Source organism: bacterium, from assembly GCA_026129405.1.
Taxonomy (GTDB): Bacteria; Desulfobacterota; Binatia; order DP-6; family DP-6; genus JAHCID01.
The window spans coordinates 1,430,076-1,545,418 of sequence record JAHCID010000001.1 but is presented as its reverse complement, the minus strand read 5'-3'; the positions used below and the strand labels follow the sequence as shown (position 1 = coordinate 1,545,418).

The 115,343-nt window shown below is 72.6% G+C and carries 102 protein-coding genes and 2 pseudogenes (2 of these 104 cut by a window edge); 34 read left to right on the top strand and 70 right to left on the bottom strand.

Annotated features, from left to right (window positions below; genetic code table 11):
- The 5 genes in view from KIT14_07055 to KIT14_07035 are tightly spaced (at most 18 nt apart) and all read right to left on the bottom strand, a layout consistent with a single transcriptional unit that may run on beyond the window.
- Positions 1–2,640, bottom strand: partial view of an OmcA/MtrC family decaheme c-type cytochrome gene (locus KIT14_07055; GenBank protein MCW5890295.1) — the 5' portion only. The gene continues 81 nt to the left of window position 1, outside the view; only the first 2,640 of its 2,721 coding nucleotides appear in the window; it begins with the start codon at positions 2,638–2,640; its stop codon lies beyond the left edge, outside the window.
- An 8-nt stretch (positions 2,641–2,648) separates the two neighbouring features.
- Positions 2,649–2,960, bottom strand: coding sequence for a c-type cytochrome (locus KIT14_07050; protein MCW5890294.1), 312 nt, complete (start codon positions 2,958–2,960; stop codon positions 2,649–2,651).
- A gap of 18 nt (positions 2,961–2,978) precedes the next feature.
- Positions 2,979–3,161 (bottom strand): hypothetical protein, encoded by a 183-nt coding sequence (locus KIT14_07045; protein MCW5890293.1) that lies wholly within the window; start codon positions 3,159–3,161, stop codon positions 2,979–2,981.
- Entirely contained in the window at positions 3,158–3,805 is a 648-nt protein-coding gene (locus KIT14_07040; protein MCW5890292.1) for a hypothetical protein, read from the bottom strand. Before KIT14_07040 ends, KIT14_07045 begins: the two co-directional genes overlap by 4 nt.
- Positions 3,802–4,647 (bottom strand): helix-turn-helix transcriptional regulator, encoded by an 846-nt coding sequence (locus KIT14_07035; GenBank protein ID MCW5890291.1) that lies wholly within the window; start codon positions 4,645–4,647, stop codon positions 3,802–3,804. The genes KIT14_07040 and KIT14_07035 overlap by 4 nt, the downstream gene beginning before the upstream one ends.
- 484 nt (positions 4,648–5,131) lie before the next feature.
- On the opposite strand from KIT14_07035, the gene KIT14_07030 reads away from it, so the two are divergent.
- Positions 5,132–7,426, top strand: a complete 2,295-nt coding sequence (locus KIT14_07030) for a sulfatase-like hydrolase/transferase (GenBank protein ID MCW5890290.1) — start codon at positions 5,132–5,134, stop codon at positions 7,424–7,426.
- Between the two features lie 392 nt (positions 7,427–7,818).
- Here the strand turns inward: KIT14_07030 and KIT14_07025 are convergent, their stop codons facing one another.
- The 5 genes from KIT14_07025 to KIT14_07005 form a co-directional block, all read right to left on the bottom strand.
- Positions 7,819–8,103: a hypothetical protein gene (locus KIT14_07025; GenBank protein ID MCW5890289.1), complete on the bottom strand. Its 285-nt coding sequence runs from the start codon at positions 8,101–8,103 to the stop codon at positions 7,819–7,821.
- Positions 8,104–8,306: 203 nt separating this feature from the next.
- Entirely contained in the window at positions 8,307–10,301 is a 1,995-nt protein-coding gene (locus tag KIT14_07020) for an SUMF1/EgtB/PvdO family nonheme iron enzyme (protein MCW5890288.1), read from the bottom strand.
- 352 nt (positions 10,302–10,653) lie between these two features.
- The gene (locus KIT14_07015; protein MCW5890287.1) at positions 10,654–10,797 is read right to left on the bottom strand and encodes a hypothetical protein; all 144 of its coding nucleotides are present in this window, start codon (positions 10,795–10,797) and stop codon (positions 10,654–10,656) included.
- Between the two features lie 8 nt (positions 10,798–10,805).
- Positions 10,806–10,943 (bottom strand): hypothetical protein, encoded by a 138-nt coding sequence (locus KIT14_07010; protein MCW5890286.1) that lies wholly within the window; start codon positions 10,941–10,943, stop codon positions 10,806–10,808.
- Positions 10,944–11,058: 115 nt separating this feature from the next.
- On the bottom strand, positions 11,059–14,691 hold the full coding sequence (locus KIT14_07005) for a hypothetical protein (GenBank protein MCW5890285.1): 3,633 nt from the start codon (positions 14,689–14,691) through the stop codon (positions 11,059–11,061).
- A gap of 44 nt (positions 14,692–14,735) precedes the next feature.
- Between KIT14_07005 and KIT14_07000 the strand changes: the two genes are divergently transcribed.
- Positions 14,736–15,272, top strand: coding sequence for a hypothetical protein (locus KIT14_07000; protein ID MCW5890284.1), 537 nt, complete (start codon positions 14,736–14,738; stop codon positions 15,270–15,272).
- A 5-nt stretch (positions 15,273–15,277) separates the two neighbouring features.
- On the opposite strand, the gene KIT14_06995 is transcribed toward KIT14_07000, so the two are convergent.
- Positions 15,278–16,084, bottom strand: a complete 807-nt coding sequence (locus tag KIT14_06995) for a DUF1554 domain-containing protein (protein MCW5890283.1) — start codon at positions 16,082–16,084, stop codon at positions 15,278–15,280.
- Between the two features lie 94 nt (positions 16,085–16,178).
- On the opposite strand from KIT14_06995, the gene KIT14_06990 reads away from it, so the two are divergent.
- Positions 16,179–16,613 (top strand): hypothetical protein, encoded by a 435-nt coding sequence (locus KIT14_06990; protein MCW5890282.1) that lies wholly within the window; start codon positions 16,179–16,181, stop codon positions 16,611–16,613.
- A 97-nt stretch (positions 16,614–16,710) separates the two neighbouring features.
- Here KIT14_06990 and KIT14_06985 read toward each other — a convergent pair whose 3' ends face one another.
- Together KIT14_06985 and KIT14_06980 are read right to left on the bottom strand one after the other, a co-directional pair.
- Positions 16,711–17,100 (bottom strand): type II toxin-antitoxin system VapC family toxin, encoded by a 390-nt coding sequence (locus tag KIT14_06985; protein MCW5890281.1) that lies wholly within the window; start codon positions 17,098–17,100, stop codon positions 16,711–16,713.
- A complete protein-coding gene (locus KIT14_06980; protein MCW5890280.1) occupies positions 17,097–17,336 on the bottom strand; it encodes a type II toxin-antitoxin system prevent-host-death family antitoxin in 240 nt (79 codons plus the stop codon). Before KIT14_06980 ends, KIT14_06985 begins: the two co-directional genes overlap by 4 nt.
- 756 nt (positions 17,337–18,092) lie before the next feature.
- On the opposite strand from KIT14_06980, the gene KIT14_06975 reads away from it, so the two are divergent.
- The 6 genes from KIT14_06975 (at position 18,093) to KIT14_06950 (ending at position 24,882) form a co-directional block, all read left to right on the top strand.
- Complete coding sequence (locus tag KIT14_06975) at positions 18,093–18,335, top strand: hypothetical protein (GenBank protein ID MCW5890279.1); 243 nt, start codon at positions 18,093–18,095, stop codon at positions 18,333–18,335.
- A 240-nt stretch (positions 18,336–18,575) separates the two neighbouring features.
- The gene (locus KIT14_06970; GenBank protein MCW5890278.1) at positions 18,576–19,238 is read left to right on the top strand and encodes a glycosyltransferase family 2 protein; all 663 of its coding nucleotides are present in this window, start codon (positions 18,576–18,578) and stop codon (positions 19,236–19,238) included.
- A 206-nt stretch (positions 19,239–19,444) separates the two neighbouring features.
- A complete protein-coding gene (locus tag KIT14_06965; protein ID MCW5890277.1) occupies positions 19,445–20,434 on the top strand; it encodes an NAD-dependent epimerase/dehydratase family protein in 990 nt (329 codons plus the stop codon).
- Between the two features lie 17 nt (positions 20,435–20,451).
- Positions 20,452–21,918, top strand: coding sequence for a hypothetical protein (locus KIT14_06960; GenBank protein MCW5890276.1), 1,467 nt, complete (start codon positions 20,452–20,454; stop codon positions 21,916–21,918).
- A 1-nt stretch (position 21,919) separates the two neighbouring features.
- Positions 21,920–22,627 carry a class I SAM-dependent methyltransferase gene (locus KIT14_06955; protein ID MCW5890275.1) on the top strand — a complete coding sequence of 236 codons (708 nt, stop codon included), beginning with the start codon at positions 21,920–21,922 and terminating at the stop codon, positions 22,625–22,627.
- Positions 22,624–24,882 carry a hypothetical protein gene (locus tag KIT14_06950; protein MCW5890274.1) on the top strand — a complete coding sequence of 753 codons (2,259 nt, stop codon included), beginning with the start codon at positions 22,624–22,626 and terminating at the stop codon, positions 24,880–24,882. The genes KIT14_06955 and KIT14_06950 overlap by 4 nt, the downstream gene beginning before the upstream one ends.
- A gap of 39 nt (positions 24,883–24,921) precedes the next feature.
- Here the strand turns inward: KIT14_06950 and KIT14_06945 are convergent, their stop codons facing one another.
- The 3 genes from KIT14_06945 to KIT14_06935 all read right to left on the bottom strand — a co-directional run bounded on the left by KIT14_06945 (position 24,922) and on the right by KIT14_06935 (position 28,256).
- The gene (locus KIT14_06945; GenBank protein MCW5890273.1) at positions 24,922–25,473 is read right to left on the bottom strand and encodes a hypothetical protein; all 552 of its coding nucleotides are present in this window, start codon (positions 25,471–25,473) and stop codon (positions 24,922–24,924) included.
- Between the two features lie 112 nt (positions 25,474–25,585).
- The gene (locus KIT14_06940) at positions 25,586–26,467 is read right to left on the bottom strand and encodes an FkbM family methyltransferase (protein MCW5890272.1); all 882 of its coding nucleotides are present in this window, start codon (positions 26,465–26,467) and stop codon (positions 25,586–25,588) included.
- A 7-nt stretch (positions 26,468–26,474) separates the two neighbouring features.
- Complete coding sequence (locus tag KIT14_06935) at positions 26,475–28,256, bottom strand: ABC transporter ATP-binding protein (GenBank protein MCW5890271.1); 1,782 nt, start codon at positions 28,254–28,256, stop codon at positions 26,475–26,477.
- A 37-nt stretch (positions 28,257–28,293) separates the two neighbouring features.
- On the opposite strand from KIT14_06935, the gene KIT14_06930 reads away from it, so the two are divergent.
- Positions 28,294–29,445 (top strand): glycosyltransferase family 4 protein, encoded by a 1,152-nt coding sequence (locus tag KIT14_06930; protein ID MCW5890270.1) that lies wholly within the window; start codon positions 28,294–28,296, stop codon positions 29,443–29,445.
- Here the strand turns inward: KIT14_06930 and KIT14_06925 are convergent.
- Positions 29,429–30,667, bottom strand: a complete 1,239-nt coding sequence (locus KIT14_06925) for a glycosyltransferase (GenBank protein MCW5890269.1) — start codon at positions 30,665–30,667, stop codon at positions 29,429–29,431. The genes KIT14_06930 and KIT14_06925 overlap by 17 nt on opposite strands.
- A 12-nt stretch (positions 30,668–30,679) precedes the next feature.
- On the opposite strand from KIT14_06925, the gene KIT14_06920 reads away from it, so the two are divergent.
- Positions 30,680–31,807, top strand: a complete 1,128-nt coding sequence (locus KIT14_06920) for a UDP-N-acetylglucosamine--N-acetylmuramyl-(pentapeptide) pyrophosphoryl-undecaprenol N-acetylglucosamine transferase (GenBank protein MCW5890268.1) — start codon at positions 30,680–30,682, stop codon at positions 31,805–31,807.
- Positions 31,808–31,812: 5 nt separating this feature from the next.
- On the opposite strand, the gene KIT14_06915 is transcribed toward KIT14_06920, so the two are convergent.
- Both KIT14_06915 and KIT14_06910 read right to left on the bottom strand, forming a co-directional pair.
- Positions 31,813–32,856: an undecaprenyl/decaprenyl-phosphate alpha-N-acetylglucosaminyl 1-phosphate transferase gene (locus tag KIT14_06915; protein MCW5890267.1), complete on the bottom strand. Its 1,044-nt coding sequence runs from the start codon at positions 32,854–32,856 to the stop codon at positions 31,813–31,815.
- Positions 32,857–32,949: 93 nt separating this feature from the next.
- Positions 32,950–33,060, bottom strand: a complete 111-nt coding sequence (locus KIT14_06910; protein ID MCW5890266.1) for a hypothetical protein — start codon at positions 33,058–33,060, stop codon at positions 32,950–32,952.
- Between the two features lie 44 nt (positions 33,061–33,104).
- Here KIT14_06910 and KIT14_06905 point away from each other — a divergent pair, with 44 nt between their 5' ends.
- On the top strand, positions 33,105–33,365 hold the full coding sequence (locus KIT14_06905) for a hypothetical protein (protein ID MCW5890265.1): 261 nt from the start codon (positions 33,105–33,107) through the stop codon (positions 33,363–33,365).
- A gap of 202 nt (positions 33,366–33,567) precedes the next feature.
- On the opposite strand, the gene KIT14_06900 is transcribed toward KIT14_06905, so the two are convergent.
- From KIT14_06900 to KIT14_06890, 3 genes and pseudogenes are all read right to left on the bottom strand, one after another.
- Positions 33,568–33,792 (bottom strand): hypothetical protein, encoded by a 225-nt coding sequence (locus KIT14_06900; GenBank protein MCW5890264.1) that lies wholly within the window; start codon positions 33,790–33,792, stop codon positions 33,568–33,570.
- A 437-nt stretch (positions 33,793–34,229) separates the two neighbouring features.
- Positions 34,230–34,631, bottom strand: a complete 402-nt coding sequence (locus KIT14_06895) for a transposase (protein ID MCW5890263.1) — start codon at positions 34,629–34,631, stop codon at positions 34,230–34,232.
- Positions 34,632–34,746: 115 nt separating this feature from the next.
- A pseudogene (locus KIT14_06890) lies at positions 34,747–35,097 on the bottom strand (transposase zinc-binding domain-containing protein).
- Positions 35,098–35,259: 162 nt separating this feature from the next.
- On the opposite strand from KIT14_06890, the gene KIT14_06885 reads away from it, so the two are divergent.
- Positions 35,260–36,672 (top strand): amidase, encoded by a 1,413-nt coding sequence (locus tag KIT14_06885; GenBank protein MCW5890262.1) that lies wholly within the window; start codon positions 35,260–35,262, stop codon positions 36,670–36,672.
- A gap of 69 nt (positions 36,673–36,741) precedes the next feature.
- Positions 36,742–37,203, top strand: coding sequence for a hypothetical protein (locus tag KIT14_06880; GenBank protein MCW5890261.1), 462 nt, complete (start codon positions 36,742–36,744; stop codon positions 37,201–37,203).
- Positions 37,204–37,289: 86 nt separating this feature from the next.
- On the opposite strand, the gene KIT14_06875 is transcribed toward KIT14_06880, so the two are convergent.
- The 7 genes from KIT14_06875 to KIT14_06845 all read right to left on the bottom strand — a co-directional run bounded on the left by KIT14_06875 (position 37,290) and on the right by KIT14_06845 (position 43,360).
- Complete coding sequence (locus KIT14_06875) at positions 37,290–37,727, bottom strand: hypothetical protein (GenBank protein ID MCW5890260.1); 438 nt, start codon at positions 37,725–37,727, stop codon at positions 37,290–37,292.
- 228 nt (positions 37,728–37,955) lie between these two features.
- Positions 37,956–39,329: a type II toxin-antitoxin system HipA family toxin YjjJ gene (yjjJ, locus tag KIT14_06870; GenBank protein ID MCW5890259.1), complete on the bottom strand. Its 1,374-nt coding sequence runs from the start codon at positions 39,327–39,329 to the stop codon at positions 37,956–37,958.
- Positions 39,330–39,455: 126 nt separating this feature from the next.
- Positions 39,456–40,601: a hypothetical protein gene (locus KIT14_06865; protein MCW5890258.1), complete on the bottom strand. Its 1,146-nt coding sequence runs from the start codon at positions 40,599–40,601 to the stop codon at positions 39,456–39,458.
- A 48-nt stretch (positions 40,602–40,649) separates the two neighbouring features.
- Complete coding sequence (locus tag KIT14_06860) at positions 40,650–42,476, bottom strand: carbamoyltransferase (GenBank protein ID MCW5890257.1); 1,827 nt, start codon at positions 42,474–42,476, stop codon at positions 40,650–40,652.
- A 14-nt stretch (positions 42,477–42,490) separates the two neighbouring features.
- Entirely contained in the window at positions 42,491–42,904 is a 414-nt protein-coding gene (locus KIT14_06855; GenBank protein ID MCW5890256.1) for a hypothetical protein, read from the bottom strand.
- Positions 42,904–43,071: a hypothetical protein gene (locus KIT14_06850; GenBank protein MCW5890255.1), complete on the bottom strand. Its 168-nt coding sequence runs from the start codon at positions 43,069–43,071 to the stop codon at positions 42,904–42,906. The genes KIT14_06855 and KIT14_06850 overlap by 1 nt, the downstream gene beginning before the upstream one ends.
- 46 nt (positions 43,072–43,117) lie before the next feature.
- A complete protein-coding gene (locus KIT14_06845) occupies positions 43,118–43,360 on the bottom strand; it encodes a hypothetical protein (GenBank protein MCW5890254.1) in 243 nt (80 codons plus the stop codon).
- An 84-nt stretch (positions 43,361–43,444) separates the two neighbouring features.
- Between KIT14_06845 and KIT14_06840 the strand changes: the two genes are divergently transcribed.
- Positions 43,445–44,587 (top strand): helix-turn-helix transcriptional regulator, encoded by a 1,143-nt coding sequence (locus KIT14_06840; GenBank protein ID MCW5890253.1) that lies wholly within the window; start codon positions 43,445–43,447, stop codon positions 44,585–44,587.
- 48 nt (positions 44,588–44,635) lie between these two features.
- Here KIT14_06840 and KIT14_06835 read toward each other — a convergent pair whose 3' ends face one another.
- Entirely contained in the window at positions 44,636–45,784 is a 1,149-nt protein-coding gene (locus KIT14_06835; protein MCW5890252.1) for an epoxide hydrolase, read from the bottom strand.
- A 73-nt stretch (positions 45,785–45,857) separates the two neighbouring features.
- Positions 45,858–47,825, bottom strand: coding sequence for a right-handed parallel beta-helix repeat-containing protein (locus tag KIT14_06830; GenBank protein ID MCW5890251.1), 1,968 nt, complete (start codon positions 47,823–47,825; stop codon positions 45,858–45,860).
- 119 nt (positions 47,826–47,944) lie between these two features.
- Here KIT14_06830 and KIT14_06825 point away from each other — a divergent pair, with 119 nt between their 5' ends.
- The 5 genes from KIT14_06825 (at position 47,945) to KIT14_06805 (ending at position 53,349) form a co-directional block, all read left to right on the top strand.
- Positions 47,945–49,081, top strand: coding sequence for an MlaE family lipid ABC transporter permease subunit (locus tag KIT14_06825; protein ID MCW5890250.1), 1,137 nt, complete (start codon positions 47,945–47,947; stop codon positions 49,079–49,081).
- The gene (locus KIT14_06820; GenBank protein ID MCW5890249.1) at positions 49,065–49,817 is read left to right on the top strand and encodes an ATP-binding cassette domain-containing protein; all 753 of its coding nucleotides are present in this window, start codon (positions 49,065–49,067) and stop codon (positions 49,815–49,817) included. Before KIT14_06825 ends, KIT14_06820 begins: the two co-directional genes overlap by 17 nt.
- Complete coding sequence (locus KIT14_06815; GenBank protein ID MCW5890248.1) at positions 49,817–50,746, top strand: MCE family protein; 930 nt, start codon at positions 49,817–49,819, stop codon at positions 50,744–50,746. Before KIT14_06820 ends, KIT14_06815 begins: the two co-directional genes overlap by 1 nt.
- Positions 50,743–51,330 (top strand): membrane integrity-associated transporter subunit PqiC, encoded by a 588-nt coding sequence (locus tag KIT14_06810; protein MCW5890247.1) that lies wholly within the window; start codon positions 50,743–50,745, stop codon positions 51,328–51,330. The genes KIT14_06815 and KIT14_06810 overlap by 4 nt, the downstream gene beginning before the upstream one ends.
- Before the next feature lie 129 nt (positions 51,331–51,459).
- Positions 51,460–53,349, top strand: a complete 1,890-nt coding sequence (locus KIT14_06805; GenBank protein MCW5890246.1) for a hypothetical protein — start codon at positions 51,460–51,462, stop codon at positions 53,347–53,349.
- On the opposite strand, the gene KIT14_06800 is transcribed toward KIT14_06805, so the two are convergent.
- Entirely contained in the window at positions 53,249–54,151 is a 903-nt protein-coding gene (locus KIT14_06800) for a hypothetical protein (GenBank protein ID MCW5890245.1), read from the bottom strand. The two genes, KIT14_06805 and KIT14_06800, sit on opposite strands and share 101 nt — an antisense overlap.
- 80 nt (positions 54,152–54,231) lie before the next feature.
- Positions 54,232–54,603, bottom strand: coding sequence for a hypothetical protein (locus KIT14_06795; GenBank protein ID MCW5890244.1), 372 nt, complete (start codon positions 54,601–54,603; stop codon positions 54,232–54,234).
- A 154-nt stretch (positions 54,604–54,757) separates the two neighbouring features.
- Here KIT14_06795 and KIT14_06790 point away from each other — a divergent pair, with 154 nt between their 5' ends.
- Positions 54,758–56,401, top strand: coding sequence for an isovaleryl-CoA dehydrogenase (locus KIT14_06790; GenBank protein MCW5890243.1), 1,644 nt, complete (start codon positions 54,758–54,760; stop codon positions 56,399–56,401).
- A gap of 95 nt (positions 56,402–56,496) precedes the next feature.
- On the opposite strand, the gene KIT14_06785 is transcribed toward KIT14_06790, so the two are convergent.
- The gene (locus KIT14_06785) at positions 56,497–57,660 is read right to left on the bottom strand and encodes a hypothetical protein (GenBank protein MCW5890242.1); all 1,164 of its coding nucleotides are present in this window, start codon (positions 57,658–57,660) and stop codon (positions 56,497–56,499) included.
- Between the two features lie 201 nt (positions 57,661–57,861).
- On the opposite strand from KIT14_06785, the gene KIT14_06780 reads away from it, so the two are divergent.
- The 4 genes from KIT14_06780 (at position 57,862) to KIT14_06765 (ending at position 63,774) form a co-directional block, all read left to right on the top strand.
- Positions 57,862–60,816 carry a hypothetical protein gene (locus tag KIT14_06780; GenBank protein MCW5890241.1) on the top strand — a complete coding sequence of 985 codons (2,955 nt, stop codon included), beginning with the start codon at positions 57,862–57,864 and terminating at the stop codon, positions 60,814–60,816.
- A gap of 53 nt (positions 60,817–60,869) precedes the next feature.
- Positions 60,870–62,099: a hypothetical protein gene (locus KIT14_06775; protein ID MCW5890240.1), complete on the top strand. Its 1,230-nt coding sequence runs from the start codon at positions 60,870–60,872 to the stop codon at positions 62,097–62,099.
- Positions 62,100–62,123: 24 nt separating this feature from the next.
- On the top strand, positions 62,124–63,275 hold the full coding sequence (locus KIT14_06770) for an AAA family ATPase (GenBank protein MCW5890239.1): 1,152 nt from the start codon (positions 62,124–62,126) through the stop codon (positions 63,273–63,275).
- Positions 63,276–63,609: 334 nt separating this feature from the next.
- Positions 63,610–63,774, top strand: a complete 165-nt coding sequence (locus tag KIT14_06765) for a hypothetical protein (protein MCW5890238.1) — start codon at positions 63,610–63,612, stop codon at positions 63,772–63,774.
- Here the strand turns inward: KIT14_06765 and KIT14_06760 are convergent.
- Both KIT14_06760 and KIT14_06755 read right to left on the bottom strand, forming a co-directional pair.
- On the bottom strand, positions 63,749–66,835 hold the full coding sequence (locus KIT14_06760; GenBank protein MCW5890237.1) for an efflux RND transporter permease subunit: 3,087 nt from the start codon (positions 66,833–66,835) through the stop codon (positions 63,749–63,751). The two genes, KIT14_06765 and KIT14_06760, sit on opposite strands and share 26 nt — an antisense overlap.
- The gene (locus KIT14_06755; protein ID MCW5890236.1) at positions 66,832–67,869 is read right to left on the bottom strand and encodes an efflux RND transporter periplasmic adaptor subunit; all 1,038 of its coding nucleotides are present in this window, start codon (positions 67,867–67,869) and stop codon (positions 66,832–66,834) included. The genes KIT14_06760 and KIT14_06755 overlap by 4 nt, the downstream gene beginning before the upstream one ends.
- A 248-nt stretch (positions 67,870–68,117) precedes the next feature.
- On the opposite strand from KIT14_06755, the gene KIT14_06750 reads away from it, so the two are divergent.
- Both KIT14_06750 and KIT14_06745 read left to right on the top strand, forming a co-directional pair.
- Positions 68,118–70,307: a DUF2339 domain-containing protein gene (locus tag KIT14_06750; protein ID MCW5890235.1), complete on the top strand. Its 2,190-nt coding sequence runs from the start codon at positions 68,118–68,120 to the stop codon at positions 70,305–70,307.
- 721 nt (positions 70,308–71,028) lie between these two features.
- A complete protein-coding gene (locus KIT14_06745) occupies positions 71,029–73,077 on the top strand; it encodes a hypothetical protein (GenBank protein MCW5890234.1) in 2,049 nt (682 codons plus the stop codon).
- Positions 73,078–73,092: 15 nt separating this feature from the next.
- On the opposite strand, the gene KIT14_06740 is transcribed toward KIT14_06745, so the two are convergent.
- The 23 genes and pseudogenes from KIT14_06740 to KIT14_06630 form a co-directional block, all read right to left on the bottom strand.
- The gene (locus KIT14_06740; GenBank protein ID MCW5890233.1) at positions 73,093–73,797 is read right to left on the bottom strand and encodes a PspA/IM30 family protein; all 705 of its coding nucleotides are present in this window, start codon (positions 73,795–73,797) and stop codon (positions 73,093–73,095) included.
- Positions 73,794–75,206, bottom strand: coding sequence for a sigma-54-dependent Fis family transcriptional regulator (locus tag KIT14_06735; GenBank protein MCW5890232.1), 1,413 nt, complete (start codon positions 75,204–75,206; stop codon positions 73,794–73,796). The genes KIT14_06740 and KIT14_06735 overlap by 4 nt, the downstream gene beginning before the upstream one ends.
- A gap of 15 nt (positions 75,207–75,221) precedes the next feature.
- Positions 75,222–76,454 (bottom strand): 2TM domain-containing protein, encoded by a 1,233-nt coding sequence (locus KIT14_06730; protein ID MCW5890231.1) that lies wholly within the window; start codon positions 76,452–76,454, stop codon positions 75,222–75,224.
- A gap of 160 nt (positions 76,455–76,614) precedes the next feature.
- A pseudogene (locus tag KIT14_06725) lies at positions 76,615–77,348 on the bottom strand (aldo/keto reductase).
- 211 nt (positions 77,349–77,559) lie between these two features.
- Entirely contained in the window at positions 77,560–78,057 is a 498-nt protein-coding gene (locus tag KIT14_06720; protein ID MCW5890230.1) for a DsrE family protein, read from the bottom strand.
- Between the two features lie 58 nt (positions 78,058–78,115).
- Entirely contained in the window at positions 78,116–79,273 is a 1,158-nt protein-coding gene (locus KIT14_06715) for an acyl-CoA dehydrogenase family protein (GenBank protein MCW5890229.1), read from the bottom strand.
- Between the two features lie 2 nt (positions 79,274–79,275).
- Complete coding sequence (locus KIT14_06710; protein ID MCW5890228.1) at positions 79,276–79,698, bottom strand: hypothetical protein; 423 nt, start codon at positions 79,696–79,698, stop codon at positions 79,276–79,278.
- Between the two features lie 52 nt (positions 79,699–79,750).
- Positions 79,751–80,119: a hypothetical protein gene (locus KIT14_06705; protein MCW5890227.1), complete on the bottom strand. Its 369-nt coding sequence runs from the start codon at positions 80,117–80,119 to the stop codon at positions 79,751–79,753.
- 91 nt (positions 80,120–80,210) lie between these two features.
- Positions 80,211–82,544: a right-handed parallel beta-helix repeat-containing protein gene (locus tag KIT14_06700; GenBank protein MCW5890226.1), complete on the bottom strand. Its 2,334-nt coding sequence runs from the start codon at positions 82,542–82,544 to the stop codon at positions 80,211–80,213.
- Between the two features lie 8 nt (positions 82,545–82,552).
- Positions 82,553–84,871, bottom strand: a complete 2,319-nt coding sequence (locus KIT14_06695; GenBank protein MCW5890225.1) for a CSLREA domain-containing protein — start codon at positions 84,869–84,871, stop codon at positions 82,553–82,555.
- 253 nt (positions 84,872–85,124) lie between these two features.
- Positions 85,125–86,171 carry a PA0069 family radical SAM protein gene (locus KIT14_06690; protein ID MCW5890224.1) on the bottom strand — a complete coding sequence of 349 codons (1,047 nt, stop codon included), beginning with the start codon at positions 86,169–86,171 and terminating at the stop codon, positions 85,125–85,127.
- Positions 86,172–86,240: 69 nt separating this feature from the next.
- The gene (locus KIT14_06685) at positions 86,241–87,617 is read right to left on the bottom strand and encodes a hypothetical protein (protein MCW5890223.1); all 1,377 of its coding nucleotides are present in this window, start codon (positions 87,615–87,617) and stop codon (positions 86,241–86,243) included.
- Positions 87,614–88,366, bottom strand: coding sequence for a hypothetical protein (locus KIT14_06680; GenBank protein MCW5890222.1), 753 nt, complete (start codon positions 88,364–88,366; stop codon positions 87,614–87,616). Before KIT14_06680 ends, KIT14_06685 begins: the two co-directional genes overlap by 4 nt.
- Positions 88,363–89,433, bottom strand: coding sequence for a hypothetical protein (locus tag KIT14_06675; protein MCW5890221.1), 1,071 nt, complete (start codon positions 89,431–89,433; stop codon positions 88,363–88,365). The genes KIT14_06680 and KIT14_06675 overlap by 4 nt, the downstream gene beginning before the upstream one ends.
- Complete coding sequence (locus KIT14_06670) at positions 89,430–89,654, bottom strand: 4Fe-4S dicluster domain-containing protein (protein ID MCW5890220.1); 225 nt, start codon at positions 89,652–89,654, stop codon at positions 89,430–89,432. Before KIT14_06670 ends, KIT14_06675 begins: the two co-directional genes overlap by 4 nt.
- A 63-nt stretch (positions 89,655–89,717) precedes the next feature.
- A complete protein-coding gene (locus KIT14_06665) occupies positions 89,718–91,118 on the bottom strand; it encodes a flippase (GenBank protein ID MCW5890219.1) in 1,401 nt (466 codons plus the stop codon).
- Between the two features lie 5 nt (positions 91,119–91,123).
- Positions 91,124–91,690, bottom strand: coding sequence for a 2-oxoacid:acceptor oxidoreductase family protein (locus KIT14_06660; GenBank protein ID MCW5890218.1), 567 nt, complete (start codon positions 91,688–91,690; stop codon positions 91,124–91,126).
- A gap of 178 nt (positions 91,691–91,868) precedes the next feature.
- Entirely contained in the window at positions 91,869–92,567 is a 699-nt protein-coding gene (locus KIT14_06655) for a glutathione S-transferase N-terminal domain-containing protein (GenBank protein MCW5890217.1), read from the bottom strand.
- 139 nt (positions 92,568–92,706) lie between these two features.
- Entirely contained in the window at positions 92,707–93,126 is a 420-nt protein-coding gene (locus KIT14_06650; protein ID MCW5890216.1) for a hypothetical protein, read from the bottom strand.
- Positions 93,119–93,955 (bottom strand): aldolase, encoded by an 837-nt coding sequence (locus KIT14_06645; protein ID MCW5890215.1) that lies wholly within the window; start codon positions 93,953–93,955, stop codon positions 93,119–93,121. The genes KIT14_06650 and KIT14_06645 overlap by 8 nt, the downstream gene beginning before the upstream one ends.
- Positions 93,956–93,999: 44 nt before the next feature.
- Positions 94,000–95,397, bottom strand: coding sequence for an MATE family efflux transporter (locus KIT14_06640; GenBank protein ID MCW5890214.1), 1,398 nt, complete (start codon positions 95,395–95,397; stop codon positions 94,000–94,002).
- Positions 95,398–95,461: 64 nt separating this feature from the next.
- The gene (locus KIT14_06635) at positions 95,462–96,619 is read right to left on the bottom strand and encodes an acetyl-CoA acetyltransferase (GenBank protein ID MCW5890213.1); all 1,158 of its coding nucleotides are present in this window, start codon (positions 96,617–96,619) and stop codon (positions 95,462–95,464) included.
- A gap of 57 nt (positions 96,620–96,676) precedes the next feature.
- Entirely contained in the window at positions 96,677–98,086 is a 1,410-nt protein-coding gene (locus KIT14_06630) for an OB-fold domain-containing protein (GenBank protein ID MCW5890212.1), read from the bottom strand.
- 331 nt (positions 98,087–98,417) lie between these two features.
- Between KIT14_06630 and KIT14_06625 the strand changes: the two genes are divergently transcribed.
- From KIT14_06625 to KIT14_06610, 4 genes are all read left to right on the top strand, one after another.
- Positions 98,418–99,929, top strand: coding sequence for a PLP-dependent aminotransferase family protein (locus KIT14_06625; GenBank protein ID MCW5890211.1), 1,512 nt, complete (start codon positions 98,418–98,420; stop codon positions 99,927–99,929).
- Between the two features lie 24 nt (positions 99,930–99,953).
- Complete coding sequence (gene pdxS / locus KIT14_06620) at positions 99,954–100,841, top strand: pyridoxal 5'-phosphate synthase lyase subunit PdxS (GenBank protein ID MCW5890210.1); 888 nt, start codon at positions 99,954–99,956, stop codon at positions 100,839–100,841.
- Positions 100,835–101,428 carry a pyridoxal 5'-phosphate synthase glutaminase subunit PdxT gene (pdxT, locus tag KIT14_06615; protein ID MCW5890209.1) on the top strand — a complete coding sequence of 198 codons (594 nt, stop codon included), beginning with the start codon at positions 100,835–100,837 and terminating at the stop codon, positions 101,426–101,428. Before pdxS ends, pdxT begins: the two co-directional genes overlap by 7 nt.
- A 124-nt stretch (positions 101,429–101,552) precedes the next feature.
- Entirely contained in the window at positions 101,553–101,711 is a 159-nt protein-coding gene (locus tag KIT14_06610) for a hypothetical protein (GenBank protein MCW5890208.1), read from the top strand.
- A gap of 39 nt (positions 101,712–101,750) precedes the next feature.
- Here the strand turns inward: KIT14_06610 and KIT14_06605 are convergent, their stop codons facing one another.
- Positions 101,751–102,263, bottom strand: a complete 513-nt coding sequence (locus KIT14_06605; protein ID MCW5890207.1) for a hypothetical protein — start codon at positions 102,261–102,263, stop codon at positions 101,751–101,753.
- 157 nt (positions 102,264–102,420) lie between these two features.
- Between KIT14_06605 and KIT14_06600 the strand changes: the two genes are divergently transcribed.
- A complete protein-coding gene (locus KIT14_06600; GenBank protein ID MCW5890206.1) occupies positions 102,421–103,836 on the top strand; it encodes a TonB-dependent receptor in 1,416 nt (471 codons plus the stop codon).
- On the opposite strand, the gene KIT14_06595 is transcribed toward KIT14_06600, so the two are convergent.
- The 7 genes from KIT14_06595 to KIT14_06565 are packed head-to-tail and all read right to left on the bottom strand — an operon-like array spanning position 103,823 to position 110,537.
- A complete protein-coding gene (locus KIT14_06595; GenBank protein ID MCW5890205.1) occupies positions 103,823–104,620 on the bottom strand; it encodes an enoyl-CoA hydratase/isomerase family protein in 798 nt (265 codons plus the stop codon). The genes KIT14_06600 and KIT14_06595 overlap by 14 nt on opposite strands.
- 47 nt (positions 104,621–104,667) lie before the next feature.
- Positions 104,668–105,471 (bottom strand): amidohydrolase, encoded by an 804-nt coding sequence (locus KIT14_06590; protein ID MCW5890204.1) that lies wholly within the window; start codon positions 105,469–105,471, stop codon positions 104,668–104,670.
- A gap of 9 nt (positions 105,472–105,480) precedes the next feature.
- Positions 105,481–106,659 (bottom strand): acyl-CoA dehydrogenase family protein, encoded by a 1,179-nt coding sequence (locus tag KIT14_06585; protein MCW5890203.1) that lies wholly within the window; start codon positions 106,657–106,659, stop codon positions 105,481–105,483.
- Between the two features lie 53 nt (positions 106,660–106,712).
- Positions 106,713–106,988, bottom strand: coding sequence for a hypothetical protein (locus KIT14_06580; protein ID MCW5890202.1), 276 nt, complete (start codon positions 106,986–106,988; stop codon positions 106,713–106,715).
- Entirely contained in the window at positions 106,988–107,395 is a 408-nt protein-coding gene (locus tag KIT14_06575; protein MCW5890201.1) for a hypothetical protein, read from the bottom strand. Before KIT14_06575 ends, KIT14_06580 begins: the two co-directional genes overlap by 1 nt.
- 54 nt (positions 107,396–107,449) lie before the next feature.
- Positions 107,450–108,259, bottom strand: coding sequence for a mechanosensitive ion channel family protein (locus KIT14_06570; GenBank protein MCW5890200.1), 810 nt, complete (start codon positions 108,257–108,259; stop codon positions 107,450–107,452).
- 43 nt (positions 108,260–108,302) lie between these two features.
- Positions 108,303–110,537 (bottom strand): DUF2950 family protein, encoded by a 2,235-nt coding sequence (locus KIT14_06565; GenBank protein MCW5890199.1) that lies wholly within the window; start codon positions 110,535–110,537, stop codon positions 108,303–108,305.
- 145 nt (positions 110,538–110,682) lie between these two features.
- Between KIT14_06565 and KIT14_06560 the strand changes: the two genes are divergently transcribed.
- Positions 110,683–112,569, top strand: a complete 1,887-nt coding sequence (locus KIT14_06560) for an alpha/beta hydrolase (GenBank protein ID MCW5890198.1) — start codon at positions 110,683–110,685, stop codon at positions 112,567–112,569.
- Positions 112,566–113,573, top strand: a complete 1,008-nt coding sequence (locus KIT14_06555) for a DUF4105 domain-containing protein (GenBank protein ID MCW5890197.1) — start codon at positions 112,566–112,568, stop codon at positions 113,571–113,573. Before KIT14_06560 ends, KIT14_06555 begins: the two co-directional genes overlap by 4 nt.
- Before the next feature lie 122 nt (positions 113,574–113,695).
- Here the strand turns inward: KIT14_06555 and KIT14_06550 are convergent, their stop codons facing one another.
- From KIT14_06550 to KIT14_06540, 3 genes are all read right to left on the bottom strand, one after another.
- On the bottom strand, positions 113,696–114,169 hold the full coding sequence (locus KIT14_06550; GenBank protein MCW5890196.1) for an ATP-binding protein: 474 nt from the start codon (positions 114,167–114,169) through the stop codon (positions 113,696–113,698).
- A gap of 320 nt (positions 114,170–114,489) precedes the next feature.
- On the bottom strand, positions 114,490–114,810 hold the full coding sequence (locus tag KIT14_06545; GenBank protein MCW5890195.1) for a hypothetical protein: 321 nt from the start codon (positions 114,808–114,810) through the stop codon (positions 114,490–114,492).
- Between the two features lie 5 nt (positions 114,811–114,815).
- On the bottom strand, positions 114,816–115,343 hold the end of the coding sequence (locus tag KIT14_06540; protein ID MCW5890194.1) for a glucosidase. 2,160 nt of this gene lie beyond the right edge of the window; the window shows 528 of its 2,688 coding nt (coding positions 2,161–2,688); the start codon falls outside the window, past its right edge; it ends in the stop codon at positions 114,816–114,818.

The following is a 115,343-nucleotide window of genomic DNA, read 5'->3' as shown; positions in this document are numbered from 1 at the left end:
GTCCACCGTCGTGTTCAGCTGTGCGTGCAGGGCCGCGTCGCCGGTGTCGTGGCAGGACAGACACGCGTCCTGGATGGGCGGCGTCACGCCGACCACGTTCTCGCTGCTGCCGGCGATCTCCGAGATCACCGTCGGCAGCACCCCGGCGGGCAGCGGCAGCAGGTACGACCCCGAGACGTGGCACTGCTCGCAGTCGGCGCGATTGCCCGGGAAGCGGACCTCGGCGAAGTCGATCGCGGCGGGGCCGAAGCCGTAGATCACGTAGGGGATCTGCGTGAGATCGTCGCCGGTGTGGATCTTGTGGAGCATGTGCTTCAGATCGATCGGCTGGTTGCGGGGATCGGCGCCCGAGACGGTCACGCGGCGCGCGAAGTCGGTCATGTTCGGGTTGTGGCACACGACGCAGTAGTCGGTCTGGTTGCGCAGCCCGCCGTGGATGCTGAAGTCGACCGAGAAGACGCCGTGGCACGAGCCGCACTTCTCCTGTGCGACGACCGTGCGCCGGGGTACGAGCGGCGATCCGTCGATCGGGAAGTCGAGGACGACGTTCTGCATCGCCTCGTTGACGCTCTGGCCGTGCACGGTGACCGAACGCCGCGCCTCGAGGCCGACGCGCCAGCTGCCGGTCGCGCCCGCGGGAACGCCGTTGCCGACCGTCGTCGTGTAGGTGAAGACGCCGCTGCCGTCCGGCCCGGTGAGCGTGCCCGAGGCGCCGCCGCCGAAGATCGTGGGCGTGGTCACGTGCGGCGTCGCGCCGCCGAAGTCGGTGGTCGGTCCGCTGAGCGCCAGCGCGACGCGATTCAGCCCGGTGAGCGTCGTGAGCGGCGTGCCCGCACCGTTGCGCAGCCGGAACGTCACGATCACCGCACCGCCGGCGGCGCCGCTCGCCGACAGCAGCTCGCCGGCGAGACCGGCGAGCGTCGCCGAGCGCGCCGGAATCGTGTGCGCGCCGGTGACCGAGATGTCGAACTCCGTCCCGCTGGGCGTGTGGCACAGGCGGCAGAGCGTGTCGGGCTGCGCGCCGGCGACGTGGTTCGTGCCGGGCGGCCCGGCCTCGGTCGTGGTCTCGCCCGGGTTCACGTCGTCGTGGCAGCCGGTGCAGGCGCTGGTCGACGGGCGCGTCGCGTAGGTCTCGTGGGTCGCGCCGTCGGCGTGGCAGACGGCGCAGTTGCGCGTGTCCTGCGGGAAGCCGACGCCGGTGGCGGTCGCGCCCGTACAGGTGCCGTCCGGGCAATCCGCGTCGCTCGCGCACGGCACGCCGGCGAGCGCGCCGCCGGTGCAGGCCAGGACCTTCTCGGCGAACACGATCGGCTGGTTCTGGAAGCCGATGATCTCGTAGACGCTGCCGACCGGGCCGCCGACGATGCTGGGCAGGTCCTTCCCCTGGTGGATGCGGTGGACCATCTGCTGCAGCTCGATGGAGTTGCCGCTCTCCGGGTCGAAGCCCTGGTCGGTGTGGCAGAGCTGGCAGAGCCCGACCTCGCGGCGCGCCCCGCCGTGTAGCGCGAGCGGGTCGTGACAGCCGTTGCACTGCGCGGTCGTCGTCACCTGGCGCACCACCGTGACCGGGGCGCCGGACGGCACGAAGTCGAGGAGCGGGTTCGCCACCAGCGTGGCGCCGGCATAGCTGCGCTCGACCTGCGCGCCGACGGTGTGCGTCGCCGTGGCCGGGAAGCCCGCGGGCAGCGTCGTCGCGAAGGTGTAGGTGTAGACGCCCGTCGCCGCGTCGACGAGCGCCAGCGTGCCGCCGGCGTCGTAGCCCGGCTGGCCGGGCGACGGCACGACGTAGCTGCGGTAGCGCGTGAAGTCGGTGGTGAAGCCCTCGACCGTCTGGTTCACGACGTCGAGGCGGGCGATCGTGAAGCGCACGCGCGCCTGGGCGGGGTTCGTGGTGGCGCCGAGCACGGGCGTCACCGGCACGCCCGCGCCGTCGCCGAGTCGGAAGGTGACCGTCACGGTGCCGGCGCCGGCGACCGCGGCTGCGGTGATGGCCGCCGTGAGCCCGGCGCCCGGCGGGCCGGGCGGAATCGGGCCGATGGTGGTCGTGGTGGTGGTGGTCGGCGCGACGACCGTCGTGCTGGTGGTCGTGACCGTGACGCCGGCGACGGTCGTCGGCACGCAGGTCAGCTTGAACTTGCTGCGATCGGTGCGGCCGCCGGCCTTCGCGACCGCCTTCACGAGCACCTCGGTCGGCGGGACGATGCCGCGCTTGTTCGGACCGCCGAGCGGCACCGGCAGGGCGATCGCCGCCGCACACGCCGGTCCGGCGGCCGGCAGCACCGCGTCGACGGCGGCCTGGAGGCCCGACACGTCGATCGGCGACTTCTTCTTCGTCTTGAGGGTCACGCGCGTCACCTGGCCGGGTTGGCAGGAGCGCGTCGCCTGGTTGAGACAGAGCGCCACCGACAGCAGGCAGACGCCGTTGCGCTGCCCGTCGAGGTCGCACGAGTCGCCGTCGGCGCAGGTGACGCCCTTCGGCGTCTTGCCGGCCGGGAAGCCGACCCCGTCCGCCGCGAGCTGGACGAGACAGTCCTGCCGCGCGGCGCCGCCGCCCGGGACGAGCGTGGCGGCCCACGAGGACGCGGCGGCGACGACCAGCCCCGCGCCCAACACCAGCGACGACCAGGTGCGTTGCCCCATGACGCGTCCTACTGGGCGAGGCCCTTCACGTATGTGGCGACCGCGCTCACGTCGTCGGCCGACAGCTTCTTGACGAAGGATTGGTGCTTCGCGTTGCCCTCGATCTTCGCCTGCAGGTCCGCGTCGCTCATGCCGGCGACGGTGGCGTCGCCGGCGAGCGCCGGCGCCTTCAGCGCCTTGCCCGCCGGCGTGTCGGCCTTGCCGGTCTCGCCGTGGCAGCTGGCGCAATGCTGCTTGTAGACGGCCGCACCGTCGGCGGCGACGGCCGCGGCGGCGGTCGCGACGACGAACGCCAGAGGAAGCAGGATGGAACGACGCATGCGAGGACTCCTTTCCGATCAGCGCAGGGGTGGAGGCGCGCCGCTGCGCAGGCGATGGAGCGCGTAGAGCCCCATCGCCGCGGCGAGCGCGGGACAGCCGACGAACGAGAACACGATGGCGCTGCCGCCGTCCTCGCGCAGCACGAGGAGGACGAGCGCGCCGAGCGCGACGAGCGTGAGGATGCAGACGAGGCGGATCACGACACCGGCCCTCCGCCCGTGAGGGCCTCGGCCGGGTGCGCCCCCGGATGGCAGGCACCGGTGCAGGACATGCTGCCGTCGAGCAGCGCCTTCTGCAGGTCCGGATCCTGGTGCGCCTCGACGCCGCGGAAGCTGGCCGCGCCGGCATGGCAGCCGAGGCACGAGTCGATGTCGAACGGCGCGTGCAGCGAGATCGGCAGCGTGTAGCGGCCGGTCACGGTGCGAAGCATGTGCATGACGCCGGCGCGCTTCGCGTCGAACGTGCCCCAGATGCCGTAGCCGCTGTGGCAGACGTAGCAGGCCTGGTCGGTGGGAACGAGGCCGCGGGTGTAGTGGATCGCCGCGAGCGAGCCGTTGTCGGCGTCGGACAGGCTCGCGACGATCGGCGTCATCACGTGGCACGAGCCGCAGAAGCGGACGTCCTTCGAGCCTTCGAGGAGCATGAGCGCACCGAGCCCGTAGGCGGCGGCGGGCAGCAGGACGACGCCCGCGAGCGCGGTCGCCGGCGGCAGGCGCCCGCGCACGAGGCCCCAGAAGAGGATCGCCGCCGCCGGCAGCGCGAAGGCGAGCGGCAGGATCTGCGCCCACGCCACCGCCGGCTCGACGGGCGGCGAGGCGAACAGCGGCCCCGACGGCGGCGTCACGCCGTGGCCTCGGCGTCCCGAGCCCGGGCGACGCGGGCGGCGAGGAAACGGCGCGGCGTGGTGCCGACGTGGCGACGGAACTGCCGCGTGAAGTGGCTCTGATCCGCGAAGCCGACCAGCACGGCGACGTGCGCCAGCGACGGCCCGGGCGTGCCCTCGAGCAGATGCGCCGCGCGCGCGACGCGCCGCTGCATCACCCATTCGTGCGGCGTCACGCCGAGGGCAGCCTTGAAGCGCCGGGCGAAGTGGTACGGGGAGAGGACCGCGACGCGCGCCAGGTCGGCCAGCCGCAGCGACCGCGACAGGTTGGCCTCGACGTAGTCCAACGCCCGTCGGATCACCGGGTCGAGGTCGGCGCGCGGCGTCGCGGCCGCGGCGCCGTACCGGCGCACGAGATGGAGGGCCATCGCCCGCCCGAGCGCGGCGCCGTAGCCGCCGTCGTCGCCCGACTCCTCCTCCCCGAGAAGGAACACGCGCGCGAGCCCGAGCAGGATGGGGTCGCGCGTGCGACGCACCGGTGCGAGGCCGCCCGCGCGTCCGGCGTCGACCGCCAGGCGCCGCAACGCCGCCGGCGTCGCCGTGATGGCGACGAGGCCCTGCGCCCCCTGCCACCGCACCGCGCTCCGGGGGGCCGGAAGAATGCTGACCTCGCCGCGCGCCAGCCGACGCGATCGCCAGCGCCGGCCGTCGCGCTCCCAGAGGGACAGCGCCGCTCCGGTGTTCACCAAGACGAGATGCGCGTCGGACCACCCCGCGGACGACGCGCGCGTCGTCCGCGCGATCGCGATCCCGGCATCGAGATGCCCCGACTCGTCCTGGCTCTCCTGCGCTCGCCCTAGCATGGGTCTCTCCGGACGGGAGCCGAGCAACGTACATGCCACACGACCGTCGTCGTGTCCCGGCGTCGCCCCGATCACATCGCGACGCCGTCCGCAAGATCGTGGGCGCCGCGCGCACGCCGTCGTCGCGGCGTGCACGGCGTCGCGCGACACGATGCGCGCGAACGGGCGCGGTGAAAACGCGAGGCAGCGGAGCACGACCATGACCGACGGTAGCGTCCGCATACACGACCGGCGCCGTCGCGGCTTGAACGATCTTGCGCTCGTCTGGATCGGCTTTGCGCTTCGCGGTTCTCGCCGATGGCAATGGCACGGGCGATGGCGTCCCCGATCTCGGAAGCCGGTGCGCCCACGCGCACGCGCGCGAGCCGCATCGCCGGCACCGGCGCGCGAGCGGGAGCAGCGGCGCGGCGCGCGGCCGCCCGCCGCGGGCGCACGACCTGCCGATCCCTGGACGGGACGGAGGGCCTGGGCCACCATGCCGCCCATGTCCGACGCTCCCCGCACCTATCACGACGACGACGCCTTCCCCGGCCGCGTGGGTCTGACGCTCGCCGACTCCGAGCCCGCGTGGCCGGTCGCGCGCCGCGCCCCCGCCGGCGCCCCGAACGTCCTCGTCGTGGTGCTCGACGACGTCGGTTTCGCGCAGCTCGGGTGCTACGGCTCGGACATCGCGACGCCGAGCTTCGACGCCCTCGCCGCCGCCGGCGTCCGCTATCGCAGCTTCCACACCACGGCGATGTGCTCGCCGACGCGCGCCTGCCTGCTCACCGGCCGCAACCACCACACCTGCGCGATGGGCGGCATCGCCGACATGGCGATGGGCTTTCCCGGCTTCAACGGCCGCATCCCGCGCTCGTGCGGCTTCGTCTCCGAGGTGCTGCGCCAGCACGGCTGGGCGACGATGGCGGTCGGCAAGTGGCACCTCGCCCCGGCCGACGAGACGCACGCCGCGGCGTCGCGCGAGCGCTGGCCGCTCGGCCAGGGCTTCGAGCGCTTCTACGGCTTCCTCGGCGGCGAGACGAACCAGTTCTTCCCCGACCTCGTGGTCGACAACACGCCGATCCACTTCGTCCCCCCCGACGGCTACCACCTCACCGAGGATCTGATCGATCGCACCCTCGGCATGGTGAACGACCTCCGCGCCGCCGACCCGACGAAGCCCTTCTTCACCTACCTCGCGCTCGGCGCGATGCACGCCCCGCACCAGGCGCCGCGCGCGTGGATCGACCGCTACCGCGGCGCCTTCGACGACGGCTGGGACGCGTGGCGCGCCCGCGTCCACGAACGCCAGCTCGCGATGGGGATCATCCCGCCCGGGACGACGCTGTCGCCACGGCCGTCGTGGGTGCAGGACTGGGCGGCGCTCTCCGCCGAGGAGCGGCGGGCGTACGCGCGCATGATGGAGGTGTTCGCGGGCTTCCTCTCGCACACCGACCATCACGTCGGCCGCCTGCTGGGCGGCCTCGAAGCCAGCGGCGACCTCGCCAACACCCTCGTCGTGCTGCTCTCCGACAACGGCGCCAGCGCCGAGGGCGGGCCGCACGGCACGTTCAACGAGAACTTCATCTTCAACGGCCTGCCGCACGACACCGCGCGCACCATGGAGCTGCTGGGCGAGCTCGGCGGACCTGCGACCTACGGTCACTACCCGTGGGGGTGGGCGTTCGCCGGCAACACGCCCTTCCGGCGCTGGAAGCGCGAGACGCACGAGGGCGGCATCGGCGATCCGCTCATCGTGCGCTGGCCGAAGATCCCCGACCCGGGCGCCGTGCGCCATCAGTACGTGCACGCAGTCGACGTCGGTGCGACGATCCTCGACGCCGCCGGCGTCGCCATGCCCGAGACGCTGCACGGCGTCGCGCAGGAGCCGGTGGCGGGCCGCAGCCTGCTGCCGTCGCTCGCCGACGCGAACGCGCCCGAGCACCGCACGACGCAGTACTATGAGCAGTTCGCCTGCCGCGCGCTCTACCACGAGGGTTGGAAGGCGGTGACGTTCCACGCCTTCTTCCCCTACGAGCCGGGCGACGATCCGTTCCGCCATCCCGACGAGGACCGCTGGGAGCTGTACCACGTCGCCGAGGACCCGTCCGAGTGCCGCGACCTCGCCGCGGAGCACCCGGAGAAGCTGAAGGCGCTCCAGGATCTCTGGTTCCGCGAGGCGAACCGCTACGGCGCCCTGCCCCTCCAGTCGATGCGCGCGCTCGGCCAGGGCCGCCCGCCCGTCGTGCCGCCGAGCGATCGCCTCGTGCTGCGGCCGGGCGCGGCGGCGCTGCCCGAGGAGCTGGCGCCGTCGCTGAAGCTGCGCCCGCACACGATCGTCGCGCGCGTCGAGCTGCCGCCCGCCGGCGCCGAGGGCGTGCTGCTCGCCCAGGGCGGCCGCTTCGGCGGCTTCGCGCTCTACCTGCAGGACGGACGCGCGCACTACACCTACAACTTCGCCGGCGTGACGGAGACGACGGTGTCGAGCCAGCCGCTCGCGCCGGGCCGACACCTGGTCAGCGTCGACGTCGTGCCGACGCGCGGTCTCGGCATGCAGGCGACGCTGCTCGTCGACGGCGCCGCCGCCGGCACCGCCGACATGAGGAAGACGGCCCCGTTCCGCTTCGCGCTCCACGGCGAAGGCCTGTGCTGCGGCTACGACGACGGTACGCCGGTGAGCGAGCGCTACGCGGCGCCGTTCCGCTTCACCGGCCTGCTGCACGAGGTGACGATCGACGTCTCGGGCGCGCCGGTCGTCGATCGCGAGGCCGAGGCCAGGCGGGCGTGGAAGGTGCAGTAGCGCGCCGCCTGCTCCTCGGCGCGCAGGGCCTGCTCGACGATCCCACCGCCCGCACGACGCCCGCGTGGCTGCAGCGGCTCGTCGAGCGGCTCGGCTTCGTCCAGCTCGACACCATCAACGTCGTCGAGCGTGCGCACCATCTGACGCTGCACGCGCGGCGCGACGCGTACCATCCGGAGCACCTGCGCACCCTCGTCGAGCGGCGCCGCTCGCGGTTCGAGCACTGGACGCACGACGCGTCGGTGATCCCGACGCGCTGGTTCCCGCACTGGCGGCGGCGCTTCGCGCGCGACCGCGACCGCATGATGGCGCGGCGATGGCGACGTTCGTCGGCGCACGCGACGTCACGTTCCCGCGCCGAGGCGCGCCCACGTGACGCGCGAAGTGCCTCGTCACCAGACCTCTCGATCCTCCTGAAACCACGCCGCGATCCGCCGCAGCGTCTCGTCGCCGGCCGGCTCCTCGCTCGCGATGCCGCACCCCTTCCAGCGGTCCCAGTCCATCGTGAAGCGGTAGCCACCGATCCGCAGCTCCTGCCACCCCGCCTGCGGCTGCGCCGACCGCGTCCCCGGCCGCGCATCGAACGCGGAGACGAGCGTGTCGAGGATGCCCTGCGGGCTGGCACCGTCCCCGAGCTGGAGGTGCAGTCGTCCGGCAGCGTTGCGCGCGATGGGCATGCGGCTGGTGTGGCGGGTTCGCGGCGAGGCCGCAAGGTGTGTCGCGCGTGGGCGGCTCCGAGCGGGGCGCGGTCGTCCTTTCCGCCGTCGGCGCGGACCCGCTCTCTCTTCGTGCCCAAAGGAGGAGACCAATCGGCATCGCTACGACGTCGGCCGAGAGGACATTTTCGGCGAGGACGCGCAATGCCGGACCGCGCGGCCGTCTAGCTCGCCGGTCCCGCCAGCCGAATGCCGGTGTCGTTCTCTTCCCGGTCGGGCGCCACCTGGGCGAAGTTGAGGCTCTGGATGGAGATGGAACCGGCGAACCAGAAGCCTCCCCGAATCCCGCGAGAGGGGCCGGTGGCGCCGTCCAGGTCGTTCCACTGGTACACGGCGCCAGCCTGATCGAAGAGCCCGTAGTGGCTCCGCGTGCCCGTGAAGCTGCCCACATCGAACAGGTAGTTCTGCCCCGGGTCGATCTGCCGCGACTGGGTGACCGAGTAGAAGAAGGTTCCCGAGTAGTCGTCGATGTAGTTGGCGTCGTTGGTGCCGTCGCCGATCTGATTCCCGGGCACCTCGTTGCTGCGGGTGGCGTAGAGGTAGTAGCCGCCGCGACCGCACCTCAAGCGGGGGCTGAAGTAGGCGGCCTTGTACCACTGGTCTTCCGTGGGGATCGAGAACGTCGGTGCGGCTCCCGTATTCGGATTGATGGAGCGAAGCGGAATCGCCTCGCCGGTGGTGGCGCCGTCGAGGGCATAGGCGCCGTCCTCGGTGGTGACGCCGCTCTGACTCCCGCGCGGCCGCCCGTTGGCCATCCAGTTCGCGAAGCGCGCGGCATCGAACCAGGACACGTAGGTGATGGGACGCGCCGAGCTGTCGCCGAAATTGTCGATCGGGGCGTAGACGTAGGCGCCGGAAGCGCCGCTTCGCTGGATGCCGGCGCTATTCGCCACCAGCGCCATCTGCTGGTCGTAGAGACCGTAGGGATCGGCGGCGGCGACCGCGTTCAGGAACTCGACGTACTGGCCGATGGTCACCTCGTAGGTGCCGATCCAGAAGGTCTGATCCACGCGACCGAAGCCGGTGCGGTCCTCCCGGTTGCCGGGATGGCCGACCTCGACCAGCGCATACCCGTCGGACGGCGAGGGAGGGACCGAGCTGGCGAGCCGGAACCCGGCGTTCGAGCTCGCGGTCTGGGCGACGTTGCCCAGGCGATACGTCGATTGCAGGTAGGTGTAGAACGAGGTCCAGCCCCCGCCGCGAATGATGCGGATCGGACTCCGACTGCCGTCCATGTCGGTCCATTCCCACACGCCGCCATTCTGATCGAAGGTGCCATGGGGGCCGACGCTGCGGCGGAACGCGCCGACGTCCGTCAGGTAGCTCTGGTTCAGGTCGAGGCTGAGGACCTGGGTGAGCGCGAACAGGCCCCGGGCGGTGTAGTTGGCGAGGTTCGGCCCGCCCCCCGCGACGTTCCCGGGAGCGGTATCGCTCTGCGTGGCGTACAAAGTGTAGCCGCCCGCGCCGTCGCCGAGGCCGGGATCGTAGTAGGCGGCCTTGTACCACTCGTCTTCGCTCGGGACGTAGTACGCCGGCGCCTCGCCGGTATTGGGGTTGATGGCGTTCCTCGCGACCGCCATGCCTCGCTTCACGCGTCGGCCACGGAGCTTGTAGGCCCCGTCTTCCGTGGTCCTCTTGTTCTGCCGTCCCTCGGGCTGGCCGTTCGCCATCCAGTTGGCGAAGCGGGCGGCATCGTACCAGCTGACGTAGGTGACCGGCCGATTGCCGGGGGTGGCGGCCGCGCTCTGCGCCGGCCCGCTCGGTCCGATGACGTCGTAGATGTACCGGCCGGGCTTGCCGGAGCGGCGGATACCGGCGACCAGGAGGTCGGTGGCCATGCGTTCGTTGTAGAGGCGGTGGGGATCTCGCTTGGCGACCGCGTTCAGAAAGGCGACGTACTCGGCGATCGTGACGTCGAGCGTGGCAATCCGGTAGGCGTAGTCGACGCGACCCCGGCCCGTGGGCGGGTCCGCCGCATTGCCGGCATCGCCCACCGTCACCATCGCGACGCTGAGTGGCTGCCGGTCGGCGGCCGGCGGCTCATCCCGAGCGGGCATCGTATCCGCGGCCGCATCCACGAGTCCGCTGCATGCCAGACCGGCAGCGATGAGTACGGCGAGCGTGCGGGAGCGGCTGGCGGAGCGACGAGTCGAGGTCATCGAGTCCCTTGGTTCGGGATCAGGATGCAGCTCGCGCGGCCGAGTGTGAAGCGGATCGAGCCGGCGTCGCGGCTCGGTACCAACCTTCGGCCCGTCGGAGAGTCTCCTCGCGGCCGCGGTGAGCTACGACATCGTGCCGATCCTGATCGGCACCATTGGCACGATCGCCTCGATCGACGACGGCTCGCTGCAGGTGCAGCCGCAGGCTGGCACCATCGAGGTCGGGACGCGCGGCGACCTGGTCGTCGTGCGCGACGATCCCCTGCGACGTCGGCGCGATCCGGCGCTCGATCGCGTGGACGATCAAGGCGGCTGTGGCGCGGCCGTCGGCGGAGTGGATGCGGCCGGAGGGCTAGAGCAGAAAGCGGTTGCCGGTGATGGGCTTCCGCGAGCGGTCGTCGGGGCCGAACATCTCCTCGAGCGCGGCGAGGAAGGCGGCGAACTCGGCGAGGGAGCGGACGGGCTGATCCGGGCAGAACGTGCGTTGACGAGGCATGTTCCCCATCAGTGGTTCAGGTCCGCCGCTGCCCGGGCGACGGCGGCACGGCCATCGCGGAACCAGGAGTTCTGCCCCGGATCGGCGGCGTGGGCCGCGGCGGCGAGCAGCAGGAGCAGGGTCGCGGTGCGTATCGGGCGATGCATCGGCGCAGGGATCCCTGCCCGCGCCCGGCATGCAAGCGGTGACGCGGCGGCGAGGAGCAGTGCGCTCGGCTATGGGCCGATCGTGGCTCCCGCGTCGGTACGCACCGCTGCTTGCTCAGCGCAACGACAGACTCGTGTGCGACGGTAGGCAGATCTCGTTTGGATGGATCGCGTCCAGCGTTGCCGCGGGCTGGACCTCGTTGGCGATGAAGATCGGCCGCTCACGGAAGAAGGCGTGCTCCTCCGGGCGAACGCGATAGCACAGCAGCGACGTCGCCCCCGATTGCCCATCCCTACCGAACGAGAGATCGGATGCCGGAAGGCACAGACGCTTGGGCTTCAACACCTGCACGTCCTTGGCGCCGAAGACGCCGCGCACCTCGACGTCGCGCACTCGGTGGAAGCGCGGACGCTTCGCCCGCACGCGATAGCAGAGGAACGGATTCCCCGTCGCCAGCGTCGCCTCCGGCGGCCCAGCCAGGCTCGCGGCCGTCGGAATCAGCAGGCGATCGAGCCGGAATGCACCGAATACGCGTTCTTCGATCTCGTTGACGACGGTGACCTGCGGTGGATCGACGACGCCGGACGATGGCATTCGATAGGCTACGAGATGATCGGCGAGTCCGGTCATGGCCGTCGGCCCGGGACCGACCGCGGCAGGCGCACAGAATGCTTCCGGCCGCTGGATCTCGACGGCGTGGGTTCCGAAGGCATCCGACACCTCGATCGGCCCTCGCGTGGCGAAGGCACGCCGCTTGACGGCGAAGCACTCCCAATCCGGAAGGGTAGTGGAGGTCGACGGCGTGCTCGTCGTCGTGGTGGTCGTCGTCGGACAGACGCAGGCGCCGGCCTGACATGTCCCGTCGCAGGACGGCGTGCCGGCACACGGGGTGCCGTCCGGCAACGGTGCTTCGGGACACGTCGCCGTCGCCGGGTCGCAGATTCCCTGCGCGTGGCATCCCGACGGCGGAGCACAGACGATCAAGGTGGCAGTAGTCTCCGCGATCACGGTCGGGGCCGGCATGGCAGACGCGCCACCGCAGCCGCTTTCGGCCGCGCGTGCCCGCACCTCGGCGCGGAGAGTGTAGCTTCCCCCGTCCGGAATGATCACGCCGACGTCGAGGTGGGCGGTGTGGAAAGGGGGTACGAGGAAGTCGGTGACCTCGGCGCTGAATGTCGCCCCGGGCGGATCCGAGACGAAGGTCACCTCGTAGGCTTCGTCGCACGCGTTGCCGGTGTTCGTGATCTCCAGCGCGTAGGCGAGCGCGCCCGGGCAGACCGCTCCGGGCGCGACGGCGAACAGCTCCGCCTGGACGGCCCGCGCAGCACCGAATTCGACGATCGCCGCCGCTGCTCCCGAAATCGTTGGATCGGTCACGGACGTCGCGACGGTGAGCAATGCCGTCTTGAGCCGGAGGAACCGCTGGAGGTTCGTCAGCTCGATGTCGGTGGCGTACGACTCGCCCGGCGCCAACGCGATCCGCAACGTCGTGGGGCACCCGGTGGTGATGGAGAAGCAGCCGAAGGGGCCGAGGGGTCCCGCGAGGCTCACGTCGAACGAGTCGGCCTGAGTGCCGGTGTTCGTGATCGTCGCACGGAAGCTCCCCGTACCATTCGGATCGAGAACGGCCTGCGACGGCGTGAGTGTAACCGCAACGCCGCGATCGCTCACGACGAGCGTGGCAACGTCGTCGTCCAGCAGGGTTGATCGTGTCGTCGACGTGGCGGTCACGTCGAACGGCAAGCGGCCTGCCGGAGTTCCCGCGCTCGGCGTGAGCGTCAGCGTGGTCTCCCGGCCGGAGGCGACGCCCGCGGGGACCGCCAGCGGCGTATCGGCGAAGCGGGCCGCGACGCCTGGCGGAACGGACGCCACCAGCGAGAATGTATCGCTCGCGTCGCCCGTGTTGGTGACGCGTACTCGGTAGACGGCGCTCGCCCCCTGCCCTGCCGTCGCTTCGTCCGGTGCGACGTCGACCTTGACGCCATGGAACGCGATCGGCGCGCCTGCAACGACCGCGAGCGATCCCTCGACGGAGTCGACGGCGCCCTGCTCGGTCCGCGTCACCACACCGAATGTCCGCTCGCGGACGGCCGCGCTGGGGCTCGTGTCGACCGCCAGCGTCGTCGCGACCGTCTCGCCGGCCGGCACGTCGACCGAGGACGCGAGCGTCACCGCGAGGTCTTCCAGGCCCACGGTCACGAGCTGGTACGTCACGGGCTGCGGGAGGGGATTGTGCAACGTCACCGTGAAGACGGTCGCATCTCCCGCCGCGACGGTTCGCGACGGAGGATCGAGCCTGATGATGTGCGCGGCCGCCACCGCAACGGGCGGGAGCGACAGGGACGTGAGTACCTGGACCCCGTCGGTATCGGTCGCAGTGACGTCCACGAGGGATCCGCGGCTGATTTCACGCACCTCCCCCGGCAGCATGCCGGTGACCTGCCCCACGACGCGGAAGACCACGGTCGCGGGCTCGTCGACCTCGCGACGAACGGTCCAGCGTATGTCTTCCACCGTTGCCGACTCGGCGGGCGGCGTGATGCTCCCGAAGTCGGCCGCGTATCCAGGGGCCAGCAGGTGGCGTAGGTCGATGTCCAGCGTCGGCACGGGCTCCGGCGTGATCCCGCCGCGGAACTCGAAGATGTTGTCGTCGTAGTCTCCGTCGCCGCCGCCTGGGAGATCCTCGAAGCCGACCAACACGCCGCCGTTGTCGAGCGGCGTGACGACCGCATGAATCACGCCGTCGGCATTGCGCTCACCCGGCCCCATCCGGAAGATGGACGATCCGTGTGCGATGCCGAACACCAGCTCGACGCCGACCGGGAACGTGCCGAGCTGGACGATTGTGCCGACGTCACGGTTCGTCGCGATCCGCAGGATCGGTGGCGGCTCGTACAAGGACAGCGTCGAGGTGATGGAAGCGGAAGCGGGCTTGATCTCGACCTCGACGGGCGCGCCCGTCGAGAAGAGTTGGCCGCCCAACACCGGTGGACCGATCGGCGCCGCCGCCTGCGCCTGCGCAGCGGACGCCGCCGCGCGTCCATCCATCACGGCGGGCGGGATGCCCGTGACCTCGATTTCGGTGGTCACGATGCTCGTGCCCGGCGGCACGACGCCGGGCACGGACCGCACCGCCGCCGTCACCGGCGCGCCGACGTAGAGCGGTGCGGTTCCCGAGCGACCGGGAAGCGGACGCGCGTCGGCCGCCAGCAAGGCGACCCGCACCTGGTACAGGCCATCGGGCAGGCCACTCGTTCCGAGCTGTCCGATCGGAACGGTCGCAACGTCGAGGCTCGCGACGAGGTCTACGTCGACCTTGAGCGGCTCGCCAACCGTGGCGCCCGACGCATCGAGCAGATCGGCGCGCGCCACGATGGAGCGGCGGGCATTCGCGCTGTTCAGGACGCGAGCGCTGACGGCGACCGTGTCGCCGGACTCGACGACCGACGGTGCGAGGTCCACACCGACGACATCGGCTGCCGCCGGACGCACAGCGACGAAGGCCGACGCGCTGCGGGCGACTCCGGGCGCCTCGAGTGCGGTCCCCACAACGAGGAGACGAAACACCGTCGACGATTCCTGGGCCTGAGACACCGTCACGGTGACGCCGCCCGGGCCGGAGGGATCGCGCCGCTCACCACGCGCGAGCACCACCTGTCCCGTGCTCAGGGTGGCGGTGACACCTGTCGGAAGATCGCCGACCGACAGTCCGACGGTGGTGGCCGCAGCCCCCAGGTTATCCAGCAAGACCCCGAGCGTGACCGGCTGTCCTGGGCGACGGACGCCTGAGCGTGCACGCCGAGCACGCGCCGGTGACCGACATCCTCGGAGAGATCGCCCGGCAGAGCGGAGCCCTGATCGTCGGCGGCGTCGACGCGGACGCGCGCTTGACCGTCTCGTTCGACGGGCCGACGCTCGTCGACGCCCTCGGCCGCTTGTTTCGGACTCGAAGCTTCACCGTGGCGTACGGCGCGAATGGACGGCTGCGCACGATCCGACTGCTGGCGGGACACGACGGCTCCGCCAGCGTCACAGCGCTGGCCATGCCGCCCGACGAGTCGTCGCTGGGGGCATCAGCCGACTCGACCGCCGACGAAGATCAGCCCGGGCTCCCGCCACTGACGGACATGTTCAAACAGTCCGACGAGGTACTCGCCGGCGATGATCTCGAGACGTACCTCGGCGCGATGCACGAGCTGCACGGAGACGACACCCTGGCGATGCTCTCCACCCTGGCGGACGAGTCTCCGTCGACTCGAGTTCGTCGGTTCGCCGCTCGCGCAGCCGCTCTTCTCGAAAGCGATCCGGACGTCGTCGGACGACGCTGAGACCTTCACTGCTCGAAGCAGTAGAGTCGATAGGAGTAGAAGCTGTTGGTGCAGCCGCCCGTGGCGTAGCTCGTCCAGTTCGAGTCGCTCAGCACATTGATGCCGAGCCCGACGGCCTCCTCCTCCGCGGCGCTGGTGAAGTCCTGGCAGGCGCCGTTCGGAACCGCCGTTCCGTCGGCGTACGTGTTCGTCATGACCAAAACGTTGGTCACTTCGCCTCCCGACTCGGTCTGGGTGATGTCGTTGACCAGAGTCCCGTCGGTGAGATCGGCCCAGCTGTTGGCGACGAGCGTCGTGCCATCGGGCAGGAGGTAGCGGTGGTCCTTCGTGAACGTCGTCGCGGGGGAGGACGCGCTGTCCGACAACCACGCCTTGTAGGTGCCCGGAAGCGAGCTGGCACTTGCCAGATCGTTGCAGAGCGCATCCGCTCCAGCGATCCCGCCAAGGTCGCCGGTCACGATGGCGCTCGTGATGAAGACCGTCTTGGGCGTCAGTGTCGTCGACGTGGTGGTCGTGGACGTGGTGGTCGTCGTCACGACCGTCGTCGGCGATGTCGTCGTGCTCGTCACCGTCACCACGGTCGTCGACGTCGTCGGCGTGAGGCTGCACGCCTCGAGCGACACCCGGCGGCATGTCTTCAGCAGCTTCCGCTTGCAGACCCGGTGTTGGCGACCGACGCTGGGACACTGCGCCGAGATGGCCGGGCCGCATTGCCGTTTACACAACTTGCGGCGGCTCACCGCATCGGCGTCGCTCGCGACAGCGACGAGACACAACATCATCGCGATCGCGCTGAGCAGGGACTTGTTCATCGCTTACGCCCTGACCCCATGATTAGGTTTTCACTGTGCGGGAGTGACCGCGGCTGCTGCCCTGCCCCCAGGCTCAGCGGTGCTGGGTCATACAGTGGCCAAACACGGCCAGTCAACGAATCGCTTCTCGCGCCGGCTCGGCCGTCTCGTCGCCCAACCGCCGGCCGCCGCGATCCGCGGCGCCGAGCAGGATGCGCTCGACGCCGCGCCGGGACACGCGGTAGGACGACGCTTCATGCTGGACTTCCGCGTCACGTTCGCCCTCGATCACCTCGACGCCGACGAGGTGGACCCGCTCGCGGACGCGTTGCGCGCTGCAGCGCGGGGCATGGGCCCGGTGATCAGCTCGCGGGTCGGCGGCGGCCCCGCAAACGTCACAACCTCGCTGCTCGCCCTGGACGCGGCCCTCGCCATCGACGATGCGCGCCGGGTGCTCCACGAGGCGCTGACCGCACTGCGATCCAGCCCGCGCGTGCGACTCGGGCGACCCCGCTCCCGCCGGTGCTCGACGCGCTGGATGCGCGCGTGAGGACGGCGCCGCAGCTGACGACCTTGGTGCGCGATCTGCGGGCGGCCAAGACTCCGCTCGCGCCGGTCGCCGCCCAGTGCTGCCGCCGAGCTCCGACTCAGATGCCGAGGATCGGCAACGAGTCGTCGCGCTCGGCGAGATCGACCAGCGCAGCATCCGCCGTCATGAATCGAAGCCCTTCCGAGATCGCCGTCGCGAGCAGCAGCCGATCGAATGGATCGCTGTGATCCGTGGGCAGGTCGGCACTGCCGATCGCGTGCTCGTCCTCGATCGGAAGGATCGTCGCGCCGCCGCGAACGAGCTCGTCACGGAACGTCACGGGTGGCAGGGGAAGGCGGCCGAGCCGGTGCTTGATCGCGACCTCCCAGACGCTCGCGACCGAGACCGTACAGTCCGACGCCGCGATTCGCCTGCGTGACGCCGCGTCGAGCCGCTTGGCGCCGATCAACCACCAGAGAGCCACCTGCGTATCGAGCAGCAGTCTCACCGCTTGCCACGCAGGGCTCTCGCCACACGCTCCTCCACATCGGGCGTGAACGCCGCGTCGATCTGCGCCTGGCTCATCTCGATTGCGTGCCAACCGCCGAGACGGCGGCGCGGAGTGAGCGGCACGAGCTTGGCCATCGGCTTCCCGTTGCTCGCGATCACGATCTCGCGGCCCGCAGCGGCCGCCTTCACGAGCTTGGAGAGCTGGTTCTTCGCCTCGAGGATGTTGACCTGCATTGGTGTCCTCGACGCTATCAGGTCTGGCTAGGCTGGCCAATCTCAGGGCAGCGCCGCGATCGGCCCATGGGATGAGCCCTGCTGGTCCCTGGTGTGCTCGCGTGTCTCACGCAACGCCGAGATCGCAGGAAACTCGACCCTCCCGTGCCCCCCTCTGCCCTCCTGTCCCACCCTCGCACTCGGTAGGTCGACCTGACCCGAGCGCTTCTTCGAGACCGTCGAGCCGGGACGCCGACCTGCTGCTCGCCCGAGGCCCGAGGACGGCCACGAGCTCATGGGCCCGGCGAGCGAGGCGGGCGAGCCGGGAGCAGGATCGCCGCGCCGCCGACCGACGGCCAGAGCGCGTTCGAGCTGGCGCGCTGGCGGTTCACCGTACGCCGCAAGGCCGCGCGCACGCCACGGTGAACCACGGCGGCATCGGCTCGACGAGCAGCGCCGAGGCGAAGTGCCCCCCGGCAACCGGCACCCGTCACCTGTCACCCGTCACGTGGACTCGGCGACCACGACTCGCTTCCCCGCAGCGCCCTGGTCGCGGCCTGCCACCGTGCTCGTGACCTGCCCGATCTCGGGACCGCGTCGTACGAAGCTCAGGATGATGTCGCCGGGCTCCGGAGACGCTAGGAACGACAACCCTGGGACGTTGACGGAGCGGCTTCTTGTCAGACGTTCGGCTGTGGTCCCCCCCAGCGTGCGGACGACTCGAAGTACGACGTCGACGGGCACTACATCTGTCCGTCGGCGCCGGCGGCCGCCATCATGATCCACGGCGTCGACGACGAAGTGGTGCCGATCCCCGACGCCGAGTACAGCCGCAGCCAGTGGGTGTGGGGCAACGGGCGCAGCGACAGCACCGTCGCGATCGCCCCGAGCCCGTGCGTCGAGCACGACGCGTGCGACGCCGGCAAGCCGGTCGTCTGGTGCGCCGTGCCGGGGCTGAGGCACGACGTGTGGGACGAGGCCGCGGAGGCCGTCTGGGCGTTCTTTGCGCGCTTCCTGTGAAGGCGCGCGACGTCGGCCCGGCTTGCTGGACGGCGCGCGTGCACGCCTGGTAGGCGGACCCCCGATTTGCCGGCGGGGCCGAAAGACCAGCGCACCGGAGACGCTCGCACATGGCGACGCCGCGCGATCGCCACCCCCGTCCGCTCCGACTGCATCGAGCTCCATCCCCGCCGCACCCGCTACTGCGTCGCGGTCGTGGCCTGGAACGAAGGCGAGCGACTGAAAGACCAGCTTCGCCGCATGCAGGAGTTCGCGGGCCTCGCCGATGCCGTCATCGCCGACGGCTGCAGCACCGACGGCTCGACCGACCCCGCGTTCCTGTCGAGCGTCGGCGTGCGTACGCTGCTCAGCGTGCAGGAGCGCGGACTCGGCACCGCGACGCGGGCTGCACTGAGCTGGGCGCTGGACGCGGGCTACGACGGCGTCGTGACGCTCGACGGCAACGGCAAGGACGGCGTCGAGGCGATCCCACGGTTCCTACGACACCTGGAGGACGGCTGGGACCTCGTCCAGGGCGGCCGGTTCCTTCCCGGCGGATTCCATGCGCACACGCCGCTCGAGCGCTACCTCGCGATCCGCTTCGTCATGTCGCCGGCGCTCTGGCTGGCGAGCGGCTTTCTCTACAACGATCCGACGAACGCCTTTCGCGCCATCAGCGCGCGCTTTCTGCGCGACGCGCGGCTGCAGCCGTTTCGTCCCGAGTTCGTGCGCTTCAGCCTGCAGATCTACCTCATCTACCAGGCGGCCCGGCTGGGCTTCCGCGTCACCCAGATACCGGTGGCGCGCGTCTATCCCGACGACGGCACGGTCCCGACGAAGATCGTCGCGTGGAAGGACAAGTGGCGGAACTTCAGCGAGATGTGCGGCGTGGCATTCGGGCGATACAACCCCAAGGATCGCTGACCCGCTCGCCGGCCTCGTCGTGAAGGCGTTCCCCGCGCAGCACGCCGTCGCATTCCACGTCGTGTACCTGGCGACGGGGCGGCTCCTTCGGCGACCAGAATCGCTCCCGCGCCGAAATCGACCCGATCCACCTGGTGCTCCCAGCGATGCTGCTCGAGCGGGTGCGCGGGTGGACGCGCCGCCCGGCCGGCTGGTAGGCCCGCTCGATGCGCGCGAAGGACGACCTGGTCGTCGTGACCGGCGGCGGCGGCTTCATCGGCGGCCATGTCGTCGCGAGCCTGCGCGCGCAGGGACACACGCGCATCCGCGCCGTCGACGTGAAGCCGCTCGACGCCTGGCACCAGGCGTTCCCCGACGTGGAGAACCTCCGCCTCGACCTGCGCGAGAAGCCGGCCTGCGATCGCGCCGCCGCCGGCGCCCGCCTCGTCTTCCACTTCGCGGCGGACATGGGCGGCATGGGCTTCATCGAGACGCACAAGGCCGACTGCATGCTGTCCGTGCGGATCGACACGCACATGCTGCTCGCCGCCCGCGACTGTCGCGTCGAGCGACTCTTCTACGCGTCGTCCGCGTGCGTGTATGCCGCGGACAAGCAGCGCAGCGCCGAGGTGCTCCCGCTCCGCGAATCGGACGCCTATCCGGCGGAGCCCGAGGACGGCTACGGCTGGCAGAAGCTCTTCAGCGAGCGGCTGTGCCGGCACTTCGCCGAGGACTTCGGCCTCGCGACGCGCATCGCGCGCTATCACAACGTCTACGGCCCGCACGGCGCGTGGGACGGCGGACGCGAGAAGGCGCCGGCCGCGATCTGCCGCAAGGTCGTCGCCGCGCTGATGCGCGGCGAGCGCACGATCGAGATCTGGGGCGACGGCGAGCAGACGCGGACCTTCCTCTACGTCGACGACTGCGTCGCCGGCACGCAGGCGCTGATGGCCAGCGACGTGACCGAGCCGCTCAACGTCGGCAGCGGCGAGCTCGTCTCGATCAACCAGCTGGTCGACGTCGTCGAGGAGATCGCCGGCGCACGGCTGGAGCGCCGCTACCGTCCCGAGGCGCCGCAAGGCGTGCGCGGGCGCAGCAGCGACAACACGCTGATCCGCGAAAAGCTGGGCTGGACGCCGTCGATCACGCTGCGCGACGGAATGCGCAAGACGTATCGCTGGATCCACGACGAGATCCACGGACGCGCGAGTCGCTGAGACGGCACGCGGCGCGGATGGCGGACCCGATCGACGACGAGCAAGGACGCGGCGGCCTCGCCGGCACCGCGATCGCGCTGTTCGTGGCGTCGTTCGCGTACCTCTGGACGTTCCGCAACGAGGGCATCTTCCATCTCGACGCGGTCTACCTGGCCCAGACGGTCGAGCAGATGTACGCCGGCGGCCCCTGGGACGTGCGCTGGCGCTTCGGCGCCGTGCTCGCCAACGCGCTCGTCCACTTCCCGTTCTGGCTGCTGGGCGAAAACGCCGAGCGCGCCACGATCCTCGCGAGCATCCTCTTCCACGCCGCGTCGATCGCGATGGTGCTCCTGTTCCTCGAGCGCCTGTGCGGCATCCGGCTGCTCGCGGCGCTGTCGGCGGGGCTCCTCGCCGTGGCGCCGGTCTTCTCGGTCGCGAACACGTTCGGGAAGGAGTACGGGCTCGCCGTCTTCCTGGTCTCGACGTCGTTCTACCTCGCCCTGCGCGCCCGCGACGCCGCCAGCGCGACGCTCGCGGCGGCCTCCGCGGTCTGCTTCGCGCTGTCGTACACCGTGTGGGAGGGACTGCTCGGCATCACGCCGATCTGGGTCATGGTCCTCTTCGCGCCGCGCCTCGAGCGGCCCAGATGGGACGCACGGACGCGCCGGCTCGCGGCCGGCGGGCTGGTCGGCTTCGCCTTCGGGCTCGGGTTCGGGCTGGCGACGTCGCTCGTCGCGATGGTCCGCACGTATGCCGGCACGCCGACGATGACGAAGCTCGACCTCGCGTCGCCGCAGCTGGGCGCGGCGCTCGGCGATCTCGTCCTCTTCCTCGGCCCGCCATTCCTCCTGGCCAGCGCGGCGGGCCTCGTGGTGACGTTGCGGCGGCGGCGCTACCGGGCGCTCCTGCCGCTCGCCCTCATGCTCGTCGCGACCATCGTCGTCTACGGCAACCTCTCCACCTACGGCCCGCGCTACCTCGTGCTGTGCACGCTCGGCCTCGCGATGCTCGCCGGGGCCGCGCTGCACGCGATGCTCGCGCGCGGGACGTTCCTGCGGTGGACGGCGATCGCGACGTACGTGACGAGCATCGCGTGGATGATCGCCGTGTCGTATCCGCTGCTGGCGCCGCGCCACACGTACAACGGCGCCAAGCGCTACGCGCAGCTGATCGCCGAGGTGACCGAGCCGGACAGCACGATCATCGTCATGGACGACCACCGCTTCGTCGAGTACTACGCGCGCCGTGAGACGCTGCAGCACCCGATCGGCGACCCCGCGGCGACCGCCAACTGGGTGCAGACCGTGCGCGACACGATGGCGCGCGGCCCCGTCTACCTCGCCGAGTCCGGCCTCTCCTACGACCCCGGCGCGCTCGTGCGGAAGGCCATCGACGACAACTTCACCATGACGCTCGTCGGCACGCGGCTGACCGAGGACTTCCATCACGCCGAGGGCCGGCGTCGCGTCTACGAGGCGTCCCTCTGGCGCCTCGAGCCACGCTGAAATGACGCTGCGTCGCCGACTCGCTCCGCTGGTCCCGCGCGCGATCCGCCGCGGCCTGCGTGATTGGCTCGGGGACGACCGTCCGCCCGCCGAGCTCTTCGGCGCCGTCTATCGCGACGGCGTGTGGGGCGGCGACGACAGCGACTTCCACTCCGGCCTCGGCAGCCATTCCTCCGAGCTCCTCGAGCCGTACGTCGCCGCCGTGCGCGCGTTCCTCGCCGAGCGGCCGACGCCCCCGATCGTCGTCGACGTCGGCTGCGGCGACTTCGCCGCGACGCGCCGACTGGCCGACGTCGCCGCGCGCGTCGTCGCGTGCGACGTGGTGCCGGCGCTCGTCGAGCGCAACCGCCGTCGCTTCGCTCGTCCGAACGTCGAATTCGTGGTGCTCGACGCCGTCGCGGACCCGCTGCCGCCCGGCGACGTCGTGATCGTGAAGCAGGTCCTGCAGCACCTCGGCAACGCCGACATCGCCGCCATCGTGACGAAGCTGGCGCAGTTCCCGATCTGGATCGTGTGCGAGCATCTTCCTGACGGGTCGTTCGTCGCGAACGTCGACAAGCCGACCGGCGCCGACACCCGCCTCGACCGTCGCTCGGGCGTGGTGCTCACGGAGCCGCCGTTCGACGTGCGGCCGCAGCGCGCGCTCCTGCTCTGCGAGGTGCCCTCCGAAGGCGGCGTGATCCGCACGACGGCCTACGAGACGCGATGAGCGCGCGCGACGTCCTGCTCCTGCTCGGCTGTGCGCTCCTCGTCGCCTGGGTGCGCCTCCTGCCGCTCGACGCGAGCCGCATGGACGCCGACCATACGTACGTCGGCGCGGACGGCTACGCGCACGTCTACCCCGGCGACTACGACGGCTACCTCTGGCTGCGGCACGCGCGCACGCTGCTCGCGACCGGCGATCCGTGCGACGCGGTCGTCGACGGCGCGTGTCGCGACGAGCACACGACCGCGCCGGTCGGCGCGCGCTCGCCGTACGCGCGCAGCCTCCACGTCCACGCCGTCGCGGCCCTGCATCGGCTCGTGACCACGTGGGCGCCGCAGCAGCCATTGCCCGACACGGCGACGCTGCTGCCGGTCGTCGTCGGGGTCGCGGGCGTCCTGCCGGCGTTCGCGATCGGTCGCATGCTGGCGGGGCCGGTGGCCGGCGTGTTCGCCGGCGTCATGACGATGCTCGACCCGCTCGTGCTCGGGCGCTCGATCGGCGGCGACAACGACGTCTGGAACGTCGTCCTGCCGCTCTACACGCTCTGGCTCGTGCTGCTGGCGCTCCGGGCCCGCGGCACCGGCGCGCGCGTGGCGTGGGCGATCGCCGCGGGCGCGTGCACCGGCCTCCACGCGTGGGCGTGGAGCGGGTGGATGTTCACGCACGTGGTGCTCGCGGCGGGGCTCGTCGCGCTGGTGCCGCTCGAAGGGCGCCGGGCGGCGGTCGTGCTCGGGGTGTTCGTCGCCGCCTCGGCGATCGCTTCGATCCTCACGCCGGAGGGCGGCTACCTTCGACTGCCGCGCGCAATGATCGACGCCGTCGTCCCCCACGCCCCGCCGGCGGCCGAGCTCGCGTGGCCGAGCGCGCTCCGGATCGTCGACGAGCTCCGCCGTCTCGATCCGTCCGCGCTGCTGCGGCTGGCCGGCGGTCCCCTCGTGCTCGCCGGTGCGATCCTCGGCGTGGTGCTGTCGCTTTCCCCAGGCGGCGTCGTGCGCGCGGGCGGTGTCCTGCTCGCGGTCTGGCTCGCGGCCGGCGTCTGGATGGCGTCCGGCGGCGTCCGCTACCATCTCCTCTTCGTGCCGCCGCTCGCGGTCGCGTGCGCGATCGCGATCGGTCGTGCGACGACGCGCGTCCGGCGTGAGATCCGCTCCGCGGGCCGCGGCTATCGCGTCGTCGCGACGACCGTGCTCGGCGGCGTGCTGGCGCTGGCCCTCCTGCGGGCGCTGGCGCCGGGGTGGTCGCTCGCCAGCTCGCATCGGCCGCGCATGAACGACGCCTGGTGGGACGCGCTGACGCAGCTCCGCGACACGACGTCACCCGACGCCATCGTCCACGGCTGGTGGGACTTCGGGCACTGGACGACGTACGTCGCCGAGCGGCGCGCGGCGAACGACGGCAGCGCGCTGGAGACGCACGTCCCCTACTGGACGGCCCGTGCGCTGCTCGCCGCGGACGAGACGGAGAGCGCCGGCATCCTGCGCATGCTGAGCTGCGCGTCGGACGCGCTGCCGCGCCCGGAAGGCGCGCGCGGCGCATACGCGACGGTTCGGCGCAGCGGACGCGAGCCCGCGGCGGCGTTCGCCATCGTGAGCGCGCTCGTCGAACGCGACGCCGCCGCCGCGGACGACCACCTCCGCGCCGAGGGGTTCGGGACGGCGGAGCGTGCGGAGATCTTGCGCGCGACGCACTGCACGCCGGCCGACTCCTACCTCGTCCTCTCGACGCGACTCCTCGACACGCGCACGGCGCTCGTCGATCTCGGCGCCCGGGACCCGCGACGCGGCCCGATCCCGCAACGCGCGTTCGACGCGAGCGACCCGGGCACGCCGTTCCTCGCGCGCTGGGTGCCGTGCGAGCCGGTGCGGGATGGCGAGCGCGTCTGCCCGATCGACGCGTCGATCGCGGGCGGAACGATCCGGCTCGCGTCGGTGTCCTGGCCGGAGACCGCGCCCGACCGCGCCGTGCTGGCGAGTGGCCGCGCTGGCGGGACGGCGACGACGGGCACACCGGCGCTCGTCCTCGTCGCGGGCGCGAGCGGCCTCGCGCGCTACACGCCGCCGGACCCCGCGCACCCGGACCTCGGCGTGCTGATCGACGTCCCGAACACGCGCGTGCTGGTCGGCGCGCCCGCGTTCCTCGGCTCGACGCTGGTGCAGCTGCTCCATCTCGACGGCCGCTGCGCGAGCCGCTTTGCGAAGGTCGACGAGCGGAGCGCCGCGGGCGAGCGGGTGACGACGTGGAAGCTGCGCTGGCCCTGACGCGGCGTCGCGGGAGCCGCGGCGCCGTTCAGCGATTCGTCACGGCGCGCAGGCGCGCAGCGCCCTGCTCTGGCACGCGATCACCGGCGGGTAGTTGGCCAGGAACCAGTCGATGATCGGCGCGATCGCGTCGTCGATCTGGCCCTTGCACTCGGCGGTGACGACCGGATCGCCGAAGCGGCCGTCGCAGGCGGTCTGGAGCGTGTCGGAGAACATATGCACCGAACCGTTCGTCGCCACGTACGCCTCGACGTTCGACACGGCGTGCACGCAGGCGTCGCAGCGGTTCAGGCCGCCGCAGCACCCCTGCTTGACCTGCTTCTTGACGGGGCCGCGCAGCTTGCGGAGCATCTTGTAGACCACCGTCTCGTCGACGGGCTGCTGAAAATCGACGCCGGCGAGGCGGTCGACCGCGTTCGCGACGAACTTGCAGATCGGCTCCGTCGCACCAGTGCCGCGGCAGGCCTTCGCCAGGCGCTGGCCGCTCACGAGCAGGAACGAGGTCGCGCTCGATGCGGGAAGGCTGCTCAGCAGCGTGGCGCCCGCCACGACCAAGCACCCGAGGATCGCGGCACCCTTCAGCTTCGTCATCTCACGTCCTCCCGTGTCGGGCAGTGGCGGTCCGCGAAACGCTACGCCACTGGATCATTCGACGTCAAGCATGATCATCCGCTACATGGCCTCTGCGCGGGCCCCGACGCCGTCACCGACGCAGGTAGAGCTCTTCGCCGGGCGAGACGAGCAGGCGATCGACGGTGATCGGCCGGCACCCTCCCCGCGGCGTGATCGCGTGCAGGCGGAAGCCGCGACGCTCCAGCGATCCGAGGAAGACGCGCGGGTCGTGGCCGGCCCGGGCGAGCACGTCGGGGCGGAACTCCACCACCAGCTGCACCTGCGGGGCGCGATCCAGGAGACGCTGCGCCCCGGCCAGGACCGCCGGCTCGGCCCCCTCGGCGTCGATCTTGACGAGGTCGGGAGGCGGCGTATCGGAGGCGAAGTACGCGTCGAGCGACGTCGCCTCGATCTCGAGCGGCACGGCCTCGTCGTCCCAGCCGGCCAGCTCCGCCGGCGCAAAGGCGTACAGGCTCGAGCTGCCCTGCTGTCGCGAGAGCCGATGCAGCGTCACGCGGCCCGGACGGTCGGTCACGGCGAGCGGCACGACGCGCACGCCCGCGGCGAGGCCGTTCGCCGCCAGCGTGCGCCGCAGCAGCTCCACCATGCGCGGGTTGGCCTCGAAGGCGGTCACCGAGCCGCTCGGCCCGACGCGCGACGCGAGCAGCAGCGAGAACCACCCGACGTTGGCCCCGACCTCCACGATGCGCTGGCCCGGGCGCACGAGACGCAGCAGCGCGCGCGTGACGCCCGGCTCCCAGTAGCCGCGCACGACGAGGCTCGGGAGGAGGCTCGTGTCGCGCGCGTCGAGATGGAGCAGCTGCCCGAAGACGGTCTGGGTGAGGAGCGTGTGCTCGCCGACGTACGTGCACGGACGCTGGAGGTACCCCGACATGCGGCGCGCCAGCGCCACCGGACGGCTGACGCCGGCGGCGAAGAGCAGCCGCTGGAGTCGATTCACGAGCGGCTGCACGCGGTCCTCACGCAGCCGACCCCGCCTCCGCCAGGCGGCGGAACTCCTCGCTCCCGTGCATGAGCTCCTCCCAGCTTCCGACCGCCGCGATCCGTCCGCCGGCGAGCAGCACGAGACGATCGCACGGTCGCACGCTGCTCAGGCGATGCGCGACCACGACGAGCGTGCACGTGCCGCGGAGCGCCTCGATCGCGCCGAGCAGCGCCGCCTCGGTGCTGTTGTCGAGCGCCGAGGTCGCCTCGTCGAACACGAGCAGGCTCGGCGCGTGGTACAGCGCCCGCGCGATGCCGACGCGCTGCCGCTGACCGCCCGAGAGGCGCACCCCGTTCTCGCCGACGATCGTGTCGAGGCCCTCGGCCAGGCCCGCGACGAGCTCCGCGAGCTGCGCCGTCGCGATCGCCGCCGCCAGCCGCGCCTCGTCGATCGCGTGCGGCGCCACGCCGAGCGCGACGTTGCGGCGCAGCGAGTCGTCGACGAGCGCCACCGCCTGCGGCACGTATCCGATCGCCCGCTGCCAGGCGCGCGGGTCGGCGGGCAGCGGGCGGCCGTCGACGAGGATCGCGCCCGCCGTCGGCGCGAGGAGGCCGGTGAGGACGTCGACCAGCGTCGTCTTGCCGGAGCCGGTCGCGCCCACGATGCCGACGGACTCGCCGCGCCGGATCGTCAGCGACACGCCCTGCAGCGCCGCCTGCTCGGCCCCGTCGTACGTGAAGTCGACGTGGCGGAGATCCAGCGTCTCGTCGAAGGCGAGCGGGGCGACGGGAGTGTCGCTCGGCGGCGCGGCCGTCGACAGGCGCGCGAGCTCGGCGGCGAGCTCGTGCACGGCCGCCGATCCGAGCCGCACCTCGCTCACCGACTGCATCCAGCGATTGAGCGAGGGAATCACGCGAAAGCCGGCATACGCCCACAGCCCCAGCAGCGGCACGAGCTCGGGGCCGGTGCGCCCGAGCAGCGTCGCGCAGAGGACGAGCACGAGCGCCGCGAGCACGAACGTCGTCTCGACGAGGAGACGCGGCATGACCGCGAGCATGTCGCTCCGGCGCCGGACGGCGGCGATCGCGGCCTGGCGACGCGCGAACTCGTCGAAGAAGAACCCCTCGCGACCGAGCACGCGAAGCTCCTTCGCGGCGCCGAACGTCTGCTGCACGTCCTGGAGCACGTCGCGCTCGAGGCGCAGCAGCTGCGCGCCCCATCGCGTCGACCGGGTCCGCGTGACGCCGAGCAGCGTCACGCCGGCGCCGCCGACGCCGACGGCCACCGCGAGGGTCAGGCCGGGTGCGGTCGCGACGAGGACCGCGGCGAGCGCCAGCACGACCAGCGTCTCGGTCGCGAGCGTCACCGCCGGCGCGAGCACGTGGCGAAAGACGGCGTCGACCGCGGTCGTCACGTTGCGGATCAGCTCCGCGGAGTTGCGTCGCAGGCGGAACGTCCACGGTGCGCCGAGATAGGCGCCATAGATGCGCCGCGCCAGCGCCGCGCGCGCCTGCGCGGCCCACGCGGCCTGGCGCCACGCGAGCGCCGCCAGGACGCCGTTCTTCGCGAGATGGACGACGACGAGGGCGAGCGTGGCGACGACGACGACCGCCCGCTCGCCCGCATCGTGCAGCGCGGCGGGCAGCGGCATCGCCGATGCGCCGGCGGGATCCGCGACGACGCGCATGAACGCGTACAGCGCCGCCGCCCCCAGCGCCTCCGCGCCTGCCGCCACGACCGACAGCAGGATCAGCCCGGCCCAGCGCCGCCGAGCGCGGCCGTCGAGCAGTGCGAGCGCCGCACGAATGGTCCTCACGCCCTGCCGGGTGTACAAGCCGGCCGGTCGAACTCCAATGGCCCGCCTCCTGTTCGTCCAGCCGTCCCTGCAGCCGACCGGCGGCGGCAACGGCGTGGCCGCCTGGATGCTCCAGACGCTGGCCGATCGGCACGACGTCACCCTGCTCACCTGTGCCCCGTTCGAGCCGCGAGCCACCGACGACTTCTTCGGCACCGGCCTCGCCGCACGTCGGATCGCGCATCGGCTCGTCGCGACGTGGTGGCGCCCGGTGCTCGAAGCGGCGCCCGTCCCGCTGCATCTCCTGCGCGACGCGCTGCTCCTGCGCCACGTCCGACGTCTCGAGGCGAGCGTCGATCTCGTCGTCTCCGCGAACAACGAGTGGCCGCTGCACGGCACGGGCGTCAGCTACGTGCACTATCCGTCGCGCGCCCGCCCGCGTCCGGAGGTCGACATGCGCTGGTACCACCGCGCCGGCCCGCTCGCGCTCTACTACGCGGTCAGCGACCGCCTCGCGGCTTTCGACGCCGCCGATGTCCGCCGCCAGGTGCTGCTCGCGAACTCCGAGTGGACGGCCGCGCATCTCCGTCGCGTGCACGGCGTGGACGCGCGGACGGTGTATCCGCCGATCGCCGGAACGTTCGTCGTGCGCGGCTTCGAGGAGCGCGAGGCGCGCGTGCTCTGCGTCGGCCGCTTCTCGCCGGAGAAGGCCTTCGAGCGCGCCGTCGCCATCGTCGATGCGCTGCGCGGCCGGGGTCACGCGCTGGCGCTGACGATCGTCGGCAGCCCGGGCATGCCGGCCTACGAGCGGCGGATCCGCGCGCTCGCGGCCGACCGCGCCTGGCTCGACGTGCGCAGCGGGTTGTCGCGCGCGGCGCTGCTCGCGCTCATGAGCCGATGCCGCTTCGGCCTGCACGCCATGGTCGACGAGCACTTCGGCATGGCGCCGGCGGAGATGGTGGAGGCGGGCTGCCTCACGTTCGTGCACCGCAGCGGCGGACAGACCGAGATCGTGCGCAGGGACGATCTCTCGTGGATCGACGTTCCCGACGCGGTGGCGCGGATCGAGCGCGCGTTGCTGGACGACGCGCACCGCCAGCGCCTGCTGGTGCACGTGGCCGGGCTCCGCGGCCGCTTCACCCCGGCAACCTTCTGCGCACGGGTGGACGCGATCGTCGACGAGACGCTCGCGCTCAGGACCCGGCGATGAGCGGCCGCGCGATCGCCGCCCACGCGTCGGGCCAGCGCACCGTCGCCTCGCGCCCCACGCCGGCCCGCAGCCGGTCGAGGAGCGGGCCCGGCGCCGGGCTCAGGAGGCGGTGCAATGCGTCCGCCAGCTCGGCGGCGTCACGGAAGAGGAGTCCGTTCTCGTCGTCGCGGACCAGCTCGCCGAGACACGGGCCGTAATCCAACGCGACCACCGGCAGGCCCGCGCCGAAACAATCGAGCACCTTCATCGGCAGATCGAGGCCGGACGCCGAGCGATGGAGGCACAGCCCGAGGTCCGCGACGCCGAGGAGCTGCGGATAGTCGTCGGCCGGCAGCCACGCCGTGCGCAGGAGGACCCGCTCCAGGCCGAGCGCGGCGAAACGGCGCTCGTACTCCGTGCGCCGCGGGCCGTCGCCGCTGACGACGACCGCCACCGCCGGACCGTCCTCCGCGCGCAGCCGCGCGTCCCACGCGACGGCGGCGTCGACGAGCAGGTCGAAGTCCTCGTCGGCGCCCCAGCTGGTGGGACTCACGACGAGGGCCGGACGTCGCGCCGACTCGGGGAGCCGCAGGGTCGCGGCCAGCTGCGTGAACGCCGCGTGCCGCGCCGCCGGCGGAATCGGCACGAAGCGTCGCGCGGGGCGATCCGGCAGGACGTGCGCCCGTCCCACGCCCCAGCCGTCGAGCCGCTCGGCGAGCGCGCGCGAGACGCAGAGGTGCGCGTCGGCCCGCCGTCCCGCCCAGCGCTCGTGGCGGCGCGCGAGGCGCACCAGCGGATGACGTGCTCCGAGCGAGAGCGCCAGCATCGCCCAACCGAGGTTGTGCCAGTCGACGATGAGCCGCGCGCGGCGCAGGCGGGCCGCGATCCAGGCGACGAGCAGCGCCGGGATCGCGGGCGGGTTCTGCACCAGGATCACGGCCGGCCTGGGCGTCCGCCAGAGCAGCGTCGCGAGCAGCGCCCCGGACAGTCGGAGCGCGTTCCAACCCGCGACCAGCACGAAGAGCGGGCGCGGCAGGCGGTGCCGCTCCGAGACGGAGGGTGACGGCAGGCGATGCACGCGCACCGCGGGACGGTCGTCGAGGTCGCTCGGGAGATCGTGCTCGACGCAGCCGACGAGATCGACGTCGGCGTTGCTGTCGGCGAGCGCGGCCGCGTGGTACAGCATGCGCGGGCTGCGCCCGAGGTCGCCGAGGACGACGACGGTCACCCGAATGCGAGGCATGGGAGCGGCCCGGTGGCTATAGACGACGCGTCGCCACCGCGCCACGCGCTCGCGCGACTCGCGATCGCGGGCGGTGGTACCGGCGGCCACGTCTTCCCGGCGGTGGCGATCGCCGAGACGTGCAACGCATCGCGCCCGACACTCGACGTGCTCTTCCTCGGCACGGCGACGGGCTTTGAAGCGCGCATCGCGCCGGCGCACGGCCTGCGCTTCGCCGCCGTGCGGGCGGCGCCCTTCTACGGCGTCGCCCGCCTCGATCGCGTCCGCACCCTCTCCCACCTCTTCGCCGGCGTCATGGACGCGCGCCGCATCCTGCGCGCCGAGCGCGTGCAGCTCGTGCTCGGTCTCGGCGGCTTCGCGAGCGCCGGCGTCGTGCTCGCCGCGCGCAGCCTCGGCGTACCGGCCGTCATCCACGAAGCGAACGCCACCGCCGGCCTCGCGAACCGCGCGCTCGGCCGCGTCGCCGACCGCGTGTTGCTCGGCTTCGCCGACGCGATGGCCGACTTTCCGCCCGGGCGATGCACCGTGACCGGCACGCCGGTGCGACCGGCCCTGCTGTCGATCGCCGCTGGGCGGACGCCGCTCGGGCGCCCGTTTCGACTTCTCGTGATGGGAGGGTCCCAGGGCTCGCCGTTCCTCAACACGCACGCTCCCGAGCTCGTGACGGCGATCGCCCGCCTCGGCGTCTCCGTGACCATCCGGCATCAGACGGGGGCGGGGGGGCCCGAGGCGGTCCGCGCCGCCTACGCCGACGCGGGCATCGCCGCCGACGTCACGCCGTTCCTCGACGACGTCCGCGCCGCGTACGAGCACGCCGACTTCGCGATCACCTGTGCGGGCGCCGGCACGCTGTCGGAGCTGGCGGCGATCGGCCTGCCCGCGCTCGTGGTGCCGCTCGCGAGCGCGGCCCGCGATCACGAGGTGGCGAACGCCCGCGCGGCCGCCGAGTCCTCCGGCGTCTGGTGGACGACCGAGCGCACGTGGGACACGACGACGCTCGCACAGCGCATCGCCGTGCTCGCGGGCGACGCGGCGGCATGGCGAGCGGCGAGCACGCGCATGCGCCGGGGCGCCACGCCCGCTGCCGCCACCCATATCCTCGCCGCTTGTGACGAGCTCCTCGCCGCGCGCGCCGGCTGAGCCGGTCAGCGACGCGTGCGGCCCCGCACCAGGATCACGCACGCCGCCGCCGCGGCGACGACCAGGGCCGTGTTGAGCACGCTCTGCGTGAGCGCCGCGACGATCGCCACCGCACCGCCCGCGACCGCCACGCCGTAGAGCACCAGCACCGCACGGCGATGGCTCATCGTGCCGTCGTCCACGAGACGATGATGCAGGTGGGCGCGGTCGGCGCGGACGATGCCGCGCGGGCCGCTGGCGCGCGTACGGCGCACGATCGCCAGCGCCATGTCGACGATGGGGAGCCCGAGCGCCAGCACGGAGGACAGGACGACGACGACCGTGGCGCTCTTCTCGAGCCCCTGCAGCGCGAGCAGCGCGATCAGGTAGCCGACCAGCAGGCTGCCGCTGTCGCCGAGGAAGATCGAGGCGGGCGCGAAGTTGTGCACCAGGAACCCGGCCAGCGCGCCGACCAGCACCGCCCACAGCGGCAGGACGTCCGCCCGTCCCTCGATCCACGCGATGACGAGCAGCGTCCCCGCGCCGATGAGCCCGACGCCCGCCGCGAGGCCGTCGAGCCCGTCGATCAGGTTGAAGGCGTTGGTGATGGCGACGATCCAGACGACGGCCAGCAGCGCACCGACGCCGCCGAGGGCGACGTAGGCTCCCGTGAAGGGATTCGTCACGCCGGCGATCCAGTGGCCGCCTGCGACCGCCAGCGCCGCGGCGACGATCTGCGCGACGAGCTTCGTCGCCGGCGCCGTGCCGCGCACGTCGTCGAGCGCGCCGGCCGCGACCATGACCAACGCGCCCGCGAGCAGGCTCCAGGTCCGTGCGCCTTCTCCGAGGCTCAGCAGCGTCAGCGGAGCGCCGACCGCGGCGCCGACGGCGATCGCGCCGAAGATCGCCGTCGCCACCGCGAGACCGCCGAGACGCGGCGTGGGCGTCGCATGCACCCGACGGGCGTCCGGCTCGTCGACGGCGCCCAGGCGCAGCGCGAGCCGTCGCGCTGCCGGCGTCGCGGCGAGCGAGATCGTCGCGGCCAGCACCGCGAGCAGGAGCACCTCCACCGGCGCAGCCTGTAGCACGCGGCCGGGTGCGCCTGCCCGACCGGCAGGTCGGCCCGCGAGGGCACCGTCGAACCGGCGAGGTCCGTGCGAACCTCACGCCGGGCGCTCGCCGGCGACCGTCGAGCGATACAGCTCGCGCCGATGGCCGTCGTAGTCGTCGAACGCCTGATGGACGCACAGCCGGTTGTCCCACATGACGAACATCCCGACCTCCCAGCGCAGGCGACAGGTGAACGCAGGCTGGTGACGTGGTCGACCAGGAATCCGAGGATCGGCGCGGCCTCTTTCGGCTCGAGTCGCTCGATGCCGACGGCGTAGGTCTCGTCGCAATGGAGCGCCCGCTCGCCGGTGCGCGGATGGGTGCGGACGAGCGGGTGGAAGCTTCCGCGCACCTTGCGTGCGAGGTCGTCGGGCAGTGCGGCCATCCCCTTCGTCTGCGCGAGCCGTCCGATGGGACCGTCGCCGGGCGCCGCATGGGCCCGCGCCGACTCGAGCACGTTGCCCATTGACATGTGCACCTTTCAGCGGCTGGAGCAGACTAGGAACGACAACCCTGGGACGTTGACGGAGCGGCTTCTTATCAGACGTTCGGCTGTGGTCCCTTCCCCGTCCTCTCAGCGTGCGCGGGGCAGACAACGCCCGATCGAGGCTGGGAACGGGGCTAGCCGCGCGCCCCTACCGGCTCCCGAGACGGACACCTCCATCCCTCGATCAACGGCCGCCGACGAGTGGGGGGTTGGCTCGGACCCTGGCGCGACGCGGCAGCCGCATTACGGCGGGGGCGCGCTCCGGGACCGGGTCGCCAGCATCCAGCGACTGCCCGAGGTGGGTCAGGATGCGGGCGATCACGGCGGGATCGTCGATCGTCGCGAGCACGACCATGCGCCCGCCGCACCGCGGGCAGGCGAGCACGTCGGCTTCGAACGCTCGCCGCATCAGCTCCGCCCAGGATCGGTAGCGGGGGCGGCGTGCGCGGCTCGCCGGCGGCGGGCCGGGCGCCGTCGTCCCGACGCCGCCCGCCAGGGCCGTCGGAGGGCGCTCCCGCGCGTCGCCCGCGGGCACGACTGCGGCGCGCCACGGCGCGCTCAAAAGCCAGGACGCCGTGATAGAGGAGTAGATTCACCCGCGGCCGCGGGAATAGCGGCACGAGCCGCGCGAGCAGCTCCGGCGGCGTGAACACGAGATGCGTCGTGCCGTCGGACATAGGGCCGTTGCAGGGCGAGCGCCACCCGGCCATCGCGTGGAGCCGCCGCTGCAGCCGCTCTGTCCGAGCGGCGCCTGCGCAGATAGCGACAGAGCTGCTGCTGCAGGCGGGGGCGATCAATGGCGGCGACCCGGACGGCGGCGTGGAGGTCGAGCCCTCGGCGTGCGCATTACGTAGGGGCACGTGCCGATCCACCCACGGCGCGTCCGGGTCGGCGCCGAGGCGCTGGCGGGCCGCAGCCCAGTGACGCCCGCCCGAGCGCGGCGCGCCCGAGCACCGCCGCGCGTGTCAAGCCGGCCAACGCGAGCGAATCCGCGGGCAGCGGATCGCCGTCCTCGTCGCCGTCCGCCGCGGCGACGACCCCCAGCTGCGCGAGCCGCCGGCGCACGCGCTGGACCACGCGCGCGACGTCGGCGTCGGTCGGGGGCGGCGCGGGATGGAAGGCGAGCGTGTCGTCCGCCTGGCGCACGAAGACGCCGTCGAGCACCAGCGTGTGGAAGTGGACGTGGAGATTGAGCGCGCCCCCGAACCGCTGGATGCTCGTGACGGTCCCCGTCTCGCCGCCCGACAAGCCCCGCGCGCTTCGCCTGGCGACGATAGGCCGCGCGCAGCGCCCGCACGAACACGCCCAGCACCGTCCGGCACAGGCGATGATCGTAGGCGAGCCGGTAGCGCGGCCGATGCGGTACCGAGAGCACCCACTGGCGCACGGGTACATCGGGCGGGAGCACGTGCTCGACGAGGTGGGCCGCCCGCTCGGCCATGCGCCGCCCGCCGCAGCTCGGACAGATGCCGCGCCCCTTGCAGCTGAACGGCACGAGCCGCTCGAAGGCGCAGCCGCCACACCGCACGCGCGCGAAGCCGTGGGCAAGCACGCCGCAGCGGAGGAACTTCCGGAACGCCTGCACGACGAACCCGGGAAGCCCGGCGCCGTCGGTGCGGTCGCGGACCTCGGCGGCGAGCGCGCTCCAGTGCGCCCGCACGACGCCATGGAGCACGCTCGTCGTCGGGGAGCGCGGGACGTACACGCCGCCCATGACGCTCGCTCGGAGCGAACCTGGGGCCACCCGAGGCGCCGGTCGTGCGCGCGTGGGCAGGTTTCAGCGAGCGCCGCCGCGCAACGAACCGTTGCATGCGGCGGCGCGGGACGGGATACGACCCGGTTCCCTCCCCGACCGCCGCAGTGCTACGTCCGCCCCATGCACGACCTCCTCACCCTCACGCTGACCGAGCTGCGCGACCGCCTGCACGCCCGCAAAGCCTCCCCGGTCGAGCTGATGCAGGCGGTTCTCGCCCGCATCGACGAGACCAACCCCGACCTGAACGCCGTCTGCTCGCGCCGCGACCCCGACGCGTGCCTCGCCGACGCCCGGGAGTCGGAGGCCCGCATCGCCCGCGGCGAAGCGCGCCCGCTCGAAGGCATCCCGCTCGGCGTGAAGGAGCTCGAGGAGGCCGCCGGCCTGCCGCACACCGAGGCGTCGATGCTGTTCAAGGACCGCGTCGCGACCCAGGACTCGATCCAGGTCGAGCGTCTCAAGGCCGCGGGCGCGATCGTCGTCGCGAAGACGAACGCGCCCGAGTTCGGCGCGCCCGCGTTCACGAAGAACCGCGTCTACGGCGTGACGCGCTCGCCGTGGAACCTCGAGCTGACGCCGGGCGGGTCGAGCGGCGGCTCGTCGGCGGCGATGGCGGCGGGTGTGATCCCGCTCGTCACCGCGGGCGACGGCGGCGGCTCCATTCGCATCCCGGCGAGCTTCACGGGCTGCTTCGGGCTCAAGCCCTCGTGGGGCCGCGTCGCGCGCGAGCACGGCGACCAGTGGGAGTACGGGTGCACCGCGGTCTACGGGCCGCTCACGAAGACGGTCGAGGACGCGGCGCTGTTCATGGATCAGGTCGTCGGCGCCGACGCGCGCGATCCGCACAGCCTGCCCCACCCCGGCTACTTCTACGTCGAGCGCGTCGCGGCGGGCATGCCCGAGAAGCTGCGCATCGGCTTCTCGCCGGACCTGGGCTACGCGGTCGTGCAGTCCGACGTCGCCGCGGCGGTCGCCGACGGCGTGCGCGTCTTCGAGACGCTCGGGCACCGCATCGAGCCCATCAGCGGTGGACCGCCGGAGCTGGGACGCGCCTGGGGTCTCCTCGGCAGCTTCCTCATGGCCTCGCGGCTCGACGGCCACCTGGCCGGACGCGAGGAGCTGCTCGGCCGCGGCCTCCTCGCCGGCGTCCGGATGGCCGACGACATGAGCCCGGCCCTCTTCGCGAACCTGGCGCGCGCCCGCGACAAGCTGAACGTCTGGGCCGCCGACGTGTTCTCGAAGGTCGACCTGCTGGTGACGCCGACCGTGCCCTTCGACCCGTACGAGGCGCCCGGCCCCTACCCGACCGAGACCGAGGGCCGGCCGCAGCCGTGGTCGAACGTCGGCTCGTTCACCATTCCCTTCAACCTGTCCTGGCATCCGGCGGCGAGCGTGCGCGTCGGGCTGTCGAAGGCCGGCCTGCCGATGGGCATGCAGATCGTCGGCCCCCGCCACCGCGACGACCTGGTGCTCCAGGCCGCCCGCGCCTTCGAGCGCGAGCGCCCCTGGCACCCCCACTGGCCGCTGCGCTGGTAGCCGGCCGCGCCCTTCGCTAAACGACTCGAACGCCCGTTTGGGACATCCGACGCGAGGAGAACTACGGCGATGACCGACGAAGAGCTGGAATCCAAGATCAAGGCCATGAGCTTCTGGTCCGGGAAGAACAAGATGACGATCGAGGACATGGCGACCGTGCAGCCGGGCCTCGCGCGCATCATGCCCGAGATCGGCATCCGCACCTGGAAGCTGTGGTACGCCGCCAAGAACGGCAACTGGCCGATGGCGAAGTTCCAGTGGAAGGAGACCAAGGGTCTCTTCGAGCTGGGCGCCTTCATGCGTCCGAAGCACGAGGAGGCGATCAACCAGTACCTCGAGGAGAACTGGAAGACCCTCGAGAAGCCGATCGCCGACAAGGACTTCCCGGCGTTCGACGCCGCCTTCAAGGCGGTCGTGGAGTCGGCGAACGCCTACCACGAGCTGAAGGACAAGCCCTACATCTACTGGAAGCTGCCCGAGACGCCGCCGCCGGACCTGGACATGACGCCGCGGCCGTCGGCGAAGAAGTAGTCTCCCCGCGGCGCGGGCGGGATGCCGCTCGCGCCGCGGGCCACGCCCTGGCGGGGACGATCGACCGCCAGAGGCCGCCGCTCGGCTCAGCGCGCAGCATCATGAGGGTGCTGGCCGTCGAGTGATCGTACCCGCGCCAGGTGTCCCAGGTGATGCCGTTCGCATAGGAGGCGGTCGTGCCCGGCGCCGGGAATCGTAGGTGGTGAAGGCGCGACCGGCGTTCGAGGCGAGCGAGTCGCCGATCGTGCCGCCGACCATGGCACCGATCGACAGCGTGTAGCTCGTGGCGGCGTTGCCGACGCCAAACCCGACATACTTGGCGAAGCCATCCGTGTGAAGTCGTTCAGCTCGACGTAGAGCTCGTGCGCGCCGCCCTGGGTGAGGGCCGACAGGCGGTCGTTGCCGAGCCGGTGATCACCGGCGACGCTGCCGAAGCCGGCGGCGTACTCCGCCCACCCGCGATGGAAGTCGCCCAGGCCCGACCGCCGCTGGAACACCGTCCAGCCGCCGCCGTCGGTCGTCATGTCGTGCAGGCGGCGATGCCCACCGGCCGGGCGAACCGGAGGCGTGAGGACGTCGCCGGTGCGATGGACGTGCTGTTCGAGAACCCGTCGAAGGCGGCCGTCGGCAGGTCGAGCGACATGGGCGCGGCGACGGGAACGTGCTGGCGCAGTGGAGCGTGGCGAGCGGTTACCCTTGGTGACGTCGACCAGAGCTGAAGGACGAGCACCGACCGGGCCGAGGGGGGACCGTCAGCGATAGGTTGCCAGCACGCGGTCGTTCGTCGCGAGCACTTCCGCAGCCAACCGCCGGAAGTCCTCCGAGATGCGAGCGTCTTCCGTCGCCGCACCCCAGAAACGACCAGCCGCCTCGGCCGCCCGCACCCACAGCGCGCGCCGGTCGACGGGCGGGATACGCGGCTCGAACGGCCGCTCCACGATCTCGCCGGTCGGGCTCGGGCGGTAGTGCATGGGCAGCATGTCGTACGCCGGCGCCAGGCACAGCGGCATCACGGCGTCGATGGCGAGGCTGACGTTGCCGAAGTGCATGTCGCTGTTGCGTATCATGCTTCCAAAGAATGCCTGGAACCGCAGCGCGTCCGCGTCGACGGCGCCGAGCCATCCGTCTTGCTCGAGACGATCCGCCGCCAGCAGCCAATCGTCCAGAGTCCCGTGATAGGCGTTCGAGAGGGCCTGCAGGGAGATGACGCCGAGCCGCCCGTGCAAGCCGACGCGGTCGAAGCGCGTGACCTCCAGGAACGTGCGATCCTCCGCCTCGAGGATCTCCGTCGTGCAGGCGGCGGCGCCGGCCTCCCGCAATGCGGCGAGGGCGAGCTGCTCGCACACGAGCAGGTCGGCCCACCGCACCCCGAACGCCGTCTCCCGGGTCGGCGTGAACTTGACGATCACGTGCCTCGCCCCGGAACGATCGAGGACGGTGGCGGTGAACTTGGGCTGCTCCCCCCCTGCCGATGATCCAGGCACGTCGTTGGCGAGCGCCGCAGTTGCCAACGACGCATAGGCGGCGGCTCGCCGACCGGCCTCGATCCCCTCCGGGGAGGCCAGGCGTCTGCGCTCGAAACGCTCGAGCGCCGACGCGCCCAGGATGAAGTTTCCGGGCGTGTCGTCCCCGAACGCCAACAGGGCGGCGAGGGTGGTCTCTGCGCTCCAGAGGCGCGGGTCCTCCTGCACGCCGAGCACCGCCGCATGCTTGCGGGCGAAGGCGCGGCCCATGAAGCCCTGGGGTCGCATGTCGTCGAGGAACCAGGGCAGATCGGGGAACGATCCGTCGGCGAACTCCCCGTGCATCCATCCGGGAGCCGGCACCTGGCTGGCGTAGTACCAGCTGCGCGGCGCGATCGCGTGCAGCTGAGCCGCGAGACGCGGCGCGCCCTGCTCGTCGACCCGATACACCGGCCAGCGATCGCCGAGGGCGCGAACCGTCCGCCGAGCCGCGTACCTGGTGGCTCTCGCCTGCCCGATGCGGACGATCGAGTCGCCGGCCCGGCGGACGAGGCGCGACATGGTCGGCTGACTGACCCCCAGCTCTCTCCGCAGGGTCGCGGCCGGCAACGGGCCACGATCGGCCAGCACGGTCAGGACGGGGTTGCCGGGTGCCGCGTGCATGTGAATTGATTCGTGAATTGATACACGAATCGCTACACTGAGGCAATCTGTTTATCGATCAGCGATTTACGAGTCTCAACGCCGACTTCACTGAATGGATTCTCCGCGCTTGAGAAAGCCCGCGCATCACCCCTCGCTGGTCAGCACCGAGACGCAAGACACCGCCGCCGGCCCGCCGAGATTGTGCGCGAGGCCGATCTTCGCCCCCTGCACCTGGCGATCGCCGGCCTGCCCGCGGAGCTGGGTCGCGAGCTCGTAGATCATGCGAACGCCGGTCGCGCCGACCGGGTGCCCGTACGACTTGAGGCCGCCGGACGGATTCACCGGCTTCTCGCCGCCGAGCGACGCCCGCCCCTCCTCCACGAAGCGCCCGCCCTCGCCGCGGGCGCAGAAGCCGAGGTCCTCGTAGTTGAGGATCTCGGTGATCGTGAAGCAGTCGTGCACCTCGGCGAAGTCGACGTCCTTCGCGGTGATGCCCGCCTGCTGGTACGCCGACTCCGCGGCGCGCACCGTCGCATCGAAGCCGACGTAGCCGAAGCTCGGCTTGTAGTACGGCTGCCCGCTCGCGACGGCGAGGCCGATGCCCATCGGGAAGACCGGCGTGCCCTTGAACTGCTGCACCATGTCGGCCCGGCAGACGACGATCGCGGCGGCGCCGTCGGTGGTGGGGCAGCAGTCGAAGAGGCCGAGCGGGCTGTAGATCATCGGCGCCTTCAGCACCGTCGCCTCGTCGACCGGCATCTTGAGGTGCGCCTTCGGGCTCTTGAGGCCGTTCTGGTGGTTCTTCACCGCGACGGCGGCGAGCGTCTTCTTCGACGCGCCGTACTTCGCGAAGTAGCGGTTCGCCGAGAGCGCGAAGATGTGCGGCGCGCGCTCGCCGAAGTCGAGCACCGGGTGGCTCTTGTTCGGGCGGCCGAAGTTGCCGTCGCGCATCTTCTCGAAGCCGACGGCGAGGACGACGTCGTGCATGCCCGAGGCCACCGCGAGACAGGCGTTGCGGAAGGCGTCCATCCCCGAGGCGCAGTAGTTCTGCACGCGCGTGATCGGGCGGCCGAAGAGCTTCAGCGCGTCGCCGAGGGCGTCGCCGCCGAAGGTCGACACCACCGAGCCGACCCACGCCGCCTCGATGCGCTCGCGCTCGCAGCCCGCGTCGGCGAGGGCCTCAGAGACGGCGTCGCAGAGGAGGTCTTCGGGGCTCTTCTCGTACAGCTCGCCGAACTGGGTGCAGCCGGCGCCGACCACGGCCACGGCACGACGGAGATCGAGGGACATGCCGGGGTGTTAGCGCGGATGGCCCGCGCAATGCCACCCCGGCGGGGATCAGTCCAGCTCGTACTTCCGGCGCCAGTCCTCGTCGTCCGGCAGCGGCGGCTGGCGCGCCTTCTCGATCACGTACGAGCCCAGGACCAGGTAGTCCATTTCCGTCCGCATGAAGCAGCGGTAGGCGTCCCGCGGCGTGCAGACGATGGGCTCGCCGCGCACGTTGAAGCTCGTGTTGACGAGGACGGGGCAGCCCGTCCGCTCGGCGAACGCCGCCAGCAGCGCGTGATAGCGCGGGTTGGTCTCGCGATGGACGGTCTGGATGCGCGCCGAGTGGTCGATGTGCGTCACCGCGGGGATCGTCGAGCGCGGGACGTTGAGCTTCTCGATGCCGAAGAGCTTCTCCTGCTCGGGCGTCATCGCGACGCGGTGCTCGGGGCGGACGCCGGCGACGAGCAGCATGTAGGGCGAGTCGACGTCGAGCTCGAACCACTCCGCGACGCGCTCGCGCAGCACGCTCGGCGCGAAGGGGCGGAAGCTCTCGCGGTACTTGATCTTGAGGTTCATCACCGACTGCATCTTCGGTGAGCGCGGGTCGCCGAGGATGCTGCGGCCGCCGAGCGCGCGCGGCCCGAACTCCATTCGGCCCTGCACCCAGCCGACGACCTTCTCGTCGGCGAGGAGCGCGGCGGTGTGCGCGACGAGCGCCGTCTCGTCGGGCGCGCGCTCGAACACCGCGCCGACCTCGCGCAGCACCGCCTCGATCTCGGCGTCCGAGAACTGCGGGCCGAGGTACGAGCCGTGCATCGAGTCGCCTTCGGAGCGCACGCGACGGTCCTGGCCGAGCACCTTGTGGTGGATCGCGAGCGCGACGCCGAGCGCACCGCCCGCGTCGCCGGCCGCGGGCTGGATCCACAGCCGCTCGAACGGCCCCTCGCGCAGCAGCCGCCCGTTGCCGACGCAGTTGAGCGCCACGCCGCCGGCGAGGCAGAGGTTGCGCATCCCGGTCTCGCGCTGGACGTGCCGCGCCATGCGCAGCATGACCTCCTCGGTGACGACCTGCACCGACGCCGCGAGGTCCATCTCGCGCTGGGTGAGCGGCGACTCGGGCTTGCGCGGCGCGCCCTGGAACAGCTCGTCGAACGCGGGCGACGTCATGGTGAAACCCGCGAGGTAGTCGAAGTAGCGCATGTCGAGCTTGAAGGAGCCGTCGTCCTTCAGGTCGACGAGGGTGCCGAGGATCAGGTCGACGTAGCGCGGCTCGCCGTAGGGGGCGAGGCCCATCACCTTGTACTCGCCCGAGTTCACCTTGAAGCCGGTGTAGTACGTGAACGCGGAGTAGAGCAGGCCGAGCGAGTGCGGGTAGTGCAGCTCGGCGTGGATGTCGAGCTCGCGGCCGCGTCCGACGCCCCACGACGACGTCGCCCACTCGCCCACGCCGTCCATCGTCAGCACCGCCGCCTCGAGGAACGGCGACGGATAGAAGGCGCTGGCGGCGTGCGACTCGTGATGCTCGGTGAACATCACGTCGCCCTCGAAGCCCTCGAGCACGCCCTCCTTGCGGATCAGCGAGCGCGTGAAGAGCTTGTCCTTCAGCCACACGGGCATCGCCGTCACGAACTGGCGGAAGCCGCGCGGCGCGACGCCGAGGTACTGCTCGAGGAGGCGCTCGAACTTGAGCAGCGGCTTGTCGTAGAAGCCGACGTAGTCGAGGTCGCTCGCCGCGATGCCGGCCTCGCGCAGGCAGTAGGCGACGGCGTGCGTCGGGAAGCCGGCGTCGTGCTTCTTGCGGGTGAAGCGCTCCTCCTGGGCGGCGGCGACGATCTCGCCGTCGCGGACGAGGCACGCCGCGGCGTCGTGGTAGTAGGCGGACAGGCCGAGGATCAGGGCCACGCGCGCTCCTAGAACTGCTGCCGGTAGCGGTCGACGTCGACCGGCTCGACCGGTCGCCGCACCCACACCGACGTCTGCCCGCTGCGCATCGAGCGGTCGAGGGGATCGCCGAAGAGGCGGCGCACGAGCCCCACCGGCGTCATCACCAGCACCCAGAACACGGAGAGGATGATGCGCGCGTTGATGCGGCCGAGCACCTCCGCGAAGCGCATCCAGCGGCGCTCGACCGGCCCGAGCACCGCCGGCGCGACCAGCCCCGGCACGACCAGGCCCATGCACAGCGCCCCGAGAACCATCGGCGGAACGGTGTGCCCGCGCCACCAGCTGATGAGCGCCAGGAGCCCGAAGACGCCCCCCACGGAGACGCCGAATCGGCGCAGCTCCCGTGGCGTGCGGGCCGGCACGACGGCCGATCCCTCCATCAGAAGATCGTGTAGATGAAGGGCGCCACGGCCGACCCCTGGGTGAAGACGATCAGGGCGCCGAAGAGCACGAGGACCAGAACGATCGGTCCCAGCCACCACTTCTTCCGGACCCGCATGAAGGCCCAGAGCTCGGAGGCGAACGAGGGGCTACCGGCACGACCCATGGGCGGGGAGTCTCTTGGCGCCTCCCCGGGTTGTCAAGGCGAATGGCTACGACCAGTCGCGTTCGACCTCCCGCTGGAGCACCGCCACCGCCTCCTCGATGGCGACCAGGCTCTCGGGATCGCGCCAGCTCCAGGCCTGGATGGCCAACCACAGCAGCTCGTCCCAGGCGGCGTTCAGGCCGTGCTCCTCCGTGGCCGACCGGCCCGGCGGCATCGGCCGGCACCCGGCCGGCCTCTCGGCGCCCGGGCGCGGTGGGAACGGCAGGACGACGGCGCGTGGCTCCGACATTGCGATCCTCCCGCGCATGTTCCTCGCACGAACTCCCTGGTCGCGCGTCGTCCGAATGGTGTACGAACTCCCCACCGAGGTTTCATGGCCACGCCTGGCGACGCTGCCCCGCTGCTGACCGAGCTCGCCTACGAGGCCCCGGACCATCCCGAGGGTTGGACCTGCTTCCTCGGCCGGCTCGGCGAAGTGCTGCGCGGCGTCCTGCCCGGCGTCTTCGTACACGAGATCGCCACCGACCGGCCGCGCCTCGCCGAGACGCGAGACCACGATCCCACCTGGAAAACCGCCTACGAGGAGCACTACGCGCGCCTCGATCTGCGCCGCCGGCGGATCCGCACCCTGCCCGCCGACACGAGCTTCGTCGGCAGCGCGCTGGTGCCCGACGCCGCTCTCGAGTCGTCGGAGTTCTACGCCGACTTCCTGCGCCCGCAGGGCCTCTTCCACCTCGCCGGCGGGGTCGCGCTGCGCACCCCCGACGAGCTCGGCGTGATCCGTGTCGTCCGCCCGCGCCACGCGCCCCCGTTCGACGCCGACGACGTGGCCCTGCTCGACGCGATCCTGCCGCACGTCGGCCGCGCCCTCGACCTGCAGCGCCGCCTCGACACCGCCGAGGCCCGGCGCGACGAGCGGCTCCACGTCCTCGACTGCCTCCCGGGCGGCGTCCTCCTCATCGACACGACGGGCCGCCTCCACGCCGCCAACGCCGTCGCCGAAGCCCTGCTCGCGTCGCGCGACGGCCTCGTCCTCGAGAACGGCCGCGTCCGCACCCTCGACGCCACCGACCACGGCCATCTCCAGGCCCTGATCGCCGTCGCTGCCCCGACGGGCGCCACCGCCCGCACACCTCCCCACGCCCTCCCTATCCGCCGCCGCACCGGCGAGCGCACCCTCGTCCTCGTGGTCGCGCCGCTCCGCGGCGCGCTCCTCCGCGGCACCTCGGCGAACGCCAGCGTCGTGATCTTCGTGAACGACCTCGCCGCCACCCCCGCCGGCGACCCGACCGCCCTCGAAGCCCACCTCGGCCTCTCCCCGGCCGAAGCCCGCCTGACGCTCGCCCTCGCCCGCGGCGCCACCGTCGCCGAAGCCGCCAGAACGCTCGGCGTCACGGAGCACACCGCGCGCACCCAGCTGAAGCGCGCACTGGCCCGGACGCAGACCCGGCGGCAGGCGGAGCTGGTGCGACTGGCGATCACGTCGCCGGCGCTGCTGGGGCCGCGGCGCCGGTAACGGGGGCCGGCCGGTCTCCTCCGTCGCCCTTCCGGCGCGGGTCGCGCCCTAGCGCAGCCCGCGGAAGAACGCCCGCACGTCCTCCGCCAGCAGCTCCGGCTCCTCCATCGCCGCGAAGTGGCCGCCGCGGTCGAAACGGGTCCAGCGGGCGACGTCATACAGTTGCTCCACCCATTTGCGCGGCGGCTTGAACATCTCCTTCGGGAAGATGGCGCAGGCGGTGGGGACGGCGACGCGGAAGCCCTGGGGGGGGAATTTTCCCGCGTGCCTCATCTCGTAGTAGAGACGCGCCGACGACGTCGCCGTCTGGGGGACCCAGTAGAGCATGACGTTGGTGAGCAGGTCGTCCCACGAGAAGCGCTCGAGGACGTCGCCGTCGCAGTCGCTCCAGGCGCGGAACTTCTCGACGATCCAGGCGGCGAGACCGGCGGGCGAGTCGTTGAGGGCGTAGCCGAGGGTCTGGGGCTTCGTGCCCTGGATGCGCTGGTAGCCGGCCTCCTCTTGGAGCCACTGCTCCATCGGCATGATCTCGACGACCTCCTCCTGGGTGAGGCCGTCGATCGGGTTGGCGGGGTCGGGCGGAAACGCCACCACCATGTTGAGATGGATGCCGGCGACCACGTCGGCGTGGTAGGCGCCGAGGTGCGTGCTCACGATCGAGCCCCAGTCGCCGCCGTGGGCGCCGAAGCGGGCGTAGCCGAGACCCTGCATGAGCTTCGCCCAGAGCGCGGCGATGCGCTCGGCGTCCATGCCGCGCGTGCGGGCGTGGTCGGAGAAGCCGTAGCCCGGCATCGACGGCGCGACGACGTCGAAGGCGTCGGCCGGGTCGCCGCCGTACGCGCCCGGATCGGTCAGCAGCGGGATGATGCGCGTGAACTCAGCGACCGAGCCGGGCCAGCTATGCGTGATCACGAGCGGGAACGGCTTCGGCCCCTTGCCCTTCACGTGGAGGAAGTGGATGCCGAGGTCGTCGACCTGCGCCTTCCACTGCGGGAACAGGTTCAGCGCCGCCTCCTGCGACCGCCAGTCGTACTGGTCGCGCCAGTAGGCGACGAGGTCGCGCATGAGCGCGAGCGGCGTGCCGTAGTCCCACCCGACGTCGGTGAGCTCGTCGGGGAAACGGGTGCGCGCGAGACGCTCGCGGAGATCGGCGAGGGTCGCGTCGGGCACGGCGATCCGGAACGGCGTCAGGTCCATCGGGCCGGTGTACGCCGAGGCGCGGCCGGGCGCCAAGGGTGCGCGCGGTATGGGTCGCGGCGATCGTGCGATGCTACTTGCAGACCGTGCGCGCCGAGGTGGCGTTGCAGCGGGGGCGTGGGCTCGTCGGGCCGTTCCAGACGTATGCCGCGCACTCGCTCGCGCTGCCGAGAACGAGGGCGGCGCGGGTCGAGGCGGCATGCGGCAACGTCACGGAGCCGCCTTTGCCCTTGGCGGTGACGCGGAGCAGGCCCGGGGTCTTGGCGGAGCGGTTCTGGACCACGAGCTTCGTGATGCCGCCGGCGGTGCCGTGGCGATCGGCGTAGGTCCAGACGGTGCCGGCGCCGTTCGTCTTCCAGAGCGGACCGGCGGGGACGGCGACCTCGAGGCCGCCGGGGCCGGTCGTCGAGTCGACGACGAGACGCACGCCGTTCGCGGGCGGGTTCACGCCGGTGAAGGGCTGGGGAATGGTCGCGTCGGCCTTCAGCGTGAGCTTCATCGGCGACGCGGCGAGGACGAGCTTCGGGCGGACGAGCGGGGTGCCGCTCGTGCAGAGCGCGGCGTCGATGCACTGGCAGCCGCTGCAGACCCGGCCGTCGCCGCAGTCGGCGTCCTGCTCGCACGCCTCGCTGCCGCAGACGAGGCCGTCGCCGCAGGTGGGCGGGAGCTGGGCGCAGGTGCAGCCGACGCAGGTCGTGCACGGATCGGCGCAGCTGCCCATCGTCGGCTCGCCGCACTGCTCGCCGGGGTCGACGTTGCCGTCGCCGCAGGTGAGGAGCTGCAGCTCGTACGCGCCGAGGTCGACGCCGGCGCCGACCGGGCGCGGGGCGCCGTCGAGATCCGTCGCCGGCGCGCCCGCCAGCGTGCCGGCGTCGACCGCGGGGCTGGTCGGCCGCAGGTGCCAGTCGCTCCCCGGCACGAGGAAGTGGTCGGCCGGCGTGGCGACGAAGCTGTGGGCATCGTAGCCCTGCGCCTGCCAGGCGGCGAGCGAGACGACGCTGCCGCCACCGTCGAGGCTGAGGCGGCTCATGACGCTGTTGTAGTCCGACGTGAAACCCGGCCGGCTGGCGGCGTCGATCGCGATCACGCCGCGGAAGGCATGCGCGTTCCACAGGATGTTGTTGCGTACGGTGTTGCCGGTCGAGCCGTCGCGGATGTTGATCGCCCAGCGCGCGTCCGACGCCTGGATGATGGTGTTGTTGACGACCAGGTTGCCGGTCGACGGTGCGGCGGCGTCGATGCGGTAGAGGCTGATGCCGCTGGCGTGGTTGGCGTAGAGTAGATTGTTGCGGATGACGCCGTTCACGCCGCCGTCCATGTTGATGCCGGACCCGCCCTTCGGGAACCCGTTCTCGTAGATGACGTTGCCTTCGACGAGCGCGTTCTCGACGATGCCGTCGCCGCCGAAGCTCGCGTCGCCGTTGAAGTGCAGGCCGTTGCCGACGTTGTGGTGCACGACGTTGTAGCGCACGACCGGCCGGTCGCAGGCGTTCGAGACGTAGATGCCGTGCTCGTCCGCGGCGCCGTACGCCTCGTTGTGCTCGATCAGCACGTCGTCGACGTGGCCCGTCAGGATGCCCCACTTGTAGTTCGAGCCGAGCGAGTTGTTGCGGATCGTCACGTGCGACGCCTCGACGGCGCGGATGCCGGTGCGCGAGCGGTCGTTCACGACGAAGCCGTCGATGACGACCCACGACGCGCCCTCGAGGTTGATGCCGTCGGGCGTACGCGGGTTGTCCTGCACGATGCGAACGTTCGGGCCCTCGGCCCTGAACGTGATCGGGTTGCCGGGCGTGCCCGAGGTGTCGAGGTAGAAGCCGCGGTAGGCGCCGTCGAGCACGCGCACCGTATCGCCGGGGCCGACGGCGGCGGCGGCGTGCACCAGCGTCGCCCATGCCGTGCCCGGCGAGAGCCCGTTCGCGGCGTCGCTGCCGCCGTTCTTGACCCAGTACTCCGCCGCGTGAGCCGCGTGCGCCAGCCCGAGGACGAGGACCGCCCCCAGCATCCCCCCGCGCACGCGGGCCGTGGTCGCGTCCCGCATGGCGTTACGACTAGCAGCGCGGACGCCGGATGACGATGGCGTTTTTCGCCGTGCCGGACGCGGCGGTGCCGCGCCTGCGCGTTGACTCGGGGCGCCCCGCCCCGACATGACGTCGCCTCGTGACCGAGACCGAGGGGCCGGGCTATCGCGTCGAGCGCGTGCTGGCCGGCGACGGCACGACCGAGCTGCGCTTCCACGGCGCCCTGCGCTTCCGGCAGTGCTTCCCGTCCTGGCAGCGGGTGCAGCACCTCGCGCGCCCGGTCGCGCCGCGGATGCGCTTCGACCTCGCCGGCGTCGATCATCTCGACGGCGCCGCGACGGCGCTCCTCCTCGACCTCCAGGGCGACCTCGCCGGCGACGGCGCGACCACGGCGATCGTCGGCGCGACCGGCTCGGTGCGGGCGATGCTCGATCTGTACGGCTCGCATCCGCCGCGCGCGAGCCTGCACGTCGCGCCGACGCACATCGGCATCCTCGATCAGATCGGGCGCGAGACGCTGTCGACGGTGCGCGAGGCCGGCGTGCTCGACTTCGTCGGCGACTTCGCGGTGGCAACCGCCGAGGCCGTGCGCGCCCCGCGCACCGTCAGCTGGGCCGACGTGCCGCGTCTGATGGAGCGCGCCGGTGCCGACGGCGTACCCATCGTCCTCATGATCAACTTCCTCGTCGGCGTCGTCACCGCGTTCCAGGCGGCGATCCAGCTGACGCAGTTCGGCGCCGACATCTTCGTCGCCGACCTGGTCGGCCTGTCGGTGACACGCGAGCTGGCGCCGCTCATGACCGCCATCATCGTGGCCGGACGCTCCGGCGCCGCCTTCGCCGCGGAGCTCGGCACCATGCGCGTCTCGGAGGAGATCGACGCCCTCCACACGCTCGGTCTCGACCCGTACCGCTTCCTCGTCTTCCCGCGCGTGCTGGCGCTCGTGCTGGTGCTGCCGCTGCTCGCCGTCCTCGGCGACGTGGTGGGCATCGCCGGCGGGCTCCTGGTCTCGCTGCTCTCGCTCGACCTCACCGCCAACGCCTACCTCATCGAGACGGCCAAGGCCGTGGAGCTATGGGACGTCACCTCCGGGCTCATCAAGACCGGCCTGTTCGGCGTCGCAGTCGCGCTGATCGCCTGCCAGCGCGGGCTCGCCACGCGCGGCGGCGCCGACGGCGTCGGGCGCGCGACGACGTCGGCGGTGGTGACCAGCCTGTTCGCGATCGTGATGATCGACGCGATCTTCACCGTGGTGGCGCATGCCTTCGGACGCTGACGTCCCGATCATCGACGCGCGCGGCGTCGCCGTCGGCTACGGCGAGACGGTGATCCTCGAGAGCCTCGACTTCACCGTGTCGCCGGGCACGGTCTTCGCGATCCTCGGCGGCAGCGGCAGCGGCAAGTCGACGCTGCTGCGCGCCCTCATCGGCCTCGACCCGATCCTCGCCGGCACGCTCCTCGTCGATGGCGCGCCGCCGGCGCAGTCCGACGATCTGCCGCGCTACGGCGTCCTCTTCCAGTCGGCGGCGCTGTTCGGCTCGATGACGCTGGCGCAGAACGTCGGCCTGCCGCTGCGCCGCTGGACCGGCCTCGACGCCGACGCCGTCGACACGGTCGTCCGCGCCAAGCTGCGGCTGGTCGGCCTCGAGGGCTTCGAGAACCACCTGCCCGCCGAGATCTCGGGCGGCATGAAGAAGCGCGCCGGCATCGCCCGCGCGCTGGCGCTCGACCCGCCGCTGCTCTTCCTCGACGAGCCGTCGGCCGGCCTCGACCCGATCAGCGCCGTCGAGCTGGACGAGCTCATCTTGACCCTGAACCGGGCGCTGGGCATGACCACCGTCATCGTCACGCACGAGCTGCCCAGCATCTTCGCGATCGTTCGCGACTGCATCCTCGTCGATCACGGGACGCGCGGCATCATCGCACGCGGCAATCCCGCCGAGCTGCGCGACCATGCCGACGACCCGCAGGTACGCGCCTTCCTCAACCGCAAGCCCCGGACCGCGGCCTGATGGCGGGCACCGCCACCAACCACTGGAAGCTCGGCCTCTTCGTCGTCGTCACGGTGGCGACGCTCGTGGGGGTCGTCTTCTGGCTCGGCGCACGCCGCCTCGATCGCGACGCCTTCCCGGTCGTCACCTACTTCGACGAGTCGGTGCAGGGGCTCGAGGTCGGCTCGCCGGTGAAGTTCCGCGGCGTCACGCTGGGCAACGTCACCGACATCACGGTGGCGCCCGACCACCGCCACGTGCAGGTCACCGCCGACATCTACGTCGACGTCCTCGCGCGCCTCGGCCTGCGCGCCCGCGCGCCGGAGCCGGACGAGCAGTTCCTCGACCCGAACCTGCGCGTGCGGCTGGCGTCGGCGGGCATCACCGGCGTGCGCTTCCTGCAGACCGACTTCGTCGATCCGGCCAAGTTCCCGCCGCCCCAGCTCTCCTTCCCCGTACCGCCGAACTACGTCCCCTCGGCGGAGTCGACGCTGAAGAGCCTCGAGACCTCGGTGACGGAGATCCTCGACCGCTTCCCGGCGCTCGAGGAGCAGGCCGGCGTCGCTCTGGCGGACCTGCGCAAGACGCTGGGCGCGATCGACGGCCTCGCCACCCAGCTGCAGTCGGGCGACGGCGCGTTCCAGCAGCTCCTCGTCCGCCTGGCGCACGCGGCGGATCGGCTCGAGGGCGCGATCACCGGCGCGCGTCTCGGCGAGACGACGACGGCGCTGCGCGGCGCCTCGACCAGCGTCGGCACGGCGGCCGACAGCGTCGGCTCGGCCGCCGACGGCATCGGCGACGCCCGCGACGAGCTGCGCGCGAGCCTCGTGGCGCTGCGCGAGACGCTCGACGCCGTCCGCACCCTGGCCGACTCGCTCGAGCGCGATCCGAGCCGGCTCCTGCGCGGCGTGCCCGCCGACGCCGCGCCCAGCTCGACGAGGCGTCCATGACCGCACCCTCGCACGCCGCGCTGCTTCTCCTCGTCCTCGCCTCCGGCTGCCTCTTCCGCGCCGAGGCGCCGACGCGCTGGTACGAGCCGGGCTCGCCCCTGCTCGCGGCGGACGACGATCCGCCGCCCGCCGCCACCGGCCGGCCGCTGCGCCTGCGCAGCGTGCGGGCGATCCCGTTCCTGCGCGAGCGCATGGCCTGGCGCACCTCGCCGGTCGAGTCCGGGCTCTACGAGCAGCGGCGCTGGCGACGCATGCCGGCCACCTACGTCGAGGAGGCCCTGCGCGCGGAGCTGGAACGCACGCCCGGTATCCGTCTCACCGACGACGCCCACGCACCCGCGCTGCGAGTCGAGGTACTCGCGTTCGACGAGGTGCTGCGGCCCCGCCGTGCCGCGCTGGTCACGGTGCGCGCATCCCTGGCGGACGCGGGCGCCGCCGGGCTCGATCGCACGTTCAGCGCCGAGGAGCCGTTGGCCGACGCGGACCCGGCGGCGATCGCCGACGCGATGGGCGCGGCGCTGGGCGCCGTCGTGACGCAGGTCGCACAGGCCACCTCCGCCGCGCTGCCGTCGCGCCCGCGCTGAACGCGGCGCGGCACGAGCACCGGATCGGGGGACGATCGCGGCCCGCCGCGGCACATGTGCACGCCGCGAACCGGCCGCGCATCGGATTTTCCTTGAGACACCTCCGGGGCGGATGCGAGCCTGCGCACCATGCGTGCTCTGCGTGTGATGGTGCTCGCCGGTCTCGTGCTCTCGAGCACGGTGGCCGGTGCCGTCGATCAGCCGATCTCCGCCGTGAAGCTGCTCCTGAAGCGCTCGCCCTCCGGCAAGGCCTCGCTGGTGTTCCTCTCGAAGGACCCGGCGTTCCTCTTCCCCGCCATCGGCGGCGCCGACGATCCGGCGTCCGGCAGCCCCGGCGGCGCCCTGCTCGAGCTCTTCTCCGACGCCGACTCGGTCGGCGGCGCGTTCCTGATCCCGCCCGGGATCGGCAAGCCGGGCTGGAAGGTGACCGACGGCAAGGTCGACATCTACAAGTACGTGAACGCGTCCGCACCCGGCGGTCCGACGCCGGTGAAGACGACGATCCTCAAGCAGGGCAAGCTCGTGAAGGTCGTCGCCAAGGACGCCGGCCTCGCGCTCACCGGCGCGCAGGGCGCGGTGACGGTGCGCCTCACCACCGGCTCGCTGCGCAGCTGCGTGCGCTTCGAGGGCGCGAGCGTCGCGCGCGACCTGCCGGGCCAGTTCCTCGGCAAGAAGGCCCCGGCGTCGTCGCTGGCCAACTGCGAGGTCGGCGGCAGCGGCACGCTCGCCCGCCCGGACGATCCGGTCGTCCTCACCGGGGCCGACGTGCCGACGCTCGTCGGCGCCCTGCCGGACGACGTCGTCGCCTTCCGCTGGGCGCCGGGCTGGACACAGATCCCGGTCCAGATCGACGAGCGCAAGACGCTGAACTTCACCACCGTCTACAAGGGCAACGCGAGCTTCGGCGGCGGCATCACCACGCTCGGCTACGCCGACGCGGGCACCTTCGCCGGCGCCGATCCGGTCCCGACCTTCGACACCGACGACGAGCTGGTCTTCATGGCGGCCGACGCCGGCGACCGTGCCCCGCTCGTCCTCGGCACGCCGCCGGGCGCGATCTCGGGCAGCGGCGTCGAGCTGACCATCACCGACCCGCTCGACGGCAGCACCGGGTGGGTCTACCTGTTCCGCCGCGCGGGCGCCCTGCCGCCGGGCGCCGGCCAGCAGTACGTCAGCTACACGTTCGCGCTGACCTCGGGCGCCTACCTCACGACCTACGCGATCAACGCCGGCCCGAACCCCGAGACGTCGTCGATCACGACGCCGCAGTACCAGCGTCGCTTCACCGACCGCTGGGTGCAGACCGAGCTGCGCATCACCGACGGCGGCGCGTCCGGCGTCGACATCCTCGACCGCAACAAGCCGATGTTCGGGCCCGGCGTCTGCGGGCGCACGGAGGAGACGTTCTCGAACGGCGAGGGCGCGTTCATCGTCAACAAGAGCGGACCCGTGCGGGCGCTGCGCTCGTACGTCGGCGCGAACAGCGGGCCGCTCACGCAGCGCGAGCACGTCTACTACGCCGGCCGCGAGGACGTCCGCACGTTCCTGCGCGTGCACGCCATCCCGGGCATCATGGACCTCTTCGACTACGCGCCCGCGGCGATCGGCATGACCTACCGCAACAGCGCCGCACCGGGCGGCGTCACCATCGACGGCAACCCCGACAGCGTGCCGACCACCCCCGCGATCTGGGAGCAGGTCACCGGGCCGCAGGGCTCGCTCACGATGGTGGCGAACGTCGTGACCAACATCACGCTCTCGTCGGTCGTCTCCTACTACCTCGACGACAGCACGCCGCCGGTCACGCAGTGCACCGGCGACGCCTTCGCCTACGGCACGAGCGGCCTGTGGCTCAACACGACCGTCCCGAACACCGATCCGCGCACCCCGCCCTACGACGACCTGCGCGCCGACCGCATCATCTACTACGACGGCCCCGGCCTCGGCGCGGCGGACGGACAGACGCGCGCCGCCTGGGCGCTCGCCCCGCTCGCCGTCTCCGCCCTGCCGCGTCCCTGACCGGCCCCGGCGTCGCCGCGCCGCGCGCGGGGCGACGCCTCAGGGCACGACGGCGAGCAGGACGAGCGTCGCCGCCGCTCCGGCGACGAGCGCGCCGTCGACGACGACGATGCCAGCGCTCGTCCGCGCGGAAGCGGACGAGAACGGTCGCGGTCGCGAGCGGGAGGCAGGCGAGCGCAGCGAGCGGCGCCGGCGCCGCCAGCGCCGCGACCACGCCGGCCGCCGCAACGGCACGCGCGACGCCGAGCGCCCGCCGCGCCCCGATCCGCGCCGCGAGCCCCTCACGGTCACGCACGCCCGAGGCGAGGACGTTGGCGAGCAGCGTCAGCCCCTGCACCGCCCCGACCCAGGCGACGCGGCCGGCAGCCGCTCCGCGCGCGCTCGCGGCGACCGGCAGCGCCACCGTCACCGCGAGCCAGGCCGCGGTGACGTAGAGGGGTTTCCAGGCGAGGTGCTTGAGCCGCCGGTGCAGCAGGCCGGGCACCGCGGCGACCGCCGCGGGCAGGACCGCCGCCGTGCCGATCGCCGGCACGCAGACCGCCGCCGCGAGCGCGGCGACGACCATGCCGGCGAGCAGGGGCGTCCAGTGCCGGGTGACGAACGCGGCCCGCCGGGGCGTGGTCGCCCGGTCGCGCGCGACGTCACGCAGCCGGTCGCAGCCGTAGACCACGAGGGTGCCGGCGAACACGAAGACGAGCAGGGGCGCCTCGGCCGGGAGAGCGAGCGCCGTCGTGGTGACGAGCGCGAGCAGGAGGGCAGCGATGGCCACCCACAGGCTCGAGAACGCGAGCGCATCGAGCACGGACGATCCGGGGCCGGGCGTCGAACGCCCGGAAGCGAGCGGCGGGGGGACGGCTCTGGCGGCCGCCCCCCGCCGGCGACCTACTGCACCGTGGCGTCCCGGGCTTCGGCCGGGAGCACCGCCGCGGCATCGGGCGGCGTGGGCCACCCGGACAACGTCTCCACCCAGACCACCTCCTCCCCGCGCCGCAGCACCGCGACCACGGCCTGCGTCTCCGGATCGTACGCCCCCACGGCCTCGCCGTGGCAGTCGCACGGCGGGCCCGGGCGATACGTGATCGTCGGCGCCGTTCCCGGCGTGATGGTCACGGTGCCCCGCCCGCGGGTCCGCCAGCCGTCCCACGCGGTGGCCGCGATCTGCGGCCAATCGTCGAGAAGCGCGTCCAGCAGGTCGTCACGCGTCCCTTCGGGGATACGCTCCGGCTGCTGCTCATCACCCTCGTGCTCGGTCATTGGCCCCCTATCTGTCGCCTGGCGACGGTTCGTCTGCGTGCCGTTCCTACATACACTTTTGTGGGGACAACCGCTGTCGGTTCGCGGCAGCCAGCCGGATCGCGACCTTCCGGTCCCCGTGCCGGCTCCGCGGCAAAGCTGCTAGGGTCGTCCCATGCCGCCGACCCACCAGGTGCTGAACCAGGTCCCGCCGCTCGAGGACTACGACCTCTTCGCGACCGACCCCGTCCTGCGCGACGGCCTCGAGCGCGAGGGTGCCGGCTGGGCAAGCGAGCGCCTGCACCGCCTGGGACGCGAGATCGGCACCCCCGAGGCCTACGCCTGGGGCCGGCTCGCGAATGCCTTTCCGCCGGTCCTGCGCACCCACGACCGCTTCGGCAACCGCATCGACGAGGTCGAGTTCCATCCCGCCTGGCACGAGCTCATGCGGACGAGCGTCGCCCACGGCTGCCATGCCCTGCCCTGGGCCGACCCGCGGCCCGGCACCCACGTCGCCCGCGCGGCGCTGTTCTACCTGACGTCGCAGATCGAGGCCGGCCACGGCTGCCCGATCTCGATGACCTACTCCGTGCTGCCGGCGCTGCGCGCGCAGCCCGAGGTCGCGGCCGACTGGGAGACCCGGGTCTGCTCCTTCGACTACGACCCGCGCATGCGTCCGGCCTCCGAGAAGCGCGGCGTCCTGTTCGGCATGGCGATGACCGAGAAGCAGGGCGGCTCCGACGTGCGCGCCAATACGACCCGCGCCGTGCCGGCCGGCGCCGGCGGCCCGGGCGGCGAGTACCTGCTCACCGGCCACAAGTGGTTCTGCTCCGCGCCGATGTGCGACGCCTTCCTCGTGCTGGCGCAGACCGAGCGCGGCGTCTCCTGCTTCCTCATGCCGCGCTGGCTGCCCGACGGCACCCGCAACCGCATCCACATCCAACGCCTGAAGGACAAGCTCGGCAACAAGTCGAACGCCTCGAGCGAGATCGAGATGGACGGCACCTGGGCGCGCATGGTCGGCGAGGACGGCCGCGGCGTGCCGACCATCATCGAGATGGTGACACACACACGTCTCGACTGCGTGATCGGCGCCTCGGCCGGCATCCGCCAGGCGGTGGCGCAGGCGATCCACCATGCACACCACCGCCGCACCTTCGGCAAGACGCTCGTCGACCACGCGCTCATGCGCAACGTGCTCGCCGACCTCGCGGTCGAGTCCGAGGCGGCGACGACGCTCATGCTGCGTCTCGCCCGCGCCTACGACGAGGGCAGCCGCGACCCCGCGCAGAAGCGCTTCGCCCGCCTCGCGACCGCGGTCGGCAAGTACTGGGTGTGCAAGCGCCAGCCGACGGTGGTCGCCGAGGCGCTCGAGTGCCACGGCGGCAACGGCTACGTCGAGGAGTCGATCCTGCCGCGTCTGTTCCGCGAGTCGCCGTTGAACGGCATCTGGGAGGGCTCGGGCAACGTCATCGCCCTCGACGTCCTGCGCGCCATGGGCCGCGATCCGGAGAGCGTCGAGGCGTTCTTCACCGAGCTGGGCACGGCGGGCGGGCTCGATCCGCGGCTCGACCGTGCGGTCGACGCGCTCCGCGACGGGCTCGGCGACCTCGACGCGATCGAGTACCGGGCGCGCGCGGTGGTCGAGCAGATGGCGCTGGCGCTGCAGGCGTCGCTGCTGCTGCGCCACGGCGACCCGGCGGTGGCCGAGGCGTTCTGCGCCTCGCGGCTGACGGGCGAGCACGGCAAGGCGCTGGGCACGCTGCCGCGCGGGGTCGACGTCGGGCGCATCGTCGCGCGGGCGCACGTCGGGGTGTAGGGCCGGCACGCCGACACCGCCCGCGGCGTCCGACTCCGCGGGGCCGGGCCCCGCACGCCCTGGTCGCGCGCCACCGCGCACGGGCTTCGTGTGCCCTAGCGCGCCCGCCCGAAGCGCAGGCCGTCCGGCTCCTCGACGACGTCCTTCTCCAGCGGCGGCGAGGCCTCGTCGACGACGCCCCCCGCCGGATTGCGGAAGCGGTCCCGGCGGCGGAAGCGGACCACCGTGCGACCGCCGTCGCGCACGACGGCGAGGAGCTCGATGCGGACCTCGATGGAGCCCGTCTTCGCGAAGTACGCGCGCAGCGCGGCCGCCTGCTGGTCGTTCGTCACCTGGCCGAGCCGGCGCAGCTCGTCGACGTCGCCGCGACCCCATGCCGCGGCGTAGCGGTCGAGGAGCGCGCGTATCTCGGCGTCGCCGGGGCCGCTCGCGGGCGGCGGAGCGACGGTCGTGGGCGGCACGGGGGGCGGCGCCGTCGTGCTGGTCGTGACGGGGAGCGGCGCCGTGCTGGTGGTGGTCGTCGGCCACGGCTCCGTCGTGCTGCTCGTGGTCGCGCGCGGCGCGGTCGTCGTCGCCATGGGGGCCCTCGTCGTCGTCGTGATCGGCAGCGGCGCCGTCGTCGTGGTCGGCGGCGGCACCGTCGCGTCGACGCGCCACTCGCGCGCCACCGCCGAGCCGAGGCTGCTCGTCGCCAGCGCGCGCACGCGGTACGAGCCCGGCTGCGGCGGGCGCCAGCGCAGCGTCTCGCCCTCGCCCGCCGCGACGCCGTCGACGCTCCACGCGACGGCGACCTCCTCGAGCGACGCCGCGGGCGTGGTGCGGATGCGGATCTGGAAGCGCAGCCAGGTACGGGCCGGCACCTCGAGCGTCGTCTCGCGCGGGCTGGCGTCGACGAGCTCGGGCGCCTTCGGCGGCAGCACGCGCACCGACCACGCGCGCGACACCGTGCCCTCGCGCGCGGTCACCGTGACGACGATGCGGTGGAGCCCGACGTCTGCGGCGGCGGGCGCGAAGCTCCATTGCGCCGCGCTGCCGACGGCGTGCCCGTCGAGCGTCCAGCGGTGCTGGACGTCGGTGCCGAGCGCTTCGACGCGGAAGCGCTCGACGCTGCCGACGCGCACCTTCACCTTGTCGCCGATCGGGCTCACGCCGAGACCGAGCGGCCGCTCGTCGGCTCCGGGCCGCTGCGCCGACGCGTGCACCGCATGCAGCATCACGAGCGCCGCGAGCAGCCACGGCGCGCGACGACGCGCGGGCACGACATGCCGGTCCGCCCGGCGGCGCGTGCGAATCATGGCGACGAGGGGCGGTACGGCTCGTTCGCTTACTGGAGCGTCCCGCCCTCCGCAACCACCACGCGTCCGCTGCGTAGGCTGCGGCGTTCTTCTGGCATGGATGCACGACGTGCGCGCCCGAAAGACGCTTCCGCCGAAGCCCGACCGCACGCTATGTTCCGTCGCGTGAGTGTGCTCCGCACGGCGATGAACGTGCTGGTCGCCGTGATGGTCCTCGCGGTCTCCGCCCCGGCGATGGCGCAACCCGGGAGCTGCGCGATCGGCGAGCCCGACTGCTGCGCCGACGACGTCTTCTGCGACGACGGCAACCCCTGCAACGGCGTCGAGACCTGCGACCGTCCCGGCAGCGCCATGGGCGCGTGCGTCGCGGGCACGCCGGTCGCGTGCGGTCCCGAGAGCGACGCCTGCACCGACCTCGTCTGCAATCCGTCGTCGGGCGCCTGCGAGCCGACGCCGGTCGCGAACGGCACGCCGTGCGACGACGACGACCGCTGCACGAACCAGGACCGCTGCCAGAGCGGCGTCTGCACCGGCACGCCGGCCGTCTTCTGCGCCGGCGACCAGTGCAACACCGCCGGCGTCTGCAATCCGCTCACCGGCGCGTGCGAGGACATCCCCAAGACCGGCGCCGACTGCAACGACACGAATCCCTGCACGGTCGGCGACAAGTGCACGGCCACCGGCGTCTGTCAGGGCACGCCGAAGGTCTGCACGGCGAAGGACCAGTGCCACGACGCCGGCACCTGCAACCCGTCCACGGGCGCCTGCTCCGACCCCCCGAAGACGAACGGCACCGGCTGCAGCGACGGCAACGCCTGCACCCTCGGCGACACCTGTCAGGCGGGCGGCTGCACGCCCGGCGCCGCCGACGCCTGCGACGACGGCGACGCCTGCACCACCGACGCCTGCGACGGCGTGACCGGCTGCTCGCACACGCCGATCCCCGGCTGCCGCTCCTGCGACGTGCCGGCCGACTGCGCCGACGGCAACCCCTGCACCGCCGACCTCTGCACCGCCGGCGTCTGCTCGAACCCGCCCTCGAGCGGCACACCCTGCAACGACGGCAACGCCTGCACGCAGAGCGACGTCTGCCAGAACGGCGTCTGCACCGGCTCGAACCCGGTCGTCTGCACCGCGAAGGACCAGTGCCACGACGCCGGCGTCTGCGACACCAGCACCGGCCTCTGCTCGACCCCCGCGAAGACGAACGGCACCGGCTGCAACGACGGCAACGCCTGCACGCAGAGCGACGTCTGCCAGAACGGCGTCTGCACCGGCTCGAACCCGGTCGTCTGCACCGCGAAGGACCAGTGCCACGACGCCGGCGTCTGCAACCCGCAGACGGGCCTGTGCTCCGACCCGCCGAAAGCCGACGCCACGCCATGCTCCGACGGCGCCTTCTGCACGGTCGGCGACACGTGCCGGAGCGGCATCTGCACCGGCACGCCGCGCGATTGCGCCTCCGCCACCGACCAGTGCAACACCGGCGTCTGCGACGAGGCCCGCGACGTCTGCGCACCCGAGCCGCGTCCCGACGACACCGGGTGCAGCGACGGCAACGCCTGCACCGCGGGCGACCGCTGCGTCGCCGGCGTCTGCACCGCGACCGGCCCGACCGACTGCGCCGACGGCGACGCCTGCACCGTCGACACCTGCGGCGCCAACGGCTGCGAGCACGTCGAGCTCTCGGGCTGCCGCTCCTGCAACACCGACCTCGAGTGCAACGACGACAACTTCTGCACCGACGACTCGTGCGACGCCGGCCGCTGCCGGTACAGCAACCGCTCCGACCCGTGCGACGACGGCAACAGGTGCACCGAGAGCGACCGCTGCAGCGCGGGCGTCTGCGTCGGCACCGCGAAGGCCTGTCCCGGCGCCACCGGCTGCTTCCAGGCCGCCACCTGCGCGCCGCAGACGGGCGAGTGCGTCGCCCTGCCGCGTCCGGACGGCACCACCTGCAACGACCAGAACGCCTGCACGCGCACCGACCGCTGCGAGGCGGGCACGTGCGAAGGCAGCGAACCGATCGTCTGCACCGCACAGGACCAGTGCCGCGACGCCGGCGTCTGCAACCCGCAGACGGGCGCCTGCTCGAACCCCGCGAAGCCCGACGACACGGTCTGCGACGACGCCGATCCCTGCACCAGCGGCGACCGCTGCGTCGGCGGCACCTGCGCCGCGACCCCGCTCGACTGCAACGACGGGGTCGCGTGCACCACCGATACCTGCGCCGCCGGCGTGTGCCGCCACACCCCGGCCGACACCGGCTGCGACGCCGGCGAGTGCGCCACCGGCGCCTGCCGGCCGGGCGACCCCGGCGCGGACGCGCGCGGCTGCGTGGTCGCGAGCGTCGCCCCCGACGGCACGCTCTGCACCGACGACGGCATCCCGTGCACCGAGGACGTCTGCACCGCCGGCGGCTGCCGCCACGTCGTGCGCGACGACCGCTGCCCGCCGCCGAACGAGTGCGGAACGGCCGTCTGCCAGCCGGCGCAGCCGGGCGCCGACGCCGCGGGCTGCGTGCAGGTCGAGAGCCGTGCCGACGGCGCCGAGTGCAGCGAGGACGACGATCCGTGCAGCGACGACCGCTGCGGCGACGGCGTCTGCGGGCACGCCAACGTCGAGAACTATCAGGGCTGCGTGGCGGTGCTCGGCCCCTGGCGGCGCGTGCGCGGGCTGCTCGATACCTCACGTGCCATAGACGGGCGGCTCTCCGGCCTGGGTACGCCCGACGCACCGCCGGCCGCCGAGGCGCGCGCGCTGCTCGACGATCGCCTCGCCACGCTCCGCGAGCAGCTCGTCCTCATCGAGCGCACCCTCGCGGGGCGGAGCACGAGCGTCCTCGTGCCGAGCGCGCGGGCCGACATGCCCGGCGGCGGCATCATCACCGACACGCCGGCCCGGATCCGCGGCAGGATCGCCTTCGCCCAGGTGAAGAAGACGCCGCGGGCCGCGCAGGCCTTCCTGTCGATGCTGACGCTCGCGAAGCAGCGCGCGGCGCTCGACCGCGACACCGCCCGCGACCTCAGACGCCGCGGCCGCACCTTGCTCACGGGCACGAAAGCCCTTAAACGCGACCTCAAACGGCTCCAGAAGCTCCGGCAATCGTTCGCCCGCTAGCCCGTCGGCGACCCGCATCGGGGGCGCACGGCGGCGCCGAGGAGGTCCCTTCCGTGCGCAATCCCATCCGTCCCCTGTGCGCCGCCCGCGTGCTGGCTCTGGTGCTGGCCGCGGTCCCGCTCGCGGCCGAGGCCCGCTCGCTCCGCACCATCCTCGGCACCGCTTCGGAGACGGTCGGGCTACGCGGCGGCTCCGCGTTCGACGCGCTGGCCGACACCATGGCCGACACCGCCGCGCGCAGCATCCCGGTCGTCGCCGCGTCGGCCGGCTTCACCTACTCGTACAACCCGGAGCTCGAGACCTTCGAGCGCACGTCGCAGACCCTCGGCCCGCTGTTCATGGAGCGCGCCGACACGCTCGGCAAGGGCAAGTTCAACGTCAACGTCAGCTTCCAGTACGTGAACCTGAACGCGTTCGACGGCCAGGACATGGGCGACCTCACCAACCCGGACCCGATCGTCACGCGGGTCACGAGCGGCGGGCAGACGCTCGGGTTCACGGCGAACAGCCTCAAGTACGACATCGGCCTGCGCGACTACGTGTGGGGCTTCAGCTTCACGTACGGCATCCTCGACAACCTCGACGTCAACCTGCTCGTCCCGCTCATCTACACCGAGCTCGACGTCGGCGTGCAGACGCAGCAGCTCTTCGCCGCCGGACCCGACGGGCAGTTCACGCCGTCGCAGGGTCCGCTGCTCACCGGCAACACCGGAGGCAACAACTTCGGCGTCGGCGACATCCTGCTGCGCTTCAAGTACCAGCTGCCGCGCTGGGGCTGGCTCCAGTCGGCGAGCGGCCTCACGCTGCGCATGCCGTCGGGCCGCAAGGACGAATTCCAGGGCACGGGCTCGTTCGAGGCCACGCCGTCGATCATCCTCTCGACGGTGCTGTGGGACCGCGTGACGACGTACTTCAACACCGGCATCGACTTCGTCGCCGACGACGTCGACCGCAGCCAGGCGCTCTACGCCATCGGTGCCGACGTCGACCTGCACCCGCGCGTCGGCTTCGCGCTCGCGTTCATCGGCCGCAGCGAGTTCAACGAGTCGGCGGCGCCGAGCCAGACCAGCTTCCTGTCGCTGCGGCCGTCGGGCCGTCTGGTGCAGGAGCCGCTGCTCGGGCTCGACTTCGACCGCAAGGACTACCTCGATCTGTCGTTCGGCTTCCGCGTCGTCGTGTGGAAGCAGCTCATGCTGTTCGTGAACGGCATCTACGCCGTCACGGACGAGGGGCTGCGCAACTCGAGCGTCATCCCGGCCGGCGGCATCGAGGGCACCTTCTAGGCGGCTCCGGGGGGCCGCTCGCGGATGTACCAACGCTTCTTCGGCTTCCGCGAGCCGCCCTTCCGCATCACGCCGGACCCGCGCTTCCTCTACCTCGGGCCCGGCTACCGCGAGGCCGCCGACGCGCTCGGCGAAGGCATCGTCGGGCGCGCGGGATTCCTCACCCTCGTCGGCGAGGTGGGGACGGGCAAGACGACGCTCGTCCGCCACCTGCTCGAGTCGCTGCCGGGCGCCGTGCGCACGATCCTCGTGCTGCACCCGACGGTCACGTTCGACGAGACGCTCGACCACCTGCTGCTCGAGCTCGGCATCCCCGTCGAGGGCGCCGGCAAGCTCGTCCTGCTCCAGCGCCTGCACGAGTTCGTCTACGAGCACACGCACGCGGGGGGCAACGTCGCCATCCTCTTCGACGAGGCCCAGGCGCTCGAGCCGGCGGCGCTCGCCGAGCTCCAGCTGCTCGCCGACCTCGCGACCGACGACGGCCGCCCCGGCCTCCAGGTGCTGCTCGCCGGCCAGCCGGAGCTGGAGGAGAAGCTGCGCGCGCCCGAGCTGATGCGGCTGCGCGAGCGGATCGCCGTCGAGGTCCGCCTGAACCCCTTGCTGCCCGAGGAGGTGCGGGCCTACGTGCAGACGCGCATCGAGCACGCGGGCGGCAGCGGCACCGGGCCCTTCACCGACGCCGCGCTCGCGCGCATCGCCGTGCTGTCGGCGGGCACGCCGCGCGTCGTCAACGTGCTGTGCGACGCGACCCTGATCGCGGCGTACGCCGGCGGCGTGCGCGAGATCCCGGCGGTGCTGGTCGACGAGGCGTGGGGCGACTTCGACCCGAGCCGTCGTCCGCCGGCTCCGCCGCTCGTGCGCCGCTCCGCCCGCCACGCTAATGCGAGGCGGCGGACCGCCCCGCCGCGCCCGCCCGGCCGCGGACGACGCCAGCGCCCGGCGCCCCGTACCGGCGCCGGAGCGTGCGGGACGCCGTCCGACCTGCTGCCGCTGCCGGGCGCAACTCAGCCGCGGCGCCGAGCTCGCGACATGAACCTCGCGTTCGGCGCGCGCGCTCGGCGCCAATCACTGTACCAGCGCCGGCGGCTGCCGGACAGCAACAATGATGCAGATCCGGCCCGCGCACCGGCGAGAGCCGCGCCAGACCGGCCCCGCCCAGACCGCCGGCATGACTGACGACGCCCAGTGACCGCGGACAGGGAGCGCCGAGCAGCCGTCTGACCCCCGGGCCCATCAGCTGCGCCGCCCCGGAGCCGGCCACGCCATTGGAAGCGTCGCGCGTCCGGCTGCGCCGCCGGAGCCGCGCCCGACCGCGGCCGAGGCGCTCGCGCTCGTCGACCAGTTCGCCAGCGCCTTCGAGGCCCGCGACGGCAGCCGCATCCGCGCGCTGCTCGCGGGCGAGGCCGCCGACGAGGCCCGCCGCCGCCTCGCGGCGCTTCCCGCCGACGCCCCGGAGATCGCCTACCTGCAGCCGAGCGCCGACGTCGAGCCGAGCGACGACGGCGTCGCGGTGCGGGCGCCGTTCGTCATCGCCTGGCGCGACGCCGACGGCGATCGCGGCGAGGCGCGCGGCACGGCCGCCTTCGCGATCGCGCGCCGCGACGGCGGCGCGCGCATCGTCGGGCTCGAGTGGGCGCTCCTACCCGACGCTACGCGGCCCGGACCGGCGCGCTGACCGACGCCGGGGCGCCGCGACGGCCCTCGCGCAGGCGGGCGAGCGTCACGTAGGCCGCCGGCACGACGAAGAAGGTCAGCACGGTCGAGAAGAACATGCCGCCCGCGACCGCGACCCCGAGCGGCGCGCGCGACTCGCCGCCCGCGCCGCTGCCGAGCGCGATCGGCAGGATGCCGACGATCGTGCAGACCGCGGTCATGAGGATCGGGCGGTAGCGCTTCTGCGACGCCTCGATCGTCGCCGCCACGAGATCCTTGCCCTCGGCGCGCAGCTGGTTCGCGAACTCGACGATGAGGATCGAGTTCTTCGTGACCAGGCCGACCAGCATGACGAGGCCGATCTGGCTGAAGAGGTTCAGCGTGTCGCCGAGCAGCCACAGGGTGAGCAGCCCGCCGGTGAACGACAGCACCACGGCGATCATGATCGTCACCGGATGGAGGAAGCTGTCGAACTGCGCCGCGAGGACGAGGTACACGATCACCACCGCCAGCACGTAGGCGAACATCAGCGCGTTGCCCGAATCGAAGAAGTCCTCCGACTCGCCCGAGAACCCGGCGTGGTAGCCTTGGCCCTCGGGCAACACCTCGTCGGCGATCGTCCGGAGCTGCTCGAGCGCTGCGCCGAGCGGATACCCCTGGGCCATGGCGCCGGTGATGGTCGCGGAGCGCAGGCGGTCGAAGTGCGGCAGACCGCGCGGCACGACCGTCTCTTCGGCGCGCACCACCGACGCGAGCGGGATCAGCGCGCCGCTGCGGCCGCGCACGTAGAGGCGATAGAGGTCGGTGGGATTCGCGCGCTGCTCGCGCTCGAGGCGGACGATCACGTCGTACGTCTCGCCGCCCAGCTTGAAGCGCGACAGGTCGAGGCCACCGAGGAGGATCTGGAGCGTGGTCGCGATCTCGCGCACGGGCACGCCGAGGTCGCTGGCGCGGTTGCGGTCGATCGCGACCTCGAGCTGCGGCTTGTTGATGAGGAGATCGCTCTGCAGGTTCACGACGCCGGGGATGGCGCGGGCGCGGGCGAGGATCTCGTTCGCGTGCCTCGCGAGCGCCACGACGTCGGGGCCCTGGATGACGAGCGAGATCGGATTGCCCTGCCCCTGGGCGAGCGCCGGCGGATTCATCGGGAATGCCCAGAAGCCGGGAATCTGCGCGAACGCGCCGCGCAGCCCGTCGACGATCTCCTGCTGGCCGCGACGCTCCGCGGTCGGCACCAGCGTCGTGAACATCGCGCCCTCGGTCACCTGCCCCGGCGCGCCGATGCCGAGCGCCACCACCGAGAACGTCTTCTCGACGCCCGGAGTGGCGAGCACGATGTCCTCCGCCATCTTCTGGTAGCGGTCGGTGTACTCGATGGTGCTGCCCTCGGGGGCGCGGGTGAACGACCAGATGGCGCCGCGGTCGTCGACGGGGATGAACTCGCGGGGCAGCGTCCACAGGAGCACCGCGCCGAGGGCGACCCACACGGCGCCGCCCGCGAGCACGAGCCCGCGGTGGCGCAGCGTCGGAAGGAGCAGGCGGCCGTAGCCGGCTTCGAGGGCGTCGAAGCCGCGCGCCAGGAGCCGCTTGAAGCCGTGCTCGCTCGCGTGCGGCCGCAGCAGGCGCGCACAGATCGCCGGCGACATGGTGAGCGCGACGAACCCGGAGATGCCGACGGCCGTCGCGATGGTGATGCCGAACTCGCGGAACAGGCGTCCCGTCTTGTCGGACAGGAAGGCGAGCGGCAGGAACACCGCCAGCACCGAGACCGTCGCCGCGACGACCGCGAAGCCGATCTGGTCCATGCCGCGCCGCGCCGCCTCCATCGGCGGCGTTCCCTCTTCGATCCAGCGCGTGATGTTCTCGAGCACGATGATGGCGTCGTCGACGACGATGCCGATCGCCAGCGTGAGCCCCATCAGGGTCAGCGTGTTGATCGAGAAGCCGAGCAGATCGAGCACCCAGAAGGTGCCGATCAGCGACACGGGGATGGCGAGCGCCGGCACGATCGTGGCGCGGAACGTGCGCAGGAAGAGCCAGATGACGACCACGACGAGCACGACCGCCTCGAGGATCGTGTGCCGCACGTCGGCGAGCGACTGCTCGATGTAGATCGACGAGTCGAACGCGAGCAGGAGCTGCACGCCGGGCGGCAGCGTCGGCTCGATGCGGGCCAGCTCGGCCTTCACCGCCTCGGCGACGTCGAGCGTGTTCGCCTGCGACTGCTTCACGATGCCGAGGCCGACGGCGGGCTGCTTGTCGAAGCGGACGATCTTGCGCTCGTCCTCGGGCCCGACCGCGACCTGGGCGACGTCGCGCAGGCGGATCGGCGCGCCCTCCTTCGTGGCCACGACGAGCTCGCCGTACTCCTCGGGCGTCGTCAGCTCGCCGAGCGTACGCACCGTGAACTCGCTGTCGCTGCCCTCGATCCGTCCCGACGGGATGTCGACGTTCTCACGCCGGAGCGCGGCGGCGACGTCGCCGACGGTGAGGTCGAACGCCGTCAGGCGCGCGTTGTCGATCCACACGCGCATCGAGTAGCGCTGCTCGCCGGCGATGATGACATCGGACACGCCGGGGAGCTTGCCGAGCCGGTCCTTCACCGCCGTCTCGGCGAGGGTCGAGATCTCGACCTGGCTCTTTTGCGCCCCGAAGAGGGCGATCCAGATGATCGCGAACGCGTCGGCGTCCTGCTTCGCGACCACGGGCTCCTCGATCTCGTCGGGGAGCAGCTGGCGCGCCCGGGCGACGCGGTCGCGCACGTCGTTGGCCGCGGCGTCGACGTCGCGCGAGAGCTCGAACTCGATCGTGATCTGCGACACCTGCTCGGAGCTGATCGAGCTGATGTGGCGGATGCCCTCGATGCCGATCAGCTGGTCCTCGAGCGGCGCCGTCACCGAGGTCTCGATGACCTCCGGCGCCGCGCCGGTCAGGACCGTCGTCACCGAGACCACGGGCGGGTCGATGTCGGGGAACTCGCGGTTCGGCAGCCGCGTCAGCGCGATGGCGCCGAGCAGCACGATCACGAGCGACATCACGACTGCGAGGACCGGCCGCTCGATGCAGATCTGCGAGAGCTTCACGACCCGGCCCCGGCCGCATCTCCTCCCGCGACCGCGACCGGCAGGCCGGGGATCACCTTGTTGGTGCCCGCCGACACGATGCGGTCGCCTGCCGCGAGCCCGGTCTTCACCTCGACGCGGCCCTGCGTGCGCTGTCCGAGCGTCACCGGCGCGCGGGTGGGCGCGCCGTCGGCGCCGAGGCGCCACACGTAGGTGCCGTCCGGATCGTAGACGACGGCCGATTCGGGCACGACGACGACCTCGACCGGCTCCGCCTGATCGAGCTTGACGGTCGCGAACAGCCCCGGGCGCAGGCGCCGATCGGGGTTCGGCACGTGCGCCTTCAGGAGGAGCTGCCGATTGCGCGGATCGAGCGCCGGCGCGACGAAGTACACCGTGCCCGGGAAGCGCTCGCCCGGATGGGGCGCCACCGACACGGCGAGCGTCATGCCCGGCTTCACCCAGTCGACGATCGGCTCGGGGAGCGGGAACGCGAGCTTCAGCGTGGCGACGGCGTCGATCTGCACGAGGTCGGTCGCGGCCGTGACGCGGTCGCCCGGCGACACGCGCCGCGTGCCCACGACGCCGTCGAACGGCGCGCGGATGGTCATGCGCTCGAGCTCGATGCGCGCGACGTCGAGCCGGGCACGCGCGGCGTCGCGGTTCGCGGTAGCCTGGTCGAGCTCGGCGCCCGACAGGATCTTCTCGCCGGCGAGCGTCCGGGCGCGCCGCCACGCCTGCTCGGTGAGCGCCACCTGCGCCTCGGCCTCGCGCAGCCGCGCGCGCTGCCAATCGTCGCGCAGCCGGAAGAGCACCGTGCCGCGCACCACCTCGGCCCCTTCGTCGAACGCCACCTCGACGACGACGCCTTCGGTCTCGGGCCGCAGCATGACGACCTCGTCGGCCTCGAGCTGGCCGACGAGGCTGAGCCCTTCGTCGACGCGGCCGCGCTCGACCACCGCCACCTCGACGACCGGCGCCGGCGGCCCCTGCGGCCGCGCACTGTCCGCGTCGCCGCCGCAGCCGGCGGCGAGGAGCACGAGGCTCGCACGCAACGCGCTCCGGACGAGCGAACGACACGCCCGGCGTCCCGGGACCGCGGACACGACACACACGTCCCGAACGACCACGCGGCGGGGTTGTAGTCCGGCGGCCGGGGACGTCGCAACCCGGTTTCGATGCCACCCGCGGCGATATGATGGCAGCGTACCTTGCTACCTCCGGGTGCGGGCGCCCGCCGGCGACGCCGTCGTCGCGCCCTGCGCTTGCAGCGATCCGCGAATGCGCCGATATGCGCATTCGCGTGGAACTCCTGACGCTCGCCGCCCTCGCGCTGGCGGTGTTCGCCCTCCGGCGAACCCGCGATCACGCGCGGCTGCGGGAGCGCCTCGAGGCGCTCGAAGCCCAGGTCGCGGCGCTGCGTGGCGCGGCCGTGATCCCCGCGGGCGATGCGCAGGAAGATGCGACGCCGGCGCCCGACGGCTGGAGCGCTCCCACCGCGCTGGAGCCGCCGAGCGCGGATGCGGGCGCACCGCCGACGGTCGACGCGCCCGAGGACGCGCCGCGCTCGGAGGCGGCGTCCGACGCCGACGGCGACGCCCCGCCCGGCGCGCCGGAGCCCGAGCCGCCGCCCTCGGCGTGGAGCCAGATCGACTGGGAGCGCTGGATCGGCGTGCGCGGCGCCGCCGTGCTCGGCGGCGGCGTGCTCGCGCTCGCCGGCCTCTTCTTCTTCCGCTACTCGATCGAGCATGGGCTGATCCCGCCGTGGCTGCGCGTCGTCATGGGCACGCTCACGGGGCTCGGCTGCATCGTCGCGGCCGAGCGCGGGCTGCGCCGCGACTACGGCCGCACCGCCGACGCGCTCGCCGGTGCGGGCGTGGTCCTGCTCTACGCCTCGTTCTGGGCCGCGGGGCCGCGCTACGGCATCGTCGGCAACCTCCCCACGTTCTTCCTGCTGACGCTCGTCACCGTCGCCGGCGGCGTGCTCGCGACGCGGCACCGGTCGCAGGTGATCGCGGTGCTGGGGCTGCTCGGCGGCTTCCTCACGCCGGTCTTCACGGCGAGCGACGCCGACCGGCCGCTCGGGCTCTTCGGCTACCTCCTGCTCCTCGACCTCGGCCTCCTCTACCTTGCACGCCAGCAGGGCTGGCCGTGGCTCGCGGTGCTGGGGCTCGCCGGTACGGCGATCTACCAGGGGCTGTGGATCGGCGTCCGCATGGGCCCCGGGCAGCTGCTGCTCGGGCTGACGGTGCTGGCGACGTTCGCGCTCACGTTCGCCGTCGCCACGCCGCGCGGCGGTCCGCGCGATCGGCGCTGGCTCGCCGCGCAGGCCGGCGGCGTGCTCGTGCCGTTCACCTTCGCGATCCATCTGGCCGCACGGGCCGACCTGCCCGGGCTGCTGCCGCTCGGCGCGCTGCTCGCGATCCTGTCGCTGGCGGCCGCGTGGACGGCGCGCGTGCAGTCGGCGCCCGCGATCGGCCTCGCGGCGGCGACGGCGGCGCTCGGCGTGCTCCTCATGTGGCTCGGCCAGCACGGGGTTCCGCCCGGGACGGGCTGGACGTTCGCGCTGGTCTCGATCGCGCTCGCGCTGCCCTTCCACGTCGCGGTCAGCCGCGAGCCCGAGGACGCGCGCTGGCGCGGCGTCGCGCCGGCGGCCGCGGTCGCCGCGCTCGGCCACGTGGCGCTCCAGCTCGGCGCCGGCGTCGCGGCGGCCGATCCGCGTCCTGGCCGGTGCTCGCGGCGCTGCTCGGCCTGGCCGCGATGCTCGTCCGCCAGGGGGCGCGCGCGGGCATGGGTCCGCTCCAGCTCGCGGGCGCCGCGGGCGTCGCGCTCGGCATGCTGGTGCTGCGCCTCGTCCACGAGCCGAGCGCCGGTGGGCTCGGGCCGCAGGCGTGGCTGGCGACGGCCACCGCCGTCGCCATCGGCTTCCAGGCGACGGCGCTGCTGCGCCGACACGAGCGCGCGCGGCGCTGGCACCTGCGCGCCGCGGCCCTGGTCGCGCTGGCGAGCGTGCCGCTCGTGTGCACGCTCGGCGGCGACGCCGCCGGCATGGTCCGCCTGGGCGGCACGCTGCTCCTCGGCGCCCTCGCGGCGCTCGCGGCGACCCGGCTCGGCAGCGGCGCCTGGCTCTTCGCCACCGTCCTCGTGGTGCCGATCGTGCAGGCGAGCCTACCCGACGACGGCGTCGGCCAGCTCCTCCTCACGCTCGGTGGCGTCGCCCTCTTCACCGCCTGGCCGATCCTCGTGCCCGCACGGCTGCGTGACGACCGCTGGGCCTGGCGCGCGGCGGCGCTCGCGGCCCTGCCGTGGATGCCGTCGCTGCTCGCCACCTGGACGCACCGCTTCGGCGACGTCGCGATCGGCCTCGTCCCGATCCTGCTCGCGATCATCCTCGTCGCCGTGGCGACGCGGGCGCGCGCGCTGTTCGCCGACGCGCATCCCGTCCGCGTCTCGGCCCTGGCGTGGCTGCTGGCCGCGGCGCTCGGCTTCGTGACCGTGGCCGTGCCGATCCAGCTCGAGCGCTCGTGGCTGACCATCGCCTGGGCGCTCGAGGGCGTCGCCGTCCTGGCGCTGTGGCAGCGGCTCGACCACCCGGGCCTCAAGTGGTTCGGGCTGGCGCTCCTCGGCGCCGTGACGGTGCGGCTCGTCGCCAACTCCGAGGTGCTCGTCTACTGGCCGCGCTCCGGCTGGCGCATCGTCAACTGGATCACCTACACCTACATGGTGCCCGCGGCCGCGCTCTTCGGCGCCGCGCGCCTGCTCGAGCCGCTGGAGCTGCCGCGCCTGCGGCCGGCGGAGCGGCAGCTCTACGTCGGCGACCGACCCATGGGCGCCATGGCCGCGGGGCTCGCGGGGCTCGCCGTCGTCTTCGTGTGGCTGAACCTCATGATCGCCGACTGGTTCGCCACCGGCCACGTGCTCCGCGTCGACTTCGAGCGCCTCCCCGCGCGGGATCTGGCGACCTCGATCGCCTGGGCGCTGTACGCGCTCCTCTTGCTCGCGCTCGGCGTGCGGCGCCGCAGCGGCGGGCTGCGCTGGGTGAGCCTCGGGCTCATGATGGTGACGATCGCGAAGGTGTTCCTCTACGACCTGGGCGAGCTCCAGGATCTCTATCGCGTCGCCTCGCTGCTCGGGCTCGCGGTGTCGCTGATCGCCGTTTCGCTCGCCTACCAACGCTTCGTCCTGCGCCGCGACGACGCGGAGGAGCCGAAGGCATGACGCGCGCCGTCCCGCTGCTGCTCCTGCTCGCGAGCGTGGCACGCGCCGGCGACCCGAGCGCGCTCGTGCGCCTGTTCCCCGAGGAGGCCGACGTCTACGTCGGCGACGCGCGGCTCGCGCGCCTGCCGCTGCCGCCCGCAGTGCTCGCCGCCTGCCGTCCCGATCTGTCCGACGTGCGCCTCTTCGACCGCGACGGCCAGGAGACGCCCTACCTCGTCGATCGCGGCCGCGCCCCGGGCGTCGGGATGGCGGAGACGCTCACCGTCACGCCGCGCGTGACCGACGTCCGCCGCTGGCACGAGACCCGCGCCAACGAGCCGCAGCGCGCCCGCGAGGAGTACGGCCTCGCGGTGCCGGCCGACGCCCCGACCGACGCCGCCTGGGAGCTGGTCGTGACGACGCCGCGGACCGGGTTCGCCCGCCGGATCACGGTGTCCGGCGCCGGCGAGGACGGGCGCCCGCGACTGCTCGTCGAGGATGCGCCGCTCGTGCGTATCGACGGCGCCGAGCACACGCGCGTGCCGCTGCCGGCAGGCGTCCGCGGCGTGCTGACGGTGGTCGTCCGCGGCGACGAGGCCGACTTCCTCGAGCCCGCCTTCACACTGGAGGCGCGGCGCACGCTCGGCCCCGGCGGCACGCTGACCAGCGTCCCGCTGGCGCCGCAGCCGGGGACGGCGAAGCCCGGCACGACCGTGCTCGAGATCGACCGCCCCGTCGGTCTCGTGCCCGAGCGGCTGCGCATCGAGACCGACACGCCGTCGTTCGACCGGCGCGTGACGGTATGGGACGTGCGCCCGGGCAGCCCCGACGTGCGGCTGGGCTCGGGCCGCGTGCTCCGCGTCGGCACGAAGACGCCCCTCGTGCAGCCCGACGTCGAGCTCGACGCCGCCCGCGGCACGCGCCTGCGCCTCGAGATCGCCGACGGCGACAGCCCGCCGCTCGCGAACCTGCGCCTCCAGGCCCTCTTTCCGCAGCCCGCGCTGCTGCTCCTGCTGGCACCGAACGGCGACGCCCCCGCCGGCGTGCTGCGCTTCGGCGGCGGCCGCGCCGCGGCGCCGGAGTACGACCTGGCCGCGCTGCTGCACGACCTGCCTGCCGCGGGCGACGCCGCGCGCGTCGCCGGCCGGCTCTACGATCCCGCCGAGCTGGGCACCGCGCGACTCGGCCCGGTGCGCGCGAATCCCGCCTTCGACGATGCGCCCGCGCTCGCGTTCGCGATGCGGCCCGGCACCGTCGTCGACGCGCGCACGTTCGCATGGCGCCGGCCGCTGCCGATCCCGGCGGCGCGCGAGGGCCTGGTGCGCGTCCGCCTCGCCCCCGAGGACGCCGCCCGCCTGCGTCCCGACCTCGCCGACGTGCGCGTCGTCGACGCCGAGCGCCGCCAGTGGCCGTATCTGCTCGAGCCGGCCGCGGCGACGCAGTGGCTGCCGCTCGCCGTCGGCACGCCGGTGACGCGCGAGCGCCGCACCCGCTGGCGCCTCACGCCGCCCGCGACGCCGCTCGCCGCGAGCGAGCTGCGCCTCGACGTCGACACGCCGTTCTTCGACCGGGCGGCCCGCATCCTCGTACGCGACCCCGACGGCCGCGAGCGCGTGCTGGTCACCGGGCCGCTCGTGCGCGACGCCCGCCGTCCCGAGCCGCTCGTCGTCCGCCTGCCCGCCGCTCGCGCCGACGCGCTCGAGCTGGAGGTCGACGACGGCGACGAGGCGCCGCTGGCGCTCCTCGGGGCGTCGGCACTCGTCACCGTGCCGGCCCTGTTCGTCGCCGCGCCGGCCGGCACGTACACGCTGCTCCTCGGCGACCCCGACGCGACCGCGCCGCGCTACGACGTCGCCCGCGCCCGCGACGTCGTGCTCGCCGTCCCCGCCACCGACGCGTCCGCAGGCCCGGCCGAGGCCAACCCGGACTTCAGCGAGGCGGCGCGGCTCACCGGCAGCGGCCGCCCGCGACGCTGGCTCGAGCAGGGCGCGGTGTGGGCGGTGCTGCTGCTCGCGGTGGGGGTGCTGGGACTCCTCACCTTCCGCGCGGCGCGCCGTCCGGGGTAACGGCCTGGCGAGCCGTCACCCCACCGGCACCGCCGCCCCGTCCAGCATCTCGCGCCGCGCGCGCTTCAGCTCGCCGAGCTGGGCCCGTGCCGCGGCCTGGGCCTCGGCGTCGCGGATGCCGCGCAGCCGCCGCTCGAGCGCCGGGTCGGCGCCCTCGCGCACCAGCTCGACCTCGGCGGCGAGGCGCTGCACGTGGTCGCGCACCGACTCGAGCGCCTGGATGTCGGCCTCGGGCGCGAGGCCGCGCAGCGTCTCGTGGAAGCGCAGGCGGGCCTTCGCGTTCGCGAGGCGGGCGAGCATGCGCACGCTCTCGTCGCGCAGGCGGACGATCTCGTCCTGGAAGGTCATGAGGTTCTGCTTCGCGGCCTCCGCCTCGGCGGTCAGCGCGCGCAGCTCGTTCTCGGCGTGTGCGACCTCGTCGGTCAGCGCGTCGCGGCGGGCGATGAGCGCCAGCGCGACGTCGTCGTCGTCCTGGGCCACCGCCAGCTCGAGATGGCGGCGGATCTGGGCGAGCTCGCTCGCGCGACGCGCCAGCTCGCGCTCGAGCTTCTGGCGCAGGTAGAGGACGCCGGCGGCGGCCTCGCGCAGCTTGCCGTAGCGCACGAGGCGCTCCTGGATCGCCGCCTCGTAGACGGCGGCGGGATGGCGGCGCTCGCGGGCGCCGATCCAGCGCGTGGCCAGCCCGCGGGCGAGATTGCGGATGCGGGAGACGATGGTCATCGCAAACCTCCGTCGCGCGTCGCGTCCTCGACGGTGAGGCCCAGCTCGCGCATCTTCTGCTGGAAGCTCTGGCGGTACATGCCGACCTCTTCGGCGGCCTTGGTGATGTTGCCGGCGTGGCGCCTGAGCGCACGCAGCAGGAAGTCGCGCTCGAAGGCCTCGACGACGCGCTCCTTCGCCTCGCGGAACGGCAAGCCGTCGGCTGCGGCGAGTGCCGGCTCGGCGCCGTCCGGGACGCCGGCGTCGCCCGCGCCGGGCAGATCCGAGGGCTCGATCTCGTCGCCGGGCGCGAGCAGCAGCGCCTGCTCGATGGCCGACTTCAGCTCGCGCACGTTGCCGCGCCAGGTTCGGCCCACGGCTGCGCGCAGCGCCTCGGCGGTGAGCGGCTTGCGCGCCCGCCCGAAGCGCTCGGCGGCGTCGCGCAGGACGTGGTCGATCAGCAGCGGGATATCCTCGCGACGCTCCGACAGCGGCGGGATCACCAGCTCGATGACCTTCAGGCGGTAGTAGAGGTCCTCGCGGAAGCGGCCCTCCTGCACCGCCGTCTCGAGGTCCTGGTTGGTGGCGGCGAGCACGCGCACGTCGACGCGGATGGGATGGTTGCCGCCGACGCGCTCGAACTCCTTCTCCTGCAGCGCGCGCAGCAGCTTCGCCTGGGTCTCCTGCGGCATGTCGCCGCACTCGTCGAGGAAGAGCGTGCCGCCGTCGGCGGCCTCGAACTTGCCTTCGCGCCGTGCGCTGGCACCGGTGAAGGCGCCCTTCTCGTGGCCGAACAGCTCGCTCTCGACCAGCTCGCGCGACAGCGCGGCGCAGTTCATCTTGACGAACGGCCGGCTCCGCCGCGGGCTGCGGTAGTGGAGCGCGTTCGCGACCAGCTCCTTGCCCGTGCCGCTCTCGCCGCGGATCAGGACGGTGACGTCGGTGTCGGCCACCTTGTCGATGGTCTCGAACACGCGGCGCATGGCCGGGCTGGTGCCGATGATGCGCTCGAAGCCGTAGGCGCCGTGCACCTGCTCGAGCAGCCGGCGATGGTCGCGGCGCAGCATCGCGCCCTCGAGGACGCGGCGCACGACGACCCGCAGCTCGTCGTTGTCGAAGGGCTTCGGCAGGTAGTCGGCCGCGCCCAGCTTCATCGCCTGCACGGCGGCGGTCTCGGAGCCGTGCGCCGTGATCATGACCACCGCGAGGTCGGGGTCGACGCGACGGGCGTGCTCCAGCACGTCCATGCCGCTGATCCCCTTCATGGAGAGGTCGGTGACGACCAGGTGGAAGCTGCCGGAGTCGATCTTCGGGATCGCCTCTTCGCCGCTCGACGCCGTCTCGATCTCGAAGCCCTCCTTGGTGAGGAGGCCGCGGAGGGCGAGCAGCATCGCCTTCTCGTCGTCCACGATGAGGATGCGTCCGGGCATGCGTCTCGTCTCCGGCTACTTGGCGGGCAGCGGCAGGGTGATCGCGAACTCGGTGCCGCGGCCGACCTCGCTGGCGACGTCCATCGTCCCGGCGTGCGCTTCGACGATCTTGCGCGAGATCGCGAGCCCGAGCCCGGTCCCCTGCTCCTTGGTGGTGAAGAACGGCGTGAAGATGCGGCCCGTGACCTCGGGCGACATGCCGGCACCGTTGTCGCGGATGCGGACGGTGGCCTGGCGGCCGCCGTTCTCGACGAAGCACTCGATGCGGCGGCTCTCGGCGACGCCGTCGAAGGCGTCGATCGCGTTCGCGAGCACGTTGGTGAAGACCTGCTGGAGCTTCTCGGCGTCGGCGACGACCGTCGGTCCGGTGATGTAGTTGCGCACGGCGGCGATCCTCGCGGCGTCGAGCCGCGCGCGCATCTGCGTCAGCGCGGCGTCGACGACGGTGGCGACGTTCACCGGCGCCATCGCGTAGTCCTCCTCCTTGGCGTACTTGAGGAGGTGGGCGATGCGGCGCTCGACGCGGTCGAGCTCCCCGAGCGCGACCTTCGCGTACTCGACGTTCTCGACCGACTGCGGATCCTCGCCCATCTGCTGCACGAGGCTCTTCGCGGCGGCGATCGGATTGCGGATCTCGTGCGCGATCGTCGACGACAGCTCGTCAAGCCGCTGCTGCTTCTCGGACTCCATGAACACCTTCTCGCGCGCGAGCTCACGCTCGACGGCCGGGTCGAAGTAGCGCTCGCGCAGCTTCTTCGAGCCGAACACGCCCATCCAGTGCGAGAAGATGCCGAACCCCCAGGCCATCGCCGGCCACAGGAACCACGGGTAGCGGGTGGTCATCAGGTTGACGGCGGCGAGCAGCGCGACGACGCCGAGGTAGACGGTGAAGTGGGCGTAGAACCCCGCCTCGGCCCCGGCCCGCCGGCGCGCGCGGCGCAGCGCCTCGGCCTCGGTGGCGGCGGGCTTCTGCGTGCCGCACTTCTGCGCCTGTCGCGCCCCGCGCCGCCGATCCCGCTCGTGCTTGCGCTCAGCCTGCTGCGCCCAGCGCCGATGCCACTCGGCATGCCGCTGGCCGTGGCGCTCGGCCTCCTCGGCCCAGTGCCGATTCACCTTGGCCCACTTCGCCCGCATGTGCGTCTTCACGTCGTCCCAGCTCCCCTCTTCGAGCCCCCCGAGCCGCAGCCGGGCCTGACGCTTCACGTAGACCAGCAAGGCGATCGCGACGATGAGCCCGAGGGCGATCATGGGGTTTCCGTCTCCTGAGGCAACGACCGTGCCAAGCGCGCGTGCCAGGTGTACGCGAGGCGGGAGGCGCCCGTAAACGGGGATCTCGGGCGAGGGGCGCAGCCGGCAGGCTGCGGGAGGCGGGGGGCGGGTGCAGTGGACGGGCTGCTGCCGTGGCGGCTCAGCCCAGCCACTCGGGATGGCGCGCCGTCCCGTCGAACCGGTCGCTCGTCTTGAAGCGCTCCCAGCGTCCGTCGGCCGCCGCCGTGGCCGTCTTCGCGAGCAGCGCGCGCACCTGCGCCTCGTCCAGCGGCTCGAACGTACGCACGGCCTCGCAGGCCTGCTCGAGGATCGCGGGGCTGTCGATCCCGGTGACGACCGTGGAGGTCGGCAGGGCGAGCGCGTAGTGCAGGCACTCGATCGGCGTGACCGTCCCGCTCTCGAGAATGAGCTTGTCGCCCATCGACTTCATGCCGAGGACCCCGAGACGCTCGCGCACGAGGCGCGGCACCACCTCGCGCTCGAAGCTGCGGAAGTGGGCGTCGTCGGCGAAGACGCGATCGGGGTCCTCGAGACGGATCACCTCGTGCACCTGGAACAGGTCGACGTGATCGGTGCCGAGCCGGCGCAGCGATTCGTCGATCTGCTTCGCGGCCGCGGCCCGTGTGCGGCCGTCGAACTTGGTCATGAGAAAGACCCTGTCGCGGTAGCCGTCGCGCAGCGCCTTCCCATCCGCTCCTCGCTCGCGCCGTCGTTGTAGTCCCAGCAATTGTCGAGGAAGGTGATGCCACGGTCGATGGCCGCGCGCACGAGGCGCACGCTCGCCTCGCCATCCGGCATCTTGCCGATGTGGAAGCCGCCGAGGCCGATCGCCGAGACGCGCACGCCGGTCGAGCCGAGCGGACGATAGAGCATGTCGCCGCGGCGCTCGCCGGGATCGCCGGGCGGCGTCGCTCGGGGCGGCGCCGCGCGCGCGCGACGCCAGCAGCGTGGCGACGGCGCCGCCCATGGTGGCGGCGATGAAGGCGCGCCGACGCATGCTCCATCCGTAGCCGGCACCCGGGATGGGGCAAGTCCCCCTGCACACGGGCGCCTGCGAACGTCCCCGCCGGATCCCGGCCGCGCGCTACGGCTGCAGTATGGTCCAGCCGCGCTGCTGGAGCTGGATGAGGCGCGCGATCGCGCCGGTCGTGGGCCTCACGTCCGGCAGCAGGTCGGCGTTCGTCCAGCCGTTCAGCTGCATGGTGTAGGCGCAGATCTCGAAGCGCACGTTCTTCGACTGCAGATAGGCGATCTGGGCGGCGTGCGGGTTCCCGGTCGTGACGCCGTGGACGCGATTCCAGGCCGCGTCGCCGAGCCCCCAGTCGCCGGCCGGGCCGTGGACGATGACGATGAGCTTGCGGCGCGTCCGCCACTGCTCGAAGTGGAGCAGCATCTCGTCGAGCCACACGAACACCGTCGGCTTGCCGGCCGCGTTCTCGAGACGCTGGTCGGTGTTGAAGACCACGCGCGCGTGGCGGAGCCGTACGGGCACCTCGACGTCGATGCCGGACTGCGCGTGGGCGGACGCGGCGTAGAGGAGGAGCGCGGCGAGCAGGAGGGCCGGCGGGAGGCGCAGCAGCACGCCTCGCTATCGGCGCGACCGCCGGGGACCTTGAGCCGCGGGGTGGCGGGCGGCCGCCCTATCCCCGCGGCAGCTTCAGGACCCGCTCGGCGATGATGCTCCGCTGCACCTCCGACGTCCCCGCCGCGATGGTCCGGCCGCGCGAGTAGAGGAAGAGGTGCGGCCAGCGCCCGTCGTCGACCGCGTGCGGCGACCCCTCCATGAGCTGCGCATGGGGGCCGATCAGCGCCAGCGCGGTGTCCAGCTGGCGCTGGTACATCTCGCTCCAGCACAGCTTCTCGATCGACCCCTCCGGACCCGGGACGCCGCCGCGCAGCGCCGCCGTCAGGTTGCGGTAGGCCGTGTACTGCATCGCGCGCGACTCGATCACCGACTGGGCGAGCGCCTGGCGCGCGAGCGGATCGGCCGTGGCGCCGCGCGCGCGCGCCGACGCCAGCATGTCGTCGAGCGCGACGCGGGACTGGAGCTGGCGCTGGAACGTCAACGTCTGCCGCTCGTGCATGAGGCAGGTGATGGCGATGTCCCAGCCCTGGTTCACGGCGCCGACGACGTTCGCGCGCGGCACCCGCACCTCGTCGAAGAACAGCTCGTTGAAGCCCTCGTCGCCGTCGATCTGGCGCAGCGGGCGTACCGTGACGCCGGGGCCGTGCATGTCGATCAGGAGGAAGGTGATGCCCTCGTGCTTCGGCGCCTGCGGGTCCGTGCGCACGAGCGCCATGCACCAGTCGGCGTAGCGCGCGAAGCTCGTCCACACCTTCTGGCCGGTGACGACGAAGTGGTCGCCGTCGACGACCGCCTGCGTGCGCAGCGCAGCGAGGTCGGAGCCGGCGTTGGGCTCCGAGAAGCCCTGGCACCAGATCTCGTCCGCCGCGAGGATCCGCGGCAGGTGACGCTGCTTCTGCACCTCGGTGCCGTGCGCGATCAGCACCGGACCGCCCATCGTCAGACCCGCGAGGTTGATCAGCTGCGGCGCCTTCGCGCGCGCCATCTCCTCCATGAAGACGATCTGCTGGACGAGCGAAGCCCCGCGGCCGCCGTAGGCCGCGGGCCACGCGATGCCGCACCAGCCGGCTTCCCAGAGCCTGCGCTGCCAGGCCTTGCCGGTGGCCACCCAGGCGGACAGCTCGTCCGGCTCGCCCGGCGGCGGATTCCGCTCGAGCCACGCGCGCAGCTCGGTGCGGAAACGCTCCTCCTCCGGCGTGTACGAGAGGTCCATCCTCAGGGCTCGACGAAGATGCCCTCGTAGCCCCACGGGGCGAAGAAGGCCATCTGCTCGTCGACCTGGGCGGCCCCCTCCTCCATGCGCGCCGTCGCGAGCTGGCTCTGCGCGATGTCGGACTGGACCTTCAGGGTCTCGTACTTCTGGTAGCGCGCCTCGTCGCCGAGCCAGATGCACTGGCAGCGATACGGGTCGGCGTACCAGTAGTGCGGCGTGCCGCCCCGGATCGAATAGGTGAGACGGATCGGGGTCAGCTTCTTCAGCGCCGCGAGCTTCTCGGGCGTGTCCGCGGGGATCGACCGGAAGCCCGCCGCGGCGAGCATGGGCTCGATCTTCGCGGCCTGCTTCTCCGGGCTGGGACCGAACAGCGCGCAGCCGGAGACTCCCAGCGCGAGCACGACGACGACGGCGAGACGATGCATGGTGGGCGCCACAAGCCGGCTCGGCCCCCGCCCTGTCAAGGTGGCGGGATACTCAGTCGTTGGCGCCGGGGAACGTGTACCCCTGCACCGGCGGATCCTGGTTCTGCTGCCGGCTGAAGTAGCGGTTGTAGCGCATGTCCCGATAGTCCGGATCCCAGCCCGACCCGAAGTAGAAGCCCGAGGGCGGGAAGTACGGCGGATAGTTCGGGACCACGGGATAGGGGTAGGTCGGCACCGCGTATCCGTAGGCCGGCGGGCCGTAGGGCAGCGGCGGGGGCGGCTGGTAGTACGGCGAGCCATCCTGGACCTGGGGATACAGGTTGCACGGGTAGCCGTAGCACTGGGCGTGGGCCATCCGGGCAGGCGCAACGACGAGCGCGAGCGCGACAGCGACGAGCAGGGACGCGAGCAGGCGAGGCATGGGATGATCTCCTCGCTGCGACGCTAGCACGACGATCCGCGGGAGACAGCCGGCGGCCGGAACCCAGATCGGGCCCCGGCCGCCGCCGGGCTCACTGCGGCGCGACCGCCGCGTCGAGCGCATCGAGCGCGATCGCCGCCTTCGCCTGCTTCTTGCGCAGGGGCTTGCCCTTCCCCTTGAGCGTCTTGCCGGCCGCCTTGCGGGCGGCCTCGGCCAGGGCGGCCAGGTCGGCGGCCGGATCGGTCCGGACCAGCTCGGCGCCGTTGGCGCCGACGTAGGCGACGATGTCCTCGGCGCCCGCCTTCACCGTCGTCTTGAGCGCCTTCTGGTCGGCGCCCTTCCTGCCGGTGATCGCGGCGACGTTGGCCTTCTGGGCGCCGATGCGCACCTTCAGCTCGGCGTTGTGCAGGCAGTCGAGCGGGCCGTTGCCGTTGGCGTCGACGTCGGGGACGCCGCAGCCGCAGACCCCGGGCAGCGTCTTGGCCGGATCCTGCAGGCACTCGTCGACGAACTCGACGGCGCCGACGTCGCAGCCGACCGTGCCGTCGTCGTTGCCGTCGGTCGGCCGGGCGACGCCGCGCTGGTCGGTCGGCGGGCAGATGCCGCCGTTGGTGTCGACGAGCGGACTCGTCGGCGCCGGCTCGTGCGTCGGCGTGGGTCCGCCGTTGTCCTGGAGCGGCCCGAGCTGCGGGTCGAGGTCGGCGCGGTCGCGGATGCCGGCGAGCGCACAGCCGCCGTCCTGGTCGACGTTGTCGCCGTCCGAGGTGAGCGCCACGCCGGCACAGCCGGCGCCGAACGCCGGCCTGCCCAGGACGGAGCCCCGGATCGAGACGGCGGCGCCGTTGAAGATCGAGCTGCCTTCCACAGCCGCGCCGTTGCCGACGAACGTGCTGCTGGCGATGGTCGTGGGCACGGCCGCATAGAGCGCGCCGCCCTGCCCGCCGGCCGTGTTGCCCGAGAAGGTGGAGTTGCCGACGGTGAGGCCCGTGCCGGCGGCGAACAGCGCGCCGGCGATGCCGTTGGAGGTGAGCGCCGCGTTGTTCGCGAACGTGCTGCGCTCGACCGTCACCGCGCCCGCCACCGACACGACGTACGCGCCGCCCCCGGGCGTCAGCGTGGAGACGTTGCCCTCGATGGCGCTCTCCGCCAGCGTGAGTGCGCCGGCGGCGGTCACGTAGATCCCGCCGCCCGGCCCCGGCGCCGCGACGTTGTCCCGGAACGTGCCCCGCGTGATGGCGAGCGCCTGGTCCGTCGCGACCAGGATGGCCCCGCCCACGGCGGCGCCGTTGTCGACGAAGGCCACGTCGGTCAGCGTCACGCCGCCGTTGCCGGCGTGGTAGATGGCGCCGCCCGGACCCGCGCCCCCGTCGTTGCGCTCGAAGCGCGAGCCGGTGATGCCGAACGTACCGGCCGCCTGGGAGTAGATAGCCCCGCCGCCGCCGTTGCTGGCGTTGCCGGTGAACCTGCAATTCGTGATCGACCCGTCCTGATCGGTGACCGCGAGCACGCCGCCCCCGGCGGTCGCGCTCGCATCCTCGACGACGGTGTCCGCGAAGGTGAACCCGCCGCCAGTGAGCACCGCGTAGACGCACCCGCCCGCGCCCCCGCCGGCGGTGCAGGACGTGAAGCGGGAGCCGGCCACGGAGAGCCCGCCGACGAGGTTCGCGTACAGACTCCCGCCGAGGGCGGACTTGTGACGCGTGAAGGTCGTGTTCGTGATCGTCGCGTTGCCGGCACCGGTGAGGTACACGGCGCCGCCGGGTCCCGACGCCGAGTTGTCGCGGAACTCGCAGTCCGCGATCGTCGTCGGTCCGTCGGGGTGGTACAGCGCGCCGCCGGTGCCGGCCGCCACGTTGGCGACGAAGACGGTGTCACGGACGGTGAGCGCGCCGGACGAGTGCAGCACGCCGCCCGCATTCGCTGCCAGGTTGCGCTCGATACGCGCACTCTCGATGACGAGAGCGGCGTCGCCCAGATGGAGGATGGCACCGCCGGCGCCGGTCGCGCCGAAGCCGTTGCGCAGCGTCACCCCACGCACCGTGAAGGGCACCGTCGCCTGGACGTGGAAGATGCCGTCGTTGCTGAGACCGTCGATGACGGTCTCGTCGCGACCGGCGCCGACGACCTCGAGCGCCTGGGTCACGTCCAGATCGCCCGTGGCTGCGAGATCCTCGCCGACACCGACGAGCGAGAGACGATACGTGCCGGCGGGCAGGTTCACCGTATCGGCGCCCGCCAGCGCGTTCGCCTCCTGGATCGCCGCGCGCAGGGTGCAGGCCCCGGCGGCGGTCGCGCAGGCGCCGTTGCCCGGGTTGGCGTCGACCGCGTCGGCGGTGCTGTCGACGGTGAACGTGGCGGCGGGCACCGCCGCCGGCAGCGCGAGGGCTGCCAGGAGAGCCAGGAGAGATCGCTTCGTCCTCGTCATCGGCATCCTCATTGCGGCGCCACGGCGGCGTCCATCGCGTCGAGGGCCGCCGTCGCCTTGGTCTGCTTCTTGCGGAGCTTCTTCCCCTTGCCGCGTAGCGTCTTGCGAACCGCGAGGCGGGCTTTGCGACCGAGCTTGGTGAGGTCCGCCACCGGGTCGGCCAGCACCAGCGCGCCGGCGTTGGCCTCGGCATAGGCCACGACGTCGTCCGCCCCCGCCTTCACCGCGGCCTTCAGCTGCTTCTGCGCGTCGTCCTTGGCGCCGGTGATCTCGCCGACCCGTCCACGCAGGCCGCCGATGCGGAGCTTCATCTCGGCGTTGCGCAGGCAGTCGGCCACGCCGTTCGCGTCGGCGTCGAGGTCGGCGACGCCGCACCCGCAGATGCCGGGCAGGACCTTTCCGGGGTCGCTCGGGCACTCGTCGACGAACTCGACGGCGCCGACGTCGCAGACCGCGGTGCCGTCACCGTCGCCGTCGGCGGGGCGCGGGACGTTGCGCTGGTCGACGGGCGGACATGCACCGCCGTCGGCGTCGATGAGCGGGCTGCCCGGCAGCGGGGCGTGCGTGAGCGCCCCATCGCCGGCGTCCGCGAGCGACCCGAGCTGCGGGTCGATGCCCGCACGATCGCGCGGCCCGGCGAGCCCGCAAGCGCCGTCCTGGTCGACGTTGTCGCCGGCGCTGGTGATCGGAAACCCGCCGCAGGCGGCGGCGCCCGACGACGCCGCCACGACGGTGCCGCGCAGCGTGACCGTACCGTCGTTGAGGATCGCGGAGCCGTTCGTGATGGCGCGGTTGCCGACGAACGTGCTGCTCGAGACGGACGTCGGCGACGGCGCGAAGACCCCGCCGCCGGCGCCGGCGAAGTTGCCCGAGAAGGTGGCGTTGGTGATCGTGACCGCGGCGGCGGCGGCGGCGAGCCCGCCGCCGAATCCGGCCGCGCCCTGCGCGGCGTTACCCGCGAAGGTCGTCCGCTCGACGGTGACGAAGGTCGGCGCCTGGAGGTTCGCTCCGCCGCCGGCGGCGTTGATCGTCGTGTTGCCGACGAACGTCGCGTCGCGGAGCGCGATGCCGACCCCGGCCGTGGCGAGGAGCCCGGCGCCCCCCGCGCCCCCGGTGCCGAGATGATCGGCGAACCGCGCCCCCGCGACGGTGAGGCCGGCGTCGGTGGTGACGAGGAGGCCCGCCCCGCCGCTCGCCTGGTTCGCCACGAGCTCGGCACCGGCGACGGTGACGTCGCCCTTGGCGCGCAACGCGGCGCCTCCTCCCTGACCGGTACCGCCGCGGTTCGCCGCGAAGCGGACGCCCTGGAGCGTGGTCGTGCCCTCGCCGTCCCGGAAGAGACCGCCGCCGCCCGACGACGCGAAGTTGCCGGCGAACGTGCTGCCCGTGACGGTGATTCCCGCCGCGGTATCGGCGAAGACGCCCGCACCGACGACGGCGACGCCGTCCGTGAACGCGCTGTCGGCGACGGTGAGCCCGCCGCTCGTGCTCGCGAAGTAGACGCCGCCGCCCGGCGCCCCGGCCGAGGCGAAGCAGCGCTCGAAGCGCGATCCGGTCAGCGTCAGCGCGCCGCCGTCGGTCTGCACGAAGAGGCATCCGCCGGCGTTGCCGTAGTGGTCGCGAAAGGTGGATCCCGCCACGGCGATCGACCCGGTGCCGGCGTGGTAGATCGCGCCGCCGGCACCGAGGCCGACGTTGCCGCGGAACGCGCAGCCGCTCACCTCCTGGCTCCCCGCGAACTTCGCGATGCCGCCGCCCACGTTGGTCGCGACGTTGTCCGAGAAGACCACGTCCGTGACCGTCAGCGCGCCGTCGCCGTGGAAGATGGCCGCGCCCTGGGTGGCGGTGTTGGCGTCGAAGCCGGCCGCGCGCACGACCAGCGGTGCCTCGCCCTCGTGGCGGATGCCGCCGCCGGCGTCCGCGAGCCCGTTGCGGACGGTGACGCCGGAGAGCGTGAACCCGGCTCTCGCGTGCACGTGGAACACGCGATCGGCGCTGCCGCCGTCGATGATCGTCGCGTCGCGGCCGGCGCCCTCGATCTCGATGGTGTCGCGCACGTCGAGGTCGCCGGTGAGGCCGTCGTTCTCGCCGTCGCCCGTGAGCGTGAGGACGTAGGTGCCGGCCGGCACCGTGACCACGTCGGTGCCGACGAGCGCGTTGGCTTCCTGGATGGCCGCCCGCAGCGTGCAGGCCCCCGTGGCACTGGCGCAGACCGCGTTGCCCGGGGTCATGTCCTCCTCGTCGGCCGTGCTGGTGACGGCGAACGTCAGCGCCTGCGCCATCCCCGGCAGCAGCAGCGCCGCCGCCGTCGTCCGCCACATCCCCATCCGGTCGTCCTCATTGCGCGGCGACCGCGGCGTCGAGCGCGCCCGGCGCCGTCGCGACCTTCGCCTGCGTGTTGTGGAGGGCCCTGCCCTTCCCCTCGAGCGTCCTGCGCACCAGCGTGCGCGCCTCCTCCGCCTGCTTCCCGATGCATCGGCGGCTCCGGGACTCGGCAATCAAGCTAGCGCGCACCGTGCGTGAGTCGCAAGCCCGCGCGGCGCTCCCCGAGATCCGGCGACGCGCTTCGGACTCGGGACCCTAGAAGAGCGCGAGCTGGTCGCCGCGCGCCGGTGGACGCCGGAAGGCGGCCGTCGACAGCGCGGGCAGGGCGCGATCGAGGCCGACCTTGCGCGCCGACACGGCGAACAACGCGGCAATCTGCGCCGCATGCGCCCCGACGCCGCGGTGCCGCTGCCCGAACGTGGTGTCGTTGAGGCGTCCCCGGCGCGTCTGGCGGATGCGGCCGAGGATGCGCGCACGCCGGTCGGGGTAGCTCCGCGCGAGCCATTCGTCGAAGAGTGCGTCGAGCGGCTGCGCCAGCCGCACGAGCGTCCACGCGGCGCTGCGTGCACCCGCGGCCGCCGCCGCGGCGAGGATGCGCGGCATCTCCTCGTCGGTGAGACCCGGGATCACCGGCGCGACCATGACCGTCACCGGCACGCCCGCCGCCGCGAGCGTCGCGATCGCCTCCAGCCGCCTCGCAGGCTGCGCCGCCCGCGGCTCCATGCGGCGAGCGAGCTCCGGATCGAGCGTGGTGACCGAGACCGCGACCTGCGCGGCGCCGTGGCGCGCCAGGGCGCCGAGCAGGTCCGCGTCGCGCGCGACGAGCGCGGACTTCGTGATCACGCCGACGGGATTGCGGAAGTCGGCGAACACCTCGAGACAGCGTCGCGTGAGCCGCAGCCGCCGCTCCACCGGCTGATAGCAGTCGGTGTTGCCCGAGAGCGCCACGACCTGCGGCTCCCACCTCGGCGACGCGAGCGCGCGCCGCAGCAACGCCGGGGCGTCGTCCTTCACCATGATGCGGCTCTCGAAGTCGAGGCCGGCGTCGAAGCCGAGGTACTCGTGCGACGGACGCGCGTAGCAATAGATGCAGCCGTGCTCGCAGCCCCGGTACGGGTTCACGCTGTAGCGAAAGCCGACGTCGGGGCTCCGGTTCTCCGCCAGGATCGTCCTGCTGGCGTCGCGGTAGAAGCGGGTGGGCTCGCTGCCGTCGGGCTCCTCGTCGCGCTCGACGCGGAGCTGCTCGTAGCGGTTGCCGGGGGCGGCGGTGGTGCCTCGGGGGCGAAGCGGCGGCGCGGTCACTTCGCCCTCTCTTCGCCCGTGCGGCGCCCGGACGCAAGCCCCACCCGGGCACCGGCCGGCGCCGGCCGCTCAGGGCCGACAGAGGAGCTTCAGCGTGTCCTGGTCGCGCGGCTTGCCGGCGGTGGCCGAGGTGCGCGCCCGCAGCTTCAGCTTGCCGCCCACCGGCAGCACGACGGCGACGGTCTCCGTGCAGGTCTCGGGCGTCTCGAGCGGCGTCGCGAAGGTGACGGCGCCGCCGACGACGGTCGACGGTGCGAGCGCCGCGACCGCGGCGACGAGGTCGGCGGCGGGGGCGACGTCGATCGCCGGCGCGAGCAGCGTCCAGTCGCCGACGGCCGGCGCGGTGCACTTGGCGAGGCGCGCGTCGTCACGCACGAAGCACGCCGCGAGGGCGAACGTGCACTGGCCCGCCACGGCGTCGTGATCGCAGCCCGTGTCGCCGTCGCGACAGCGCTGCTTCAGCGCCGTCTTGCCGGTGCTGCCCGGCTTCTGCGCGACGTTGGTGATGCGCCACTCGGCCGTACAGTCCGTCTTCGCCGGCCCGCCGCCGGGGATGTGGAAGGTCGGATCGCAGCCCGCCGTGGAGATGCGACACTTCTCGCTGCACGCGAGCGTGCCGCCGGTGAAGCCGAGCGCGCCGCAGGTGGTGTCGCCGAAGTCGGAGCCGTCGCACTCCTCGTCGTCGCCCTTCTCGTCGTTGCCGCAGAAGGTGCAGTTGCGCGTGTCGAGGTGGCACTCGACGCAGCGGAGCTTGCCCCTGGCGTAGCCGAGGCTCGCGCACGTCTGCCCGCCGAGATCGCTGCCGTCGCAGACCTCCCCCTGCGAGATCCGCCCGTCGCCGCACAGCGTGGCCATGGTGGTGATGGCGCCGGCGTTGTTCTGCGGCGCCGGGGTGAGCGCCGTGATCCAGTCGGGCCGGTTCACGCCGGTGAGGTCGACGCGCTGGAGCGAGCGGTTGTCGGGCGTGACCTCGGGACGGCCGAAGGAGCCGTTCTGACCGGTGAAGCTGCCGTACGCGATGCAGTCGACCAGCGTCGCGCCGCCGTTCGAGCTCCGTACCTGGTAGCAGACGCGCCCGTGGCGCGTCGCCATCATGCCGTCGGGCAGCGTGAAGTCCGGAGCCACGCTCGGCGCCACCTGGCGGAAGCGCGCCGTGGCGACGAGGATCGTGGCGTTGATCACGCCGCGCGGGACGTTGGCCGTCAGCGTGAAGAAGCGACGCGTGCCGGCGTCGCCGGCGGCATCGTCGAACACCAGCTCGCCGACGCCGGCCAGCATGTGCTGGCCGGCGGCGATCATCTGCAGCTCGACGAACTGGACGGTGTCGTCGCCCTGCCAGCTGCCGAGCACCTCGGAGAGGAGGATCTTGCCCTGGGCCGCGGCCAGCTGCGTCCATCCCAGGACCAGCGCCGCGGCCACCCCACCCCACCACCGCCGGCGCATCACGACGGGCTCTTCAGAACCTTCAGTGGATAGGTCGGCGAGAAGTTCTGCTCGACCCAGCTCGGCGTTTCCGTCGGATCGACGTACCAGTCGGTGGGGCACATGGTCAGGATCTCGACGAACGAGAAGCCCCGCGATTCGATCTGCGCCCGGAACGCATCCCGCAGGCACTGCTGCGTCCACTTCACCGCGGCGGCGGTGTGCATCGCGCCGCGCGCGACGTAGACGGCGCCGTCGATCTGCGCGATCAGATCGGCGATCTTGATGGGCCAGCCGTGCAGCTCGGGGACGCGGCCGGTCGCCATCGTCGTCTTGGTCTTCTGACCGAGGACGCTGGTGGCGGTCATGTGTCCACCGGTTTCGCCGAACACGCCGTTGTTTAGAAGCACCGCCGTGAACTTCTCGCCGCGGGCGGCGCAGTGGAGGATCTCCTGGAGACCCTCGTTCACCATGTCGCCGTCGCCCTGGAGCGTCCAGACGAAGCGGTCGGGGAGCATGCGCTTCACGCCCGTCGCGACCGACGGTGCGCGCCCGTGCAGCGCCTGCACGACGTCGACGTCGATGATCGACGGGAACGCCGTGTAGCAGCCGATGCCGCACACGCAGACGGTCTGGTCGCGCTGGCCGAGCTCGGTCAGCAGCTCGAGGATCGTGCGCAGCGCGAGCGGCTCGCCGCAGCCGGGGCACAGCGAGTGCTCCGTCGACAGCAGCAGGTCCGACTTCGCGGAGACCTTCTTCAGCTTCTCGGTCATGCGGCCGCTCGTCCTTCCCAGACCGCCGCGATGCGCTCCGCGACGACGTTCGTGTCGAGCATCGGGCCGACCCCGAAGCCGGAGTGGTCGTGGCTGATGCCGCCGATCGGCACGACGGGGCAGCGCCCGAGCACGGCGAGACGGACGTCGTCGATCATCTGCCCCGCGTTCTGCTCGAACACGGCGACGGCGCGCGCGCGCCCGGCCACCTCGGCGATCGCCGCTTGGGGGAACGGCCAGAGCGTGATCGGCCGCACCCAGCCCACCTTCATGCCGCGCTCGCGGCAGCGGCGGACGGCGTGCTTCGCGAAGCGCGCCGGCGTCCCGAAGGCGACGACGACCACCTCCGCGTCGTCGCAGAGCCCCGTCTCGACGCGCACCTCGGCAGCGGCGATCTTCGGGTACTTCTCGGCGACGGCGGCGTGGTGGGTGCCGGGGTCGAGGTTCAGCTTCTCGGGCGCGCCGAGCGGCGTCACGTTGTGGGCGCGCCGGCCGCGCGCGCCGGTCGCGGCCCACGTCTTCGGCGGCAGGTCGGACTCGTCGCGCGGCGCGAACGTCACCGCCTCCGAGGTGTGGGACAGGACGAAGTCGCCGAGCACGTTCGCCGGCACGCGCCAGCGATCGGCGAGGTGGAAGGCGAGGCCGACCAGGTCGACGGCCTCCTGCACCGTGTGCGGCGCCAGCACGATGTGGCGATAGTCGCCGTGCCCGCCGCCGCGCGTCGCCTGATAGTAGTCGCTCTGGCCGCGCATCATGTTGACCACGACGCACGGCAGCTGCGCGTTGGCCAGCTCGGCGAGGGACTCCTGCATGAGGCTGATGCCCTGCCCCGTCGACGCGATCATGGCGCGCGCCCCGGTCGCGGCGGCACCCCACACCATGTTGATCGCCTCGATCTCGCTCTCGGCGTTCATGCACACGCCGCCGACCTGCGGCAGGCGGTGCGACATGTACTCGAGGATCTCGGTGGACGGCGTGATCGGGTAGCCGGCGTAGAAGCGGCAGCCGGCCTGGATCGCGGCCTCCGCGATCGCGTGGCTGCCCTCCATCAGGACGCGCCGGCTCATGCCTCGGTCCCCCGGTACACCTCGAAGCAGAAGTCCGGGCACATCCGGAAGCACAGCTCGCAGCCCGTGCACCCGTCCGAGAGGACGGGGTAGCGGTAGCCGATACGGTTCACCTCGTGGGTCGTCATCGCCAGCACCTTCGGCGGACAGACGTCGACGCACAGGGCGCACCCCTTGCAGGTCTCGACGTCGATGGTGACCGTCGCGGGCTGGCGCGGCATCGGCTTCGACCGCTAACACGGCCCCGGCGCGGGACACAACGCGCGCGCGGTCTGCGCGTCGCGTCAGGCGCCGGCGCGGCCGACGAGCTGGAGACCGAGGCGCTGGATGCGCTGGAGCATGGCGCGCACCTCGTTCCCGCGCAGGACGGTCGCCTCGGCGAGCCCGTGGCCGGATTCGCGCACGAAGGCGACGAGCAGGAGGATCGCGGCGACCGAGTACGAGATGTTGTTCGCGATCGCGGCGCCGACGATGCCGTAGCGCGGGATGAGCCACAGGTTGCAGCCGACGTTCAGGACGAGGGCGAGCACCGCGGCGATGATGTTGATCTCCTGCTTGCCGCGGCTGGTGAAGTTGCGCGTCAGTATCTGGTAGAGCGCCATCATCACGAGGCTGGGCAGGAGCCAGAGCAACGCCGGCACGGCGCCCGCGAAGTCCCGGCCGTAGATCAGCGGAATGACGATCGGCCCGGCGACGAGCAGGCCGAGCGCCCCCACCACCGTGATGAACACCGTGTGCCGGGCGACGCGCGCCGTCGCCGCATGGGCGGTGCGGTCGTCGGACGCGGCGAGCCGCGGGAACAGCACGGTGCCCGTCGCCTCCCAGATGCGGGTGAGGATGTTCGTCATGTTGACGGCGATGGCGTACAGGCCGACCTGGTCCGGCGTCAGCAGGTAGCCGATCAGGTACTGGTCGATCTTCTGGTGCTGCGTCGCCGCCAGCGTCTGCACGTAGGACTTGCCGCCGAAGCCCAGCATGTCGCGCGCGAGCGTGGTGTCGACGCGCCAGCGCAGCGGCGCCACGCGATGGATGCGCAGCGCGAGCCACACCGTCATGAAGAGGTTGATCGCGACGTGGGTGAGCACCGCGCCGATCAGCCCGAGGTCGAGCACCAGCAGCACGACGAACATGCCGACCAGGGCGAGCAGGTTCGGGACGACCTGCTGGATGTTGTACTCGTGGAAGCGCTGCTGCGCCTGCGCGATGCCGAGGAAGTAGGTCTGGAGCAGGATCGCCGGGATCAGCATCAGGATCGGCAGCAGCACGTCGCGCGGCGCATCCTTGAGGAGCCGCTCCTGGATCCAGTCGCGCCCGAACCAGCAGGCGATCGCCATGAGCGTGCCCATGACCAGCGCCGCCCAGAACGCGTTCGACGCCACCTGCGACGCCGAGGCGCCGCGGCGGCGCATGAAGTAGACGCTCGCCTGCGGGATGCCGAGCTTGGCGAAGTTGCCGAGCGTCACCGGCAGCAGCACGAGGAGCTGGAAGAGACCGCGATCGTGCGGGCCCAGGGCGCGCGCGGTGATCGCGCCCGTGCCGACGCCGATGATCATCATCGCGACGTTGCCGCCGAAGACCTGGACGATGTCGCGCAGGAAGCGATTGTCGCCGCTCCCCGCCTGCTTCGCCGGCCCCGACTTCGCCGACTTCTTCGCCGGCTGGGCGCCCGTCTTCTTCGCCGCCACCGGGCTCAGGTCCAGGCGGTCTCGCCGGCCGGCGCCGCCACGGCATCCGCACCGCGCTCGAGACACCGCCGGTTGGCCTCGGCGTGCTTGCGCCGGTGCGGCGGCAGCACGGTGTCGAGCGCGCGCCCGAGCGCCTCGAGGCCGACGATGCCGGTGGCGCGCACGAAGGCGCCGAGCGCGATCATGCTCGCGCCGAGCGGCTGCCCCATCTCCTTGGCGAGGTCGGTCGCCGCGACGTCCACCTGGCGCACCCCTGGCCACGCCGGCGGCGACGTCACGAGGCTCCGGTTCGTGCAGACGATGCCGCCGGGCTCCAGCTTCGGCCCCAGCTTCGCCAGCCCGTCGCCGTGCATCGCGAGCACGGCCCAGGCGCTCGGCACGATGGGCGGCGTCTCGATCGGCCGGTCCCCGATCACGACCGTCGACTCGCTCGACCCGCCGCGGATCATGCCCATGAAGATGCCGAACATCATGACCTCGCGGCCCTCGAGCATCGCCGCCTCGGCCAGCAGCTTGGCCGCCAGCTGGATCCCCTGGCCGCCGAGCCCGGTCATGACGACGGCCCGTTCCATCCGCGCGCGGGTACCACGCGCCGGTCGGCCCGGTCAAAGCACTTCCGCACGGCACTGCGCACCCGGCGCTTCCCGGCGCACGCGCCGGGGGGAATGCCGCCCCTGTGCGCACGGCGGTGCGTATGTGGTCCGTGCGGTGGGGCGGCGGCGACGCGATCCGAGCGAGGCACCCGCCCGGTCAGCCCGCCGCGTACGTCCCGCGCAGGTACGCCACGATGCCCGCGCTCTCGAACATCTCCTTCCCGGTGTTCGGATCGTACAGGTACGGCACCTGCATCTTGCCCGAGCGGGCGACGAACGCCTCGCGCGACGGGCTGCCGTGGGCGACGTTGTGGAGCAGGTACGGCAGCTCGAGCTCGCACAGGGCTTCACGGGCGAGACGACAGAACGGCGACGCCTCGAAGCTCCACAGCTCGAGGGGATGGATCGGGCGCTTCGAGGCGACGGCGCGCGCGCCGCGCAGCGGACGCCAGGCGGACGCCAGGCTCGACTGTGCGACCGTCAGCGGGCCGAGGCGCAGCAGCAGCGGTACCGAGCCGGTGCCGTACTTGGCGAAGAGGTACTGGACGATGTCGCTCGACTCGTACATCCGCACGCCGGTGTTCGGGTCGTGGAACCATGGGAACATCGCCCTGCCGCCCCAGCGCACCACCTCGTCGCGGTAGCGCGAGCCGCCCTTCGGGCAGGGATAGACGAAGGCCTCGAGATCGAGGATCGAGAGCGCTTCGCGCACCTTGCGACAGAACGGGCAGGCCTCGAACTCGTAGAGCTCGAGAGGACGCGCGGGGCGCGGGCCGAGCGGGCCGACCCAGGCGCCGGTGAAGACGCGCGCCGCGGAGGCGCCGACCGAGGTCGCGACGTCGAGGGCACGCAGCATGCCCTCGGGCTATCGGACGCGCCGCACCGCGTCCAGCCTCACCGCATGCGTTTCGCGGGCGGCGACGACGGCGTAGCCGTCGGCCTCGCGAGCTTCGCGGACGCGGCGCCGCCCAGGACGGGCTGGCTCACGCCGCGCCCTACGAGGCCGGCTCGAGCCGGACGGGCACCGAGGTGTCGGGGTCCCGCATCGCCGCGATCACCGAGTCGACCGCGCCGTAGTCGCGCTGCATGAGCGCGTGCACCTTCTCGCGGGTGGCGGGATCGTCCACCGCCGTCGCCCGCATCGGAACCGTCGAGCCGTCGCCGCGATCCACCTGGATCACCGGGTTGGTCGCGATGTGGACGAGCCACGGCGAGCCGTCCTTGCCGCGCAGCCAGAGGGTGCCGGCGTCGTCCTCTGCGATCCACAGGCGCGTCGCCTTCTCGCCGCCGTCGGCGGCCCTGCTGTGCACGACGACGACCTCGCCCACCGTCTCGGACGCCAGCAGCAGCGCGCCGATGAAGGCGCCGAAGATGGCGACTGGCAGGACCAGGACCAGCAGGACGAGCCTACGCATGGCTCCCCCGGAGGATCGCGAGCGCCTGCTCGGGCGTGGCGCCGTCGTGGACGATGGCCATGAAGGCCCGGGTCATGGCGGTCGGGTTCGGGTGCTGGATGACGTTGCGACCGTAGACGATGCCGCGGGCGCCGGCGCGCATGACGGCGTGGGTGCGGCGCAGGATCTCCGCCTCGTCCGCCTTGCCGCCGCCGCGCACGAGCACCGGCACCGCCCCCGCGACCTCGAGGACGCGCGCGAGGTCGGCGGGCTCGTCCGGCGGATCGGCCTTGATGAGGTCGGCGCCGAGCTCGACCGCCTGACGCACGAGCGGCACGATCTTCGCGACGTCGCCGTCGACCGCATACCCGCCCTGCGCCGACGGCAGCTTCATGGCGATCGGCTCGACCATGAGCGGCATGCCGAAGCGCTCGCAGACCGGCTTCAGCGCGACCACGTTGCGCACGCACTGCCGGTGCAGCTCGGGCTGGTCGGGCAGCAACAGCAGGTTCACGACGACGGCGGCGGCGTCGAGCCGCACGGCCTGCTCGACCGCGTCGGTCATCGGCTCGCAGAAGAGCGCGCGCGGCAGCGTCGTGCCGTAGACGTTGGCGACGTCGGTGCGCAGCACGAGCGCCGGCTTGGTCCTGCCCGGGACGTTCTGGAGCAGCGGCGCCTGGCCGGGGGTCAGCTGGATGGCGTCGGGCCCCGCGGCGACGATCGCGGCGACGGCCCGCGGCATGTCGGCGATGCCGCCGAGGAACGTCGGCTCGTTGAAGACACCGTGGTCGATCGCGACGTCGAAGCAGTTGCCGTCCGGACCGAGGAGCCGATGGAGGCGCGCGCGCACGGGCTGCCGGCTAGCACGCGGGCCGCGGCCGCCTCAAGGGCGACTCACACCCGCATGCGCTGCCAGGCGCCGGAGCGGAAGCGCCAGCTCTTGAGGCTCGCGCGCACGATGTAGTCGAGGACGAGGGTCAGCCACAGCCACAGGATCGGCAGGCCGAGCACGAAGGTCACGACGTACGACGCGCCGAGGCGCCCGACGTAGAAGCCGAGCAGCGCCACCAGCAGCGGGAAGCGCGTGTCGCCGGCGCCGCGCAGCGCGCCGCTCAGCGTGAAGTCGATGGCCATGAGCGGGTGCACGAGCGCCAGCACCTGGATGAAGGGCACGGCGGCGTCGACCACCGCGGCGTCGTCGACGAAGAGCTGCGCCACCGGGCGCGCCACCGCGAACAGCACGAGGCCGCCCGTCGTCATGAAGGCCATCGACAGCCACACGGCCATCCAGCCGTCGCGCGTGGCGTCGTCGGCGCGACGCGCGCCGAGCGACTGGCCGACGAGCGCACCGGCGGCGGCGCCGAACCCGAGCCCGGGCAGGAAGGCCAGCGCCAGGACGCGCACGCCGATGAAGTAGGCCGCCACCGCGCCGGTGCCGTAGTGCGCCGCGAAGGCCATGTAGGCGAGGAACCCGGCCTGCATGATCGCGTGCTCGATCGCCGCCGGGTAGCCGACGCGCAGCACGCGGCCGACGATCGCCGGCCGCGGCCGCAGCGAGCGCCAGTGCACGGCGAGCGCGAGCCGGCCGCGCAGGAGAAGCCCCACCCCGAGCGCCGCGCCGACCGTGAACGCCGACGCCGTCGCCAGACCCGCACCGCGCACGCCGAGCGCCGGCAGGCCGAAGTGCCCGAAGATGAGGCCCCAGGCGAGAACGACGTTGGTGAGGCCGACGACCGCGCCGATGAGCAGCGGCGTGCGCGTGTCGCCCGCCGCCCGCAGGCTCGCCGACACCGTGAACACCACCGCCGACGGCGCCAGCCCCAGCATCAGCAGGCGGATGAACGGCACCGCCTCCGCCGCGACGCCCGGCTCGATGCGGAAGAGGCCGATCAGCAGCGGCGCACACGGGACGACGACCGCCGCGGTCGCGAGCCCGAGCCCCGCCGCCGCCAGCAGCGACTGTCCGACCGCCGCTTCGGCCGCGGCGCGCTCGCCCGCCCCCACGTGCCGCGCGACGATCGCCAGCGCCCCGGTGCCGACGGCGAACATGGCGAGGTTCATCGCCGACAGCATCTGGACGCCGAGCCCGACCGCGGCCGTGGCATTGGCCCCGAGCCGCCCCACGAGCAGGGCGTCGATCAGCCCGACGATCGACTCGAGCGAGAAGGCCAGGATGACCGGCCACGCGAGGCCCCAGGTGGCGCGCGCCCGGGCGGGCCACGGGGCGCCGGCCAGCTCCTCGGCGAGCGAGACGGGACCGGAGCCGGCCCGGGGAAGCGAGGGCGCGCGCATGCGTGACCGCCCGATCTAGATGGCGGCCACCGCCGTCACAACCGACGGCGGGCGCGACGCCCGTTCAGGGCATCGCGACGATGCAGATGCCGCACGCCTGCGGCGCGCCGCCGATGTTGTGCGACAGGCCCACCGTCGCGTTCTTCACCTGACGCTTCTCGGCCTTGCCCTGCAGCTGCTTGTAGTTCTCGTAGATCATGCGGACGCCGGTGGCCCCCGTCGGGTGACCGAACGTCTTGAGACCGCCGTCGGTGTTGACCGGCAGCTCGCCGTCGAGCGCGAAGGTGCCGCTCTGGATGTGCTCCTTCGCGGAGCCCTTCTCGCAGAAGCCGAGATCCTCGTAGGCGAGCAGCTCGGTCAGCGTGAAGCAGTCGTGCACCTGGGCGACGTCGATCTCCTTGCGCGGGTTGGTGATGCCCGCCTGCGCGTAGACCTGCTTCGCGGCCATCTCGCTCGCGCGCCAGCGCAGGAAGTCGAAGGCCGGATCCTCCTGCGGGTTCGGCGACAGCGCGATGCCGATGCCGCGCACGAGGACGAAGTCGTCGCGGTAGGACTTCGCGAGCTCGCGGCTGGTGATGATCGCCGCGGCGGCGCCGTCGGACTGCGCGGCGCAGTCGTAGAGGCCGAAGGGCCAGGAGATCATGCGCGCGCCCAGGGCGTCTTCGACCGTGATCTCCCGCTTCAGCATCGACTTCGGCGCGAGCGTGCCGTTGTGGTGGTTCTTGACGGCGATCCTGGCGAGGTCCTCGCGGCCGGCGCCGTAGGTCTGGAAGTACTGCGCGGCGCAGAGCGAGAACCAGCCGGCGGGCGTCGCCGGGAGACCGCGCACGCCGGTGACCGCGACGCTCGGCCCCGAGACGCCGCGGTCCTTCGGCTTGTCGAAGCCGACGACCAGCACCGTGTCGTACATGCCCGACGCGACCGCGAAGACGCCGTAGCGGAAGGCGTCGGTGCCGGTGGCGCAGTAGTTCACCACCATGCTGACGGGCCGGTCGTAGAGCTTGAGCGCGTCCGCCACCTCGGCCGTGCCCTTCGACGGGTACTGCGCCCCGCAGAAGACCGCCTCGATCTGCCGCTGCGGATCCTCGATCTTCGCGTCGGCGTAGGCCTCGAACGCGGCCTCGACGATCATGTCCTGCGGGTCCTTGTCCCAGTTCTCGCCGAACTTGGAGCAGCCCATACCGACGATCGCGACCTTGTCCCGGATGGCGTCAGGCTTCATGGCGGGCGGGAGGCTACGACCGGGGTCCGGAAAGTGCAAGGCGCAGCGCGGGTTTGCTCACCGCAGCGGCGTCGACTTCCAGAAGTAGTTCGGCGTCCCGCCGGCCTCGTGGATCTTCCGGAAGGTCAGCTCGACGGGCATGCCGAGCTTCACCTCCTTCGGATCGACGTCGGTCATCTGGAGGTACAGGCGGGCGCCCTCGACGTCGACGATGCCGGCGACCAGCGGCGGATTGGGGCTGCCGGCGAAGTTGTCGAAGGTGAACGACTTCACCGTGCCGACGCGGTCCGAGAGGCGGATCGGCTCGAAGGCGTCCTTGGCGTAGCACTGGAAGCAGACGCGCTGGCGCGGGAACTGCGCCTGGCCGCACTGCGTGCACTTCTGGGCGAGGAGCGTGACGTCGGAGTCGCGGTCGCGGAAGTGCTTGGTTGCCGAGAGGCCGGCGCCGGCGCGGCGGTCGTGCTCGGTGGCCAGCAGCTGGCGGAAGCGGAGGTACATGTCGTAGCTGCGGAACTCGCCGCGGCGCGCGAGGTGCCAGGCGACGCCGCGCTGACCCTCGAGGCGCTCGACCTGCGGCGTGGCCTCGAGCACGAAGGCGTCGGCGCCGTCGCCGTAGCTCGCGAGCAGCAGCGTCTCGCCGGCCTTCGTCTGCGCCAGCGCCGACGCGAGCAGCAGCGGCGCGAACGCGGCGCCGCAGTTGCCGACCTTGCCGAAGAGCGGATCCGCGAGCTGGGTCTTCGGGTCGAGCCCGCATTCCTTCGCGACGGTGCCGAGCGAACGCGCGTCGGGGCCGTAGAAGACGGCGCGGGTGACGCTCTTCGGCGTCAGGCCCGCCTTCTGGAGGAGGCCCGTGACCGCCTCCTTCACGCAGGTGCGATAGCCGTGGTCGACGACGAAGCGGTCCTCCCAGGCGTGCACGAAGGGGTCGCCCTCGGTACGCCAGACGTCGATGATCTCGTCGCTGATCGAGTGCGCGGCGGTGATCGCGAGCGCCACACCCTCGTCACCGACGAGGAAGGCGGCGGCGCCGTCGCCGATGGCGGCCTCGAGCCCGGTGCGCGGCGCCGCCATGCGGGTCTCGCCGACGGTCACCAGCACGCGCTTCGCCGAGCCGGCCTTCACCATGTCGTAGGCCGCCCGCAGGGCGTTGGTGCCGGCGCGCAGCGTGTCGCCGAGGTCGGCGGTGTAGACGTCGCGCCGGAGGTCGAGCGCCTTGGCGACGATCGCCGCGCCCTGCTTCTCCTTGAAGGCGTAGGACGTGGACGCGAAGAGCACGGCGTCGACGGTGCTCCGATCGATCCCGCGCAGCGCGTCGGTGGCGGCGGCGACCGCCATCGTGACGGCGTCCTCGTCCCAGTTCGCGACCGCCTTCTCCGGGCCGCCGGGCTTCGGCGCACCGCCGCCGATGGCGGACAGGGAGAGACGCAGCATCGGGACGTAGGCGCCGTACGCGGTGATTCCGACCATGGTCGGCGGAAGCTACGATGCCCCCCGGCCGGAGTGCAAGAATCGGCGGGGCGCAGCGCAGCCGATCCCCGGCGCACGGCGCGGACCCGCTCCGCGAGGAGCTGCGCGCCGTACGGCGGCGTGACCTCGCGCCGAGCTGCGGATCGCGCGAGGGCGCACCGAGGTTTGCGCGCGTCGTGCGCTCGCCGTCCGCCGGCGCGAGCCCCTGGCCGGCAGACGCGATGGTGCTCGTCGGATGAGCGCGCCGCCTCCAACCAGGACAATACCGGGCCATTCCCGGCGGGGATTGCCCCAATTGACCGGGCCATTTCGACCGGGCTAAGGCTCCGGCGTGCTGATTCCGCTGGAGCGGGGCGGCGCGCGGCCGGTGTTCCGTCAGATCGTGGACTACCTCCGGCGCGCCGTGGAGTCGGGCCGGCTGCCCGCCGGTGCCCGGCTGCCCCCGATCCGCCAGCTCGCGAGCGAGCTCAACGTCAACCGCGAGACGGTCGCCGCCGCGTACCGCGAGCTCGAGACCCTCGGGCTCACCACCTCGGGCGTGGGGCGCGGCACCTTCGTCGTCGAGCGGCCGAGCGGCGCCGCGGCGCCGCCCGCCGACGGCGCCGTCGTGCAGCGCCCGTTCCTGCCGCTGCTCTCGCGCGCCGCGGTCGCGACCGCGGGCCTGCCGGCCGTCGACTACACGGCCCCGGCGGGCGCAGTGCACCTCGAGCGCCTGGTCCCCGACCCGTCGCTCTACCCGGTCGAGCCGTTTCGCCGGGCGCTCGCGCACGTGCTCGGCCGCGACGGCCGCGCGCTCCTCGACTACGGCGACCCGCGCGGCCACGACGGCCTGCGCCGCACGCTCGTCGCGCGGCTCGCGCGCGCCGGCATCGAGGCCGACGTCGACGACGTCGTCGTCACGAGCGGCTCGACGCAGGCGCTGTCGCTCGGCGTACGCGCGTTCTGCGACCCGGGCGACGCCGTCGCCGTCGAGTCACCCACCTACCCCGGCGCGCTCGCGACGCTCGCCGCGCTCGGGCTGCGCGCCGTCCCGGTCCCGATGGACGCCGCCGGGCTCGACCTCGACGCGCTCGAAGGCCTCCTCGCCCGCAGCGGGGCGCGGCTCGTCTACACCATGCCGACGTTCCAGAATCCGACCGGCCTCACGACCGGCCTCGAGCACCGCCGCCGCCTGCTGGCGCTGTCGGCGCGCTACGGCGTGCCGGTGCTCGAGGACGACTTCCAGCTCGACCTGCGCATGGCGGGACGGCCCGAGCCGTCGCTGCGCGCGCTGGATCCGAGCGGTCGCGTGGTCGCGATCGGCACGTTCTCGAAGGCGCTGTTCCCCGGGGTGCGCGTCGGATGGATCGTGGCGCCGCCGCCGATCGCACGCGCCGTCATCGCGCTGAAGCGCGCGAGCGACCTCTCCGGCAGCGCGCCGCTCCAGGCGGCGCTGGCCCGGCTGATCGCCGAGGGCGAGTACGACAAGCACCTGCGCCGCATCCAGGTCGAGCTGCGCCGCCGACACGAGGCCGCGCGCGCGGCGCTCGAGCGGCACCTGCCGAAGGGATCGAGCTTCACCCGCCCCGACGGCGGCCTCGCGCTCTGGGTGACGCTGCCCGAGGCGCTCGACTCGTCGGCGCTGCTGCCCGCGGCCAAGCAGGCCGGCGTCGTCTACACGCCCGGCGGCCCGTTCTTCGCCGACGGCCGCCGCTCGTCGGCGCTGCGTCTGTCCATCGCCGCGGCCGGCCCGGCCGATCTCGAGCGCGGCATCCGCGCGCTCGGCGAGGTCGCACGCGCCGCCCTGCCCCGCGCCCGCGGGCGCGCCACCCCGCCCGCCGAGGGCCTCACCGTCCACGTCTGAAACCCAACCGAGGAGAGCATACCCATGACCGCCGAGAACGAGCCCTTCCGCCTGAAGGTCGCCCTGGCCGAGATGCTGAAGGGCGGCGTCATCCTCGACGTCGTCGACGCCGACCAGGCCCGCATCGCCGAGGAGGCCGGGGCCGCCGCCGTGATGGCACTCGAGCGCGTGCCCGCCGACATCCGTCGCGAGGGCGGCGTCGCCCGCATGTGCGCCATCGAGAAGATCGAGGAGGTGCGCGCCGCGGTGTCGATCCCGGTCATGGCCAAGTGCCGCATCGGCCACTTCGCGGAGGCGCAGCTGCTGGAGGCGCTCGGCGTCGACTTCATCGATGAGAGCGAGGTGCTGACGCCGGCCGACGACGAGCACCACGTCGACAAGCGCGCCTTCCGCGCGCCGTTCGTGTGCGGCTGCCGCGGGCTCGGCGAGGCGCTGCGGCGCATCGGCGAGGGCGCGGCGATGATCCGCTCGAAGGGCGAGGCCGGCACCGGCAACATCGTCGAGGCGGTCCGCCATCTCCGCCAGCTGCGGCGCGAGCTGCGCGCGCTCGCGTCGGCGTCGCGCGACGAGTGGGCCGCGCACGCGAAGACGCTGCAGGCGCCGCTCGAGCTGGTGGCGCAGGTGGCCGAGGCGGGCAAGCTGCCGGTGCCGGTATTCGCCGCGGGCGGCGTCGCCACGCCGGCCGACGCGGCGCTGTGCATGGCGCTCGGCGCCGAGGCCGTGTTCGTCGGCTCGGGCATCTTCAAGGCCGAGGATCCGATGACGCGGGCGAAGGCGATCGTGCGCGCCGTCACGCACTGGGAAGACCCGAAGGCCGTGCTCGACGCCTCGCGCGGGCTCGGGGCGCCGATGCCGGGCCTGGCGATGGACGCCATCCCCGAGGCGCAACGGCTGGCGGGCCGCGGATGGTGACGACCGGCATCCTCGCGGTCCAGGGCGACTTCGCCGCCCACGCCCGTGCGCTCGCCCGCCTCGGCGTGCGCACGGCGTGGGTGCGGCGGCCGGGCGACCTCGCCGTCGTCGACGCGCTGGTGCTGCCGGGCGGCGAGTCGACGGCGATGCTGCACGGCCTGGCACGCGACGGCATGGAGGCGCCGCTCGCCGCCTTCCTGCGCACCGGCAAGCCGGTGCTCGGGACCTGCGCCGGCGCCATCCTGCTGGCGCGCGAGGTGACCAACCCGGCGCAGCGCTCGTTCGGCGCGCTCGACGTGACCATCGAGCGCAACAGCTACGGCACCCAGGTCGACTCGTTCGCCGCGCCGCTCGAGACCACGCCCGACCTCGCCGGCCTGCACGGCGTCTTCATCCGAGCGCCGCGCATCACCCGCGTCGGCGACGGCGTCTGCGTCCTCGCCCGCCACCGCGGCGACCCGGTGCTCGTGCGCCAGGGCCCGATCTGGGCGGCGACATTCCACCCCGAGCTCACCGACGACGACCGCCTGCTGACGCGCTGGCTCGCCGACCTCGTCGGCCGCCACCACGGCGTCGTCGCGGGTTAGTGTCCCGAGTCCGAAGCTCGTTGCCGAAGATCGGGTGGGATCGCGCCGCCTGGCGGGACGTTGCCGCAGATGACGGGCGCGGACGTGGTGGGCGCGCTGGTACCTCGACGCCGGGACGCGCGTCGTGTGGATCGTCCTGGTCGACGAGCGTCGCGTGGTCGTGGTCACGCCCGAGGGCGACGCGACGTACGGGCTCGGCGCGACGCTGCCGGCGCACGCGGCACTGCCGGCGCTGGCACCGGCGGTCGACGACCTCTTCCCGCAGGTCGAAGGCGCCGCGTGACCCGGGGGGCACCGCCGAGCCGGCGGCGCCCCCCGGCCGTCACTGCGCGTCGAGGATCAGCGAGAACGAGCCGTTGCTGAAGGTGAGCGGCGCGAGCCCGCCGTTGTTGGCCACCAGCGTGCCGGAGAACGTGCCCGTGACGCGCGTACCGTCGTAGGACGTGAACGTGACCGAGAGGCCCTCTCCGCCCCAGCCCTTGTCGATCACCGTGCGGCCCTTGAAGCCGGTCTCCGCATACTGGGACGCGCACCCGACCGTCACCGGCAGGGGTCCCTTGATGTCGGCCGAGCAGCCCATGTTGAGGATGCGCGTGAGGACGCTGCGGCCGCGCCTCTTGATCGACGTCCCGCTCAGCGTGACGACGTTGCCCGGCGCGCTGTAGACGGCGAATAGGAACTTCTTCTGCCCGTTGAACTTGCCGCCGGCGCTCAGCGACGCCTTCATCGACTCCTTCTTTTTCTTCTTGGCCAGCGCAGGCCCGGCGGCGACGGGCCCCATCACGAGCGCCGCCACCACGGCGGCGCCGACGAACGTCTTCCAGCGAACGGTCACGATCACGCTCCTTCTGCCCGACGGGATGGACGCCGCCGGATCGATGGTGTCCGGCCAGGATTCCGGGCGAATCCGTAGGGGTCAACCACGGAGAAACCCGTAGGCACCTACGGCCCCGCGTTGCCCACGGCCCGCGCCCGGCGCTAAAGCACCTGCCATGCCGTCGACGCATCAGAAGGCGCTGGAGATCAATCTCGAGAAGAGCTGGTACGGGACCTTCGCCGAGATCGGCGCCGGCCAGGAGACGGCGCGCTGGTTCTTCCGCGTCGGCGGGGCGGCCGGGACCGTGGCCGAGGCCATCTCGGCCTACGACAAGGCGGTCAGCGACCTGCGCTACGGCGCCACGCCGCGCTTCGTCACCCGCAAGCGGCTGCGCGCGATGCTGGCGCAGGAGTGGGACAAGCTGGTCGAGAAGCTCGGCCCGCAGCGCGGCGACCACACCAGCTTCTTCGTGTTCGCGAACACGGTGGCGCAGCGGAGCTGGTCGCGCCACGACGACGGGCACGGCTGGGTCGGGGTGCGCTTCCAGACCGCGCCGGGCGCCGAGCCGTCCGACGTGATCATCCACGCCTTCTGCCGCGACGGCGAGACGGTCCGCGAGCAGGAGGCGCTCGGCGTGCTCGGCGTCAACCTCCTCTGGGCGGCGCTGCGTCACCACGCCGAGCCGGCGCGCATCATCCAGGAGCTGCTCGACGACCTCTCACGCGACCGCATCGAGGTCGACGTCATCGACTTCCGCGGCCCGGCGTTCGCCGGTGTGGACAACCGCCTGATGGCACTCCAGCTGGTCGAGCAGGAGCGTACGGACGCGGCGCTGTTCACCGCCGCCGGCGAGGTCGTGCAGCCCGCCGACGTCCTCTACAAGCGCCCCGTCGTCGTCGAGCGCGGGCAGTTCCGCCCGATCACGCGCCTCACGCACGACATCCTCCACCGCGGCGTCGAGGCGCTGAAGGCGCTGCCCGACGTCGCCGGCGAGGAGCCGCTGGTCGTGCTCGAGATGACGCTGCGCGATCTCACGGTCGCGGAGCAGATCGACCACGAGGACTTCCTCTCGCGCGCCGACGCGCTGGGTGCGCTCGGCCATCACGTCCTCATCTCGCGCTTCGCGCCCTACTACGCGCTGTCGCAGTACCTCGCGCACTACACGAACCGGCCGATCGGCCTGGCCATGGGCATCCCCACGCTCGAGCAGCTCGCCGATGCCCGCTTCTACCAGGACCTGCGCGGCGGGCTGATCGAGTCCGCGGGGCGCCTGTTCACGAACCAGGTGCGGGCGTTCGTCTACCCGCGCCGCGACGCGGGGAGCGGTAGGGTGACCGGGCTGGCGGACTTCGCCCTGACCGGTCCGGCGCAGCACCTGCTCGCCTACCTCGTCGAGACCGGCCAGCTGGTCGCGACGGCGCCGAGCGATCCCGCGCTGCTCGACATCGACCAGGACGCCGTCTGCCAGTTGATCGGCACGCGCGACGCGCGTTGGGAGGCACAGGTGCCGGCGGCGGCGGCCGCGGTCATCCGCGACCGCGGCCTCTTCTGCAAGCGCGCCTGCCCCCCCGGGGTCGTCAGCGTCCCTTGAACGCCGGGGGACGCTTCTCCATGAACGAGCGGATGCCCTCGCGCATGTCGTCGCTGTTCGCGACCAGGGCCTGGGTGAACGCCTCCTCGGCGAAGAGCGTGTCCATGTCGGCCTGCAGCGAGCGGTTGAGCATCCGCTTCGAGAGCCCGAGGGCGAACGTCGGCCCCTCGGCCAGCCGCTTGGCCCACGCCCGCACGGTCGCCTCCAGCTCCGCCGCCGGCACGACCTTGTTGACGAGGCCGAGGCGCTCGGCGTCCTGCGCCGTGAGGTCGTCGCCGAAGAAGACCAGCTCCTTCGCCTTGTGCAGGCCGAGGTGGCGCGGGAGGAGGAAGCCGCCGCCCGCGTCGAGCGCGATGCCGCGGCGCACGAACACCTCGATGAAGCGCGCCTCCTCGGACGCGATCACGAGGTCGCAGGCGTAGGCGAGGTGCGCGCCGAGGCCGGCGGCGACGCCGTTCACGCCGCACACGATCGGCTTCTCGAGATCCCACAGCGCGCGGATGACGCGCTGGCTCGGCTTCATCGCGTCGCGCGTACCGCCCGGATGCGGCGGGCCGGCGGCGCCGGTGGCGGCGCGCGAGCCGGAGAGGTCGGCGCCGGTACAGAAGCCCTTCCCCGTGGCGGTCAGCACGACCGCCCGGATCTCGGGATCCTCGGCGCAGGTCTGGAGGGCCGCGAGATAGGCCTCGCGCATCTCCGCGTTCAGGGCGTTGCGGGCCTCGGGGCGGTTGAGGACGATCCAACCCACCCCGTCCTCGATCGTGAAGCGCAGCGTGTCGCTCATGGGCGTCGTCAGTACGTCCGGCCGCGGCCTGGCCGCAAGCGGGTTGCTCAGATCTTCAGCTTGAAGGCCCGCAGCGCGTTGTCGCGCAGGAAGTTCTGCTTCGCCTGCTCGCCCAGCTCGAGACCGTCGACCTCCGCCAGCACGCGCTCCCACTGCAGCAGCGGGTAGTCGGTGGCGAAGCAGACCTTGGTCTTGCCGAAGGTCTTCATGAAGTGGACGAACGCCGGCGGGTAGTGCTTCGGCACGTGCGCCGAGGTGTCGATCCAGACGTTCTGGTGCTTCCAGGCGACGGCGATCATCTCCTCGGTCCACGGCCAGCCGATGTGGCCGCAGACGATGCGCAGCTCGGGGAAGTCGAGCGCCACCTCGTCGATGTAGAGCGGGCGGCCGGTCTCGGACGGGAACAGCGGGCCCGTGTGGCCGACCTGCGTCTGGAACGCCACGTCGAGCTCGGCGGCCTTGGCGTAGAGCGGGTAGTAGACGCGGTCGGTCGGGACCTTCTTCCACATGAACGGCTCGATGCGCAGGCACACGAAGCCGCAGTTGCGGACGTAGTGGTCGAGCTCGCGCACCGCCTTCATGATGTGGCGCGGGTCGGCGTGGTACTGGCCGAAGATGCGACCCGGATGCGCGTTCTGCGCCTTGGCGACCAGCTCGTTGTCGCCGGCCATGAGCGCCACCTGCACGCCGTGGCGGTCCATGGTGTCGATCATCTTCGCGACGTCGGTGCCGTGGTGGAAGACGTCGAGCATGCCGTAGTTGCGAAAGACGTTCTCGCCGGCCGGGTTCACGCCGGGCGGGGTCGGGGAGATGTACTGCGTCCAGACGTCGACGATGCCGTGTGTGGACATGGCTCTTGGCTATCCTCTCGGCAGGCCCAGCACGCGCTGGGCGATGATGTTGCGCTGCACCTCGCTGCTGCCGGCATAGATGCTCGCCGCGCGCGCCCACAGGTACTCGTACTGCCAGCGCCCCCCGTCCGGCGCTCGCGGATCGCCGCGCTCGAGCGCGCCGTAGGCGCCTTCCACCTCGATGGCGAGATCCTTCATGCGCTGGTCGGTCTCGCTCCACAGCAGCTTCAGGTACGAGCCCTCGGGTCCCGGCTCGCCCTTCCGCATCATCTCCGTCACCTGCCGCCAGGCGACCAGGCGTACGATCTCCGTCTCGATCCACGCCTGCGCGCAGCGTTGACGCACGAGCGGATCCGACGCGACGCGGTCGCGACCGCGCACGAGGCCGAGCACGCCCTGCAGCTCGCCCGCGAGCCGCGCGTGCGGCGCCGAGCCGCCGCGCTCGTGCGCCAGCGTCGTGATGGCGATGTGCCAGCCCTGGTTCAGCCCACCGACCATGTGCTCGCGCGGCACCCGCACGTCGTCGAAGAAGACCTCGTTGAACCACGCGACGCCGGTCATCTCGACGAGCGGCCGGATGGTGATGCCCGGGCTCTTCATGTCGACGAGCAGGAACGTCAGCCCCTTGTGCTTCGGCGCCTGCGGGTCGGTGCGGACGATGAGGATGCACCAGTCGGCGAAGCGCGCGTAGCTGGTCCAGATCTTCTGGCCCGTCACGTGGAAGACGTCGCCCACCAGCTCGGCGCGCGTGCGGCAGGCGGCGAGGTCGGAGCCGGCGTTCGGCTCGGAGAAGCCCTGGCACCACACGTCGTCACCGGTGAGGATGCGCGGCAGGAAGCGACGCTTCTGGGCCTCGGTACCGTGGTGGATCAGCGTCGGGCCGGTGAGCCCGGGGCCGACGCCGATGTCGATCATCGGCGGCGCGCCGCGCCGCGTGTACTCCTCGGCGAAGAGGAACTGCTCGACGGGCGTCGCACCGCGGCCGCCGTACTCGCGCGGCCAGTGCAGCCCCGCCCAGCCGCCGTCGTGCAGCGTGCGCTGCCAGCGGCGCGCGAAGGCGATCTTCTCGGCCGGCTCCTCGGGCTTGTGGCAGGCCGGCGTGCCCCAGCCCGCGGGAAGATGCGCGGCCAGCCACTCGCCGACGCGACGCTGGAAGGCCTCCTCGGCCGGGCTGAGACGCAGGTCCATCGCGCCGGCGGTTGTCGGCGATGGACGGCCACGGCGTCAAGCCGCGGCCGGCGCTATCGCGACTGCTGCCCGGCCCGGTAGCCCTGCTGGTAGGCCTGGTTCTGCGACTCCTCGTGCTTGCCGTAGAGGAAGCCGCCGAGCGCGCCGGCGCCCGCGCCCACCGCAGCGCCGAGACCGGCGTCGCCGGCGATGGCGCCGATGATCGCGCCGCCGCCGGCGCCGATGGCGGCGCCCGAGAGCGTGCGCTGCTGCGTCTGGGTCATGCCGGCACAGCCGGCGGCGGTGAGGGCGAGGGACAGCGCCAGCGCGCCGCACGTCGAGCGTCGCATCACTTCTTCCCCTTCTCGTGGCGCTTCTCCTGCGGGCAGGGCCAGGTCTCGCCGAGGAAGCGGCCGAGCGTCTCGACCGGCACGTCGCCCAGGTACTGCGGATGCGCCTTGCACCACGCGACGAACATCTTCACCGCCTCGACGCGCGTCGGCGGCGGCGAGGGCGGGCAGACCCAGGGCTTCGCCTTCGGGCCGTCGGTGAGCGCCTGCATGTACTGGTACGCGCCGACGAGGTAGCCGTGGCAGAAGCCGATGCCGGCGAGCCGCAGCGGGTCGTCGTCGGCGACCTCGCAGAGGGCGATCAGGTCCTGCGTCGTCTTCACGACGAAGTCCTCGCGGGTGAGGAGCGCGTGCACAGGCGCCGCCGCAAGGAGGGCGGAGGCGAACGCGAGCGCCAGTCGTCCGATGCGCATGAGCCCTCCTGTACGTCGCACCGCTGCGCCGGTCGAGACCGGACGAGCTCAGGTCGTCTGGTGGAAGCGGTAATGCGTCTCCGGCACGGGGTAGCCGGCGCCGCCGAAGGTGTCGACGATCGTGCGGTTGGTGTCGAAGTAGACCTGCCAGTAGTGGTCGGTGTGGGTGTAGGGCCGCACCGCCAGCACGGGGCCCATTGGGGTGAAGTCGATCACCGAGACGTCGGGCCCCGGCGAAGTCACCACGTTCGGGATCTTGGCGAGCGCCTCCTGCAGGCGGCGGATGGCGTCCTGCACGTCGACGCCGTGCGCGATCTGCGCCGTGCGGTCGACGCGCCGATAGGGGTTGGCGGAGTAGTTCTGGATCGTGTCGCTGAAGATCTTCGCGTTGCCGACCAGCGTGACGACGTTGTCCGGCGTGTTGATGTGGGTCGCGAACAGCCCGATCTCCATGACCGTGCCTTCGACGCCGCCGGCGCTGACGTAGTCGCCGACCTTGAACGGCCGCAGGGTGATGAGGAACGTCCCGGCCGCGAGGTTCGAGAGCAGGCCGCCCCACGCCGCGCCGATGGCGACGCCGATGCCGGCGACCAGGGCCGCGAACGACGTCGTCTCGACCCCGAAGTAGCCGAGGATGGCGACGACCAGGATGATGTTCAGCGCGACGGTGATGACGTTGCCGACCCAGCGCATGATCGTCGGATCGACGTGCTGGCGCGTCAGCGCGCGCGAGAGCAGGCGCACGGCCAGGCCGATCAGCCAGCGGCCGAGCATCCAGACGACGATCGCGCCGACGACCTTCAGCCCGAAGGCCACGAGCACCGCGGCGGTGGCGGTCCACACTTCCTGGACGTTCATGGCGGTCCTCCCTCTCTGGTCGAAGCGGGTCGTCGGGGCGGGATCAGCGCACCGGCGTCCAGGTGGCGTCGGGGTCGAAGGCGGTGATCTTCGGCACCAGCTCGGCGGTCTGCGCGCCGAGGTCTTTCTGGAAGACGATGCCCTGCTGGTTCACGAGAAACGTCTGGATGCCGCTGACGCCGTACTCGGCCGGCCAGGCGACGAGCGCGAAGCCGCCCGTCATCTTGCCGTCGGCGACGTAGCTGTGCGCGCCGCCCGGTGCGCTCGCGCCCTGGGCGGTCAGGATGCGGAAGAGATAGCCGTGGTAGGGCCGCGGCGCGGCGCCGGGCTCGGCGGCCCGATAGCCCTCGGCGTCGGCGTCGGCCAGGAACGGGCCGAGCGGGCTCGGGGCCTTGCCGTCGGGGTCGTCCCAGTAGAGGCCGTCGCGCTGTCCGGGCGTGCTGCGCACCTTCTGGGCGTAGACGCCCGTGCCGGCGCCACGATCGGCGGCCGCGTATTCGCGCTGCGCCTCGACGTAGGCGCGCGCGACGTCGATGGCGCCCAGCTCGTTGTTGCCGATGCGCCGGTTGACGATCTCGTCACGGCCCGCGGCGGTGTCGAAGCGCCAGCCGCCGGCGTCCTTCACGAGCGGGATCGGGAACGGCCAGTCTTCGCGACCGAGGATGGCCACGCGGTGCGTGGCGTCGACCTCGTCGATGCGGACCCGCTGGCCGACGGCGTTCGCGAAGCGCACCCGGGCGGCCTTGTCGGCGACGGGGTCGCCCGACGCGACGACGTCCTCGCTCTCCGGCCCGAGGATCGCCGCCACCCTCGCCGCGTCGCCCTTGCGGGCGGCGTCAGCCAGGGCGCGGATCGCCTGCTCGGGAGTCTTGTAGTGCGGCTGGCCCGGCGGCGGGGCAGCCCGGACGCCGGCCGCGACCCCGAGCACGAGCACGAGCGTGAGCATCGACGTGCGCATCAGCGCCTCCTCCCGCCGCCGCCGCCGCGGCGACCGCCTCCACCGCCACCCCCGCGGTGCATGCCGCCCCCGCCCCCGCGTTGCACGCCCCCACCGCCGGAGTAGGACGGCCGCCCGCGGCTGGCCGCGCCGCGGTTGCTGGCCTCGCGCGTGCGGTTGCCGTCGCCGTAGCCGCCGAACGCCGCCGCCGTGCTCGGACGCCCACCGGGTCGGGTCTCGGACGATTGCCGCCGGGCCGCTCGGGACGCCCGCCCGGCCGCGCACCGCCGCCCGCCTCGGGACGCCCGCCCGGCCGCACCGCCGCCCGCCTCGGGACGCCCGCCGCCGGGACGCCCGGTCTCGGGACGTCCGCCTGTCGCTCGGGGCGACCGGGACTTGCCCCGGCCGCGAGCGGCCCGCCTCGCCGAAGCCGCGGGCCGCGTCGCGCTGCGCGCGATCGCGCGTCGCCGCGCGGTCCCTGGCGGCGTAGCGGTCGCGGTCCCGCGCGTTGTCGTAGCCGACGCCGCGGCGGTGCTCCGGGTCGTGCTGCCACTTCTTCCCGTTCACGCGGACGTTGTTGACGTTGACGTTCTTGTTGACGTTGACGTTGTTCTTGCCGCCGCCACCGCCGCCGTAGTGGTTGTTCACGTAGACGTCGTGGTCGTGCCAGTCGAAGGCACCCGCGATGAGAGCGCCGGTCGCCATGCCGGCGCCGAAGGTGAGCAGCGTCCCGCCCCAGGTCGCGGTCGGCGGATAGAGGGCCGGATAGGCGACCGGAGCGGCGGCGTAGGTGGGGCCGTAGACCGTGGGCGGATACGTCGGCACGTAGACGACCTGCGGATCGGCCGGCTGGATGACGATCGTCTGCTGCTCCTTCACCACCGTCTGCTTGGCGTCGCTCTTCAGCGTGCCGGCCGCGTCGGCCTTGGCGCGCATGCGTTGTACGGCGTCCATGACGGCGGCCTGCTGGTCGAGGAAGGCGTTGCCGAGCGCCTGGGTCCAGTCGAGATTCGCCGACATGCGCTCGAGCACGTCGGGGAAGTGGCAGAGCCACTTCACGCTCGCGTCCCAGTCCTGTCCCTCGAGGGCCTCGTCGAGCGCGTCGCCGGTGAGCTTCGACTGCTTCGCCCAGCGGTCGGCCTCGACGATCTCGAGGGGGTACGTGGCCGCGATGCACACCTGGCTCAACAGCGAATCGGGATACAGGGCGACCGGGGCCACCAGCTCGTCGAGCTGGTCGTTCGTCAGCTTCGCGCCGTCGGCCGCTCGGGCGACGCCCGCCAGCAGCGGCAGCAGGACGGCCGCCGCCGCGAAGAGCCTTTGCCATCGTCTCGTCGTCATCGGCCCTTCTCCTCACCGCGAGTCGAGGTCTCGGATCCCTCCTAGACGGGTTGTTGGTCACTCCGCAATCCAGTCAGACGATCCTCTCGCGCATGGGGTGTGGGGCTGCATTGCCGCGCGTCCGGGGCTTCGCTACAGGCAGCACGTGCCACGACTCGCACACGCCCGCGTCGCGACGGTCGGCCTGGCGCTCGTCCTGCTCGCCGCGTGCGCGGCTCCGGTCCGCGTCCACCGCGGCGACCCGAGGACCGTCCACCGCGAGCTCACGCGCAGCGTGCTGACCAGCCGCGCGCTGAGCGGACCGACCCACAACGTCCTCCATCGCTTCGGCATGATCGAGCAGTTCGAGAAGGACCCGGTGGCGGTCATGACCGCGCTGCACGCCGACGTCGCGGGCGGCGACGGCGACCCCGACGTCGTCTTCGCGCTCGCCGAGCTGTCGTTCGCCCACGCGGAGCGGGCGAAGGCCCCGTCGCACTACCTGGCGTCCGCGGTCTACGCCTGGGCGTTCCTGTTCCCGGTGCGCCGCGACTTCGTGCCGCACCGCTTCGACCCGCGGGTCCGCCTCGCCGCCGACCTCTACAACCTCGGGCTCACGAACGGCCTCGAGGCGGACGGCGGCAAGCACGTCGCCATCCAGGCCGGAACGTATCCGCTGCCCTTCGGCACGCTCGAGGTCACGTTCGACGAATCCCAGCTCCACTGGGGCGACCGCAAGCTCGCCGACTTCGCGCCCGCCGCCGAGCTCCAGGTACACGGGCTCGCGGAGCGGTATCGGCGGACGGGTCTCGGCGCGCCGCTCGCCGCCGGCACGGTGCCGCTCGACCCAGCGCGCGAGCCCGACCAGTTCATCCCGCCGCGCACGCGCGTCCCGGTCACGGCGCTGCTGCGCATCCCCGAGCCGCGCAAGCAGATCGCGAGCGGCACGGTGCACGGCACGCTCGAGCTGCTCGACGCCCTGGTCACCGAGACCGTGCGTGTCGGCGACCGCGACGTGCCCCTCGAGGTCGAGCCCACCGCGGCGCTCGCCTACATGCTGACGGAGCAGCGACCCTGGGAGCTCGAGCTGAAGGGCTTCTTCGGCGGCGCGCTCCCCGGCATCACCGAGCCCACGCGGCTGCGGGCCGTCCAGCCCTACCGCCGCGGCCGCATCCCCGTCGTCTTCGTCCACGGCACCGCGTCGAGCCCCGCGCGCTGGGCAGACATGGTGAACGATCTCTCGAACGATCCGCAGATCCGCGACCACTTCCAGTTCTGGTACTTCGGCTACGACACCGGCAACCCGATCCTGTTCACCGCCGACCAGCTCCGCCAGCTGCTGCGCGAGGCCGTCGAGCGCCTCGATCCCGACGGCACCGACGCCGCGCTGCGCGACATGGTCGTCATCGGTCACAGCCAGGGCGGGCTGCTGACGAAGACCACCGCGATCGACAGCGGCGACGCCTTCTACTACTGGAAGACGCCGCTCGATCAGCTGAAGATGAAGCCCGAGACGCGCGAGTACTTCCGCCGCATCCTCTTCCTCCGGCCCCTGCCCTTCGTGACGCGCGTGATCTTCATCGCCACGCCGCACGGCGGCAGCTACATCGCCGGCAACTGGATCGCGCACCAGGTGGCGCGCTTCATCCAGATGCCCGCGCGCGTGATGAACTCGGTCGCCGAGGTGGTGAAGGGCAACCCCGAGCTGGCGTCGTTTCGCGCCCCGACCGCGGTCGACAACATGACGCCCACGAATCCGTTCGTGAAGGCGCTCGGCAAGATGTCCGTCGCGCCGGGCATCGCCTCGCACTCGATCGTGGCGGTACAGGGCAACGGGCCGGTCGAGAACGGCGACGACGGCGTCGTCGAGTACCAGAGCGCGCACCGCACCGACGTCGACTCGGAGATCGTCGTGCGCTCGCCGCACTCGTGCCAGTCGAATCCGGCGACGATCGCGGAGGTGCGGCGCATCCTGAAGCTCCACCTCGACCAGTACGAGCACCGCAGCACGACGCCGCCGGAGCCCGAGCACGTGGGCGCGTCGCCGTCGTGATGCGCGTCGTCGGGCGGGGACTCGTCGTCCTCGTCGCCCTCGCCGTCGTCGCGTGGGGCGCGGGCGCGCTGCACTTCGCCGGACCCGGCGGCGGGCACGTTCCCGACGTGCTGGCAGGCGTCTGGGTCGCCGGCACGCTCGCGATCCTCGGCGCGGTACGGCCCTTCGGCCGCAAGATGGTGGCCTTCGGGCTCGCCGTCGCGCTCCTCTTCGGCTGGTGGGCCACGGTCCTGCCGAGCAACGACCGCAACTGGTCGCCCGACGTCGCCCGCCTGCCCCACGGCGAGGTGCACGGCGACCTGCTCACGCTCCACGACGTCCGCGACTTCGACTATCGCTCCGAAACGGACTGGACCGAGCGCTGGGAGACGCGCACCTACGACCTCGCGAAGCTCGAGGGCGTCGACCTGTTCCTCTCCTACTGGGGGTCGCCCGCGATCGCGCACACGATCATGAGCTGGCGGTTCTCGGACAGGCAGCATCTCGCGATCTCGATCGAGCTGCGCAAGGAGGTCGGCGAGGTGTACTCGCCCATCGCCGGCTTCTTCCGGCACTACGAGCTGTACTACGTCGTCGCCGACGAGCGGGATCTCGTGCGCCTGCGCACCAACTATCGAGGCGAGAACGTCTTCGTCTACCCGCTGCGCATGCCCGCCTCGCGCGCACGCAAGGTGCTGCTCGACTACGTGGCGCGCATGAACGCCCTCGTCACCCAGCCGGCGTTCTACAACACCCTGACGCAGAACTGCACGACGACGATCCGCACGCACATCCTGCACATCGGCGGCTCGATGCCGCTCGACTACCGCCTGCTCGCGAACGGCTACTCCGACCAGCTCCTCTACGAGCGCGAGGCGATCGACACGAGCCGCCCCTTCGAGCTGGTGCGTGCCAACGCCTCGATCGACGCGCGGGCGAAGGCGGCCGACCAGGACCCGGCGTTCTCCGATCGCATCCGCGACGGCGTCGCAGTGCCGCCGCCGTGGCCGGACCCTGCACCGTAGCCCTCGACGAACGCCCCCGAGGAACCCCTGTCGGACTCGGGCATCGAACCGCCCAGCGCAACCGTCGGTCAGCGCGTTGCCCGAAGCTCATCGACGAGCACCGGGCGTGCGATGCCCACCGCCTATGCCTCCTCGCTGGCGCCGGCATCCACCCGCTGCTCCAGATCCCCGAGCACGTCCTCGATCTGCGCCAGCGCCGAGCGCAGGTCGTCGGCGATCTCCTGCGCCAAGAGGTGCGGCTCGGGGAGGCTCGCCGAATCCTCCAGGCTCTCGTCGCGCAGCCAGAAGAGGTCGAGGCTCACCTTGTCGCGGGCGAGGATCTCGTCGTGGGCGTACGGTCGCCAGCGGCCGTCCGGCGTCGCCTCGGACCACGTCGCCTGCCGCTGGTTCCGATCTCCGGGGCGGTAGCACGCGACGAACTCGTCGAGGTCGGCGCGCGTCATGCGCTTGGTCTTGAGCGTGAAGTGCTTGAGCGTGCCGCCCGACGTGTTGGCGAAGGCGACGATGGTCTTGAGCGCCCCGTCCGGGGAGAACAGGTCACGCTTGAACTCCAGCGTCTTGCCCTCGGGGCGCTCGAGGATCTCGACCAAGTCCACGGCGCTCGGCAACGAACTCGGAAGCGCATGGCGGCATCGAGCTTCCGAGTCGACAACCGGGTACTGGGGTTGCTGGTGCGCCAACGACCCTGCGGTTCAGCGGCGGCGCGCAGAGCCGTCCGCGACAACCGCGGCCTGGCTTGCCCTCGGCGTGACGTCAGACTTGCCTCTTCCTGGATATGACTCCATCGGACAGCCACACGTGCCGTAGGCGGTAGCGACGGACCGGGTCGACCTTGCGGGACACGAGCGGTCCGACGGCAATTGCGGCGCCTATCACTCCGAACGTGGCGACCTGCAGGAGAACGCGGCGTTCAGGTTCACGCCACGGCTCGAGCGCCGGCCGCAGTGCTCCGTAAAGCGGCTCGACGCCTCACGCCGCCTACCTCCTCGCACAGCTCGACGAGCGGCACCGCCTCCACGCCGTCGGCGATGGGGAAGCGTTCGGTGCCGCCATACACGATGAGGCGCCGATCCGGGCGCACCGTTTCACAGGCGAGCTGAAAGCCGCGCTCGAACCTCGGCGCGAGACCGCGCTTGATCTCGATGGCCCACGGCTTCCGCCGGCCGGGGAGCTTCAGGAATTGTAAGGATGAACCAGGACGCAAGGGCGATGAGCTGGCACCGTCGGGCGCGCGCATTGCGCCTACGCCCGCCCCGGCAGCGCCGGCCGCACGACGGCGACCACGCCCTCGTGGCTGCGTGCTGCCTCGGGCGTCATGTCCGCGGAGAGTGCGATCAGGCGGCCGACGAGCCCGGTCCACCCCGTCTGGTGGCTGGCGCCGATGCCGGCACCGTCGTCGCCGTGGAAGTACTCGTAGAAGAGCAGGTGATCGCGCCAGTACGGATCGGCCTGGAACTTCTCCGCGCCGCCGAACACGGGACGGCGGCCGTCGGCGCCGCGCAGGAAGATGCCGTTCAGCCGGCGCACCACCTCCATGGCGACCTCGTAGAGCGTGCACATCCGCCCCGAGCCGGTCGGACATTCCACCCGGAAATCGTCGCCGTGGTAGGCGTACAGCTGCACCAGCGCGCGCACGATGAGGAGGTTCATCGGCATCCACACCGGACCGCGCCAGTTGGAGTTGCCGCCGAAGAGGCCCGACGTCGACTCCGCCGGCTCGTAGGCCACGCGGTGCTCCTCGCCGCCGGCGACGAAGACGAACGGGTGGCG

Excerpts from the sequence above, each read along its gene's own strand:
- KIT14_06545 (MCW5890195.1), bottom strand. The coding sequence starts at position 114,810 with ATGCGCGCGCCCGACGGTGCCAGCTCATCGCCCTTGCGTCCTGGTTCA.
- KIT14_06595 (MCW5890205.1), bottom strand. The coding sequence starts at position 104,620 with ATGAGCGACACGCTGCGCTTCACGATCGAGGACGGGGTGGGTTGGATC.
- KIT14_06630 (MCW5890212.1), bottom strand. The coding sequence starts at position 98,086 with ATGGTCGGAATCACCGCGTACGGCGCCTACGTCCCGATGCTGCGTCTC.
- KIT14_06655 (MCW5890217.1), bottom strand. The coding sequence starts at position 92,567 with ATGCTGCGTGCCCTCGACGTCGCGACCTCGGTCGGCGCCTCCGCGGCG.
- KIT14_06885 (MCW5890262.1), top strand. The coding sequence starts at position 35,260 with ATGCACGACCTCCTCACCCTCACGCTGACCGAGCTGCGCGACCGCCTG.
- KIT14_06650 (MCW5890216.1), bottom strand. The coding sequence starts at position 93,126 with ATGCGTAGGCTCGTCCTGCTGGTCCTGGTCCTGCCAGTCGCCATCTTC.
- KIT14_06580 (MCW5890202.1), bottom strand. The coding sequence starts at position 106,988 with ATGCGACGCTCGACGTGCGGCGCGCTGGCGCTGTCCCTCGCCCTCACC.
- KIT14_07015 (MCW5890287.1), bottom strand. The coding sequence starts at position 10,797 with ATGCCTCGTCAACGCACGTTCTGCCCGGATCAGCCCGTCCGCTCCCTC.
- KIT14_06955 (MCW5890275.1), top strand. The coding sequence starts at position 21,920 with ATGACGCTGCGTCGCCGACTCGCTCCGCTGGTCCCGCGCGCGATCCGC.
- KIT14_06910 (MCW5890266.1), bottom strand. The coding sequence starts at position 33,060 with ATGTTCGTCATGTGGGACAACCGGCTGTGCGTCCATCAGGCGTTCGAC.
- KIT14_06980 (MCW5890280.1), bottom strand. The coding sequence starts at position 17,336 with ATGCAGGTCAACATCCTCGAGGCGAAGAACCAGCTCTCCAAGCTCGTG.
- KIT14_06590 (MCW5890204.1), bottom strand. The coding sequence starts at position 105,471 with ATGTCCACACACGGCATCGTCGACGTCTGGACGCAGTACATCTCCCCG.
- KIT14_06995 (MCW5890283.1), bottom strand. The coding sequence starts at position 16,084 with ATGAACAAGTCCCTGCTCAGCGCGATCGCGATGATGTTGTGTCTCGTC.
- KIT14_06790 (MCW5890243.1), top strand. The coding sequence starts at position 54,758 with ATGCCGCCGACCCACCAGGTGCTGAACCAGGTCCCGCCGCTCGAGGAC.
- KIT14_07030 (MCW5890290.1), top strand. The coding sequence starts at position 5,132 with ATGTCCGACGCTCCCCGCACCTATCACGACGACGACGCCTTCCCCGGC.
- KIT14_06945 (MCW5890273.1), bottom strand. The coding sequence starts at position 25,473 with ATGACGAAGCTGAAGGGTGCCGCGATCCTCGGGTGCTTGGTCGTGGCG.
- KIT14_06930 (MCW5890270.1), top strand. The coding sequence starts at position 28,294 with ATGGCCCGCCTCCTGTTCGTCCAGCCGTCCCTGCAGCCGACCGGCGGC.
- KIT14_07050 (MCW5890294.1), bottom strand. The coding sequence starts at position 2,960 with ATGCGTCGTTCCATCCTGCTTCCTCTGGCGTTCGTCGTCGCGACCGCC.
- KIT14_06880 (MCW5890261.1), top strand. The coding sequence starts at position 36,742 with ATGACCGACGAAGAGCTGGAATCCAAGATCAAGGCCATGAGCTTCTGG.
- KIT14_06600 (MCW5890206.1), top strand. The coding sequence starts at position 102,421 with ATGCCGTCGACGCATCAGAAGGCGCTGGAGATCAATCTCGAGAAGAGC.
- KIT14_06585 (MCW5890203.1), bottom strand. The coding sequence starts at position 106,659 with ATGGACCTGCGTCTCAGCCCGGCCGAGGAGGCCTTCCAGCGTCGCGTC.
- KIT14_06960 (MCW5890276.1), top strand. The coding sequence starts at position 20,452 with ATGGCGGACCCGATCGACGACGAGCAAGGACGCGGCGGCCTCGCCGGC.
- KIT14_06925 (MCW5890269.1), bottom strand. The coding sequence starts at position 30,667 with ATGCCTCGCATTCGGGTGACCGTCGTCGTCCTCGGCGACCTCGGGCGC.
- KIT14_06700 (MCW5890226.1), bottom strand. The coding sequence starts at position 82,544 with ATGACGAGGACGAAGCGATCTCTCCTGGCTCTCCTGGCAGCCCTCGCG.
- KIT14_06695 (MCW5890225.1), bottom strand. The coding sequence starts at position 84,871 with ATGGGGATGTGGCGGACGACGGCGGCGGCGCTGCTGCTGCCGGGGATG.
- KIT14_07025 (MCW5890289.1), bottom strand. The coding sequence starts at position 8,103 with ATGCCCATCGCGCGCAACGCTGCCGGACGACTGCACCTCCAGCTCGGG.
- KIT14_06675 (MCW5890221.1), bottom strand. The coding sequence starts at position 89,433 with ATGAGCCGGCGCGTCCTGATGGAGGGCAGCCACGCGATCGCGGAGGCC.
- KIT14_06815 (MCW5890248.1), top strand. The coding sequence starts at position 49,817 with ATGGCGGGCACCGCCACCAACCACTGGAAGCTCGGCCTCTTCGTCGTC.
- KIT14_06795 (MCW5890244.1), bottom strand. The coding sequence starts at position 54,603 with ATGACCGAGCACGAGGGTGATGAGCAGCAGCCGGAGCGTATCCCCGAA.
- KIT14_06830 (MCW5890251.1), bottom strand. The coding sequence starts at position 47,825 with ATGCGGGACGCGACCACGGCCCGCGTGCGCGGGGGGATGCTGGGGGCG.
- KIT14_06835 (MCW5890252.1), bottom strand. The coding sequence starts at position 45,784 with ATGGACCTGACGCCGTTCCGGATCGCCGTGCCCGACGCGACCCTCGCC.
- pdxT (MCW5890209.1), top strand. The coding sequence starts at position 100,835 with ATGGTGACGACCGGCATCCTCGCGGTCCAGGGCGACTTCGCCGCCCAC.
- KIT14_06850 (MCW5890255.1), bottom strand. The coding sequence starts at position 43,071 with ATGGGTCGTGCCGGTAGCCCCTCGTTCGCCTCCGAGCTCTGGGCCTTC.
- KIT14_06745 (MCW5890234.1), top strand. The coding sequence starts at position 71,029 with ATGACGCGCGCCGTCCCGCTGCTGCTCCTGCTCGCGAGCGTGGCACGC.
- KIT14_06565 (MCW5890199.1), bottom strand. The coding sequence starts at position 110,537 with ATGACGACGAGACGATGGCAAAGGCTCTTCGCGGCGGCGGCCGTCCTG.
- KIT14_06715 (MCW5890229.1), bottom strand. The coding sequence starts at position 79,273 with ATGGACCTCTCGTACACGCCGGAGGAGGAGCGTTTCCGCACCGAGCTG.
- KIT14_06840 (MCW5890253.1), top strand. The coding sequence starts at position 43,445 with ATGGCCACGCCTGGCGACGCTGCCCCGCTGCTGACCGAGCTCGCCTAC.
- KIT14_06900 (MCW5890264.1), bottom strand. The coding sequence starts at position 33,792 with ATGCGGCGAGCGTTCGAAGCCGACGTGCTCGCCTGCCCGCGGTGCGGC.
- KIT14_06845 (MCW5890254.1), bottom strand. The coding sequence starts at position 43,360 with ATGTCGGAGCCACGCGCCGTCGTCCTGCCGTTCCCACCGCGCCCGGGC.
- KIT14_06660 (MCW5890218.1), bottom strand. The coding sequence starts at position 91,690 with ATGGAACGGGCCGTCGTCATGACCGGGCTCGGCGGCCAGGGGATCCAG.
- KIT14_06740 (MCW5890233.1), bottom strand. The coding sequence starts at position 73,797 with ATGACCATCGTCTCCCGCATCCGCAATCTCGCCCGCGGGCTGGCCACG.
- KIT14_06950 (MCW5890274.1), top strand. The coding sequence starts at position 22,624 with ATGAGCGCGCGCGACGTCCTGCTCCTGCTCGGCTGTGCGCTCCTCGTC.
- KIT14_06730 (MCW5890231.1), bottom strand. The coding sequence starts at position 76,454 with ATGATCGCCCTCGGGCTCATCGTCGCGATCGCCTTGCTGGTCTACGTG.
- KIT14_06820 (MCW5890249.1), top strand. The coding sequence starts at position 49,065 with ATGCCTTCGGACGCTGACGTCCCGATCATCGACGCGCGCGGCGTCGCC.
- KIT14_07035 (MCW5890291.1), bottom strand. The coding sequence starts at position 4,647 with ATGCTAGGGCGAGCGCAGGAGAGCCAGGACGAGTCGGGGCATCTCGAT.
- yjjJ (MCW5890259.1), bottom strand. The coding sequence starts at position 39,329 with ATGCACGCGGCACCCGGCAACCCCGTCCTGACCGTGCTGGCCGATCGT.
- KIT14_06810 (MCW5890247.1), top strand. The coding sequence starts at position 50,743 with ATGACCGCACCCTCGCACGCCGCGCTGCTTCTCCTCGTCCTCGCCTCC.
- KIT14_06680 (MCW5890222.1), bottom strand. The coding sequence starts at position 88,366 with ATGACCGAGAAGCTGAAGAAGGTCTCCGCGAAGTCGGACCTGCTGCTG.
- KIT14_06875 (MCW5890260.1), bottom strand. The coding sequence starts at position 37,727 with ATGACGACCGACGGCGGCGGCTGGACGGTGTTCCAGCGGCGGTCGGGC.
- KIT14_06975 (MCW5890279.1), top strand. The coding sequence starts at position 18,093 with ATGATCCACGGCGTCGACGACGAAGTGGTGCCGATCCCCGACGCCGAG.
- KIT14_06710 (MCW5890228.1), bottom strand. The coding sequence starts at position 79,698 with ATGCATCGTCTCGCCGTCGTCGTCGTGCTCGCGCTGGGAGTCTCCGGC.
- KIT14_07020 (MCW5890288.1), bottom strand. The coding sequence starts at position 10,301 with ATGACCTCGACTCGTCGCTCCGCCAGCCGCTCCCGCACGCTCGCCGTA.
- KIT14_06705 (MCW5890227.1), bottom strand. The coding sequence starts at position 80,119 with ATGCCTCGCCTGCTCGCGTCCCTGCTCGTCGCTGTCGCGCTCGCGCTC.
- KIT14_06735 (MCW5890232.1), bottom strand. The coding sequence starts at position 75,206 with ATGCCCGGACGCATCCTCATCGTGGACGACGAGAAGGCGATGCTGCTC.
- KIT14_06965 (MCW5890277.1), top strand. The coding sequence starts at position 19,445 with ATGCGCGCGAAGGACGACCTGGTCGTCGTGACCGGCGGCGGCGGCTTC.
- KIT14_06635 (MCW5890213.1), bottom strand. The coding sequence starts at position 96,619 with ATGAAGCCTGACGCCATCCGGGACAAGGTCGCGATCGTCGGTATGGGC.
- KIT14_06865 (MCW5890258.1), bottom strand. The coding sequence starts at position 40,601 with ATGTCCCTCGATCTCCGTCGTGCCGTGGCCGTGGTCGGCGCCGGCTGC.
- KIT14_06570 (MCW5890200.1), bottom strand. The coding sequence starts at position 108,259 with ATGAACGTCCAGGAAGTGTGGACCGCCACCGCCGCGGTGCTCGTGGCC.
- KIT14_06805 (MCW5890246.1), top strand. The coding sequence starts at position 51,460 with ATGCGTGCTCTGCGTGTGATGGTGCTCGCCGGTCTCGTGCTCTCGAGC.
- KIT14_06770 (MCW5890239.1), top strand. The coding sequence starts at position 62,124 with ATGTACCAACGCTTCTTCGGCTTCCGCGAGCCGCCCTTCCGCATCACG.
- pdxS (MCW5890210.1), top strand. The coding sequence starts at position 99,954 with ATGACCGCCGAGAACGAGCCCTTCCGCCTGAAGGTCGCCCTGGCCGAG.
- KIT14_07010 (MCW5890286.1), bottom strand. The coding sequence starts at position 10,943 with ATGCATCGCCCGATACGCACCGCGACCCTGCTCCTGCTGCTCGCCGCC.
- KIT14_06970 (MCW5890278.1), top strand. The coding sequence starts at position 18,576 with ATGCAGGAGTTCGCGGGCCTCGCCGATGCCGTCATCGCCGACGGCTGC.
- KIT14_06640 (MCW5890214.1), bottom strand. The coding sequence starts at position 95,397 with ATGCGCGCGCCCTCGCTTCCCCGGGCCGGCTCCGGTCCCGTCTCGCTC.
- KIT14_06670 (MCW5890220.1), bottom strand. The coding sequence starts at position 89,654 with ATGCCGCGCCAGCCCGCGACGGTCACCATCGACGTCGAGACCTGCAAG.
- KIT14_06855 (MCW5890256.1), bottom strand. The coding sequence starts at position 42,904 with ATGGAGGGATCGGCCGTCGTGCCGGCCCGCACGCCACGGGAGCTGCGC.